Origin of the sequence: Bacteroides luti (assembly GCF_900128905.1) — a bacterium.
GTDB classification, from domain to species: Bacteria; Bacteroidota; Bacteroidia; order Bacteroidales; family Bacteroidaceae; genus Bacteroides; species Bacteroides luti.
Map to the genome: position 1 here is coordinate 1 of NZ_FQTV01000008.1, position 115343 is coordinate 115343.

The following is a 115343-nucleotide window of genomic DNA, read 5'->3' on the forward strand; positions in this document are numbered from 1 at the left end:
GCGTTCATCCTGAGCCAGGATCAAACTCTTCATTGTAAAAGTTTCATTTAAATTCTGATCAGGATTCCGTTTATCTTAATTGACGGTTCGCATTTTATTTTTACCAAGTACATGTATCAATACACGCACTTAATGCTCTTGTACTACTTGTTTCGTTTATTTATAATCTCTTCAAAGAACGATTGCTTTTTGTTTGCTCTAAGCGCTTCTTTCGAAGCGAAAGCGGATGCAAAGATAAGACTTTTAAGTGATACGTTCCAAATTTTAGAGCAACTTTTTTAAAAGTTTTTTTCTTCAAACATCCCGAAGAACCAGCATTTCAATCAACACTCTGTCTCTCTTGCAAAGCGGGTGCAAAAGTAGACCTTTATTCCTACCAATCCAAATATATCTCACTCTTTTTTCTCACTTTTTTTGCAGATAACACTTAAGTCGCTGAACTACAACTGTGTTGTAGAACATATTTTTTAGTGATTTTAGAAGAGGTTCAAGAAAGGCTCTCTTGGATATACATAATATATACGCGCGCGAAAGAAGATATTCTCTATAATCACTATTAGAGGCTCTTTAAGGCGTACAAATACAGTTGAAAGAAAAAAGAATTTCGAATTAGAGAATTTTATTAGTACCATATTTGATATCGTATTTAATCTTAAAAATGACAATTCACCTCAAGAATATAGCTTTGCTTGATAATGCAGCAAATAATTTGAGCAATAATAATTAGCTTGCATTTCTAAATGCAGCGCAGATTGCGGATTATTTTTAATGATCTTCTATTGTTCATTATAACAAGCAAAAACAAAATTGATCTTCCACATCTTCCACTAAAATACGCAGAAAGCCTTTGAACAAGGACTTTCTGTTAGTAGCAGATAAAAATATTCAACCAATCATCTGCTACAAAATCGGGCTTATCTGCTACAAAGCAGCTTTATCTACCACTAGATTAAACGCTCTAGAACATCATAGCCGATATTATCATTAATTATTGGTGAGGAATTTCAACTTATTGAGCATACGATAAAAATGAATATAAATTGTAATGATGGACTCGTTTAGCGCTTCTCCCTGCCAGATTAACTAATTTTGCAAAGAAACATAAGTAAGCCCGCAGCCAAGGGCTTATGGGTTCTCGAATAAAGTCCCATGGGTTTTCGGCTGTAGACTTATGGGTTCTGGGCCGAAGGCTTACTTAGCTAAAATAGGAAAATCGGGAAACAAATTAAATATGATGTAATAAACCAGAAAGTAGAGCGAACTGTTGTCTTTCAAATTACAGCGTAACTTAAATAGCCAGTTAGTGGCAGATAACTGATTTTAGTGGTAGATAAACACGGTTTAGTGGCAGATAAATTGTATATAAAGTTTATCTTACACCAACTTAAAGCATTATTTATCAATAGCTTAAATCAATTTAGTAGCAGATAGGGAGATAAACTGCAAAAAAATATTTGTTTGTATTCAGATCTTGCTAAAAAGAAACTGCGTTAGCAAAAACTAATTTTGCTAACGCAGTTGTTATATTAAACTTTATACTTTTTATAGATAAAAGCTATATAAAGCTTACTTATATTCGTCCCAACTCTTAATCTGCAAGTCATCAAGATTTATACTACAGAAAGCAGTAATAAATTCACTTGCTAATCTAGGATTGGTTATCAGCGGAATATTTAAATCAATGGCTGCACGACGGATCTTATATCCATTAGTAAGCTCGCCAGGAGTCAGGTTCTTTGGTATATTTACCACCATATCAATTTCTTTATTATGAAGTAAATCCAAAGCCTGAGGTGTTCCCTCTTCGCTTGGCCAATATACTAATGTATTTGGAATACCATTTTCTTCAAGGAACTTATGTGTACCTCCTGTTGCAAACAAGTTATATCCTTTTTCAACAAGAAGACTTGCTGAAGATAGCATATCTGTTTTATCCTTCGCTGTACCTGTAGATAAAAGAATATTTTTTTTAGGTATCTTGTAGCCTACAGAAAGCATTGATTTTAATACTGCGCAAGAAGTATCAGACCCAATACAGCCAACTTCACCCGTACTAGCCATATCGACCCCTAACACTGGGTCAGCTTTTTGTAGACGAGAGAATGAGAACTGAGATGCCTTAATACCTACGTAATCAAGATCAAACAAGCTTTTCTCTGGTTTCTCTACTGGTAATCCCAACATGATCTTTGTAGCCAGTTCAATAAAGTTGATCTTTAAAACTTTGCTCACAAATGGGAAACTACGAGAAGCACGAAGATTACATTCGATAACTTTAATATCATTATCCTTAGCTAGATACTGAATATTGAATGGACCAGAAATGTTCAGCTCTTTAGCGATTTGCTTAGAGATTCGTTTAATTCTACGTACTGTTTCTACATAAAGTTTCTGTGGAGGGAACTGAATTGTAGCGTCACCAGAGTGCACACCGGCAAATTCAATATGTTCGCTGATAGCATAAGCAATGATCTCACCATTCTCTGCAACTGCATCCATTTCAACTTCTTTAGCATGCTCGATAAACTGACTTACAACAACCGGATGCTTTTTAGAAACATTTGCTGCCAATTGTAAGAATCGAACCAATTCTTCCTGATTAGAGCAAACATTCATTGCAGCACCACTTAGCACGTATGAAGGTCTAACCAATACCGGGAATCCAACTTCTGCAACAAAGTCGTTAATATCTTCCATGCTGGTTAGTTCTCTCCATGCCGGCTGATCCACGCCAATGCGGTCTAACATTGCAGAGAATTTATTTCTGTCTTCTGCATTATCAATGCTTTTAGCTGAAGTTCCAAGAATATTGATGTTCTGTTCATCCAATCTCATTGCCAGATTATTTGGAATCTGACCGCCGGTAGATACAATTACACCGTGTGGGTTTTCCAGTTCGAGGATATCTAACACACGTTCAAATGTAAGTTCATCAAAATAAAGACGATCACACATATCATAATCTGTAGATACAGTTTCAGGATTATAGTTGATCATTACACTGCGCCAGCCTTCCTTTCGGATTGTATTCAGTGCGTTAACTCCACACCAGTCGAACTCAACAGAACTACCAATACGGTAAGCACCAGAACCTAGAACTACAATTGATCGGTGGTCGCCCAAATAATGAACATCATTTGCAATTCCGCTGTATGTTAGATACAGATAGTTTGTTTGAGCTGGATATTCAGCTGCAAGTGTATCGATCTGTTTTACAACCGGAAGTATGTTAAATGACTTACGATAAGCACGTACCTTCAACATAGCCTTTTCCATATCATTTCCATTCTTCAGAACAGCGCGAGCTATCTGGAAATCAGAAAATCCCTGAACTTTAGCTTTACGTAGTAAATCGGATGAAAGGGCTTCTAATGAATCAATTGAGTCAAGCTCCTTAGCAGTATTTACTATATTCATCAATTTCTGAAGGAACCATTTATCAATCTTTGTCAAATCATGTATCTGATCAATAGTATATCCTGCTCTGAAAGCCTCGCTGATAACAAATACACGTTTATCTGTTGGTTCTTGAAGAGCCTTATCAATATCCTCGATAACCAGTTCTTTGTTTTCCACAAAACCGTGCATTCCCTGACCAATCATACGAAGACCCTTCTGAATAGCTTCTTCGAAGGTACGACCAATAGCCATAACCTCTCCTACCGATTTCATGCTACTACCTAATTCACGATCTACTCCGCGGAATTTACCTAAATCCCAACGTGGAATCTTACAAACTACATAGTCAAGAGCTGGTTCAAAGAATGCAGAAGTAGTTTTTGTTACAGAATTCTTTAAATCGAACAATCCATAACCTAATCCAAGCTTAGCTGCAACGAATGCCAATGGATATCCTGTTGCTTTAGAAGCTAATGCTGAAGAACGACTCAAACGGGCATTTACTTCGATGACACGGTAGTCTTCACTTTCCGGGTCGAAAGCATACTGCACATTACACTCACCAACGATTCCGATGTGACGGATAATACGTATGGCAAGCTCACGTAGTTTATGATATTCGCTGTTAGTCAGAGTTTGCGAAGGAGCAATTACGATACTTTCACCGGTATGAATTCCCAGCGGGTCGAAGTTCTCCATGTTACAAACCGTGATACAGTTATCGAAGCGGTCACGAACAACTTCATATTCTATTTCTTTCCAGCCTTTCAATGATTTTTCAACCAATACCTGAGGCGAGAAAGAGAAAGCCTTTTCAGCTAATTTATTTAGTTCTTCTTCGTTATCGCAGAAACCAGATCCAAGACCACCCAATGCATAAGCTGCACGAATAATTACAGGATAGCCAAGTTCCTTTGCAGCGCGTCTTGCGTCCACAATATTTTCTACAGCTTCACTCTTTATAGTCTTAACATCGATTTCATTAAGTTTATTAACGAAAAGCTCACGGTCTTCAGTATCTATGATAGCCTGCACCGGAGTTCCTAATACTTCTACATTATATTTTTCAAGAAGACCTGCTCTATATAGTTCAACACCGCAATTCAATGCAGTCTGTCCACCAAAAGCAAGCAAAATACCCTGAGGTTTTTCCTTCTGAATTACCTTTTCTACAAAAAAGGGAGTGACCGGCAAAAAATAAATAGTATCGGCAACCCCCTCAGATGTTTGAACAGTAGCAATATTCGGATTAATCAACACCGTTTGAATACCTTCTTCACGCAAAGCTTTCAAAGCCTGCGAACCGGAATAGTCAAATTCTCCGGCTTCTCCAATTTTCAAAGCACCGGAACCAAGTATTAATACTTTCTCTATTTTATCTTTCATTGATTATTCTTTTTAATATTAGAGCATCTCTACAAATTTATCGAACAAGAATTCTGTGTCCGTTGGACCACTCGCTGCTTCAGGATGGAATTGCACTGAGAAGAATGGTTTCGTTTTATGTTTTATACCTTCATTGGTATTATCATTCATATTAATGAAGAATGGTTCCCAATCACTTGTCAATGTAGCATTGTCTACTGCATATCCGTGATTCTGACTGGTAATAAAACATCTGTTTGTACCTACCATACGCACTGGTTGGTTATGACTACGGTGACCATACTTCAATTTATAGATATTAGCTCCTCCTGCTTTAGAAAGCAACTGGTTACCCATACAGATTCCGAAAATTGGTTTATCTCCATTCAATGCTTTACGAATGTTCTGAACAGTAACATCGCACATATTAGGGTCACCCGGTCCGTTTGATATGAATAATCCATCATATTCTATTGTATTAAAGTCATAATCCCATGGAACTCTGATTACAGTAACATCTCTTTTAAGCAAGCAGCGAATGATATTGTGTTTTACTCCACAATCCACTAACAGTACTTTCTTTTTTCCATTTCCATAAGTAATAACCTCTTTGCAGCTAACACGTGCAACCTGATTAATAAGATTTGGATCTACAAAAGGAACATCATTTTCTGGTTTTAATTCCCCGTTTTCTTCAGGGAATACAATTTTACCCTTCATTGAACCTTTTTCGCGAAGCAATTTTGTTAATTCACGAGTATCAATACCGTAAATACCTACAACTTTTTCGCTTTTCAACCAGCTTTCAAGGCTTTCTACTGCATTCCAGTGGCTATATTCCCATGAATAGTCACAAACGATAATACCTTCAGCGTGGATTTTTTCCGATTCCATAAAAGTTGAAAGTCCGTCTTTCTCACTTCTTGGAGGAACACCATAGTTACCTACTAAAGGAAAAGTTAGCGTCATTATCTGACCGGAATAAGATGGATCGGTCAAACTCTCGGGATATCCCATCATGGCAGTATTAAACACTACCTCTCCCGCAATAGCTTTCTCGTAACCGAAGGATTTTCCTTTGAAAATGCTTCCATCATCGAGAATCAATAAAACATTCTTTTCTTTTTGCATTCTTTTGTTATATCTCTTGTTCTTAAATATAATGTTCTTCTACATTTAGCAAAACTACTAATTTATTTTGCCTCTTTACTAAACCGAACAACTTTTAAATTAAAGTTGCATAGGGTATATTGAATAAATTGCATTGCTCTTAATTTGAGCAATGCAATTTAAATAAAGTTTAATCACTGTAAACTTTTTCCATATATGTAATAAAAGCTTCATTAACGAGCTTGTTACCGCCAGGGGTCGGATAATCTCCCGTGAAATACCAATCACCAGGGTTCTTCGGACATGCAGCGTGGAGTCCCTCCAAATGCTGATACACGATTTCAACTTTAGCCTTAGTACCTTCAGGCGTCAGAAGCTCAACCATCTTTGCCGCAATTTCTTCATCGGTAAACGGAGCATAGAGTTCCTTGACATAATTAACAATCTGTTCCTTCGGAAGGTTCTGCTGCTCTTTGGATTTTTTATAGGCTTCTTTAATTATATGCTGCTTATTCCTTTCTTTAAGTAATGCTATAGTTGCACGGAAAGCAATAAATTCATTCATCCGTGCCATGTCAATACCATAATAATCCGGATAACGTACCTGAGGTGAAGATGATACAATCACTATTTTCTTAGGATGAAGTCTGTCCAGAATACCAATAATACTCTGCTTTAACGTTGTTCCCCGAACTATACTATCGTCTATCACTACCAGATTATCCACATGCGGAACAATACTGCCGTAAGTTATATCATAAACGTGGGCAGCAAGGTCATTTCTGGTGTTACCTTCAGCAATAAATGTACGTAACTTAATATCTTTAATAGCTACTTTTTCTGAACGAATACGCATTGATAGGATTTTATCCAATTCCTCGTATTTTAGCTGATGACCTGCCGAAGCAATCTTGCTAATTTTCAAATGATTCAGATAATTATCAAAACCTTCAAGCATTCCATAAAAAGCAACCTCGGCTGTATTAGGAATGAAAGAGAAAACGGTATGTTCAAGATCATTGTCTATGGCTTTAAGAATTGGTTGAACCAAATTACTTCCCAAAGCTTTACGTTCATTATATATATCTTTATCGCTACCGCGTGAAAAATATATTCTTTCGAAAGAACAAGCATTATATTTCTTTGGCTCATTAATCTGAGCCATACGAATATTTCCGGTTTTGTCAACAAGAATAGCTTCACCAGGATTGAGTTCTTTTACTTCCTCATCCGGAACATTCATTGCTGTTTGGATGACTGGTCTTTCTGAAGCTAAAACTACAATTTCATCATCATGATAATAAAAAGCTGGACGAATACCCCATGGATCTCTGAAAGAGAATGATTCGCCACTACCTGTAATACCACAAATCACATATCCCCCATCCCACACATCACTTGAAGTCTTTAAAACATTCACCAAGTCAACCTGATCTTCAATTGCATGAGTTATATCCATCCCTTTCAACCCTTTAGCTTCAGCTTGTTGAAAAAGGCGTTCAACTTCACGGTCCAGGCGATGACCAACCTGTTCCAGCATTATATATGTATCTGAATATCGGCGTGGATGTTGACCTGTTTCAGTTATACGCTGAAAGATTTCATCAACATTCGTCATATTGAAGTTTCCGCACAGAGCTAAATTCTTTGCTCTCCAGTTATTTCGACGAAGGAACGGATGAACATAAGAAATACCACTCTTTCCTGTGGTACTGTAGCGAAGGTGACCCATGTAGAGTTCTCCTGCAAAAGGAAGACAACGTTTGGCATAATCGGCATCATGTAATTTTTCAGGAGTAAGATCCTTAAAATTAGATTGCACTGCACCAAATATTTCAGTTATAGCTCCGGTGCCTAATGCTCTTTCACGGAACATATACTCCTCTCCCGGGTTTGCTTCCAATTTTACACAAGCTAATCCAGCTCCTTCTTGCCCACGGTTGTGCTGTTTCTCCATCAAAAGATAGAGTTTATTCAGCCCATACATCCATGTGCCATACTTCTGCTCATAGTATTCCAAAGGCTTCAGTAAGCGGATCATTGCTACGCCACATTCATGTTTTAATGGTTCCATATAAAAATATACTTCTATTCTACTGTTACAGATTTCGCAAGATTTCGTGGCTGATCAACATCCATACCTTTACATACGGCAATGTGATAAGCCAATAACTGAAGTGGAACTGTTGCAACCAGTGGATCAAGACATTCAATTGTTTCAGGCAATTCAATGCAGTAATCTGCAATATTTTTAACCACTTCATCACCTTCAGTTACTATAGCAATAACTTTTCCTTTACGTGCTTTTATTTCCTGAATATTGCTAATCAGTTTCTCATACATACCATTCTGGGTGGCAACTACTACAACCGGCATTTCTGCATCAATTAATGCAATTGGTCCGTGTTTCATTTCGGCAGCCGGATAACCTTCTGCATGAATATATGAGATTTCTTTTAATTTTAAAGCACCTTCCAAAGCTACTGGATAACTGTATCCGCGACCTAAATATATAAAATTATGCGCATAGGTGAAAATCTTAGAAAGCTGAGCTATTTTATCATTATTTTCTAATATCTTTTTCATTTTTTCCGGAATCTGATTCAATTCATGAACCACATTCAGAAATTCTTCCTGGCTAATTGAGTTTTTCTCTTTAGCCAAAGTCAGAGCCAACATAGTTAGCACTGTAACCTGTCCAGTAAATGCTTTTGTTGATGCTACACCAATTTCAGGTCCAACATGGATATATGATCCGGTGTGTGTTGCTCTCGGAATTGAAGACCCGATAGCATTACAGATACCATATATAAATGCACCTTTACTTTTTGCCAGTTCAACCGCTGCTAATGTATCGGCTGTTTCTCCAGACTGTGAAATTGCAATAACTACATCATCTTCTGAAATCACAGGGTCGCGATAACGAAACTCGGATGCATATTCTACTTCCACAGGAATACGGCAGAAGCTTTCAATCAGATGTTTTCCAATTAAAGCAGCATGCCATGAAGTTCCACAAGCAACAATTATAAATCTGTTTGCCTTAAGTAACTTCTCTTTATAATCAATAACTGCAGAGAGTACAACATTTGTTCCTTCTACATTTATACGTCCACGCATACAATCGTGAATACAATCTGGCTGTTCAAAGATCTCCTTCAACATAAAATGAGGATAACCACCTTTTTCAAGCTGACCTAAATTCAGAGCTACAGTAGAGATTTCAGGGTTCATAACCACATTATTCAAATCTACTACTTTAAGATCTTCATTGCGCTTGATTACTGCAATTTCTTCATCTTCAAGATACACAACCTTATCTGTATATTCTACAATAGGCGTAGCATCAGATGCAAGAAAAAACTCATCTTCTCCAATACCTACAACCAAAGGACTACTTTTACGAGCCGCAATAATCTCATTTGGATTATTTTTCTCTAACACAGCAATAGCATAAGCACCAATTACTTCACCTAATGCCAACTGAACAGCAGTTAGTAAATCAAGATCTTGAGTTACCTTAATATATTCTATAAGCTGAACCAAGACCTCAGTATCAGTACTACTTCTAAAAGTATAACCTTTAGCTTGAAGTTTTTCTTTTAATACTGCGTAATTTTCAATAATACCATTATGGATAAGTGCAAGACTTTCGGTGGAAGAGTAATGAGGGTGAGCATTTGCCTGGCAAGGTTCGCCATGAGTAGCCCAACGAGTGTGAGCAATACCTATATTGCCAGAAATATCTTTTTGAGCAACAAATTCCTCTAATTCAGAAACTTTGCCTTTTGCCTTATATACATTTAATTGTTGATCTTTACTAATCAATGCAACTCCTGCACTATCATAGCCTCTATATTCCAGTCGTTTTAATCCTTTTATTAGAATTGGATAAGCGTCTTTTTTACCTATGTAACCTACTATACCACACATTTTCTATATAAGATTTAAATTTCGTGCAAAGATAGGCATTATTATCTATATATTTAGCATTTTAATTTGAAAAAACATTCTTTCATAACTTTATGCTTATAAGAGCACAAATCTAACACTCATTTTATTAAACTTTCACATTGAAACAAAACAATTAAATAATAAACAAGATTGTAATTTTTAAATGCAATATCATTACAGATTAACGTTTTTACAGAAGAAAAACTAAATTATTAACAAATAATAATAGAAATAAATGTATCAAAATGAAATTTATTCGTAGTTTTGCAAATCATTTTGATAACGCAAATGAATGATATCGTATAATAAAGTCAATTAGAATGAAGAATCGAGAACTTTTTAACAACAAACAAACAGTAATTCCTTATCAGCAGCAACCAGATCATGCAGGTTTATACAGCGCTGCTAACGAGCATGACGCATGTGGAGTTGGTATGCTAGTAAACATCCATGGTGGTAAATCACATGAAATTGTAGAATCTGCTCTGAAAGTATTAGAAAACATGCAGCACCGCGGCGCAGAAGGCGCAGATAATAAGACCGGTGATGGAGCAGGAATTATGCTGCAGATTCCTCATGAGTTCATTTTGCTACAAGGTATTCCTGTACCAGAAAAGGGCAAATATGGAACTGGCCTTTTATTCCTTCCTAAAAACTTAAATGACCAAGTATTACTTTTAGACATTGTCACTAAAGAAATTGAAAAAGAAGGACTTCGTTTAATGCATCTTCGTGATGTTCCTACAAATCCTAGTATACTTGGTAAGGATGCACTTGCTTCTGAGCCAGATGTAAAACAAGTATTTATCACTGGATTTACGGACTCTGCAACTGCAGAACGAAAACTATATATTATAAGGAAGAGAATTGAGAATCTTGTAAATTCATCTTCTATTGATTCAAAAAAAGAATTTTATATTGTATCTTTATCTAGTAAGAGCATTATATATAAGGGAATGTTGTCATCTTCACAACTGAGACATTATTTCCCAGATTTAACTAATAGCTATTTCACCAGTGGATTAGCTTTAGTACACTCTCGCTTTAGTACCAACACTTTCCCAACTTGGTCTTTAGCTCAACCTTTCCGTTTGTTGGCACACAATGGAGAAATTAACACTATTCGTGGTAACCGCGGTTGGATGGAAGCAAGAGAAAGTGTTCTTAGCTCACCTCTTTTAGGTGATTTAAAAGACATTCGCCCTATTGTTCAAAAAGGAATGAGCGATAGTGCTTCACTTGATAATGTTCTTGAGTTCCTAGTGATGTCAGGACTAAGCTTGCCTCACGCAATGGCAATGTTAGTACCTGAAAGCTTCAACGAGAAGAATCCTATTTCTGAAGATTTGAAAGCTTTCTATGAATATCACTCTATTTTAATGGAACCATGGGATGGTCCAGCTGCATTGCTATTCTCTGACGGAAGATACGCAGGAGGTATGCTTGACAGAAATGGTCTTCGTCCTGCACGTTATCTGATCACAAAAAATGACATGATGGTTGTTGCTTCAGAAGTTGGCGTTATGAACTTTGAAGCAAACGAAATAAAAGAAAAAGGTCGTTTACAACCTGGTAAGATTTTATTAATTGATACTGAGAAAGGTGAAGTTTACTACGATGGCGAAATTAAAAAGCAATTAGCAGAAGCTAAACCTTATCGCACTTGGTTGGCAAGCAACCGTATTGATCTGGATAAGATTCAAACCGGAAGAAAAGTATCTCATAAGGTAGAGAAATACGACCGTATGCTTCACACATTTGGATATTCTAAGGAAGATATCGAAAAGCTTATTATTCCAATGGGATCTAATGGAGCTGAACCTTTGGCTTCTATGGGTAACGATACCCCACTGGCTGTTCTTTCTACAAAACCTCAGTTGTTATACAACTACTTCCGTCAACAATTCGCTCAGGTAACCAATCCGCCGATTGACCCATTACGTGAGCAGCTAGTTATGTCGTTGACTGAATACATCGGTGCTGTAGGTATGAACATACTTACTCCAAATGAAGAACATTGCAAGATGGTAAAACTAAATCACCCTATATTAAGCAATGCTCAATTAGATATTTTGTGCAACATCAGATACAAAGGATTCAACACAGTAAAACTTCCTATATTATTTGATGTAAACAAAGGAAAAGCCGGATTGGAAGAATCATTGGCAAACCTTTGTAAGCAAGCTGAAAAGTCAGTTACTGATGGCGTTAACTATATTGTACTTTCTGATAAAGACGTAGATGCAACTCACGCAGCTATCCCTGCATTACTTGCAGTTAGTGCCGTGCATCATCATTTGATATCAGTTCAGAAACGCGTACAGACAGCATTGATCGTTGAAAGTGGCGAAATACGCGAAGTAATGCACGCAGCTTTGTTGTTAGGCTTTGGTGCAAGCGCCATCAATCCTTATATGGCATTCGCTGTTCTGGATAACCTGATTGCAAAACAAGAAATTCAGCTTGATTATGCAACTGCAGAAAAGAATTATATTAAATCTATCTGCAAAGGTCTCTTCAAGGTTATGTCTAAAATGGGTATTAGTACTATCCGTAGTTACCGTGGTGCGAAAATATTCGAAGCTGTAGGTTTGAGCCAAGAACTTAGCAACGCATACTTTGGTGGTATAAACTCAACTATTGGCGGTATTCGTCTTGATGAGATTGCAGCCGATGCTGTACAGATGCATGCTGAAGGATTTGGTGCTGAAGGTTTTGAAGATCTTAAAAATAAAGGAATTTACAGTTTCCGTAAGGGTGGAGAACAACACGCTTGGAATCCTGAAACTATTTCTACTTTGCAACTTGCTACCCGATTGGGAAGTTATAAAAAGTTCAAAGAATTCTCTCACTTGGTAGATGGCAAAGAAGCTCCGATTTTCCTTCGCGACTTCTTAGGCTTTAAAAAGAATCCTATTTCTATTGACCAGGTTGAACCAGCTTCAGAAATTATGAAGCGATTCGTTACAGGAGCTATGTCATTTGGTTCTATCAGCCGTGAAGCACACGAAACAATGGCACTTGCCATGAATAAGATTGGCGGAAAGAGTAACACTGGAGAAGGTGGAGAAGACGCTGCCCGTTTCAAGACTTTGGAAAACGGTATGTCAATGCGTTCTGCTATCAAACAGGTAGCTTCCGGACGTTTCGGTGTAACTGCTGAATATCTTGTAAATGCAGACGAAATACAAATTAAGGTAGCTCAGGGAGCAAAACCAGGAGAAGGTGGTCAGTTGCCAGGATTTAAAGTAGACGAAGTTATTGCTAAGACTCGTCACTCAATCAAGGGAATTTCACTGATCTCTCCCCCACCTCACCACGATATTTATTCTATTGAGGATTTGGCACAGCTAATCTTCGACTTGAAGAATATCAATCCACAGGCTCGCATAAGTGTGAAACTTGTTGCAGAAAGTGGTGTTGGAACAATTGCTGCCGGTGTAGCTAAAGCAAAAGCCGATCACATTGTAATCTCTGGTGCTGAAGGTGGTACAGGAGCTAGTCCTGCAAGCTCAATCCGCTACGCAGGTATTTCTCCGGAAATTGGATTGTCTGAAACTCAACAGACTTTAGTTCTGAATGGACTACGCGGACATGTTGTTCTACAGGTTGACGGTCAGTTAAAAACAGGACGTGACATCGTTCTTATGGCTATGCTTGGTGCTGAAGAATACGGATTTGCAACATCAGCTCTTATTGTTTTAGGCTGTGTTATGATGCGTAAATGCCACTTGAACACTTGCCCGGTAGGTGTTGCAACTCAGGATCCTGAACTTCGTAAGAGATTCCATGGTCGTCATGAATACCTGGTTAACTTCTTCACTTTCCTTGCAGAAGAAGTACGCGAGTATCTTGCTGAAATGGGATTCACAAAATTGGAAGATATTGTTGGACGTACAGACTTAATTGAACGTAAACATATTACCAGCAATGTAAAATATGAATTATTAGATCTTTCTAAGTTGACTTATATGCCTTCACAGGGAACTGATGCTGCAATACATCACACTGGCGAAAGAATTCATTCTATTGGTGAAGTGAAGGATATGACAATCATTGCTCAGGCATCTGAAGCAATAGAACATGAAAAAGAAGTTTCTCTAGAATACACTATCGAAAATACAGATCGTAGTGTTGGTACTATGCTTAGTGGAGTTATTGCTAAGAAACATGGTGGAGCCGGACTTCCTGATGATACTTTAAATATTAAGTTCAAAGGATCTGCAGGACAAAGTTTTGGTGCATTCCTTACTAAGGGAGTAAACTTCAAACTAGAAGGTGAAGCTAACGACTATTTAGGAAAAGGTCTTTCAGGCGGCCGTATAAGCTTGCTTCCTCCTTTACGTTCTACATTTGTTGCAGAAAACAATACTATTGCCGGTAATACACTTCTTTACGGAGCAACAAGCGGCGAAGTATATATAAACGGACGAGTTGGTGAACGTTTTGCAGTACGTAACTCTGGAGCTACAGCTGTAGTTGAAGGCGTTGGAGACCACTGCTGTGAATACATGACTGGTGGACGTATAGTTGTTTTAGGAAGTACAGGACGTAACTTTGCAGCCGGTATGAGTGGTGGAGTTGCTTATGTATGGAATAAAGACGGAAACTTTGATTATTTCTGTAACATGGAAATGGTTGAATTATCATTAATCGAAGAATCAAGTTACCGTAAAGAATTGCACGAACTAATTCGCAATCACTACTTCTACACCGGAAGTAAGCTTGCAAAAACAATGCTCGACTCTTGGGAAAAGTATGTTGATCAGTTTATTCAGATTGTACCTATTGAATACAAAAAAGTACTTCAGGAAGAACAAATGGAGAAACTGCAACAAAAGATTGCAAACGTGCAGAGAGATTATTAATTATATATAGAATCCTAAAGAAACGGATCAAGAATAAATATTAAAAAGGTGTACACCTAATTTCAACAAAGTGTACTCTCTATGAAATTATTGTGTACACCTTTATTAAATTAGCTCTAGAGTAATCGGAGAACTATTCAGATCATTCTTACTTAATCAACAAATAGAAATGGGAAATCCAAAAGCATTCTTAACAATACATAGACAAGAGGCCGGATACAGACCTCTTCACGAACGTGTTTCTGACTTCGGTGAAGTAGAACAGACACTTAACAGCCATGACCGCAAATTACAAGCATCACGTTGCATGGATTGCGGTACACCATTCTGCCACTGGGCATGTCCTATCGGGAACCTTCAGCCAGAATGGCAAGATCTTCTTTACAAAGGAAAATGGAAAGAAGCTTATGAAGTTTTGGAAAACACTTGTGACTTTCCTGAATTCACAGGCCGCATCTGTCCTGCCTTATGCGAAAAAAGTTGCGTATTGAAACTTTCTACAGACGAGCCTGTAACTATCCGCGAAAACGAAGCTGCAATTGTTGAAACTGCTTTCCGCGAAGGTTATATTATACCAAAGCACCCAGTTAGAAATGGAAAGAAAGTAGCAGTGATAGGTTCGGGTCCTGCCGGATTGGTTGTTGCAAACCAGTTAAACCGTAAAGGATACGAAGTTACTGTTTACGAAAAACACGAAGATGTGGGTGGTCTACTTCGTTATGGTATTCCAAACTTCAAGCTAAATAAAAATATTATTGAACGTCGCGTTAATCTGCTTAAACAAGAAGGCGTTATATTTGTTACTTCTACAGAAATCGGCAAAGACATTTCTGCTAAAGATTTGGTTGATTCAAACGATGCAGTATGCGTTTGTATCGGTGCGGAAGTTCCAAGAGACCTTCCAATCGAAGGACGCAACCTGAAAGGTGTACACTTTGCATTAGAATTACTGAGTCAGCAAAACAGAATTTTAGCCGGACATACTTTTGATAAAGATGAATTAATAAATGCCAAAGGTAAAAAGGTATTGATTATTGGTGGTGGTGATACAGGATCTGACTGTATTGGAACATCAAATCGTCATGGAGCAGTAAGCGTTAATCAGATTGAAATTCTGCCTAAACCTCCTGTTCATGATAATCCTGATACTCCATGGCCTATGTATCCTCAGGTTCTGAAAACAACAAGCTCTCACGAAGAAGGTTGTACACGCCGCTGGAACATTAATTCATGCCGTTTCATTGGAGAAAACGGACAGTTGAAAGCTGTTGAGATAGAAGAAGTATCCTGGGAAAAAGGAGAAAACGGACGTATGGCTATGATTCCTTCTGGTAAGAAAGAAATTGTTGAAGCCGATCTTGTATTCTTAGCAATGGGATTTGTACATCCTACTCAGGAAGGCATTATTGAACAATTAGGACTTGCAGTAGATAACCGCAAAAATATCGCAATTGATTCACGTGCCGCTGCATCAACAGCTAAGGTATTTGCTGCCGGAGATGCTGCTACAGGAGCTAGTCTTGTTGTAAGAGCAATGGCAGGCGGACGAAAAGCTGCTTCAGAGATTGATGCTTTTTTAAGTAACAAATAAACAAATAAATTATGTGTGGAATTGTAGGAATATTCAATATACAAACGCAGAGCGAGAAATTACGTGCTAAAGCCTTAAAAATGGCTCAGAAAATCCGCCATCGAGGTCCCGATTGGAGTGGAATTTATTGCGGTGGCTCAGCTATTCTGGCTCATGAACGCCTTTCTATCGTTGACCCCCAATCCGGAGGTCAACCATTATATTCTTCAGATGGCAAGGTTGTACTTGCCGTAAATGGAGAAATATATAATCATCGTGATATTCGCAAAGAGTTTGAAGGAGAATACCAATTCCAGACAGGTTCCGACTGCGAAGTAATTTTAGCTCTCTATCGTAAAAAGGGAATTAATTTCCTCGAAGACCTAAGCGGTATATTCGCTTTTGCATTATATGACTCTGAAAAAGACGAATATCTCATTGCACGTGACCCCATTGGAGTAATTCCATTGTATATTGGTCACGACAAAGATGGCAAACTTTATATTGCCAGTGAGCTTAAAGCTCTCGAAGGCTTCTGCGATAGTTACGAGCCTTTCCTTCCAGGACACTATTATTACAGCAAGGAAGGTGAAATGAAACGTTGGTACACTCGCGACTGGATGGAATATGATGCAGTTAAGAACAACAATGCATATAGCTCGGATGTACATGATTCTCTTGAAGATGCTGTACAACGTCAGTTAATGAGTGATGTGCCTTACGGTGTTCTACTTTCCGGCGGTTTGGACTCGTCAGTAATTTCTGCCGTTGCAAAGAAATATGCAGCTAAACGAGTGGAAACTGATGGCAAATCAGAAGCATGGTGGCCACAACTTCACTCATTTGCCGTTGGTTTGAAAAATGCTCCGGACTTGATTAAAGCAAGGGAGGTTGCAGACCATATCGGAACTATCCACCATGAAATTAACTATACCGTACAAGAAGGGCTGGATGCAATCAGAGATGTAATCTACTTCATTGAAACTTACGATGTAACAACAGTAAGAGCTTCTACTCCAATGTACTTGCTTGCCCGCGTTATTAAATCCATGGGTATAAAAATGGTTCTTTCTGGCGAAGGAGCCGATGAAATATTTGGCGGTTACCTTTATTTTCATAAAGCACCAAATGCAAAAGCATTCCATGAAGAAACAGTGCGGAAAATAAGCAAGTTGCATTTGTACGATTGTCTTCGTGCAAACAAATCTCTGTCAGCATGGGGTGTAGAAGGAAGAGTTCCTTTCCTTGACAAAGAATTCCTGGATGTTGCCATGAGACTTAATCCTGAAGCTAAGATGGCACCAGGAAAAACTATTGAGAAAAAGATTTTGCGTGAAGCTTTCGCCGACATGTTACCAGCAAGTGTAGCATGGAGACAAAAAGAGCAATTTAGTGATGGTGTGGGATATAACTGGATTGATTCACTGAAAGCTTTAACTTCAGAACGTGTAAGTGATGAAGAAATGGCTCATGCATCAGAACGTTTCCCTATAAATCCACCAATGAATAAGGAAGAATATTATTATAGAAGTATTTTTGAAGAACACTTCCCAAGCGAAAGTGCTGCTAAATGTGTTCCTTCAGTTCCATCTGTTGCATGTAGCACAGCTGAAGCATTAGCATGGGATGAATCATTCAAGAACATGAATGACCCAAGTGGACGTGCAGTAAAGGGCGTACACGACGAAAGTTATTAATCATCCTGTAATATTAGAAATAAAAGAAGGCACTTTTAAATAATTAAAAGTGCCTTCTTTTATTTTTTTCAATTGATATTTTTATCTTTACAACCTTAAAATCTAATCAACAACATTATGAAAATTAAAAAACTTATCTTATTGGGAATTCTCCTTTCTACATTTGGTACAGTAAGTGCTAAGACCAAAGTGATAGCTCACCGGGGATTCTGGAACACTGAAGGTTCTGCACAAAATTCAATTGCAGCTTTGACTAAAGCAAACGAGATCAAAGTTTATGGATCGGAATTCGACGTTTGGCTATCTTCTGACGGGGTTCCAGTTATAAATCATAATGCTACAACTGACGACCATCATCTTCTAATTGAAAAAACTCCGATTGCAGAGCTTAAAAAAGAAAAATTGGCAAATGGAGAATATTTGCCGACTCTTGAAGAATACCTTTTGAAAGGAAAACAATGCAAAAACATAAAATTGATTGTTGAATTAAAACCGCATAGCAGTAAAGAAAGAGAAGATTCACTAACCGCTATAGTTCTGGATATGGTCAAAAAGCTGAAGCTAAAAAAGAAAGTTGAATATATTTCTTTCAGTTTGAATACAGTAAAAGAAATAATTCGCTTAGATCCTAAAGCAAAGGTTTCATACTTAACCGCAGATCTTCCACCAAAAGAACTTAAAAAAATTGGATGCATAGGTTTAGATTATAACCTGAATGCAATGATAAAAAACGAAAACTGGTTTTCTGAAGCAAAAAAAATTGGGATAAAAATCAATGTCTGGACTGTGAACAAAGAAGAAGATATGCATTATCTTATAAAAAAAGGTGCTGATTTCATTACAACTAACGAACCTCAGCTAGCTAAAGAGTTAACAAACAACAAATAGCATAATAACATTATTATTAATGTGGTTATATCAAAATTAAACCAAAATTACATAATTAAATAACAAAATGATTTATCTAGATAGTTGTATTTTATATCCTTTTGTTCCATTATTGCCTTATAAAACTGCATATTTAAATAAAAAGGATTCATAACAAAATAACAATTCTAACAATATTATAAAATAGTACTAACAATAATAATAAATTCATTATTTTTTCACCAATATTGGTATTAATTGTTATTTAATCAAAATTAATTAGATATTCGACATTCTTTAATAGCATAATCAAACAATATGTCGTATATTTGCATTTATAAAAGACAAAAGGAAATAATGAAGCAAAATTTTAATGCAAAATGACAAACCTAATTAAATTTACCAAGATGCACGGTGCGGGTAATGACTACATATATGTCAATACATTAAAATACTCTATCGATCATCCTGAAGAATTAGCCATAAAATGGAGTAAATATCATACAGGCATTGGATCTGACGGATTGGTTCTTATCGGAAAATCTCCAATTGCAGATTTCAGCATGCGCATCTTTAATGCAGACGGTTCGGAAGCCATGATGTGTGGAAATGCATCTCGCTGTATTGGTAAATATCTATATGATAATAAAATAACAGAAAAAGAAGACATTACTCTTGACACTCTTTCAGGAATTAAGCATTTACATCTTGCTGTATCCGGAGATAAAGTATCAAAAGTTACTGTAGACATGGGATCTCCTAAATTAGAAGAAGTTTTAGTTAATGGGAATTCTGAGAATTTAGTTTCAGCTGAAATTACTGTAAATAACCAAACTTACAAAGCGACAGCTATTTCAATGGGAAATCCTCATTTAGTAATCTACATTGATGATATTGAAAAAATAGATCTTCCTGTTATTGGACCAATTTTGGAACGTCACCCATTTTTTCCAAATAGAGTAAACGTGGAATTTGCTCAGAAGATAGATAATAAAACTGTAAGAATGAGAGTTTGGGAACGTGGTTCCGGAATTACCATGGCATGTGGAACTGGTGCATGTGCAACAGCCGTTGCCGGTTCTATTATAGGCCAGACGGAACGTGATGTTGAAATCATTATGGACGGAGGGAGCCTGAACATAAAATGGGACGAACAAACCGACAGGGTTTTTATGACAGGTGAAGCTGTCACTGTTTTCGAAGGCGAAATAACTCTTTAATCGCAAAAACTTAAAGCAACAAATAGATATGGCGTTAGTAAATGAAAATTTTTTAAAACTACCGGGTAGTTATCTTTTCTCGGATATTGCTAAGAAAGTAAATACATTTAAAGTAACTCACCCTAAACAAGATGTTATCCGTCTTGGAATCGGAGATGTAACTCAACCATTGCCTCCTGCAGTAATAAAAGCTATGCATAATGCTGTTGAAGAGATGGCTTCTAAAAGCACGTTTCGTGGATACGGTCCTGAACAAGGCTATAATTTTTTAATCGAGACAATCATTAAAAATGATTATGCAAGCAGAGGTATAAGTCTTGAACCAAGTGAAGTTTTCATCAATGATGGAGCTAAAAGTGATACCGGAAACATTGGAGATATTCTTCGCCACGATAATAGCGTTGGTATAACCGACCCTGTTTACCCTGTATACATCGATTCTAATGTTATGGCAGGCCGTGCAGGAGACTTAATTGATGGCAAATGGAGTAATCTTGTTTATATTCCTTGCTTAAGCGAGAATAATTTCATTCCGCAAATTCCTGACAGAAGAATTGATATGCTATATCTATGCTATCCAAATAACCCAACAGGAACAACTCTTACTAAAGAGGAATTAAAAAAATGGGTTAACTACGCATTAGAAAACGACACATTGATTTTGTATGATGCTGCTTACGAAGCATATATTCAGGAACCAGATGTTCCACATTCAATTTACGAAATTAAAGGTGCAAAGAAGGTTGCAATAGAATTCAGAAGCTTTTCTAAAACAGCTGGATTTACTGGTGTTAGATGTGGATATACAGTTGTACCAAAAGAACTGAACGCTATAACATTAGATGGTGAGCAGGTTTCTTTGAACAAATTATGGAACAGACGTCAGTGTACTAAGTTTAACGGAACATCCTATATTACTCAAAGAGCTGCTGAAGCTATATATACTCCAGAAGGAAAAGAACAGATTAAGGAAATAATCAACTATTATATGACCAATGCCAAAATTATGAAAGAAGGCATTGAATCAACAGGATTAAAAGTATTTGGAGGTGTAAATGCTCCTTATCTTTGGGTTAAAACACCAAATGGAATGCCTTCATGGAAATTCTTTGAACAGTTGTTGTATGAAGCAAATATTGTTGGAACTCCAGGAGTTGGATTTGGTCCAAGTGGAGAAGGTTATATTCGCTTAACAGCTTTTGGTGCACGCGAAGATTGCGTAGAAGCAATGAGAAGATTAAAAAATTGGATAAAATAATTTAGAACTCAAATATCATTAAATAAAATTTAGGTAGTATGTCAGATCTAAGATTCAGAGTAGTAGAGACAGCTTTTAAAAAGAAAGCTATAGAAGTTCCAGCTCCAAAGGAGAGACCTTCTGAATATTTTGGTAAGTATGTGTTTAACAAAGCAAAAATGTTTAAGTATCTTCCAACCAAGGTATACCAGTCATTGATGGATGCAATGGATAATGGTACTCCACTAAACCGGGATATTGCTGATGCTGTTGCTGCAGGAATGCAAAAATGGGCATTGGAAATGGGAGCTACACACTATACTCACTGGTTCCATCCATTAACAGAAGGTACTGCTGAAAAGCACGATGCTTTCGTTGAACACGATGGAAAAGGTGGTATGATTGAAGAATTTAGCGGCAAACTACTTATTCAACAAGAACCAGATGCTTCCAGCTTCCCAAGCGGTGGTATCCGTAACACATTCGAAGCTCGTGGTTATTCAGCATGGGATCCTTCATCTCCTGCATTTATTGTTGGCGACACTTTGTGCATCCCTACAATCTTCATCGCATACACAGGCGAATCATTAGACTACAAAGCTCCTCTTTTAAAAGCTTTGCAAGCAGTAAACAAAGCTGCTGTAGATGTAGTTCGTTACTTCAACCCTGAAGTTAAAAAAGTAATTTGTAATTTAGGCTGGGAACAAGAATACTTCCTTGTAGACGAAGGTCTTTATGCAGCTCGTCCAGACTTACTTTTAACTGGTCGTACTTTGATGGGACACGAAAGTTCTAAGAACCAACAGTTGGAAGATCACTACTTCGGTGCAATCCCTACTCGTGTTGCAGCTTTCATGACAGATTTGGAAATTGAAAGTTTAAAACTTGGTATTCCTGTTAAGACTCGTCACAACGAAGTTGCACCAAACCAGTTTGAGCTTGCTCCTATCTTCGAAGAATGTAACTTGGCAAATGACCATAACTTATTAGTAATGGCTTTGATGCGTAAATTGGCTCGTCGCCACGGATTCCGTGTTTTATTACACGAAAAACCATTCAAAGGCATTAACGGATCAGGTAAACACAATAACTGGTCACTAGGTACAGATACTGGTATCTTATTATTAGGACCAGGTAAAACATCTGAAGAAAATCTTCGTTTTGTTACTTTCGTAGCTAACGTATTAATGGCAGTATATCGTCATAACGGATTATTGAAAGCTAGTATTTCTTCAGCAACTAACGCTCACCGTTTAGGAGCAAATGAAGCACCTCCTGCAATTATTTCTTCCTTCTTAGGAAAACAATTGTCTCAGGTTCTGAAACATTTAGCTGAAAGTACTAAAGACGATTTAGTAAGCCTTAGCGGTAAACAAGGTATGAAGTTGGATATTCCACAGATTCCTGAATTGCTGATCGACAATACAGACCGTAACCGTACTTCTCCTTTCGCCTTTACAGGTAACCGTTTCGAGTTCCGTGCTGTAGGTTCTGAAGCAAACTGTGCATCTGCAATGATCGCTCTTAATGCTGCTGTTGCTGAACAATTAGTTATTTTCAAGAAAGAAGTTGATGCTCTTATTGAAAAAGGCGAACCTAAAATTTCTGCTATTCTTGAAGTTGTTCGTAAATATATTATTGAAAGTAAAGCAATCCACTTCGATGGAAATGGTTACAGCGACGAATGGAAAGAAGAAGCATTGAAACGTGGTTTGGACTGCGAAACAAGCGTTCCAGTTATCTTTGACAATTACCTGAATGAAAGTAGCATTAAAATGTTCGAGACAACAGGTGTAATGACTAAAGTTGAATTGGAAGCACGTAATGAAGTTAAATGGGAAACTTACACTAAGAAGATTCAAATTGAAGCTCGTGTGTTAGGTGACTTAGCCATGAACCACATTATTCCAATGGCAACTAAATATCAGTCACAACTGATTGACAATGTATATAAAATGAAAGACTTGTTCCCAGGAGAAAAAGCTAACACACTTTCTACTAAGAACCTAGAAATCATTGAAGATATTGCTAAGAGAACAATCTTCATCAAAGAAAAAGTTGATGAAATGATTGAAACTCGTAAAGTAGCTAATATTATTGAAGAAGAACGTGAAAAAGCTATTGCATACCACGATAAAATCGTTCCTATGCTAGAAGAAATCCGTTACCATATTGACAAATTAGAATTAATAGTCGATGACCAATTATGGACATTGCCTAAATATAGAGAATTGTTATTCATTAGATAATTCTCAATAGAGTTATCTATTTCTTTTGTTGGTTGTTTTAAGTTTGTAAAAGGGGACGCTGTGAAGCACCCCCTTTTTCTTTTTAAAACACAGCTAATATTTACTTTCCTAGAAAATTCTTTCCCATATATTGGTTAAAAGCATCTTTATATTGCTCGCCAATAGGTATGTAAACCTGCCCTTCCATTATAATCCTTCCTTTGGCTATTTCTATAATTTTCTGCAAATTAATGATATATGAACGATGCACTCTCATAAACTTACCTGCAGGTAATCGTTCTTCCATAATTTTCATGCTTAAAAGAGACATAATAGGCTTTTCCTGAACAAGATGAATACGTACATACTCACTCATACTTTCTATATAAATTATAGAGTCTACATCCAACCTTACTATTCTGTATTCTGTTTTAACAAACAGATGTTTATCATCATCCATTTGTTTATGCGACAACATAAGCAATTCGTGCTGCTGTTTTACTTTATTGACCGATTTAAGAAAATCGTTATAACTGAATGGTTTCAATAAATAATCCAGTGCATCTACTTTAAACCCTTCAATAGCATACTCAGAATAAGCTGTAGTAAAAACAATCAGAGGTTTGTTTACCAAAGAACGCACAAAATCAAGCCCGTTTAAATCGGGCATATTAATATCAACAAACATTAAGTCAATATCATCATTTGAGATTGCCTCCATTGCTTCATAAGCACTACTACAAGATTTTATGAGTTCAAGAAACGGTACTTTATTTATGTAATTAGCAATTTGTGTAAGCGCCAGCGGTTCATCATCAACAGCAATACATCTTATCATAATAATGGTATAATTAATAATACACTAAATTCGTCAACAGTAGAATCTATCTTCAATGTATAATTGTCAGGATACAGCAGATTCAAACGTTTTCTCACGTTTTCCAGGCCTATACCTTGTTCATGTTCTTGAGATTTTTGATCGCAGTTACTGTTTGTCACTAAACATTCAATATCTCTCTCGTTAACTTGAAGACTAAAGTTAATATATGAATCCTTCCGATAACTAATACCATGCTTAAATGCATTTTCAAGAAATGAAATAAACAGTAACGGAGGGATCTGAACTGACGGAATTATTTCCGGAAGATAAAGCTTAATGTTCACCTTATCTGTATACCTAAGCTTCATCAGCTCAATATAATTCTGAATAAAAAAAACTTCTTTCTCAAGACTTATAGTTGGTTGACTGGAATCATACAAAACATACCTCATCATTTTGGAGAGCCCTATCACCGTTTCTTTAGCCTTTTCTGTATCAATATCTATTAATGCGTGAATATTATTAAGTGTATTCATAAAAAAATGAGGATTTATCTGATGCTTCAGATAAGCCAGTTCTGTTTCCAGATTATGCTTTTCGAGCTCCTTTAATCTATGTGCATCTCTTATTGACTGGAATAGTAATTTTATAGCAATATTAAATCCAACAATAAGAATTGCAATTATAAAATTATTCATGAAGAAACCCACGAAAGGTATACGCAAAAAGCTTTTCTGACGAGGCCCCAAAAAAGGTTCTTTTTTATCTTTATATCCTGGAATATTCTGGGGAAGGGGATTTATAGCTTTATCACCCATAGTGTCCATTGGCTTGAATTTATCATCACGAGGAAGCGGTGGCCCCGATTTCCATTCGTTTCTAGTCCACGGTTCCGGACCTTTATGAGGATTAAAAAAGCCATTAGGAGAAAAAGATGTTGCCAGACAAATTGTAACAACTACCGAAGCAAGATAAAGCCACCATTTCTTTTTAAAAAACAGTAGTGGCATGAGCAGGTAGTTATTTACAAGAAAAATTAGAAGGAAAGGAATCATCCCTTCCCAAGTATGAAATATATCAAGCCAGCCAAATGAGGAATTTTGCTTATAAATATCATCAATAAATGGTACTATAAGCAAAATCAACCAAATAACTACATAGATAAAATTCTCTAAAATCTGTTGTTTCTTTTCTGTGTTAATCATGTTATAACATGTTATTATAACAAATATACAACTTTAATATTACTCCTGATCACAATCATTGGATTAACTAAAACTTATGTGAGTAACCAATACCTATGATATGACTATTAGTTTCATCCTCGTCTTCATCAAAGTTTACGTATTTATAATACAAATCCAATGAATTCTTATTATTTATTTTATATTTCGTTCCCAAAATAAATCCAATCTTATCTAATCCATTCCCGGTTTTATTATTGAGTGAATTATAAAATTCACAAGACGTATATGGTTCAAAGCTGAAGTTTTTTATATTGTAGCTAAGAGCAACCTTACTACGAATATACTGTTTCGGATTTGCTCTTGTTGACGTTTCAGACACTCCCTGTCGGTACGTGCTTTGAAACCTTTCACGCAAAGAAATGGTAAAACGATTAAATTCATAACTTCCCTGAACGAAGAAATAATAACGATGTCTTATTTCCCAATCTTTAGTGGGATGATTGTAATTAATTAAATTATATGCTCCACCAGCTTTTAGATAGGGACAGAACTTATAAGAGAGTTGTAAAGCTGTAGAAAAGCGATCTATTTCATTAAGATTATCACGAAGACGAAACTCTTCCTCTAATGAAACTTCCAGTTTTGAAACAATTTTCCTGGAAACCTCTACGCTGGTATACATACCCAAATCATCACTTTGTGCAAAAGAAAATGTGCTGCCAAGCAAAGCAGCAGACAAACATGCTATTTTTACTATTTTCATACAACTGCTATATTTATATTATTCGTCGTCTTTAGGAAGCCTCGTCATAGTGTCTATAGTATTAATTTCATCGTGCAATGGCTCATAATAAATCTTTAGATACGCCGTATCACGAAGAAAATCAAGATGCCCTACTTCTACCTTCAAAATATCAATCCCGGTTCGTTTCTTTAAATCTTCCATTAATTCATCATATTTGTCGGGAGTTATAAGGCTTATTTTATCATACAATATGAGTTTGCATGATGTATGTTTCAGCCATCGACTACTTTCCAAAGCCCAGGTTATCAGAACAAACAAAATATTAGTTGCAAGTAATTCTGCATAGCTTATCTGAACAGCAACAGCATTGATAACAGACACAGCAATAATTAAAAAAAGATAAGTCATTTCTCTGATGGGTACCGATTCGGTTCTGTACCTTATTATTCCAAAAATAGCAAAGACACCTAAAGCAAAACCTATTTTAATTTTTACACTATTAAGCAAGAATATAAGTAAAAACACACTTACATTAATCAGCGAAAACGTAAAATAGTAATCTCTTCTTCTACTTTTGGGATAATAGAAAAAATGAATAATAGAAGTTACTATAACAAAATTAATAAGGAAGCGCATTATCAGCTGTCCAAAACCATTAGCATCAAGTAATGGAGTTCCCAGAAGATCAATATTGCTCATCCATTCAGAAAGTGTATCCATAAGATTTATTAGTTAATTTATTTATTTGTATTAATTTGCTTTTGAATCGATTATATTTCAAAGACGGATTGGTAAGAACTGCTCCAAGGCAATATTTACTAATACTAACCTGCCTGATTCTGTCTCTATTCATTATTTCTCTTACAGGAGAATAAGACTCTCCTTCTTGCTTAACTTCAACAATTACAAAATCAGAAATTGCCTCTTCTTTTCTTGTTTCCAGATTCAGGAAGTTGATGTCACAATCTAACGTCAAACGTTCTGTTTTACAGCGATTGACTAATGTTATTCGATAAAAGTTATTTTCGAGTACAGGAAACAGGTTATCCAGTTCATATCTGGAATGAGAATGTAGAAACTCTGCATTCTTTTTAATTCTAAAATGGTCTTTGTTCTTAATGCCGGTCCTGACCTTTCGTGTTTGGCCTTTATTGTTTTTATGCTTCACCTCCAGAAAAGTCAGACTTGAATCTACATATTCTCTTATCCTTATTTTTTCTCTGTCGGTCTTCCCGTTTTGATGAGCAATGAACATATCATCTGCAGGAGTATCCAAATAAGTTGTGTGGTAATTATTAACTCGTTTGCCATTAATATCCTGAACGAAATATTCATCCTTTATCTTTTTAAGAAAAGGTTCAAAACGCTCTGTAGGAATAATAAACTTAGTATCAATCCTATTCATTAATCGAACAGCATCCATTTCTTCCAGAGAGATGGGAGGCATTTCGTTTAATAACTGTATAACTTCTGAACGCATCTATTTAAATGTTTTTTTGATAGAATTAGTCTAATCATAATACTTTTCTCATTACGAATGTATTACAATACGACAAACCATCAAAAAGCAATCAATGAACGGATGCTTTTTATCAGTAAAAATGGAATATATTAAGATTAGTAGGCTCTGAAGATAATAGCCTTACCTGAGGTATGGATTATAAAGCGGTCGGATAAGGAAGCATTAAGAGTTCCTTGCCACCATTGTTTTAAAGGAGGAAGAGTATACTGAAGTCCTTCCTGAGACATATCGGCATCAGAAAGATTAAAAATAGAGACTTGCTGGCCCAGATAACTTTCAAATTCACTGTCTTCTGATATAGGAGTAAATACACCATAATCGGTTACCATTTCTACATCTGCCTGATCCATATAATCGGCCAGCAGACTAATGTTTCCTAATGTATGGTCTTCTCTTTTTCCTGTTGCACCAAGAATAAGCAAGTCCATTTTATTTTGTTGCAGGCAGTAATTAAATGCTTTGGTCAAATCGTTTGTTTCCTGATCTGGAATAGAGTGAAGAATATGCGCAAACTGCTTTTTATTTAACTTTGAAAGAGAATCTCCGTCGCCAACTATAGCAACGGGAATTCTTCCTTTACTGACAAACTCATCGGTAGCTCCATCGCAGCAAACCACATATTCTGTATTAGTCAAAAGAGCTATAGGTAGTGGATGAACCGGGAAATCTCCATTAGCCAGAATAATGGCAGAGGGATTCTTAGCGATTGTCAGTAATGGGTATTTTTTCATCATTCAAAGCATTATATAACATCATCTTTTTCCATTTGAAGTAGCCAAATACAGCTATCACGGAGTACAAACCGTAGAGAATAGTTGTAGGATACAGACCTTTGTAAAGATACAAAGCACAGCAAGCAACATCCACAACAATCCAAACCAACCATTGCTCAATATACTTATATGCCAGCAGCCACATTCCAATAATGCTTAAAGCAGTAACAAATGAGTCTGCATAAGGAACTGTACTATCGGTATAACGAGTCAGGATAAAAGCTATTCCAACAAAAAGTATGGCAAAGATAATAATTATCGGCAAGAAGTATTTAACCGGAGTATAAGAAATAGGTCGCTCCTCTCCTTCTTTTTGGTCGGACTTTTTCATCCACATCACCAGTCCGTACAAACCGGCCAGTAAATAATAGATATTAATACCCATATCTGCATAAAGTCCCGCAGCATAAAATACATATATGTACACAAGCGGCATAACAACTCCGGCAAACCACAAATAGATACTTGCTTTATACTCTAAGTAGAGATAAAGCAAGCCTATAAGTGTGCCTATAATTTCAAGATAATCCATTATAGTATATTTTCTTTAATCAGAATTTCAACGTAATTCCAGCCAAAATGTTTGTTCCTGCCTGAGCAAAATAACCGGCGCCGTTATAACGTGTTTTACTTCCGTCTGCATCAATCACATAAGAGCTATAACCATATCCGTTACTTTCATATTTCTCATTAAACAGATTATTGATTGACAGACCTAAATGAATTGATTTAAATGCAGGCAGACTGAATGTATATCCTAAACGGAGGTTATTTACAAAGTAAGCATCGAGAACACAATCTTCTTGCTGAGAGTTAGACAGGTATTGTTTACCTACATAACTTGATTGAAGTGCTGCATCCCAATTTTTATAAGTAAATGTAAACATACTGTTTGCTATTACACTTGGAGAATAAGCAATAGTTGTTTTTCCTACATAGTTAGATGTTTGAGTATACAATGGCTTCCAGTCTGCATCATAATTATCAAGATATTCAGTATAATCATTAATCTTATTCTGACTTAAAGTTGCGTTTCCATCCCATCTCAACCAGGAAGTAATCTTTGCACCAAGCATATATTCCATACCTACACGGTAACTATCAGGAACATTATCAGCCAGTGGCTCACCAATATCATTTGTCTGGCCGGTAAGAATAAGCTGATCTTTATATTTCATGTAGTAGAAGTTCACACCTACAAGGAAGCGGGAATCATTATATGTATATCCGGCTTCATAATCGAACAATCTTTCCGAAGAAGGAGTCTTGCCAAACTTAGCATCCGTAAAGTTATTACGGGTAGGTTCTTTATGAGCTACAGAGAATGAAGCATAAGCAGAACTGTTTTTATTCATCTGCCAAAATAAACCAGCCTTTGGATTAAAGAAATTATAATTATTGTCTACAGCCAAAGTCTGCATACCGCCGGGAGTCTTAGTCCAGTCCCACTTATCATTCAAACCATCAATAGTGTAATGAATGTATCGATACTGCAAATCCCCGTAAGCACTTAATCCTTTAAGCAATTCATAGCTTGCTTTCAAATAAATATTAGCATCCGTTTTATCAGAGTTATTACGATAATATTCATGATCGGGATCAAGAACATTATTAAAATAATTCTTCACCCAGATTACTCTACCGTAATTATTCCCCTTGTATTCGTTGGCAGCTCCACCTAAAGAAGCCTGTAAACGGCCGGAAGAATAATTAAAGGAGAATACTCCTCCGCCAAAGCCATTATCCATTCTTTTCTGACGAACCAAATCACTCTTTTCTATTAGTTTACCATAATACACAAAAGGTTGAAGTCCATATTCTTCCAAAGATCTTTTGTTCTTATATTCCTGATAATATCCTTCTCCATCAGTATAATGCAATGTGAGGTTCATATTCCACTTTGGTGAGAAAATATGAGTGTAAAGCATCTGATAATTAGTCTGAATATAGTTATCAGTCTGATCCTTATAAAAACCAATCACATTTCCGTCGGCATCCTCAATCTCACCGCAAGGATTATAACGACGACCTTTTCCAGCGAGGTCTTCATTACCATTCCAGGCATGATAAGTTTTTTCCTTTCCGCCGAAAACAATAAATTTAAAGATATCGTTATCACCATAATAACCTGCCTGAGCAAAGAAAGATTTCAAATCTGTAGAAGCACGGTCAATGTATCCGTCTGAAGCAAGATTAGATAATCTTGCATCGAAAGCCCAGCGGCTTTTCAGTAATCCGGTTCCAACTTTAAATGTTTCTTTGTGCGTATTAAATGATCCATACGAACCATTAATTTCGGCATAAGGCAATGCTGAAATAGATTCCGTTTTCATATTAATACTTGCGCCAAAAGCACCCGCACCATTAGTCGAAGTTCCAGCTCCGCGTTGAATCTGAAGATCTTCAATAGACGAAGCAAAATCGGGCATGTCTACCCAATAAAGCGTGTGAGACTCGGCATCATTCAAAGGCACGCCATTGGCAGTAACATTAATACGTGAAGCATCCGTTCCACGAACTCGTATACCTGTATATCCCACTCCTGCTCCGGCATCGGAAGTTGCTACCACCGAAGGAGTCATAGTAAGCAAGAACGGAATATCCTGCCCGAAGTTCTGCTTTTTAATTTGATCCTTACTAACATTTGAGAATGCAACCGGAGTCTTAGCCGTTGCGCGTGTTCCTACTACCTGCACTTCCTGCAGTCTTACCAAACGCAGACTATCCTTTACCTGCGCAAAAGACGATGAGCCAATCAGTGTTAAGCCGACAAGCATCTGTACTTTCTTTTTCATACCTATTTTTAGTTAAATAAAACAGAAAAGGGGTCTTTTCTATCTTTCGTTCCCTCCGCCGGCATTACCCGGATCAGGTTATGGGTATAATCTCAGCCCGTTATATTGAGGCACCCCTTATATGAGAATATGGCACAAAGTTAGTGCTTTTTTGGAATATGTAACAAAATGAAATGTTATTTTTGAAATAAAGGTCTTTGTTTATACTTGTTTGTCCTTAATATAAGTAGTCAGCTCGCATACAGAATACAGAGGAAAATTAGTGAGCCACTCTTCTTCACGGAAATCAGACATAGAAGAACGGATAGCTATCTTTGGCAGATATTTCTGAACAAAAGAACGAAGACTCTTGGCTTGCAAGTTCTCTTCAGCTTTTACTTCTATAGGAATTACCCTATCACGATATTGAATTAAAAAATCAATCTCGGCTGTTGATTTTTCTGCAGACCAATAATATAAAGAAACACGTTTATCGGCTACCAATTGTTGTAATACATATTGTTCTGATAAAGCCCCTTTAAACTCTTCGAACAATTCATTGCCATCAAGCAATGTTTTAACATCCAGATTAACCATTGCAGCAAGAAGACCTGTATCAAGAATAAACAATTTAAATGCTCCAAAATCCTCATACGCTTTTAAGGGTAACGCAGGCTTTGATACTCTGGATATTTTATGAACCAGTCCACAATCCATTAACCAAGCCAATGCCAACTCAAAGTCTTTTGCTCTGGCACCCTGTTTTACTAAACCATAAACAAACTTCTTATTCTCTCTAGCCAATTGAGAAGGAATAGAATTCCATACCATCCTTATTCTTGGAACAACATCTGCAGGAGCATGTTTTGAAAAATCCTGTTCATAGGAATCAAGAATTTGTTGCTGTATCTGTCTAACCTCATTCAAATCACGATTCTGAGAATATCTTACTACTACTTCGGGCATACCTCCCACATAATAATACTGACGTAGAAGCTGAATATATTTTGTTTTAAAAACAGTTATAAGATCCCATTGCTTTTGTTGTTGCAAATCAACCAAAGCATCCTCTCCCATAGCCTGCAGGAATTCTGTAAATGTTAACGGATAAAGATCCAGAAATTCAACTTTACCAACCGGGAAAGAAGTATTTTGATGTAAAGCGATGCCAAGTAATGAACCGGCAGCTACAATATGATATTCCGGTGCATTTTCACAAAAATATTTTAAAGAAGATATAGCTCTTTCCGCTTCTTGAATTTCATCAAAAATAATAAGAGTATTACCGGGTTCAGGTTTTACTCCAGTAGCAACCTGAATAGAAAGTAAAATACGGTTAATATCAAAGTCCTGAAGAAAAAGAGATTTTAATTGCAAATCACTCTCAAAGTTTATGTATGCACATTTTTCATATTCAGTACGAGCAAACTCTTTCATCAGCCAGGTTTTACCAACTTGTCTGGCTCCACGGATTACAAGCGGTTTACGATTCCCTTTTATCTTCCATTCTTTAAGCTGTTCAAGCAACTTTCTTCTCATAATTACTTCCTCCTATATTATGTCATTACAAAAAGTCGAAGGACTTTCTGTGCAAATATACATTTTTTCGAAGGAGTTTTTGCACTTTGAGCACACTTTTTCGAAGGAGTTTTCGAAATATTACTTTTGAGATTGAATTTAGTTCGATCAAAAATAAAATTCTATCTGAGATAAAGACTATTATTTTTGATCAGATTTTTTATAACAACATCCTTTTGTTACCTTTGTAAATAACGAAATATGGAGTAAATGAAAAGATATAAGATCTATCAAGCCCAAATAGATGCTGTACTGCATTATATCAACACGATGGTACAGCATAATTGGTCATCTGAACCATTAAATGAGTTTAACAAGAAGTTAAGTATAGATACCTTATCAGATATTTCCGCAATATCATCTCGCAATTTACATCTTATATTCAGAGCTTACACTCAAGAAAGCATCCATCAGTATATAAACCGTTTACGTCTGGAATTTGCTTTATATCTTTTAGGAAATAAAGCATTAACTCATGTTGAAGTCTCGGAATATATAGGTTTTGCTAATGTTGCAGCTTTTTATAATGCATTTAAAAAGTTGTTTAATCTAACTCCCTTACAACTTCAAAAGAGGAATTTTACACTTGAAAAGGTAAAACCTTTAGCCAAATATCCATTTAAAACATTTTACTCAATTATAAATATAATCGATAAGCCTGTATTGTTTATTCCTTTCATCGGCAGTTATGATACATTCTCAGAAGATAAATTTGAAAAAGAAAGCTGGGATATTTTATATGACTATGCAACTGAACATGATTTATTACCTGACAATATAGAATACTGGGGAATATGTTACGATAGTCCTCAAATAACACCTCACGATTAGTGCCGTTTTTATGCATGCATGACTATTTGTTCTGAGATAAAGCTAAAATTGAATAGTCGTATAAAGAGCATGATCATCTCAGCCGGACAATATGCAGTTTATACGCATAAAGGAAGTTATTCTTTGCTTGATTCATTCTACAATGCCATTCTAAACAACCTTCCTCCACAATATATATTAGGAGAAGGTTTAATTCTTGAACATTACTTGAATAGCCCAGTTGAGACAACAGAGAATGAATTGCTTACTGAAGTCCTGCTTCCAATCGTTCGGCAAGACAAATAAGATCATCTTTACGAGCCAGCCTGTTAAGCCATTCTTGAGGAATACTTTCGTATCCATAAATAATTGCTGCTAATCCTCCTGTTACTGCACCTGTAGTATCTGTATCATTACCTAAATTAACAGCGGCCAACACAGCATTCTTAAAGTTTAAAGAATTAGCTATGCACCATAAACTTGCTTCCAATGTATGTACAACATATCCCGATGAATAAATCTCCGTTCTAGGAATACTCTTATAGTCTTTAAAAGAAGAAAGAAGTATTCTGTTAAAGTGGAGACTTTCTTCTTTTAAAGATGTAACTTGTTCGATAAGTGAACATACATCTTTTTGCATAAGTATAAATGAATCTTCAATTGAATGCGTTAGCAGATTTCTGGCAAACTCCATAAAAATAATGCAAGCCAATATACTTCTGGGATGCCTGTGTGTAATAGATGATACTTCTTCGATCTTTTGAATTCGTTCTTTCAGTGATAAAGAATGAATGTGTATCAACAATGGTAGAATTCTCATAAGCGAACCATTTCCATTATCATATTCTCCATTCAACCCTGCCATTCCAGGAGGAATGCCTTTCTTTATATTACAGATTGCACAAGAAGTAGCTATTCCGATATCGAAAACAGAACCATAAGGTGTCCATAAACCATTATCCATCCATTGAACAAACTTATCGGCTATATCTTGCAGATTATATCCGTTACACAATGAATCTGCTAAGCATAAAGACAAAGAAGTATCATCCGACCAAGTTCCGGCTGGTTGATTGTGAGTACCATAACCTCGCATATCATTAACCGGATTTCTATCTAACTCTTCTCTTGAAAGAAATTCAACAGGCACACCTAAAGCATCGCCTATAGATGTGCCTAATAGTATTGATTTAGAGAGACTTTTCATTAACTAAATTCTTTTCCTATTCCAAGGAAAAGTTCCTGAATAATCTTTCTTTTTTAAATTCTCAAACCCATTTGCTCTAACGAAATAACAATAATTCTTTATAAGACATTCATATTCCTGATTATCCATTTTAAACGATTCTTTCTTTGTATCCAAACTTGGAATTTGTCTTTGAACTGGCAATTCAGGATTTACATCAACCTTTTGATTATACACTAGCTTAGGAAAATCATTCGAATGTGGATTGAAAACATCAATATCGTTGAATAATTCATAAAGACATTTACGAGGCCCACCTATTACACGTGATGTATCATTTGCTGTTCTCTTAGATAAACTACGAATAAGAATTCCTCCAAAAAAGCTATTATCATAATCTATTTTACCTTTTTCATCTGTTTCCACTTTACTTTGAAATGAAATATCTATGCCGCTAGCATGCAAGAACCACTTGCCAGCGTCAATAGTACGATGATAAGTAACAATATCAGGATGCTGTTCATTTAAATAATAATCTGATTCTCCGCAAACACACCTAATATTTTTAGTATATTAGCGCTCAAAAAGCAGGGATTATGAACATATTCAGTTTTACGGCTCATTTCGGTTCGGAGGAAGATTGTCGTTTGCATTTCAAGGAGCAGCGTGATAAGGAAGGGGTTGTCTGCAAGCGATGCGGGGGCACTTCCCATTATTGGTTACAGGGTAAATGGAGTTATGAATGCAAAGGTTGCCGTTTCCGCACCTCGTTGCGCAGCGGTACGATCATGGAGAGCTCCAAGCTGCCGTTTCTGGTGTGGTACAAAACGATGTTCCTGATGAGTTGCACAAAAAAGGGATTCTCCACCAACGAACTCCAGAAGCAATTAGGATTGAAGCGTTACGAACCGGTATGGGCGATGGTACACAAACTCCGCAGGGCGATGGGCAACCGGGATGCAAGGTATACACTGGAAGGGATGATAGAACTGGATGAGGGTTACTTTTCGGTGGCCAGTAAGGAAATCGAGCGAGGCAAGGGTACACGTGGCCGGGGAGCCGAGGGAAAGCAGAACGTTGCGGTGATGGCCGAAAGCACCCCGTTGGAAGATATCGAAACGGGCAAAAAGGAGAAGCATGTGCGTTATTTCAAGGCCAGGGTACTGGATAGCCATCAAAGTGAAGGAATCAACGGCGTGGTCAGGGACTGCATGGAGGATGATGCCATCGTATTTTCGGACAAAAGCACTTCTTACGTTGACATCTCCGATCTGGTGGAATTGCACGTCACCGAGAAATCAGACGCCAAAACCACCAAGGAAACACTCAAATGGGTGCATATCGCAATCAGTAATGCAAAACGGACATTGCTGGGCAACTACCATAAAATCAAAAGGAAATACTTACAGTTGTATCTCAACGAGTTTATTTACAAATTAAACAGACGGTATTTTGGAGACAAACTCTTTGACAGACTAGTAATTGCGAATATAACAGGTGCATAAACGGATAATCAGAATCTTTAAACATCCTAATTAACTACCTGCGGATTTTAGGTATTATTATAGAAGCCCCCATGAATAAATCGCTCATCATTTTCGGCATCGTCAACATAACCTCGGACAGTTTCTCCGATGGAGGCCGGTATCTGGCGCCAGACGCAGCCATTGCGCAGGCGCGTAAGCTGATGGCCGAGGGGGCAGATGTGATCGACCTCGGTCCGGCATCCAGCAATCCCGACGCCGCGCCTGTTTCGTCCGACACAGAAATCGCGCGTATCGCGCCGGTGCTGGACGCGCTCAAGGCAGATGGCATTCCCGTCTCGCTCGACAGTTATCAACCCGCGACGCAAGCCTATGCCTTGTCGCGTGGTGTGGCCTATCTCAATGATATTCGCGGTTTTCCAGACGCTGCGTTCTATCCGCAATTGGCGAAATCATCTGCCAAACTCGTCGTTATGCATTCGGTGCAAGACGGGCAGGCAGATCGGCGCGAGGCACCCGCTGGCGACATCATGGATCACATTGCGGCGTTCTTTGACGCGCGCATCGCGGCGCTGACGGGTGCCGGTATCAAACGCAACCGCCTTGTCCTTGATCCCGGCATGGGGTTTTTTCTGGGGGCTGCTCCCGAAACCTCGCTCTCGGTGCTGGCGCGGTTCGATGAATTGCGGCTGCGCTTCGATTTGCCGGTGCTTCTGTCTGTTTCGCGCAAATCCTTTCTGCGCGCGCTCACAGGCCGTGGTCCGGGGGATGTCGGGGCCGCGACACTCGCTGCAGAGCTTGCCGCCGCCGCAGGTGGAGCTGACTTCATCCGCACACACGAGCCGCGCCCCTTGCGCGACGGGCTGGCGGTATTGGCGGCGCTGAAAGAAACCGCAAGAATTCGTTAACTTTTCGGTGGCCAGTAAGGAAATCGAGCGAGGCAAGGGTACACGTGGCCGGGGAGCCGAGGGAAAGCAGAACGTTGCGGTGATGGCCGAAAGCACCCCGTTGGAAGATATCGAAACGGGCAAAAAGGAGAAGCATGTGCGTTATTTCAAGGCCAGGGTACTGGATAGCCATCAAAGTGAAGGAATCAACGGCGTGGTCAGGGACTGCATGGAGGATGATGCCATCGTATTTTCGGACAAAAGCACTTCTTACGTTGACATCTCCGATCTGGTGGAATTGCACGTCACCGAGAAATCAGACGCCAAAACCACCAAGGAAACACTCAAATGGGTGCATATCGCAATCAGTAATGCAAAACGGACATTGCTGGGCAACTACCATAAAATCAAAAGGAAATACTTACAGTTGTATCTCAACGAGTTTATTTACAAATTAAACAGACGGTATTTTGGAGACAAACTCTTTGACAGACTAGTAATTGCGAATATAACAGGTGCATAAACGGATAATCAGAAAAATCTATATGAACATTATAATTTAAAACCATATGTCATAAGTTATATTGACACAATGTTATTTGCAGATAAACTTGGGATGCCTAAAAAAATAAAAGATTTAGCAGAGAGTTTGGACTTAGAAGTAACAAATCATCACGACCCAGAATTCGATGCAAAACTTTGTGCTTTAATATTTGGCGAATTGACTGACAAGTATCCAAGTTATCAAGAACTAATAAGAAAAATTGATGACCAGCCTAAAACAAATAATAATTATTTCAATCAACCAAGTGAAGATGTTTTAGAAGAAAATGAAGAGCATTTATCAAATTATCAAATAACTCAAAACGAACTTGAAAACATTGATTTAATAGGAAAAGGAATAGTTATTACGGGCAACTTTTCAATAGAAAGAGAAGAAATAAAAACTTTTCTAATGAAAATTGGTGGACAAATAAAATCAGGAATAACAGGTAAAGTAGATTTTGTTTTTGCAGGTGAAGATTGTGGTTGGTCAAAAATCCAAAAAATAAACGACTTAAACCAATCAAAAAAAGCAAACATTAGAATTTTAAACGAAGCTGACTTAAATTATCTTATCAAAAAATACGGCATATAACATCGCATTGGCAAAATGGCGGGTTAAGTGCCAAACTCAACTTTTGTGCATTTTATTCCGCCGAATGTGTTCCACATTCAGCTTTTTTTAATAATTTAGCTTCTGTGGAAACACATCGGCTACGTCACTGCTAAATTGAACTTTTTGTCCAATTTATCCGCCACTTCGCCAATGCGTTTCCCGTTAGTGGCAACAAAAACAAACGATAATTAGACAATAAATGAAAAATATTTTATTTGTAGTTTTTATTTCAATGATATTTTTATTTGTTTGCTGTAACACAACAACGAATAAAAACATAATTGAAACAGAAATTTCTGATTTTGACAAAATTTTAGATAGTTTTCAAGTAAATGGTTCAATTCTAATTTATGATAACGACAAGAATACTTTTTACTCAAATGACTTTGATTGGGCTAAAAACGGAAAATTACCTGCATCAACATTCAAAATTCCAAATTCTATAATTGCTGTTGAATTAGGCATTATTGAAAATGATACAACTATTTTAAAATGGAATGGCGAGCAGAGAAAAATGGATATTTGGGAAAAAGATTTATCATTTAAAGATGCTTTTAGAATTTCCTGTGTTCCTTGCTATCAGGAAATTGCAAGGAAAATCGGAACAATTAAAATGAAAGAATATTTAGAAAAATTTGAGTATAAAAATATGATTTTTGACAGTTTAACGATTGACAATTTTTGGCTTGAAGGAAATTCAAAAATATCTCAAAAACAACAAATCGACTTTTTAAGGAAATTCTATTTTTCAAAATTTCCAATTTCTGATAGGACAATAAAGATTGTCAAAAATATTATGGAAATTGAGCGAACTGAAAATTACATTTTAAGCGGTAAGACTGGATTAAGTTCGATAGAAGAAAAATATAATGGTTGGTTTGTTGGTTATGTTGAAACAAAATCTAATGTTTATTTTTTTGCAACAAATGTAATTCCGACAGACGGATTGAATGTTGATGATTTTATTTCATCGAGAATTAATGTAACAAAAAATGCGTTAAAGCAAATGAATATAATGAAATGATAAATGCCACTAACATATGGTAGCCGATAATTGCCGGCTTTCGTGCCAACTTGATACTTTGGTGCTTTTAACGAACCGAAGTGCTAAATTGATACGAAAGTGCTGTAAATCCGGCAACTACGGCTACCATTTTTCGTTATGCGGCAGCTTAAAAGACGACACCAAACCAGAAAAATCATCTTGACAACCACCCGACTTTGAACTACGAAGGATGAAATTTTTCAGGGACAACTTCCAGCATTTCCAAAAAACAGTTTACCCATTGACTTGGAGACAAACAAACAATTTGAGCATTAAGGTTTAAACCGAATTTTTCCGAAATTGACCTGACCTGACTTTTCCTGAAAATCGACTTTAAAGCTGTTTTTACAGATAAATCAGGTTTCTCTAACAGACAGGAAATAAATGCTAAGTATTTGGCTTTAAACTTAAAATCAAAAAATAACTGTTTTCTTTTAATGTTTAACAGGGCTGATTTGACAGTTGGCGGTGGAAAGAAACTTTCAGGACCTACCTCATAGACAAGTTTCAAATCAAAAAAAGTATGATAGAAAACGGTATATGGATTGTAAAGCTTCCTCGAAAATAACTTTTGTGTAGGTTCTAACTGAAGGACAATGGAACCTCCCAGAAAATTTCCAAGACTCTCAAACATCAGGATTTTGAAAATATCGGAAGTAATGCCATAAGGAATATTTGACACCACTTTGAAAGGAAATTTCGGAACTGCAAAATTCCTAAAATCACAACCGACAACTTGAACATTTCGGGCATCAGAAAATAATTTTCGTAAATGTTCAACCAAAGCTGTGTCGTTTTCAATAGCAACAACATTGTTGGCGATTTTTAATAAATGAACAGTAAGAAACCCCTTGCCTGCCCCAATATCTAAAACCGTATCCTGATTACTTATATTTGCTTGTCTTATTGCATCTTTTATTAGCACTTTATCAATAGTAAAGTGCTGACCCGTAAAACGAACGGGCAATTTCTTTTTTGTCATTAGTAACTTCTTACAGGTGAATACTAATAATAAAACTCTATTTCTAAAAAATCATATATATCAGTTCCTTTTTCAATATGATAGTTCTGAAATAATGCATTAGCAATCTGTTTAAATCTAGCTTCTACATCTACATCACTTTTAATAATAAGCATTTCTTTTAATTCATCTACGTTATTCATGATAATCTTGTTTTAAAATTAGTATAACAAATGTAATAAAATATTAGATAGACTGATTATCTATTTCCCTTTTTATTTTGTTTTTTAAGTTCTTCCAATATTTTCTTTTGGTTTCTTGCAATTTTACTACTACCGCTAACCCAACGCTGCAATTTCATTCCTACCCAAAATAAAATTATAAAGCCTATAATTAATTCCATTGTTTTCCCTCTTTATTTATGTTATCAGTTAATTTTATGCAAGAGCTAACCGATTTAAATCTTTGCACAGCAGAGCAATAATCACGAAAGCCCTGATTAGATTTCACATTCCAGGAGATGCAATTCAATGCACCACCTAGTTTTATTAAACTTCGAGCATCAATTGGAACAATACGTCCCTTATATTCCGGAAAAAGCGTTTCAAATTGTTTTATTGCCTGATTATCCTCTTCGATCCCTAACCAGGGAAGCAATATAATATCTTTGGTACGTAGATAGTTTATGTAAGCCCAGTTATTTTCAGAAGGCTTACTAACATCATAATGAAGCTCAATTATTTCAAATTTAGAGCCTAAAGATTTCAGTATTTTCTTTCTCAACAGGTTATCAAAATCCTGATAGTTTGTCAAGAGTAACTGATTCTCTCTTATATATCTAACCATTCCATCAGCATGCCCAAATGATTCAGCCTTATCCCATGGTATTACAATAAGTTCAGCCTTAAAAAGCTCCTCCAATTTGTTAAGTAAATCTATTCGAGAATAGTTTTTACTGTTTTCTTTAAAGACTTTATCAGTCATAATAACCGAATCATGACATTTAATTACATTACCACCATCAATAATAACATCTGTTAATGTAGGAGTTTGTCGTAGTCTTGAGCAACATTGGGTCGGATCTGTAATATATTCTTTCTTTTCACGTAAATAATCTGGATTATAACAATATTGCACTAAATAATTATCATTAATTTGTATTGGCATATAATCTCTAGCCCAATAATCTTTCGTTGAACAGAGAAATTCATGTTGTATTTCAAAAAACCTTAATACTTTATCAATAGTTTTATAACATTTAAATCTTTTTATCCAAGGAGAAAAGAATACAATGTCAGTATCTTGATCGGTAACTAATTTATTCATACTCTATCATTTACATTTTTAATATTGCAAAGATAAAGGTTCGTATAGGGAAATATACTACTCAAAAATGCAGATTTATTAAATGATCTGAATATAAAAGAAAGACACATATCGTTTAGCCATTGCTGTATTATATTGCAGCATTAAGACATTAATACTTTTCTTCTAAAAAATCGGTTCTTCGTCACTTTAGGTGCAAGATATTATATTAAGCCTTTTATTTCTGGTTTTTTGCAGTCTTTTTATCAGATTCAATAAATGGCTTATCAAAAAGCATGTAGAATCTTGATTGGATAAGCATTTGAAACTGTTTGCTTGCACCTAAAGTGACGAAGAACCAAAAAATCAAAATAAACCCTCACTACCCTCACCATTTTCACTAAAACCATTTATAGATAAGCCTTTTCAGAGGTGAGGGATGCAATATCAACCCTCACCAAATGCTGGTTATCCATCACCAAATACAGTCATCCCTCACCATTTCAGGAAAAAAACTACAAAAATCAAGGGCTATTATCTAAAATTAAAAACCCGGACAAAACAATATAAAACTGTTTTGTCCGGGTTATTCGGTTTATTTCGATTGCAAACCTTTACTGCAACGGAATATAAATCTCCGTCTTCAGTTTGGCTTCTTCCGTGCGTGAAGGATCATTGATATATTTCTCATACAACGGAGCGTTACGAAGTTCGTATCCACTATCGGGAAGCCATTTTGCGAAGATAGTATCATACACAATCCCGAGGTTTGTATAAGGACCTTGATACGAGAAAACAGCATACTTACCTCCGGCAATCTCTTTCACTCCTATTTCACCTTTTGGTTCTGCCGGTTTTGGAAGTACAAGACACACGTCAGTGCGAAGCTTTTCAGAGTTAGTAACCTTAGGATCATCATGATAAATGCTGATGTGCTCAATGCCTGCCGAGAAAAGTTTATTCTCTTTCACATACGCCCAAAGTTTGCCCCATGCCCCACAAAAGTCGAGTTCGGAATATGCTCCGGTTAAACGGATATAAATTGCTTTCTTAGTTTCAATATCTATCACCTTAGGCGATTTCAGATTCAAATCCGGATTTAATTGTACAGGTTTCATAATTACAAAGTTTTTATTGTTACGGTATTCTAATGGAGTTATATCATAAAATTGTTTGAACGATTTCGATAAAGAAGAAGGCATCTCATACCCCACACTATAGGCTATTTGCTCCACGGGAAGATCGGTATACCGAAGCAAACGGACTGCGGTTTCCAATCTTACTCTTATTATGTACGCTCCGAGTGTTTCGCCTAGAAAAGCTTTCATAATGCGATGAAAATGATAAGTTGACAGGTTTGACATCTCAGCCAGCTTTTGCAAATCGAGTTCCTCGTCGAGGTGGTTATTGATATAATCTACTACTACATTCACTCTTTTCAAATATTCTTCCCGTGTTGACGATTTTATTTCCATACTTCTTTGTTTTAATTGATAATGCAAAGATAAAGCGAGTTTGCTGATTATTCTTTTCCAATATTGCTAAATATTTTATCAAATATGTTTGCGGACTTCATTAAATAGCCGTAATATTGTATTTCGTTTGATATACATCAAAGCAGTATTATGATATACATCTAAGCATACGTTTGATGTACATCAAAGATAGTGTTTGATATACATCAAACGAAAAACATCCCTAGTATAAATAAAATAATCACTAATAATAATGGCATTCAGATATAGAGTAAAAACAAAACGTTCCGCACTGAAAGATAAAACAACAAAATACTACGCAGTTCCAATCCGCAATGAAAAGGTACATATTGCCAATTTGGCCGAAGAGCTATCACATCGTTGCTCCCTGTCAAAAGGAGATATTCTGTCAACCTTGTCGGGATTAGTTGATTTAATGGAAGAACATCTGCACAATGGCGACAGTGTTTATCTCGACAACCTGGGCATCTTCACTCTTTCTGCTACCAGTGATGGTTATGATACTCCGGAAGAGTGTACCCCATCAAAGGTAAGGGCACAGAAAATTTGTTTCAGGGCAGATAACAAGCTAAAGAAAAACCTTCAGTTTGTGAGATTTGAAAAAGACAAGTACAGCGCAGAATAATTTTTGCTAAACTCTTAAACATTTTTGCCCCTTTATATGTTATTAATAGGTTTAACTATTAAAGGAGGATTATATGAAAAAATTAGTTCTATTGGCTGCATTCATATTTGCAGCAAGTTTCGGCGCAGCAAACGCTCAAACAGTAAATAAAAAAGTTGAGAAAACAGAGAAAGCTGCTTCTGTTAAGAAAGAAAAAGCAACAAAAGCACAAGCTACTGTTAAGGACATGAAGTCTAAAACAACTACTAAATTTGAGAAAATTGATACTGAAGCTAAGTATAAAGCTGCTCTTGCCAAATATGACAAAGATTTGAAAGAGGGAAAGATTACTAAAGCTCAGTATGATGAAGCTGTAGCAAAATGCAAAAAAGAGTGTAAAGGAACAAAAGAAGTTGTAAAGACTAAAGCAAAAGAAGGAAAGAAAGAAGCTATGGACGCAAAGAAAGAAATGAAGAAAGATATGAAGAAATAATCTTTATTTAAAAATAGTTTCAATCAACGGGCAGAAAAGTTTGTTCTTTTCTGCCCGTTGTTGTTTCATCCATCCTTAAACAACAATTACATTTATGCTTCTATTAAGACAGCAATTAATTCAATTAACAAATATTCAAAATTGAAAGAATATAATTTAACAAATCATAATTTACAAAAAAAACTCTTCTATTTTTTGAGCATTACTATTTACTATTTCAATTTATTTTGTATTTTCACACTCTGAAGTCTGCATTAAACAAACACTTTTAGACAAAGTGAGAAATCAGGCTGATAACTAAATTAAAAACAACGGATATGAAAAAAATTATTTTATTTGCTGCATTCATTGCAGCTGTTAGCTTCACTGCAAACGCACAAACAGTATCAAAAAAAGTAGAAAAAGCTGAGAAGACTGCTACAGTACAAAAAGACAAAGCTAAAGAATGTTGTAAAGAAGCAAAAGCAGAATGTAAAGATGCTAAGGCTGAATGCAAAGACGCAAAGGCATGTTGTAAAGATGCTGCTAAAATGGCAAAAGCTGGAAAAAAAGAATGCAAAGCTGCATGTAAAGAAGCTTGCAAAGACGCAAAAGTAGCTAGCAAAGATGCTAAAGCTTGTTCAAAAGAATGCCAGAAAGATTGCAAAAAAGCATGTAAAGATGCTAAAGGTGAAGTTAAAAAAGCAGCTAAAAAAGAAGTAAAAGGATAATTCTTTAAAATAGTCTTATTATAAAAAAGATAGAAAGGAAAAGCTTTCTATCTTTTTTTATTATGTAAAACATGAGTCTGTTTATACAAATTATTCAATACTGCCTGAGATGTAATTAATAAACGTCTAGTTAAAGCCTGTTTTTAATTAAAGACCATATCAATAACCTCTTTTCTTGGCGAGTAAGGCATAGAAACAGCATGTCCAAGACGAACAAGCAACATAGGATATTCTCCATTTATATCAAGCTTGGTTCTCATTTCATCGGCAAGCGAATTCACCTCACATGGCTGATTTAAATAAGCATTGGTTACTCCCAACAATGTAGATTCTAGCAGGAATCGTTCAAGCGAGCGTCCTAAAGCAATCCAATCTAAAGGCGTACTATTTTCAACAGTAAAAAGAGCCAGCAGAGATGAAGATTCTATTTTCTTCTTATCCGATTTGTTTTGTGCCTCAGGAGTCAAAACAAAATTCATGATTGGTTTTCCTATCCATGAAGGGACCGATGGCGAACCCATAACAGCATACGTCAGTCCGTCTTTATATTTAAGAACCTGCTTTTTATTTAGTCGTATCCAGTTGGTAAGTTCTTTTTTAAAGGCACTGTCTGTCATCTGCATTTCATTACCTCTGTAAACAAACTCTTTCAACAGATTAAATTCTGCATCTTTTTTCTCAAACAAGTGAACATGTACCCCATACTCAAGCTGAACCTCCCTTAAAACTTTCAACGTATCTTTAGTCAACGACCTGTTAGTATAGATTCGTCTGTTGGTCTGTCTTTTATTGATCTGCTCGAAAAGAGAATCCGAATATGTTTTATCAGCTTTCTCTAATTCTACATGAACATAATATTCACCAGTGGTATCTGCAAGAATGCTTACACTATCCAGATACCCAAAATGACGTGCGGCAATACAAAGATTCTCTGTTGCAGTTCCTAAACTAATATACAACTCTCTGTTATTGCCATCCACCACAGGCAATGAGCGGCTAAAATCAGGATAAATATCAAGGCCTTTACTTGTTAACTTAAATCTCCAAGGCTGCGTATTATGTCCAGACGGGGCCTTCAACGCATACTCAACCAGTTCTGTAAATTGTTTCATCACTTTCTATTCTTCAATAATAACGTACAAATATATACTATTTATTTAAAAAATCACACCAAAAACATAAATATTTAGATATTACTTTTTAAACTCTATTTTATTGATATAGTGAGACGAACAAATTGAGAATTGAAATGTTATATAAGAAGCGTCAGTATATTCATTACCAAGAACTAAATTATAACGGAAATATGAGGAGTCTTTGTTTCATTCTTTTCCTGCTAATTTCCGTACTAAGCAACGTGGCTCAAACGCCTCAGAGAAGAACTGATCAACTGACAGGTTATACGGTTAAAGGAACTGTTATTGATTCTATATCCGGTCAGGGGGTACAATATGCCACACTTAGTATAGCCGCAGCACGCTCACCACAAAATCCGCTAAAGGTGGTGGTAAGTGATAATAACGGAAATTTCACGGCTTCTTTTAATGCTTCGCCCGGCAATTATGCAATTGCTATACAGTTTGTTGGCATGAAGCCAGCAGTAAAAAGGTTTTCTCTTACCTCAAATCAAAAACAGGTATCTTTGGGTTCTATATTTATGACTGAAACTTCAGCACTACTAAATGAAGTTGTGGTTGTGGCACAAAAGCCTTTAGTAAAGGTTGAAATAGATAAGCTGACTTACAGTATTGAAAACGACCCGGAAGCTAAGACCAGCAACACGTTGGAAATGTTTCGTAAGATACCAATGATTACGGTGGACAATGAAGATAATATTCAGCTGAAAGGTTCGTCCGACTTTAAAATATACCTGAATGGCAAGCCGTCAAACATGATAAGCAATAATCCGAGCGATGTTCTGAAAAGTATGCCTGCCAATTCCATTAAGAGTGTCGAAGTAATAACTGATCCAGGAGCCAAGTATGATGCTGAAGGTGTTGGGGGCATTATTAATATCATTACTGTAAAAAGCGGAATTGAAGGATATACAGCGACCATTCGGAGTAATGCCAGCACACAGGGACGCATGGGTGGAGGAGCTTATTTATCTCTAAAAATGGGAAAGTTTGGTATTACTGCAAACTACAATTACAATCACATCAACACGCCTTACAATGATTCTTATCTGGAACGTACAAATCAGGTAAATAACATAGAGAAATACATGACTCAGAACGGGCGTTCAAAGAATAAAGGACCGTTTCAGTTTGGTACTATAGAGGCCAGTTACGAGATAGACACACTTAATCTTGTAAGTTTGTCTGTCGAAAGGTTTAACGGAAATATGACTGGTATTTCAGACTACATGGTTGAAATGAAAGGTGCTGAATATAATCCTTATTACAGTTATGACAGATACAGCAAATCAACAAGGACGTTTGGTTCAACAGACATAAATGTAGACTACCAGCGCTCTACTCATCGCAAAGACGAACTTCTTACTGTTTCTTACAAATTCGACAACAACCCTAACGATAGTAAAAGCAACACTTTATTAAAAAACTTATCGGGTGCTGTTCCCCTATTTCTGGCACGTACTCAAAACAACGTAAATAAAGCCTCAACAAATGAGCATACAATGCAGCTTGACTATACACGTCCCACATGGCAGGGGCAAAAGCTTGAAGCCGGTTTAAAGTTTATTCTCCGTAAAAGTAATAGTGAAACAGAACGTTGGCAAAATGATACTTTGGTAATTGATCCGTCTTACGACTTTAAGCACACACAGGAAATTTATTCTGCTTATATCAGTTACGACATCAAGATAAAAAAGTTTGGAATTAAAGCCGGAGTACGAGAAGAAAGCACTACCCAGAAAGTGAAATACGTTCTTTCTCCCGATATGAATTTCCATGTCAGCTATTCCAATTTAGTCCCTTCGGCAACTGTTTCGTATATGAAAAATCCTTCAGAGCAAATCCGCTTTGGATACTCCATGCGTATTCGCCGTCCCGGCATTAGAAACCTGAATCCGTATATAAATGATACAGATCCTGAAAACATAAGCTATGGTAATCCAAAACTTAACCCCGAAAAAAGCCATAACCTGAATTTAAATTACAGTAGATTCACTCCAAAGCTTAATATTAATCTTGGTCTAAGTTATCGTTTCGAGAACAATGGTATAGAAAGCTACACATTTATTGACCCCCAAAAGCCAAATGTAAGTCAAACTACCTACGACAATATTGGTCATAGTCAACAAACCAGTTTTAATTTGTATGGTAACTGGAATGCTTTCAAGAACTTCAATCTTATAATAAACGGAGGCGCATTCTATGTAAACATGAAAAGTGATGCAACATCATCAACAGATAAACTGAGCAATAATGGATTCTTTTACAATTGCTATACTGGTCTTCAATATACGCTTCCCAAAAACTTCCGTTTGAATATTAATGGAGGTTACTTTGCCCCAAGAGTTAGTCTGCAGGGAAAAACAACGGCATTCTATTTTACCAGTTTTTCAGTTAGCAAAGATTTCCTGAACAAAAAATTATCGGTATCTCTCACTTGCTCTGATCCATTCTGGAAAACAAAAGAATATACAAGCAGAACAAACGACAGGAGTTTTACTATGAAGAATGTAAATTATATCAATGCACGCGATTTCAGAATAAGTCTGTCATACAGATTTGGAACTCTCAAAACATCAGCCGCAAAGAAAGCAAAGAAAGGAATTACAAATGATGATTTAAACAATAATAATGAAGAGAATCAAGTGGAAGGAGTAAATACAAACAACAGATAATATTCTGATTTAATTTATATAATCCTCTGGTATAAGTTAAAAGAAAGGGCGCCCAACAACCATTGAGCGCCCTTAGCTTTTTTATTTTTTCTGAAATATTATTCAACACATACTTCGTCTACAAATACATAAGCAGCTTTGCCTTTTCCACCATGCCATTGAGGCATAGAAGTAACGTTATTAACGATTACTTTCACAAATTTAGCTTGTGTTGGAGCAAAACCAAGAGTATAATCATTCACTCCGTCCTTATCTCCTTTTTGAGCTTCCGGAAGAACTAGTTTTGCAGCTTCTTTGAAATTCTGACCATCAGCAGAAAGGTAAACAGTGATATCTTTTGGAGGGAACACCCAGTCGCCTTTAGCAGAGTTGGTTCCTAAACGAACAGATTTAACGTTTGTGTTTTCTCCTAAATCGATAACTAAATTCATTGGTTCGGCCTGGAAACCTACCCAACTATCGTTGTAGCTTTTACCACCACGGATACCATCTACCAAAGTAGCAGCACCATTACATTCAAACTTCTTGCTTGGTGTTGTGCTCAATGTTGCTTTCTTTGCTGTAGATTTAGTGAAAGAGAATGTTTTTTCTACATTACGCAGCTTCATATTCTTTCTGTCTACCATTGCTTTAAGTGTACAAGAATAAGGAACTTCAACCGGAGCTGTGTATTTAGTACTATTTACAGTAGGCTCTGTTCCGTCTATTGTATAATAAATTGGAGCATCACCAATTGTTTTCAAAGTAGCTTCCACGCATCCTTTTTCAGTATTTACAGCATAAGAAGGAGTTGCTTCAAAAATATGCTTAGCATAATTCATTCCCATTGCATCATAAATCTCTGCAATGTGGCCAATGCGTGAAGTAAAACTTGCATAGTCTTTCTTATCAGCATTTGTCCATTGTACTTCGCTTAATGCAGCTAAACGAGGTAGCAGCATATATTCAAGATAAGCTTCCGATTCAATATATTCGGTCCATAAATTAGCCTGAGGACCAAGAATATGTTTTGCTTCTTCTTTGGTTAATTCAGCAGGAACCGGTTCAAATGAGTAAACTCTTTCTACAGGAGAGAATCCTCCGATAGCAAGTGGTTCTCTAGGATCAAGAGATTGATAATGGTCAAAATACAAGTGAGAGCCTGGAGTCATAATTACATCATGTCCCTGGCGAGCAGCTTCTATACCGCCTTCCATTCCTCTCCATGACATTACTGTTGCATTAGGAGCAAGACCACCTTCGAGTATTTCATCCCATCCAATAATCATACGACCTTTGTCGTTCAGGAATTTCTCGATACGAGTCATTGTATAACTTTGTAATTTAGCCTCAGCAGAATGTTTCTCGTCGGCTTTCAAACCAAGTTCCTTAATCTTTGCCTGACAAACCGGACATTTTTCCCAGCGTACTTTTGGACACTCATCACCCCCAATATGAATATACTTAGAAGGGAATAGTTCCATAACTTCGGTCAGTACATTTTCAAGGAAAGTAAATGTTTCTTCTTTTCCTACACATAATACATCATCAAGTACTCCCCATTCTGTAGAAACCTTGTAAGGACCGCCAGTACAACCAAGGCTAGGATAACTAGCCAAAGCTGCTACCATGTGTCCTGGAAGGTCAATTTCAGGAATAATTGTGATAAAACGATCTTGTGCATACTTCACAATCTCTTTTATTTGTTCCTGAGTGTAAAATCCTCCATGAGGTTTACCATCAGAACTTCCCCAGTTTTTACCCACCATTGTGTAAGCACGCTGACTTCCAATGGTTGTAAGTTCCGGATATTTTTTAATTTCAATTCTCCATCCCTGGTCATCTGTAAGATGGAAGTGAAATTTATTCAATTTATGCAAAGCCAGTACATCAATATACTTTTTCACTTCATCAACACTAAAAAAATGACGTGATACATCAAGATGCATACCTCTGTAACTAAAACGAGGAGCATCGCTGATTTTGGCACAAGCAAGCTCCCATTTCTGGTCCTTCATCAATGTTTTACCGAAAACAGCAGCAGGAAGTAATTGTTTTACTGTTTGAATAGCGTGAAAGAAACCTTCGGGTGCAGATGCTTCAATAAGAACCTTGTCTTTTTCTACGTCTAATTTATAGCCTTCTGCCGGAACTTTTTTGTTCAGAACAACAGTGATAGTATTACTAGCAGCTTTCTTAGCAGCTTTAGTACTTACCTTAACATTAATGCCAGAAGTAAGATTCAATTGTTTTGCAAAATCTTCTGCCACCTTAGTAAACTTACTGTCCAGTCCCTTCTGAACAATAAATTCACATTTATCATTCAATACAAAACGTCCTTCACTCTGTACCATTGAATTTGGAAGAGGAATTAGGTCGTAATTGCCCGCTTTCATCGTACTTCCGCACGTTAAACACGAACAAATCAGGATAATCGAAAAGAGTTTTTTCATGTTATTTTTCTTTGTTTAAAAGGATATAATTTATTATATCTGGCAAATATACTAAAAATATATTCTCAACTAAACAAACAAACAAGAAAATAAGCACTCAAACTTCGACTTATTAATAAATAAATTTAATTTAATTAATTATCTGATATTATAGGTATAAAAGTTATCCTCATTTATTATCTTCAAGATGGTATATAGCTTAATATTGAATAAATAATGAATAGTATATCCAAAAGAATATTGTTTACTCTTTTTTTCGTTGCGTATAAACTGTATGAAGCAGTTCGTGCGACTTATGTCCGAGAGGTGCACCAAGGAACTCACGATATAACATCTTTATATCCTGGTTTTCATGTGATTTTCGTAAAGTTTTCCCTTCATCCTCTCTGTAAATAGCATCAAGTCTCTTCATCCTGTATGCATCATTTACAGGTCGTGGTTGTCCGCCTCCGCTGATACATCCTCCAGGACACCCCATTACTTCAATGAAATGATATGTACTCGTGCCGTTCTTTATTTCTTCCATTAATTCAGCTGCACCTATCAACCCGCTTGTAACGGCAACTCTTAAGGTTACTCCTGCCAGGAAATTAAACTCAGGTAATGGTTTTTCTATCTTTAGTTCAGCAGTCTTAATTCTTTTTAGTCCCATAAGAGGCTTTAAGTGAAGCTTTTCTGCAGGAAGTTCACAACCCGTAACTAGCTCATATACTGTACGTAAAGCTGCTTCCATTACACCACCGGTTGTACCAAAGATATCGGCAGCACCGGAAGATAATCCCAACGGACTGTCAAACGTTCCATCTGGTAGATTTCTAAAATCAATTCCGGCGTCTTTAATCATTCGTCCCAACTCACGGGTAGTAATCACTGCATCTACATTTGCCAATCCGTCGTTATACATCTCCGGACGAATTATCTCAAACTTTTTAGCCGTACAAGGCATAACTGATACCATGAAAATAGATTTTGGATCAATACCAACCTTTTCTGCAAAATAAGATTTAGTTAATGCTCCCAGCATCATGTGAGGAGATTTACAACTAGACAGATGAGCCAACTGATCAGGATAATGATGTTCTACGTACTTTATCCAGCCCGGACTGCAACTGGTAATCATTGGGAGAACAGCCTCTTTTTTCTTAGTAGAGAACATATCTTTTAATCTTTCAAGAAATTCAGATCCTTCCTCCATGATAGTAAGGTCGGCACCAAAATTGGTATCAAAAACAAACTTAAAACCTATATTGTGTAAGGCCGAAGCCATTTTACCAGTAACCAATGTACCGGGTTCATAACCAAACAATTCTCCTAGAGCTGCACGCACGGCCGGAGCTGTCTGTACAATAACAGTTTTGGATTTATCATACAGGGCTTCCCATACCTCTTGTGTTGAGTCTTTCTCTTTCAAGGCTCCAACAGGACATACCAAAACACACTGACCACAGTTAGTGCAAATTGATTCTCCCAAAAGCTCATCTTCCGATGGCCCTATAAATGTAGAAAAGCCACGATGATGTGGATTCATGAGACAAACTCCCTGAACTTGGTTACACACAGTTACACATCGGCGACAAAGAACACACTTTGAACTATCGCGAACAATTGACGGACTGGAGCTGTCTACAAATTCTTTTGATTTGGCACCTTCATACCTATACTCATCAACCTGAATTAAATTACCTAGTTCCTGCAGTTCACAATTCTGGTTTCTCCAGCAAGTAAGGCAATTCTTAGGATGATCTGAAAGCATCAGCTCATAGATTACTTTTCTTACATTGCGTACTCTTTCCGAATTGGTATGGATAACCATTCCTTCTTTAGCTTCGGTTACACACGATGCCATCAGATTTTTAGCGCCTTCCACTTCAACAACACAGATACGGCACGATCCAATCTGATGTACATTCTCCATATAACAGAAGTGAGGGATTAAGATATGATTCTGTTTTGCAGCTTCAAAAATGGTAGTTCCCTCTTTTACCTGGACTGCTTTATCATTTATTATCAGGTTTATCATAGTACTTAATTTTAGCTTTTTAATCTTCCGAACTACGATCAGTATTACGATCAGAACATCTTAAACATCTCATTGATTCGGCTATAGCGTTAAGTTTGTGATAACCTAACCGCACCTCATCAAAGTTGCCTTCCCGTTCTTTCGGATCAAGAGATTGCATTTTAAACCGTTCATGTTCAACTGTAATTCCTTCATCCACTCCTCTTGTAGGTATCTCTATAGGTTCGCCAATATTTAATTTCCCGGTTCCACCTAAATATTTATCAATAGATCTTGCTGCATTTTTACCATCGGCAATAGCAGTAATTACCACATCAGAGCCACGGGCAATATCTCCTCCGGCAAAAATTCCAGGTTGAGTGGTCATCTGCGATTCCGGATCAACGATAAATGTTCCCCAATCAGTTACTCCAACCTCACCCTTTGGAATAAAAGGTAAATCGGAATACTGACTCACTGCCGGAATAGCCATATCAATATCCATCATAAACGTAGAGTTAATTACCTCAACCGGTATCCGCCTGCCATCTTTTCCAAACTTACCAGGTATCATTTTCACGCATTCAATACCAGTAACCTTTCCATCACCCACGAAACGAACCGGAGCAACTAATTCGTGCAAGATTACTCCTTCTTCTATTGCATCTTCTATTTCCCTTCTGTCGGCAGGCATCTCTTCCATTTTCCTTCTATAGAGTATATGTACCTCTTTAGCTCCAAGGCGAAGAGCCGATCTTGCTGCATCAATGGCTGTATTACCACCTCCAATAACAGCAACAATTCCCTTCACTTTTACTTTTTTGTTCAGACTAATATCTCTAAGGAAATCGAGTCCGTGATACACTCCTCCCTTTTCCTCTCCTTCTATACCAATTTTTCGGGAAAGCTGTGTACCTATTGAAATATATATCGCATTATATTTTTCTTTCAATTCACTGAATGTTATATCCTTTCCAACCTTTGTGTTGTAGATAATATTAATTCCCGACTGAACAATTGCGTCGATTTCCTTTTTCAATTCTTCTTTTGGTAACCTATATTCAGGAATTCCGTAAGCCAAAATTCCACCTGCAACATCTTTCTCCTCGTATATATCAACAGTATAGCCAAGCCGTGACAAATAATAGCCACAAGTCAATCCGGACGGGCCGGCACCAATAATTCCTACAGAACTTCCATTCTTAGGAAAACTGAGAGTTACCAAAGGCTCTCCTGAATTATATACAAAGTCGGCTGCATAGCGTTTCAAGTCGGCTATCGCAATAGGATCATCAATCTGGGCACGACGACATTTACTCTCACATGGATGAGTACAAACTCTACCACAAATAGATGGAAATGGATTTTCCTGACGAATAAGGTTATAGGCATCTCGCACTCTTCCTGCAGCTATCAAAGCAACATAACCGGGAACATTAACCTTTGCAGGACAAGCATTCTGACAAGGAGCAAGGAAAAGACTTCCACAAACTCCGGCCCTACAATAATCCATCTTTATATGTTCGTCATACTCATACCTGAAATATTTAATTGTGCTAAGTACCGGGTTGGGAGCAGTTTGACCTAATCCACATATAGCAGAATCTTTGATTGATTCTCCTAGTTCAATCAAAAGCTCAACATCCCCTTCTTTTCCCTCTCCACGTGTGATCCTTTCGAGAATTTCCAGCATCCGCTTTGTTCCGATACGGCATGGAACACACTTTCCACAAGATTCATCCTGAACAAAATCCATAAAGAAACGAGCCATATCAACCATACAAGTATCTTCATCGGTACATATCAAACCACCAGAGCCCATAATTGCCCCTAGTTTTGTCAGAGATTCGTAATCAATAGGAGTATTAAGATGCTCAGCAGTAAGACAACCACCCGATGGGCCTCCGGTTTGTGCCATCTTGAATAACTTTCCTCTCTGAATTCCTCCACCTACATCAAAAAGAATCTCACCGAGCGTAGTACCCATTGGAACTTCTATCAATCCTTTGTGCACTATAGCTCCGGCCAGAGCAAACACTTTTGTGCCCTTACTTTTCTCCGTTCCAATAGAAGAAAACCATTTTGAACCATTTAATATAATTTGAGCAACATTACCTAATGTCTCTACATTATTGATAACAGTAGGCTTTCCAAACAAACCACTCTGCACCGGATAAGGAGGTTTCTGTCTGGGTTCTCCTCTCTTTCCTTCCACCGATTCCATCAATGCTGTCTCTTCTCCACAAACAAAAGCTCCAGCTCCAATTCTGATTACAATATCAAAACTAAACTTGCTTCCAAGAATATTATCTCCAAGAATGCCTAGCTCCTGAGATGCTTTTATAGCCATAGTCAGTCTTTCAATCGCAATAGGATACTCAGCTCTTATATAGACTACGCCTTTTGAAGCACCAATGGCATAACCGGCAATCAACATACCTTCTATAACCGAATGAGGATCTCCTTCTAGCAAACTTCTATCCATAAAAGCACCAGGATCTCCTTCGTCTGCATTACAAATAAGATATTTCAAATCGCTACTTACCTTATTTGCCATTTCCCATTTAGTACCTGTTGGAAAACCACCACCGCCACGACCTCTCAATCCTGAATTTTTAATTTCATCAACAACTTCTATTGGATTCATGGTAAGTGCTTTAGCCAATGCAAAATATCCATCATGCGCAATATATTCGTCAACTGAAGCATAGTCAATAGTTCCACACTTCTGAAGTACAATCTTTTTCTGATGCTTAAAGAATGGTATTTCATTTAAATCAGGAATTACTTCGCCGGTTTCAGGGTTCTTATAGCAGAATTTTTCGGCAATTCTCCCTTCTTTAATATGTTCATTCACAATAAATGAAGCACTTGCAGGATTAAGATTGCAATATAAAGTATTGCCTGGATTGATGATTAAAGTAGGCCCCAAAGTACATGCTCCCATGCATCCGGTCAGCTTTATTCTCACTTTCGATTGTAGGTGTTCATGTTCGAGAGCCTGCTCAAAAGCCTCCTTGAATTTCTTGCAATCAGAAGATATACAACCCGCGCCATAACAAATATGAGCGGTAAACTGAAATGCTTTCTCTTTGTTCAGAAAATCATTCTTTATCGATTCAAGATCTTTGATTGTATTGATTTTCATAGATTTATAGATTAGATTTTTCTTTGGCTTATTTCAAAGTTCCCAAGATTCGTTTTATTCTATTGGGATTTACCTGTTTATACACCTTGCCATTGATAGTCATAGCCGGAGCAAGTCCACAAGAACCTATGCAACGCATTACAGTAAGTGAATATCTCTTGTCCGGAGTAGTTTCGCCCACATCTATACCCAATTCATCTTTCAGTTTATTCAGCACCTCTTTACCTCCACGAACATAGCAGGCTGTTCCCAGACAAACAGAAATAGTATATTTCCCTTTCGGCTTTGTCGAAAAGAAAGAATAAAACGTAAGAACACTATTTACTTTCGAAACAGACAAGTCCATCTGACTGGCAATAAAATGCTGCACCTCAGTAGGAAGATAACCGAATATAGCCTGTGCCATATGCAAAATCTGAATCAGATTATCCTCTTTCCGATCATAATCAATTATAACATCCTTAAGAAGATTATATTTTTCTTCTTCAGTCATCATGTGAACATTGCAAATGTCGTCTTCTGTTATCATAGAGATTATACTATTAGTTTTCTATTAATATAATGTTTAGAATCACCATAATCATTGTATGCAACCTCTTCACCAATCATCTTTATCCTTTTAGCTAGACAATTCAGGCAATCATCCGCATCTTCATTGATACATGGCTTGTTTTCGTAAAGAAGATAACTGCGCCTGTATTTCAATGGCGTAAGATTTGGCATTACTACATTTGCACCGGCTTTCAAACCAATTTCCCTTCCCATTGGAATAATAGACTGAAGAGCTGTAGTCGATGCTATATTAATATCCGGCATCAATATCCTTAAAACAGCAATCATACGAATGGATAAATTGAACCGCTCGTTAAGAGGCATCAGCAAATTCTTATAATTGTATAAGGGCGTATCCGCATGTTCAAGATATGGCCCCATTCCTACCATATCAATATCCCTTTCTTTTATAAACAATAAATCGTCTGCAAGGTTCTCAATCGTTTGAAAAGGCAAACCAATCATTACTCCTGTTCCCGTCATATAACCAGTTTCCCGAAGATAATCCAAACATTTCAGACGAGTTTTAAAACTATGCAGCTCATCTGACGGATGTATCTTATTATACAGTTCTTCGCTGGATGTTTCAATTCTCAGCAAATATCTCTGAGCACCTGCATCAAACCAACTTTTGTACGTATCCAAAGACTGCTCTCCAAGAGAAAGAGTAATACGGAAATCCGGATTTGTAACTTTCTTTATTTTAGCTATTAATGCCGTTATTCTATTTACAAACTCTTCGCTACTTAGTTCTCCCGACTGAAGAACAATGCCTTTCAAGTGATTTTCCTGTGCAAATTCAACAATCTCTAAAATTTCCGTATCAGAAAGAAAATATCTGGAAACTTTATGATTTCCGCTTCTTATTCCACAATAATAGCAATTCTTTCTGCAATAGTTGGAAAACTCAATCAACCCTCTCAGGTATACTTTTCTGCCAATAATTCTCTCCTTTATTGAATAAGCCCTTTTTATCAACTCATCGTGTTCTTCTTTATCTGTAATAGATAGTAAGCGGATAATATCTTCTCTTGACAACTCCTGCCTGTTTAATATTTCGCTTACCGTCATCATACATCAACTCATAAAAGGAGCTATTGCCCTTTCAAAGATTCCATTTATCCAGGCAATAGTCAATCCATAGTTTGTAACTGGAACACCTGCTTCAATAGCCTCAGCCAGACGACTAAAGACTTGTTTCCGTGTAATCATACAACTACCACACTGAATAACCAGTGCATAATCTGTTATTGGGTTCTTTATTTCGTCCAGACCAGCGACAACGTCAAAGTCCAATTGCTTTTTCGTATATTCTCTCAGCCAATTAGGGATTTTAAACCTCCCGATGTCATCACAACTAACCTGATGCGTGCACGATTCAAGAATTAAAATGTGATCGCCATCTTTCAAATCTGATATTTTTCCAGCTCCTTTCACATAATCGTCAAAAGGACCTCGCATGTGAGCATAAGCCACGCTGAATCCCGTTAAGGGAATATCAGGAGGAACAATCTTATTTACAGTCTTAAATACCTGACTATCTGTTATAATCAATTTGGGCTTTATACCTGTATTATGCAAGAACAACTCCAGTTCCGTCACGTTTACAACAATATTAATAGCTCCATTATCTAATACATCACGAATGGCCATTACCTGAGGTAAAATCAATCTACCTTCAGGAGCTTCAGAATCATTTGAAGTAATGAGCAAAACAATATCTCCACGATTAATCAATCCCTTCAATAACGAAGGTTTTTGATAAGCCGTTTCGGGAATAATACTTTTAAGCGTTTCAATAACACAGTTAATATTGAAATTTGTTTTTGCGCTAAACTCAACAATAGGCGCATTGGTATATTGCTGTATTTCCTTTATTGTACTGTTCAGCAAGGGTTCCAAATCCACTTTGTTATATACAATCAGGCAATCCACATCAGCTTTATAAAACTTTCGTATCAGTGTTTCTTCAAACTCTCCAAAAGTATTATCTGTTATAAGCAATATAGCACAATCTATTTGTTTTATTACATCCAAAGTCTTGGCAATCCTTTTTTCGCCAAGTACCCCACTGTCATCAATACCCGCCGTATCAATAATAATGGCAGGTCCAACTCCCAGAATCTCCATTGATTTCTTTACAGGATCAGTTGTAGTACCCGGAACCTCAGACACAATAGCCACATCAAGTCCCGTCAGTGCATTGATGAATGAGCTCTTACCCACATTCCTCCGACCAAAAATTCCAATGTGCGGTTTTAAATCACGTGCCATAATCTGTAATAATTATCAGTAAGAATTAGTAATACAAATCTCTCTTTCCCAACTTTAACTGTTTTATCTTCTCAAGGATAGACGCTTTCATATTCTCATCCTCCATATTATCAATCGTAGAATAAATTACATTCCACCCTTTATCTGCAGTATGTTGAGGTGCATAATCAATAAGATATTCAGCCAGCGTAAGAATGGCATTAGGAGTACAATAACGCTTTATGAATCCAGGGACAGAGAATTCCATGAAATGCTCTCCTGTTCTGCCAAGCCTGTAACAGGCAGTGCAGAAAGAAGGAATCATACCCTGATCAAGCAATTCATCAATTATATCATTCAAAGGCCTGTCATCATTTATCTGAAACTGTCCTCTGTTCAGATTCCTTTCCTGAACAATTTTTTCAGCATAGCTACCAATCTCGATATTAGTTCCGCCATCTATTTGCGAAACTCCATACTGTATTATTTCATCTCTCAAGACCGCAGGTTCTCTTGCCGTCAGAATCATTCCTGTATAAGGTACAGCTAATCTCAAGATAGCAATCAGTTTAGTAAAATCCTCATCGCTTACAAAATAGTTCGTTTTCAGATTTTGTCCGGACGCATCTTTCACCCTGGGAAAAGAGATGGTATGAGGACCCACATTATAGCAAGCTTCAAAATGATTCGCGTGCCTCACCAAAGCAAGCACTTCAAAACGCCAATCGTATAAGCCAAACAAAGCACCTATTCCCACATCATCAATACCCGCTTCCTGAGCCCTGTCCAAAGCAGTCAGCCTGTAATTATAATCAGCCTTTTTACCTCGTTGATGATAAATTTTATAAGCCTCCGGATGATAAGTTTCCTGAAAAATCTGATATGTTCCTATTCCGGCTGCTTTTACAACCTTAAAGCCGTCAATATCCAGCGGAGCAGCATTGATATTCACTCTTCTTATTTCTCCATTTCCTTTTTTAAGGGCATAAGCTATCTTTACTGTATGAGCAATATATTCGGGACTATATTCCGAATGTTCACCATAAACAAGAATCAGCCTTTTCTGTCCATTGTCTTCCAATGCCTCTATCTCTTTCACAATCTCCTGGTCAGAAAGAGTTTTCCTCACAGCATCTTTGTTTGATATTCTAAAACCACAATAAAGACAATCATTTGTACATTTATTGCCTATATAAAGCGGAGCAAACAGCACAATTCTATTCCCGTAAATAGTACGTTTAAGTGTTTTTGCACCTTCCTTTATTTCTTCAATAAGTTCTGGAGTATCAGCCTTAACAAGACATGCAACTTCTTCTAGATTCAACCTTTGCTTGGCAAGCGATTTGGCTATAATCTCACGTACTTTTTGTTTTGAAGGAACGGCATTATTGAGATAATCCCATATTTCGAGAGGATCGATAAACGGTTTCATTCGTTCATCTGCAATGGAGTATTTTTCAGGAGTAAATTTCATGATTCCAATCTTTTTAGCTCTGTCCGTGAATATTATAATATATAGAACAATATATAACAAAAATAGATTGAATAATAAGTAAATATATTCAATCTATTTTAATAAATGAAATCGGAATCGATAATATTTTATAGCTCAGCTATTTTTTTTATAAAATCATGGTTTAGAGATTAATGGCCGGATAACATCAGCCCAAATCTGATATCCCTTTTCCGTAGGATGACAGAAGTCGGGAGCTATTTCTTTAGGCAATGTACCATCAGCTTCCAGCATCTTAGGGCCAATATTCAGGAGCGTGATATTATTCTCCTTAGCAAAAGTTTCAAGATTACGGTTTATCTCGTTAATAAGAATTCTGCGTGGATGAGTTGGCTCATGTTCACGAGGAAAGACAGACATCAAGACAATCTTTGCACCCGGCACTTTAGAGCGAAGACGCATACAGATAGCACGGATACCTTCTACAATTTCGGGAGCAGTATTCATGCGGGCATTCTTAGTTTCACTGGTATTATTGGTACCAATATGAAGAATAATCGTACGAGGATGAAGTCTGTCTATCTCTCCATGATCGAGACGCCAAAGTACATTTTGTGTACGATCCCATCCAAAGCCCAGATTTAGTACACGGTAATCCTTGAACAAAGCATTCCAGGTCTCTGCTCCGTTAGGAGTTCGTAGACGCCCGTCAGCATATTTAAGTTGTGGTAATCCACCCCAGAAATGAGTGATTGAGTTACCTATAAGAACCACTTCCGGATTAATGGAATCCTTAATTGCTAATACATCAGCATGACGTGCCCACCAGTCATAACTGTCATTTTCCAACTTAGAAGCCGGAACTATTGCTGTGTTTGAAGATATTTCTGTATCCAAAGACTTATCTCCCATCAGTTCAGACAACAAAGGTTCCATTGCCTGAGCCCATGCTTTTGCTCCTGCAGGAGAAGGATGAAGCCAATCGCTCATCATATCATGATTGATTGACCCATTCATATTGAGAAACACATGATTCACATCACAATAAAAGACATGCTTTCCATCAGCAATCCTGGATACTAAATCGGAAGCGCGTTCAAGAATCATACGATGCGAGGTTGGATTTGGTCCACCATAACATCCCGGAAAGCAACGCATCATAATAATCTTTGAATCAGGCAACTTTTCACGCAAGAGTTTAACTACAGCTTCTATTCCACCGGCAAGTTGGCCTGCAGTGTGACGTGTAGGGTAATGTACTTCATCTATATTATTAGTACCTATTTCCAATACTACCACTTTGGGTGATTGACCTTCCAGTTCTCCATTCTGAATATTCCATATAAGATTTTCGGTGCGGTAACCACTAAAACCTAGGTTAAGAGCCTTCCTTGGAGCAAAGAACTGATTCCATACAGACTGATACTGAGGTTTCTCAAAATTATTTGTGATAGAATTACCAATCATAATCAAATCATACTTATCCTTAGCTACAAGAGCCAGTTTATCAGCATGGCGCTTATGGTTATATCCTTCAACAGGAACAGTAGCAGGATTCTGTGCAGTCTTTTCAGTCTCAGGCTTTGCTTCCAAAAACTTCTTAAGAATACCCGAAAGCTTAAAATTTCCGTCCAAAGCAATGGTATCCTTGCCACAAACATAAACATTATCTTTCTGAGAGTAGCAAGACGCCTTTCCATCATACCCTATCCATGTTTTAGTATATTCCTCACAACTCTTCACCCACGCTTTGTCTCCATTATCGGGAACAATAGTAAGTAATCTGCCGACGGGTTCCAGAGGAGGCAAAACTGCAGCATAAACAGTTCCGGCAAGAGTTTCATTCATATATGAAGGAGATATAAGAATCAATTCATCGGGTTGTTCCTTTTTATTCATCCTTTGCACAGCTTTTGCAGCAAGATGTCCTCCCGAAGCAAATCCCATTGCAAGCAAGTGATCAGTATTCAAACCTTGAAGATTCTTATTGCCCTTAAGTAATCTGAAAGCTTTAAGAGCATCCGTCAAAGCCATATTGCGTGTTTGTATATCACTACCCACACGATATTCAAGAACAGCTACGTCAAAGTTTTGTGCATTAAGAAATCTGGTAGTAGATTCACATTCACTTTTCAACTTTAATGTTTCATAATCCCCTCCTGGAATTAGCAACACCGTACCCTTATGCAATCCGGATTTAGTTCTTACTAAATGAAGTAAAGGAACATCTACTTTATGAATTTCACCATCCTTACCAATAGCATTCCCCTTTGGCAGAGATTGCCCATCAAGTGAAACATAATTTGTGCGAGCTGCTCTCTTTACATTAACAGAACTTTCTGCACCTTTAGAAAAAACCGAAACGGTAATAAATAAAATTATAGCCAGAGATAGCCGATTAAATGATTTCATTTTTAAATCAAATTTTTGAGAATATATTTTTCCGATAGTATTTACAGAGCAAGAATGCTCTTTATTCTGCAAAAATAAGATTTTCTTTTTTATGATTATTACATGTGAAGTCGTTTCTTATACTCTCCGGGAGTTAATCCTGTTAGCTTTTTAAACAGCTTATTGAAATAAGAGATATTATCGAAAGCCAGATTATATGCAATTTCTTTTATTGGTATATCATCAATAATAAGCATTACCTGAGCTTTCTCAATTTTTTTCTGATTAATATATTGAGTCGGTGTACATTTCATTTCATTTTTGAAAAGCCTTATAAAATGATCATCTGTAAGAAAACAAAGTTCGGAAAGCTGACTAATATTGATAGGCTTATCTATATTCTTTCGGATATAGCGTAAAGCTTTTAATACTCTATTATCGGTAACTTCAACCTTTTGTTCTGCATCTTTTAGAAATCGGGAAAAGAGTTGCTGCAAAATTCCTTTCGTTTCAATCAGTAAATAATAAGGTAATTGCGCATTTTCTGAGATATTCTTTACCAAAGTCTGAGAATTATCATAAGATGACGGATCATAAAGTTTCAATTCCCTATTAGGATTAATCTCGGATAAACGCTTTACAAGCAAAGTATCCATTTCGGTAGCTTCAACCTCAACAGACGGATTCATTTGCTCAATAATGCTCAGGTTATCAGTTTGTTCCTCATAAATATGAATGTAATATAGTGAAAAATATCCGTCACACTCATAGCTATGCAAGGTAAAAGAGGGAATAAGATATAAATGCCCCGGTGTAAGATTATAAGTACCATCAGGTAGCACAATTTTTGCATTTCCTCCATCCACCCAATATAATCTTGAAAACGGACTGTTCACATTTGCCCAGTTCCAGTCGGCATTGTGAATGGCATGCCCAATGTTCAACAATGTAAAATTCAGATTATCCTTTTTTTCTCTTACCATGTGCTTTTCATCTTAGTTAGGCGAATATATATCTTTATTTCTTATTAAGCTACTAATAAATAGAAATTATATTATTAATTATCGAAATAATGTCATTAATAGGAAATTTCAAAATTGCTAACTAATAGATAATCAGTATATGCTATAATATTAATATCGAATTTGTATTATAATATATCGAGATAGTATAATATTAATTGTTCCCGAATATCTACTTTTGAAAAAACAAAAAACACACACTTATGAGAAACGCATTATTTATATCTTTATTTATTACCATGTTCGGTTCAACCGGCTTTGCTCAGGAGAATTTTCATCACATACAAAACACAAAAGAGCCAATGCAAACCGGTAAATTTCAACCCACTTGGGAATCTCTGAAACAATACAAAGTGCCAGAATGGTATCGCAATGCCAAGTTTGGTATCTGGGCACATTGGGGACCTCAATGTCAACCGGAAGATGGTGACTGGTATGGTCGTGGAATGTATGAAGAAGGTTCACGTCAATATAAATCACATCTTGAAAAATATGGCCATCCTTCCAAATCAGGTTTCAAAGATGTTATCCATGAATGGAAAGCTGAGAACTGGGATCCGGAAAAGTTGGTAAAACTCTATAAGCGTGCTGGTGCTCAATACTTCTTTGCCATGGGTAACCATCATGACAATTTCGACTTATGGGATAGCAAATACCATAATTGGAACTCAACCCAGATAGGCCCTAAGAAGAACATTCTTGACGGATGGGCCAAAGCTGCCAGACATAACGGTTTACCATTCGGAGTTAGTATCCACGCTTCTCATGCATGGACATGGTACGAAACTGCTCAGGGAGCCGATAAGCAAGGTTCACTTGCCGGAGTACCTTATGATGGAAAACTTACTAAAGAAGATGGCAAAGGACAATGGTGGGATGGTTTAGATCCGCAGGAACTGTATGCACAGAATCATGAATTAAGTAGTAGAAACCAAAATCCAGGTGCCATCCATTCTCAATGGGAATGGGCAGATGGTGCATCTGTTCCCAGCAAAGAATATTGCGAAAAGTTTTACGACAGAACTGTTGATATGATTAATAAGTATCATCCTGATTTGCTCTACTTTGATGACACCGCTCTGCCATTGTGGCCTATTAGTGACGCCGGACTCGGTATTGCTGCTCATTACTATAACAGTAACATGAAGAGAAACAAAGGCAAACTGAATGCCGTTATCTTTGGTAAAATTCTCACTGACGAGCAAAAAGAATGCCTTGTATGGGATGTAGAAAGAGGTGCTCCTGATAAAATGCAGGAAAAGGCATGGCAAACGTGTTCATGTATAGGCGACTGGCATTACAATCGCTCTGTATATGATAACAACCGATACAAATCAGCAAAGACAGTTATACAGATGCTTGCTGATATAGTAAGTAAAAATGGTAACTTGCTGCTAAACATTCCTGTGCGCGGTGATGGAACTATCGACGATAAAGAAGTGGCTGTATTGGAAGGAATAGCTGGATGGATGGATATTAATAAGGAATCTATCTTCGACACTCGCCCCTGGACTATATTTGGCGAAGGCCCCGATGCCGAAAAAAAGAATCCGATGAATGCACAAGGATTCAATGAAGGCAAGAACAAATATACTGCTGAAGATATCCGTTTCACAGAGAAGAACGGAACACTGTATGCCATTGTAATGGAGTGGCCTAAGGATGGAAAAATTGTTATCAAGTCATTGGCTGCCGGTTCTCCTAACTATGAAAAGGAGATTAAGAAAGTACAGCTATTGGGAAGCAGAAAAGCTTCGTTCACCCGTGACAATACCGGACTCATCATTACTCTTCCTGATCTTAAGCCAAACAACATGCCACTGGTTCTAAAGATTAATAACTAACCTTAAGGCACCAATAATATGGAAACAAAAGAAACAGGATACCGTGTTCAGGAATACAACGGGCCAGTAAAGAGATATTGTCAGACACTTGATTTGAAAGATGATCCTGAACTGATTGCCGAATATAGAAAAAGACACAGTGAAGCTGAATCATGGCCCGAGATTCGTAACGGAATCAGAGATGTAGGTATCCTTGAAATGGAAATATATATACTAGGCACACGCTTGTTTATGATTGTGGAAACACCACTCGATTTCGATTGGGACTCGGCCATGAAAAAGCTGGCTTCCTTACCTCTTCAGGCTGAATGGGAAGAATACATGTCTATCTTTCAGGTTTCAGAGCCAGGAGCTTCATCAGCGGAGAAATGGAAGCTTATGGACAGGATGTTTCATCTGTATAACACTTAGCAATAAAGTGTTGAATTCTCAATATTTATAAATTAATTGATTATTAATCCTGCAATAAAAGTAGCACAACAACAAATCTTTTATTGCAGGATTTTTATTTTGTAAAAACCATCAAAAAGCATTTTACCTTCCGAAAGTCTCTGCCATGTAAATATAGATATAACAGGTATAAAAACAATTAATTCAATATAGTTTCAACAAACTCCCTCTGAAATATATTGTTTTATATAATGGGATATTTTGTTCGATTCTCTCAGTCCCAATTAATATATAACTTTAACCTTTTATGTCATGAAGCCAAAAGAAATTATTCGAAACTTATTTCTAATCTGGGCATTAATCACATCAACTTCTTTTTGCTATGCAAGCACTAATGGTTCAGTCTCTGGCAAAGAATTTGATAAAATTAAAACTGAAGTAAAGGATGTGGTTAATACTCTGATTACAGGATGCGAGCAAGCAAACTTTGACATAGCTGCCGCTGTGTTTGACAATTCACCGGATTTCAGATATATCCTTAATGGAAATATCTTTGGATATGATGATATGCTGAAGGGTGTAAACTCTATGTTTAAGACCATGATTGATCAGAAATATACTTTTCTTGATGAAAAGTACACTATTTTGGACAAATGGACTGTGTTATATACTGCAAAAGCTCAATGTACAATGAATTTTAAAGATGGACATTCAACGGTATCTGATCCTGAAGCAATGTTTATGCTTTTTAAAAAGGCAGGAGATAAATGGAAAATTATCTATGCTGTAGAATCAACGGTAGATAAGATTATTGAAAAGAAAAATGCGGAGAATCTTAATCAGATTGAGTTATTTAAACAACGAATTACAGGAGTCTGGAAGTGTGAAACAGGCAAAGATACTATCTTTACATGGGATTGCAAGGATAATGGAAATGCCTTTGAAGCCGATTCTTGGTATGAGTCGAATGGAAAACGATTCTGGAAATCCAAATCGGTAATTGTCTATGATAAGAATAGTGACAAATATATTTGGACAAGAGTCTTTAATAAAGGATATACCGATGCTTATGCCTGGTGGTTCACCTCCCCTAATGTACTAGAATCTGTACCAATAAGCAATATAACTAATCCTTCAAGTGCATATTTTAGAATGAGATTTGAATATCTCTCACCAAATTCACTGAAACAGATTGTTACGGTAAACAATAAAGTCGTAGATATCTTTAATACTCAGCGTATTGATATTGAAGAACAAAATGATCCTTCTTTTGCAGAAATGAATCAACGTGAGTTTTTGAAGCTATTCAGTGGTAGTTGGAAAGGCGAACTTGGCAAAGATACTTTTGAAATCTGGAATAACAAGATAACAGATAACAGTCTGGAAATTAACTATAAAGATATTACAAAAGGAAAAATTGTTTCAGAGGGAAGAACATTCTTTATTTATGATAGGGATACCCACAAGTTTATAGGGTCTAAAATAACTAAAATGAAAGATCCTTATAGTGTTATTATGTGGTTTACTTCAAAAAATACTGTAGAAATTATTAAGTTCAAGGATGTAAACAATACACCGGATAATTGTTCTGTTCGTGTTCTGCTTGATTTGACAAATCCGAATAAGATTATAAGAACATTTATCGGTGAAGGTTTATCTCCATTAGTAACAAATTATAATCGTATAAATGTGAAATAACGGGCACTATCCATTATATTTAAAAAAGATAATCAGCTCTCTGACAAGATTTTTAATATAAAAAGAATGTCTTCGAAGAATATTATTAAAAATATCTTCGAAGACATATAAAAAAATCCTACCAGTAAATTATCAAATTACATCTTGATTGATTTCAATATCACTGAATTATTAACACCGTTATGGAAGTTGAGCAATTCTACATCAACCATTGATTTATTATTATGTTGTCGTTCAATGACAACGAAATCCATATTTTTCTTGTTCTGATTAACTGCAGGCTGACCAGCCTTTACTTTTTCATCTGTCCATGTACCTGAATTAGCATAAATACAAGCCTCATTTTTTGTGTTGGTACATGATGTTACCATTGGTATATGTGTATGGCCAAAGATAACGATTCGTACATTCGAATTACTATTTTTAAAATACTGAGTATTTGCTTGCTCATCAAGAAATGATGTCTTTAAACTACCAGGTATGGCATCTTCTGCATTTGTCATCTTAGGAACATTGTTGTATGCCAAACGTTTCTCCCATGCTTGCTGACTACAACTTCCACTAAAGAGGTTCATATCAATCTTACCATCTTGTGTATTGTAAGGCAGAACATCGTTTATAGAATATGACTCTTTAAGATTTCCAATATTTGTTACGATAATTTTTTCATCATAATTATCTTTTACCGGAATAAGACTTGTAAGAACTGTTTTCCAACAATAATAATAGATATAGTTATTTACCTGTTCGCTATCCGAAGCAGAGCTGCGATTCACAGTTCTAGGTTGAACAATCTCTGAATCTGCAGGATAGTTTGTTACCGAATTCACAGCAATACGAGTGAAGAAATATCCCGGAGGAAGAATAGATCCTACAGGCTCATTTTGTTTGCTATATGGATCTGGAGCACAAAAGAAATCGTAACGGTGACTATGTTCAATAGCTACCTGAGGAAAATCTTCCGGATGATACGTACCTAATCCTTGCTTTCCTGTATCACGAGCCTGATTGATACCTGGAAATATTTCATTTACATTTTCTGCAGTGATAAGCAAATCATGATTACCTGGTACGTAAGTAACCTTTATTTTTTTATCCTGAATAATATTATTCAGTTCGTCTACAACAATTTTGTTGGATTGAGCTATTTTTCTCACAAAGTCTTTTTGAGTACCACCATTGTAAGTATCTGTTCGTGAAGGAACATACCATTCGTCGAGCATATCACCGGCAATAACTAATTCCTTTATAGTTTTTGAACCACGTACCTGTGTAAGAAACTTCTTCAATAAAGGCAAATGCTTTACACATTCAGAATAAGTAGTGTCATTGCCAAGATGAACATCACTAATAACAACAACTTTGTCTCGTGTCAAGACCACTCCACTTTCAGTAGTTTCATCAAATGGGTTTACAGTAGATGCTATCTCATTATTGTCACATGACGTTAATATCAGCATCGACATTAACAACGCCGCAAATAGATACGACAGAATTAATTGTTTCTTTTTCATTTTTTCAACTTAATGTTTTATTTGTACTATTAACAAAGACAAATGCAAGGAAATTACAGTTCTTTATTAAATAATATCATTAGAGATTCGATGTTGCAAAGATAAAGTTCAACAGATTTAACAATGTTTCAAATTCACAATATCTGATGTTTCATATCTACAATTACACATGAAAATCTTCTGTTTTAGAATAAAAACAGTTATAAAAGCTGAAAATGACACCTAATTGTGACTACTAGTGCTAGATTACCGCTAGATCAAAATAATTTAATCTAGCGCCTCTATTAAACTAGTATGCAAACATTTAAGGCTACCCCGCTAGATTGCTAGATCAATTTTGAATTTTTATTTTTTATGAGAGCTTTTTTTAGTGAGGAAATGCGGATATAAACTAAACCTCAATAACGAAAATCCATTGGCCAATAATTCTCAGCCATTGCTCAATAAATTAAATTCATTGGTCAATAAATATCAAGCTAATCTTTTGTGAATTTAATTTTTGCATTTACACTCCATTTTTAAAGCTAAAACACCGGTTTTGTTTTTATGAAATAAAAATAAAACTATTTAATATATTTCTTCGCTGCTGTTACATCTGTTGTTAGTTTCACCAATTATTTTGCAACTTAATATATATCAGTATTTTAAACGTACGTGACATCTGCTGTTACATCTGCTGTGAAATGTGTAGGCCTATTTTGTAAAAAACAGCCCGAAAACCAGAATAACATCAGACTATAAAATATACATTTTCAAACATTTGTGATTTTTTCTGCAAAAGATGATTTTTTTGTCGATTCCTACATTTTCTTTTTGGAGCGCATTACTTATACCCATATCTTTGCATCATAAATAAAACCTGGACATACAAAAAATTACAAACAACAAAATCTTAAAGCAATATGATACTAACACTTCTTTATCTTTTTCTGATTATGGTTTTTACAATTATATTGGGACAAGCAAAATATGAAACTCATATTTCAGAACTGTATACAAACAAGTTCTTTTACGAGAAGATACTCGAGAATCAAGTGTTCAGCTTTAACAAACAAATTAAAAATTCAGCCCTAGATGTGAGGCTTCTCAGGAAATGCATCGCATTTCAACCTTTCTGTACACTGATTTGTTATAATGTCAGGAATATGCATTAAACCTTAAGATATCAACCACTTAAAAAACAACAGTATGGGAGCAAGGGAAATAAAAAAAGTATTGATAGCCATTGATTACGACAAAAGTGCCGAGGTAGTGGCCCAAGCTGGCTATAACATGGCTAAGGCAATGAATGCCGAGATTACTTTATTACACGTACTATACGAACATCCTAATTACTATGTAGGAAGTCCTGCTGTTTTCGAATTCAGAATTCAATATATTGAAAACTTTAAAGTTACCTTGCAGAAATTTCTGGATGAAACAAAAAAGCGTCTTGGCGACGAATCAATTAATACGATAATTAAAGAAGGTCAGATAGCTCAAACCGTACTGGAAACTGCAAAAGAAATTAATGCCGATATTATTGTTTTAGGAACTCACGGCAGAAACTGGCTGGATAGTATTATTATGGGAAATGATGCGAAAGCTATTTTAAAAAGAACTATGGTTCCTCTTTTTGTTGTTCCAATTAAAATGAAGGAAGAAGAACTTTAGAATAAAAAAAATCCAGTGTTGCATTAAGCTGCACTGGATTTTTTCTAACCGGGCTTCTATTTCACACGCATGAATGTACGCATGGAAACTGTTTTATTGTTTATCATGTGACTTTGTATAAACATATCACGCGATTTAAAGTCTTCTTTCCATTGAGAGTTAGTCTTTTCAAGCTTTCCATCATTACGAACAACATACTCTATAGTTTCATTTACATTTTTAGATATAAACCAGCTTACATAAAAAGATGTAGAAGAGGAAGCTCTATTCAATAGCATACCTAATATTTTATCACTCTCTTTGTCATATCCCCATACTTGTTTACATTGCCAAATAACTTTTCCTTTTGTAGAAGCCTTAAAGTTAACTTGCATACCTTTACCGTAAGCGGTCATTACAAAAACATATGTTGTATCTTTGTAATCGGACTTCCAGGTTCCAAAATACTGCTTTAACAGCTCAACCTGATTAAGCTGAGCTTCTGTGGTTTGCGCACGCATTTCGCTGGTACCTAGTAGCATGGATAAAATAATCATTGTGCTTAAAAATAAATTCTTCATATAACTTCGTTTTTGGTTTTACATCTGTTTCATAACTACACCTAGTAATAAACAATTGAACATGAATAAGGTTTATAATATATTATTAATAAACCTATCCTTCTTCCCTGTTGTTTTATATAATAGGCAATTATAAATCTTAATGTCATGAAAAAGAAAGCTGTTATTCTTCTATTATTAATGCTTATTTCCCCGGTTTTTATCCAGGGACAGACAACTGGCAAACAACTTACCGGTGAACAAAAAACGTGGCTATCAAAAGCAAATAGACACGAAAAGAATGGATGGATATATCTTCATATCGAAGGAACTCCCAGAGAACGAGGTTTCCAGCATGGATATCTAATGGCTAAAGATATAAAGGAATCTATCAGGGTACTAAGTGAAGTATGGTATTATCAAAGTGCTATCAATTGGCAATGGCTGGTTGAGGAAGCCGGGAAAATGTTCACACCTAAAGTAGATCCTGAAAATTTAGAAGAAATAGATGGGATTGTGGAAGGAATGAAAGCTGCAGGAGTTACAACTACCCGGGATGAAATTGTAACTTTCAATGGTAATGCTGAAATTATAGGATATTGGTGGCCCACAGTTAAAGATTCTATAGCTCCCAATTCCACCACCCCTATAAAAGAATCATGTAGTTCGTTTATTGCCACGGGCAGTATGACTGTTGACGGAGATATTGTTCTTGGACACAACACGATGTGTCCGTATTACATTCCTCAGCACAATATAATTTTAGATATTCTTCCTCAGAAAGGTAATAGAATATTAATGCAATCAATGGCAGGATATATTCATAGTGGAACAGATTTTTTTGTTACTAGTGCAGGCCTAGTTGGTTCTGAAACAACTATTGCAGCTTTCTTCCCTTTCGACAAAAATGGTATTACTGAATTCTCACGAATGAGACACGCCACACAATATGCATCTTCCATTGATGAGTGGTGTGAAATGATGAAAAAAGGAAATAATGGAGGCTATGCAAATGCCTGGCTTATAGGAGATACCAAAACCAATGAAATTGCAAGGCTGGAACTTGGTTTAAAGTATATTGGATTTGAAAAGAAGAAAGATGGATATTTTGTAGGTTCCAATGTTCCGGAAGATTTAAGAATTTTGCGATTTGAAACTAAATTTGGTCGCGAAACAAACATTAAGAACAATTGTATTTCTCGCCGTGTTAGATGGAAACAGTTAATGAAGGAATATAAGGGGCAAATAGATTTGGAACATGCTAAAATGTTCGAATCAGATCACTTTGACACTTACTTAAACAAAGTAAATTCTGGTGAAAGAGCTTTGTGTCCACACTTTGACCTTGAATCTGAAGGTCAGACACCTTTTATAGGTGAACCTTTTTTCCCAGGTGGCGCTGTCGATGGAAAAGTAGTTAATTCAAAAATGGCCAAAGAAATGTCGTTTATTGCTCGATGGGGCAATGCATGTGGAACACCGTTCAATGCAAAAGCCTTTTTAGAGAAACATCCACAATACGAATGGATGACCGGGGTGTTGAAAGATCGTCCAACTCAACCCTGGACTATTTTTAAAGCCGGAGAGAGCAAATAATAAGAAAAGATTGTCAGAAAGTTAAGACTAACCGGGCTGTTGCACCGCTTACTGATAATTTGAGTTCCTTTTTTGCTTTTGAATTGTAATCAATAGATATAACTGTACAAACTATTGCTGGAATAAGAAATAAAACGCTTGCAACAACAAAGTCTTTACGAGGACCTTTGCTGCTATTATCAAGATCTATAAGTTCAACGTCTTTAAGACTATAAAGATAAGAGCCAAGACTTGCTATAGTAAAAGTTATAGCTCCTATTCCAAAGTACTTAGCACGTTTCTTGTACTTTTTAGCTAAAAAGGAATGATTATCATTTATGCTATAAGTAGAAACCGTTGCACTATCTTTCTTATTGACAATAGTACTATCTTTCAGAGTAGTCAGTTCGTTATCATAAGCAGCTGTTTGCTGAGATAAAACATTCAATGGAATAACAAACAAGAATATCAATAATAGTGTTTTCATACCTTTATATGTTTATTTCTTAATCTTAGAATTAAACAATTGACTGTATAAATAGTTTTTTTATAAAGCCTAAATATAAGTCTAGCAGATGTTAATCGTTGAGTAAACTTACTTTTTTATAAAAAAAGGGTTAACCCCATAAGAGATTAACCCTCAACTATAAAATAAGATTTTGGAAATACTAGTTACAATTCCTGAAACCGGCTGTCGCGTTGCTGCTCTATAAACTTTTTCAGGATATCCGTCTGATCAACCTTGTTGGCAGGCTTCTTGCAATAATCAATGAAAGATGTCAGCGTACGTCTCATAAGTTCATCATCGTCTGCTTTACCTTCATTTTCAATAGCATACTTGGAATAATATGCCAGATAAACACCAAGCAGATGTGAATTGTTGCCTACAATCTGTGCCAGAGAATAGTCTATATTAAATGTATAATCCGGAGTACCAGACATCCATTTATTGATAAATTTCTCCGCAGCATTTCTTTTAGAATCGTTATTGTTTAAAGGTGTACTTGTTAAATACTTATCGCACTCCAACACCACTTTCTCTGCCTTTTTATAATCAGCATTCTCGTTGAGTGGTATCTCATCCAGTTTAGAGAATTTCTGTGCAAAGCTTTGGCTTGCTATTATCGTAAGCAGAAGCGATAAGAAGAATATTCTTAATTTCATAACTTTATTATATTAGCGAATTGTTCTTTGATAATAATTTCGTGCGCAAATATAATCTATATTTTATATTCAAAGAATATTTCCCAACAAGAATTAAAGAAAATTTATTGCTCAATAAAAAAGCTCCCGACAGATTTTATTGGAATCCTGACGGGAGCTTGACTGAGATACAGCTTATATTAATCCAAATTCTGCGGCTTTTACTTTCATAAATTTCAAACTACCTGTTGCTAGTTCTGCAGCACTGTATCTGGATGGTCGCCACAAGGATACGGCGCTAGCCATGCCTTCCACCTGAGAAGTAAAGTTTTCCAGTACCAGGTTTCCTTTAAAATCAATAGATGCCAATCCACGGAATAAATCATCCCAGTGTACATTTCCTTCACCTAGCATGCCACGGTTGCTTTCGGTCATGTGAATATGTTTCAATCTGCTACCTGCAGCAATTACAGGATCGCAAAAGTTGTCTTCTTCTATATTCATGTGAAATGTATCGAGATGCAAAGCCAGATTTGGGGCTTTGGTACGCTCAATCATGCGCAAGGTTTCGGCTGCACTGGTACACACATAACTTTCGTAACGGTTAATAGGTTCAATGCCGATAGTGATGCCTAGCTTCTGAGCATATTCGGCTACCTCGGCCCATACGTCACAAATTATATCTTCTTCTTTTGGAGTACGAGGATTTCCGCTAAATACCCCTATCCCACTATGAAGAACGCCTCCCAGGAAAGAGATATCAAGATCGGCTGTTTTATTTAATGCAGCTTTCATTAATGAAGCCGCTTCTTTTGGATAAAACGGTATGTGACAATCGGCTGGCAGATTAAGTGTGCATGCAGCTTCGAGATTATGATCCTTTAATTGCTTCTTCACTGTTTGTGTATCAATATCCATTGAAGGAGGCAATAGAATCTCAAGAAGATCGAAGCCTGCTTCTGCGGTTTTCTGTATAGCGTATAATCCGCCTTCTGCTGTCCATTTTGGGGGAATCCATGACAGGATTGATGCCCCGAATTTTACTTTCATAATTATTTTGTTTTTAAGTTTAGAATATCCACCATTCTGCTTTTACGCCTATATATGTTCCCCAACGTTTCTGGTTAACCTGCAGAAACGGAGAGTAGTTATGGTCACGGGCATAGTCATTGTAACGAGCCAGCGAACAGACAAAACGAATGTGTGGCCTGCACCATGCGCTGCGTTGCCCCACTGGAGCAATAGTTGGTGCAAAGGAGAATTTCCACATTGCAGCATTGGGGTTATCACCATCTTTACGTACGGCATAATGCACTTCTCCAATGAGGTGCAGCCAGTCTGTTGCATAATACAAAGTTCTGAATCCTGCAACAATATCTCTCTTCCGGTTATAAATCTGCGTTCCGTTGAAATAGGTATCCTTATCTGTACTGGATGAACCTCCTTTACTCTGGGTGAACACTCCGTATCCGTTTATACTGAACTTCTTTGAGGGAGTAAGTAAGAAATGTTCTACCATGGTTAAGGAGTATGCTCCGGTGTATCTTCCTTCATCATTGGGAGCTCCATAAGTAGCCCATGTAAAGGTATTCCCGTTATCGCCACCATTGGCTATTCCAGTTCCGTATCGCACGGAAATATCGTTGAAAGATTCGGGCACCACTGTCTTTATGGGAGTTGTAAATTTGGCACCCAACACCCAACCTTTATCAGATGGATACTTGATGGAAGCATTATCTGAAGTAGCTGCCACATAATGGTACTCTCCCAACAGCTTTAGCTTATTTCCATTCTTCATCTCGAAGGTATGCTCTCCAATCCACACCATACGTTGTCTGATTGCTGGATTGGTAGCTCCGGCAACAGTCACTTTATAATTATAGGGATAAACACCAGCAGAGTCTGTGGATGCAGGCATAAGCATGGTTAGCTCTGTTGTTTTATAGCTTGCCCCAAATCCCTGAGCAGAATGATCGTCAAAGTAGAAATAGTCGCAAATATGTATGTCGTCGTAGCGGCGGAAGCGCGCTCCTGCCCAGGCAGACCAGCGACTGCCCATAATATTGCGAGCCTCAACAAAAGCCTCGGGAAGAATAAAGGTTAGTCCGTCTGCCGAGCGAGTACTTACGTTACCAATAAACTGTCCATTGGCAGAATACATACCCAACCGGGCCTGAAAAGTTACGTTTGTACTGTCCTTCCCTATAAGCTTTGGAGTGAAGTGAAGCGCAGGCAAAAGATCGAAATAGTCGGTCTGTTCCATACGTCCGGCCAACGAACCTTGTCCCGACAGATTTAATGGTTTCCACATATTGCCTTCGCCCGTTGGTGATGCTCCAACTCCGATTCGTCCTGTGGTTCCCATTGAAAAGCTTGTATTGGTAATTACCACCTGAGCTCTAGCGCACAGAGGCATAGCTATTATTATAAATAGTTGAAGCAATTTTTTCATAATGGATAATGTTTAATCGTTTAAACATTTGGGTAAAAATAAAATGGAAAAGCACAGAATAGTCTTATAGTTAATAAGAAGTTCATTCGCATCAGTCGGTACAACAGACAATAATCTGGCGTAAGACGATCTGCTACAATATCTGTTTCGGAGATTTGCAATATACATAACCGGGGATATTAAATGGTATACAATCAGCTGGTTATTAAGCTTTATCCTTGTATCCTTTGATGCCGTAATAGGCTACAAATACGAAGCAAAGAAGTGGAATAAGCAATGAATTTGCAATTCCTGCCACATCAGACAAACGGCCCATTGCAAGGGTAAGTACGGCTCCACCAATAATTGCCATTACAAGTATGGATGCTCCCAACTTTGTGTGTTCGCCAAGATCCTTTATACCCAATGAGAAGATAGTAGGATACATAATTGACATGAAGAAACTGGTGCCCACTAATGCCCAAAGACCTATTGTTCCAGGAAACAAGATTCCAACCGCAGTAAGAACTACATTAATAAGAGAATAAATCCAAAGTAATTTATTGTCTTTGATCTTCTTGAGCAATCCTGTTCCTATAAATCGGCCAAGGGTAAAGACTACAAGTGAGATAGTCAGGAAGTTAGCAGCTCCTTTCTCTGGTGTTCCGGGAATTGTATCCTGAATATAACGAATTAAAAAGCTCCATATACATACCTGAGCTCCTACATAGAAGAACTGTGCAATAACTGATTGCTTGAATGATTTCTTGCTAAGCAAAAGTTTCAGCGTTTTTCTTGTAGAGGATGTATTGACTGTCTCTTCATCCTTGATGGTAGGGAATTTAGTGAATGCGATAATTATGGCAAACAACAGAATAACGGCACCGATAATAAGATATGGAGTCTGCACGGAATGTGCCTCTGTTAGATAGTAAGCTTGTAAAGCTTCGGGAGACATTTTAGCAAGCTCTTCTTTGGTATATTCAACTCCGGTAAGGATAAAATGCTGCCCAACCAACACACCTGTAACACATCCGATAGGATTAAATGATTGTGCCAGGTTCAGACGGAAAGTGGCAGTTTCGGGTTTTCCCAATGCCAGTACATAAGGACCTGCTGCTGTTTCAAGAAATGCCAATCCGGAAGCTATAACAAACAAAGCAAACAAAAAGAATGGATATGAGCTATTTTCTGCTGCCGGGAAAAATAGGAATGCTCCGGCTGCATACAATATCAAACCAATGATAATACCTGTAATGTAATTGTATTTGCGCATCACAATGGATGCCGGAATAGCAAGAAGGAAATATCCCATGTAAAAGGCCGATTGTACAAAACCTGATTGCAAATCGGTCAGCTCAAATGATTTCTTGAACTGCTTAATCAGAATATCGTTCAGGTTACCGGCCATGCCCCACATAAAGAACATACTGATAATAAGAACAAGAGGTAACACGTAACTGATCTTTTTTTCCATTTGCATATCAGCTGCAATGGTAAATGTTTTCGCTGGTTTTAAATTAGGTAGTTGCATAATATAAAGGAATTAAGGTGTGTTATAGAATAGATTGGCGCTGTAGCTGGAAGTCCATCAACTGAGCCATATTGTATGAAGGACAAGCTCCTTCGTGAGAAGCAACAAAAGCACCTAGTGCTGTGGCATAAATCATACCCATCTCTGGTGTTTCGTTCTGGACTTTCTTAGCTAGAAAAGCAGCAAGGAAAGAGTCTCCGCTTCCAACAGTATCTTTTACTGTAACCTTGAATGCCGGATAAGAATATGATTCAGATAATGTGTAATAAGTAGCACCTTCGCTTCCTTTGGTTACTATCACTTCATCAATCTTAAATTCCTTCTGGATGAATCGGACTGATTCTTCCTCTGTGCCAGTCTGATCCCAAAACCAAGTGATAATAAGTTCTAGCTCGGCTTTGTTCAGTTTCAAAAGGTTGCACTTTTCTAATAAATATTCTATTGTTTCAACAGAATAGAATGGTGCACGCAGGTTTATATCAAACACTTTATATGAAGCCTTTTCCAAAAGTCGGTACAAAGTATCACGTGAGGTTTCATTACGGTTTACCAAACTACCAAATACGAAAGCATCGGCATCGGCAACCAATTCGTCATAAGCAGGGTCGGTTGCAATGTAATCCCATGCAGCAGATTCATGGATAACGTAAGTCATCTCATCATTTGCTCCTGCAATAGCTTCCACTTTACCGGTTTCGTGAGCTTCATCGATCTGGCAGCTTGATGTTGGTATATTCCAGTCATTAAGCAGATTTAATAGCTTCTTTCCGGCTTCGTCATTACCTACACGACTAATCATGTGGCTTTCAACACCAAATTTCTGTAGATGATAAGCTACATTCATAGGCGCTCCACCGGGTTTAGTCTTAGTTGGGAAAATATCCCAAAGGACTTCTCCATAACACACTACTTTTTGTTTTTCAAGGTCTTTTGTTTTCATGATAAATTTAATTTGTGATTTTAATATATGCTTTTTTGTTTTTAATCTCTTTTTGTTTAAACGTTTAAACAAAGAAGGAAAAAAAATTATCGGGGGATAACGGAAGATTTACGAATGATGAGTTCTGTATCAAAAATGGCCGACTCTATTGAGCCATTGCTTTCTATAGCATCGAGCAGTATTTTCACTGATTTTTGCCCCAACGCCGTCATGGGTTGCTTCACATAAGTAACAGGAGCATAAAAAAGATCGAATGCATCAGTCTCATCAAAGCCTACAACAGCAAGCTGATCGGGTATTTTAAGTCCCAGGCTATTAATATATTTAAGCCCGTCAATCGTAAGTAAGTTGGTTGTAGCAAAGATAGCATCAACAGGATTATCACCAGCCAGAAACTTATCAATGGCTTTAATAACATCTTCCTGAGCATGATCGATACGCACTTCGCCTACCATGGCTTCTTCTTTTAAAAGATCCACTGCTCCTCTTACACGTTCATTCAGGTGATGCAAAGAGGTTTTATAAGATATAATACCTACCCTTCTGTGGCCGTTAGCCAATAAATGACGGATTGCTTTGCCAGCAGCATTATAATTGTCAATAGCAACATAGTTGGCGGGAATAGTAGGGAAATATCTGTCAATGAGCACAAACGGGATTCCGGTCTGCTTCAGATATAGAATCTGATCTTCACTATGTTCGGGCATAGCAACGATTAATCCATCTACCTGACGATTGACAAACAATGTAATTAAATCGTGGGTTTTCTTCTCACTTTCATCAGAACTGCCAAAGATTACTGAATATCCGTTTTTCTTAGCCTCATCTTCAATGATACGGGCTATCTGAGATGAAAAAGGATTGGCAATATCGGCAACAATCAAACCTATGGTTTGTGTTTTCTGTGATTTCAGACTTCTGGCTATCTGATTAGGCTGATAGTTGAGCTCTTTAGCCGTTTTTCTGATTTTAGCTGCAACATCTTTGTTTATCCTGTTTTCGTTCTTATTGTTAAGTACATACGAAACCAAGGCAGTGGAAACTCCAACTTGCTCAGCAATGGTTTTGATTGATACTCTACTTTTCATTGGGATAAACTTATGGTTTCTAGCTTTTAGTTAATTCAACGTGCCAAATATAGAAGTTTAAACGATTAAACCAAAATAAATCGACTAATAATTATAATCATTTAACACATATATTTATTTCGAGGTTCATTTATCCCGTAAAAAGGTTAAAACTCTAAGGATTATATGATTAAGATTACAAGATCCAACCAGATAAAACCGGCGAAACAAACAAACCACCATATTTGTTTCATATATAATGAAGTATATATATACTTTAGCATCTCGTACTTTTACGAGTTGTTTTTATCCAAATTCTATCTTATCATATTAAAAAGCAGACTTGAGGTTTTGAGTAAAGTCTCAAGTCTGTTTAACAGAAATGACCAGACATTTTAGAGCTAATTTTTATACCGAACTATTGTACCTAATTCTCGCTATTATATTACAACTATAAAGTAAAGGAGTAAAAGCTATGTCTGTTGAAAATGATGAAAAGTTGTTGGAGAAAGAGCGACGCATGATGGTTGAAGACCAGATTGAGTCGAGAGGAGTAAAAGGTAAAGCGCTCCTGACTGCTCTGAAAAAGATACCCAGACATCTTTTTGTTCCTGCTGATTTCCGAGAATATGCATATTCTGATCAGGCTCTACCCTCCTATTGTGGCCAGACTATTTCTCAGCCTTACATTGTTGCAATAATGACGGAAATGTTATCTCTTGATAAAAGCAGTAAAGTTCTTGAGATTGGTACCGGTACAGGATACCAAACAACAATACTTGCCGAGCTTGCCAACGAAGTTTATACAATGGAAATTATCCCCGAGCTTCATGATATAGCAAAGAACAATCCAGTTGTTCAAAATTATAATAATATCAAGTTTATCCTTGGCGATGGTTATAAAGGATACGAAGCTGCAGCACCTTATGATGCCATAATAGTAACAGCAGCACCACCTTATGTTCCCGAAGCATTGACAAATCAACTTGCACCCGGAGGAAGAATGGTTATTCCTGTTGGTGCATACGAACAAACACTTTATCTTGTTACCAAAGATTTAGATGACAAGATAAGTATGAAACCTCTGTTATGGGTTCAGTTTGTACCAATGATTAAGAAGAAAGATCTATAATCGAAATACTATTTAAATCCTCTTACTTAATATGGCAACAGAATATCGAGAATTAGAACAGCTAATTATCCTTTTTTAATTGAATACTGATCAAAAGTCATAGAACTTGAATAAGTCATTTTGTTGTAGAGCTGATAAAATGAATCAAAGAGAAAACATTTTTTCTTCAATAGCTTATCCGAAAATACATTTTCTTCTTTTATCAGTTTTAATAATGCATTATTAATCACTACATTATTCTCTTTATTCATGCAGTAATTCAATAGCATTGATAACGCATTATTACTAATATCCTTATCCTCTGCCAACTTATTTTTATTTTCTAAAACAAGTTTTGCTGTACATGCAATATATAAGGTAAACAAGGAAAGGTTTGATTTAATAACTTTCCCTACCGTTTTCCCAATGTCGAACTTAGTATCTGTACTGCTAGTCATCCATAAAAATAAGATGTGTTCAGCATACTCCCTAAACAAGCTTTTTCTATCCAATGGAACGGATAATATAAAATTAGCACATTCCAAGACTCTTTCTTCGCCAGCTGCATCGTCAATCTTTTCATTGATAAGAAAAGTGCTCAGCTGAGAAAAATCCTGCGAACAACTTCTTGCTATGAAGTCTACAGGAAGTGTTTGTGATTTTCTTGGTTTCATAAACTGCTAAGATTTGTTTCTAGATTGTGTTTATCCCTCTATTCTATACTCTCTTTTATTAGAGTGCCGTTTTATTACTTGATTCAATTATGAACATTACAAAAATAAATCATAATATAGAAATATTCAAAAAAGTGATTGGACAAATAACATACAGTATAACATTATGATTTTCAATAATTTAAATTACAAAATAGGCATATTTTAGACTTGACAAATTGGACAAATTACAACGAGTCTGGTCTATAATCTGAGAAAACAATAAAAAAACGTGTTTTACTTATTGCATAACAAATACATGTATTTAAGTTTGCTGATTAAATTCTATCCTACTTATAGATTATTCAAAATCAAGCTAAATAGGTTAAAAGAATAACTCAAAAAGAAGAAAATATATCAAATTCAAAAAAAATATCGCAAAATGTTTGCAGATTAAAACAAAGTATATAAATTTGCACCCATCAAAACAAAATGAGAATGAAAACAATTTTAGTAAATGCATGTTGGTGGCGCTTCTTACAACCTCGAAAGTCGTAAGGAAGCAGTACTCATGTATATATACTAAATAAATTCAAAGGATATTATCAGAGGCCTGTCGCACTGCGACGGGCCTCTTTTTTTTATGCAAAATTAGAAACTAAAAAATAAAAAGTGATGAAAACGTATTTAGTCAACGAAGAAGGTTATTATGGTGAATTTGGTGGAGCTTATGTTCCTGAAATTCTTTACAAGTGTGTAGAAGAATTAAAAAACAACTACCTGGATATTTTACAAAGCGAAGACTTCAAAAAAGAATTCAATGCTTTACTCAAGGATTATGTAGGACGCCCTTCCCCACTCTATTTGGCTAATCGCCTCTCGGCAAAGTATGGTTGCAAAATTTATCTGAAAAGAGAAGACCTGAATCACACTGGAGCACACAAGATTAATAATGCTATCGGTCAGATTCTGCTTGCAAAGCGTTTGGGCAAGAAGCGAATTATTGCTGAAACCGGAGCCGGTCAACACGGTGTGGCAACAGCTACCGTATGTGCACTGATGAACATGGAATGCATTGTTTACATGGGCAAGACAGATGTTGAACGTCAGCAACCAAATGTTCAGAGAATGAAGATGCTGGGTGCTACCGTTTGTCCGGTAACTTCAGGAAATATGACTTTAAAAGATGCTACCAATGAAGCTATACGCGACTGGTGTTGTCATCCTTCGGATACCTATTACGTTATTGGTTCTACCGTAGGACCTCATCCTTATCCTGATATGGTTGCCCGTCTGCAATCCGTTATCAGTGAAGAGATCAAGAAACAATTACTGGAACAGGAAGGACGTGATTATCCCGATTACCTGATTGCCTGTGTTGGTGGCGGAAGCAATGCTGCAGGTACTATTTATCATTATGTCGACGACAACCGCGTAAAGATTGTACTTGCCGAAGCAGGTGGTAAAGGTGTAGATTCCGGAATGTCGGCTGCTACTATCCAATTGGGAAAGATGGGAATTATTCACGGAGCACAAACGTTGGTTATGCAAACTGAAGACGGACAGATTGAAGAACCATATTCTATCTCTGCAGGATTGGATTATCCGGGAATCGGACCATTTCACGCTAACCTTGCTACCGAGAATCGCGCTACAATTCTTGCTATTAATGATGACGAAGCAGTGAAAGCAGCATTCGAGCTTACTCAAATTGAAGGAATTATTCCGGCGCTGGAATCTGCTCATGCACTGGGTGCTCTTAGCAAAGTAAAGTTTAAACCGGAAGATGTGGTGGTATTAACCGTTTCTGGCCGTGGAGATAAGGATATGGATACTTATATTGGATTTTTGAACGACTAAATATTAAGATAAAATGAAAACATATAATTTTAAAACTATAAGCAAAACAGTACTGAGCGACTTGCATACTCCGGTAAGTGTTTACCTGAAAGTACGGGACATTTATCCTGAATCGGCTTTACTCGAGAGTTCTGATTTCCATGGAAATGTAAACAGTCACTCTTACATTGCCCTGAAACCGTTGGCAAGTATCGGAGTAAACAGCAATGTATGTACTACTCGCTTCCCTGATAATACAGAACTAAAAGAAAACATTTCGGATGAGTTTACTGTATCTGATGCAATGAATAGTTTCATTGGTAAACTAAATGTAACGGGCGAAGATAAAAACTACTGTGGTCTGTTTGGTTATACATCTTTCGATGCAGTACGTTACTTCGAACACATTCCGGTTCCGGAGTCTCATGATGCAAAAAACGATGCACCCGACTTACTATATATACTATATAAATATGTGCTGATCTTTAATCACTTTAAAAACGAACTAACCTTGGTAGAGCTTTTGCAGGATGGCGAAAGCAGCAATATTGAAGAATTGGAAACAATTCTGGAAAACCGTAACTTTGCTTCCTATAACTTCTCAACCAAAGGCCCGGAAAGAAGTCCTATTACAGACGAGGAGTACAAATCGTACGTACGCCAGGGAGTAGCTCACTGCCTTCGTGGAGACGTTTTCCAGATTGTACTTTCCCGCAGATTTGTTCAGCCATTTACTGGTGATGACTTTAAAGTTTACCGCGCTCTTCGTTCCATCAACCCTTCTCCTTATTTGTTCTACTTCGATTTCGGCGGTTTCCGCATCTTTGGTTCCTCTCCCGAAACACACTGCAAGGTAACAGATAATATTGCAAGCATTGATCCAATAGCAGGAACAACCCGTCGCACCGGAGATGTAGCAAAAGACAAAGAATTAGTAGAAGCTCTTTTGGCCGATCCGAAGGAAAATGCAGAACACGTAATGCTGGTAGATCTTGCCCGTAACGATTTGAGTCGCAATGCTCACAACGTAAAGGTAGATTTCTATAAGGAAGTACAATATTACAGTCACGTTATTCACCTGGTATCTCGCGTAAGTGGCGAACTCAACAAAGGTGCCGATGCAGTTAAGACATTTATTGATACTTTCCCCGCCGGAACTCTTTCGGGTGCTCCAAAGGTAAGAGCTATGCAGCTTATCTCTGAGATTGAAAAGCAAAGCCGTGGAGCTTACGGTGGTTGCATCGGATTCATCGGTCTGAACGGCGATTTAAATCAGGCCATCACTATCCGCTCTTTCGTAAGTCGGAATAACGAATTGTGGTATCAGGCCGGAGCCGGAATTGTTGCCAAGAGCAATGACGAGTACGAACTTCAGGAAGTAAACAACAAACTAGGTGCACTGAAAAAAGCAATAGATCTGGCTAGTTCATTAAAAAACTAAACACACAAAAGACAATGAAAAAGATACTTATATTAGATAATTACGACTCTTTTACCTACAACCTTCTTCACCTGGTAAAAGAACTGGGATTTACTGACATAGAAGTTCATCGTAACGATAAAATAACGCTCGACGAGGTGGACAGATTCGATACAATTATCCTTTCACCGGGACCGGGTATTCCCGAAGAAGCAGGTATTCTGCTGCCACTCATTAAGCGTTATGCACCTACTAAGAAGATTCTGGGTGTTTGTCTGGGACATCAGGCTATCGGTGAAGCTTTCGGAGCCAAACTTGAGAACTTGAAAGAGGTATTCCACGGAGTAGAAACTCCTATCAATGTATTAAAGGAAGATTCACTCTTCAGCGGATTATCAAAGGAGATTACCGTGGGACGTTATCACTCATGGATTATCAGCAAGGAAAATTTTCCGGAGGAACTGGAAATAACAGCCGAAGATAAACAAGGAGAAATCATGGCAATCCGTCATAAGAAGTACAACGTGAAAGGAATTCAGTTTCATCCGGAATCGGTACTTACTCCCAAAGGACACCAAATTATCAGTAACTTTTTAAATAAGGAATAACAGAAAAACATTGCCCGGTATATCTTTAAAAATCATTGGGCAATAGTTCTCCGATTATTCACCTATAATTTTTATTTATTGGCGAATGGATTTTATTTATTGGCGATAAAATCCAGAAGCTTTGAAACAAAGATTTAAATAAATAACGAAATGAAAAATATACTATATAAGCTCTTTGAGCATCAATACCTTAGCCGTGAAGAAGCTAAAGAGGTTCTTCAGAATATATCTCTGGGAAAATACAACGATTCGCAAGTAGCATCGCTCATCACTGTCTTTATGATGCGTAACATCTCTGTTGATGAAATGCTGGGCTTTAAAGAAGCAATACTTGATATGCGCGTTGAAGTTGACCTTTCAGAATACAAACCTGTTGATATTGTAGGCACAGGAGGTGATGGTAAAAACACATTCAACATCTCAACAACCGCTTGTTTTATATTGGCCGGAGCCGGTTTCAATGTAGTGAAACACGGAAACTATGGTGCAACTTCGGTAAGTGGAGCCAGTAATGTAATGGAGCAGCACGGAGTAAAGTTCACCGCTGATGTAAACAAGCTGCGCGAAAGTATGGATAAGTGCAATATAGCTTATTTGCATGCACCGTTATTCAGTCCGGCAATGAAAGCTGTTGCTCCCATCCGTAAGAATCTGGGGGTACGTACCTTCTTTAATATGCTTGGTCCGCTGGTTAATCCTGTTATGCCTACTTATCAGTTGCTGGGAGTGTACAACTTACCTTTGATGAGACTTTACAGTTATGCTTATCAGGAAAGCGGAAGTAAGTTTGCAGTAGTACACAGTTTAGACGGATACGACGAGATCTCTTTAACCAGCGATTTCAAAGTAGTAGACTCTACAAGCGAAAAGATTTATACTCCGGAATCGTTCGGATTTAAACGTTGCACTGAAGCCGATCTCTACGGAGGCGATACTCCAGAGGAAGCTGCACAAATATTCGACAATGTGCTGAATAACAAAGCTACTGATGCACAAAAGAATTGTGTGATTGTTAATGCAGCTTTTGCCATTCAGGTTATTTGTCCGGAGAAAAGCATCGAAGAATGCATTGCCACTGCACGCGAATCACTCGAGAGTGGAAAAGCGATGGCTAAGCTTAAACAATTTGTTGAACTAAACAGTTAATATCAATGAAAGATATATTGATGGATATCATTGAAGCCAAGCGGGCAACCATCTGTGAACAAAAGAAAGCAATTTCTCTTGCCGCACTTCAGGATGGAGCTGCCGAGAGCAGGAATATGTTCTCCATGCGTCAGGCTTTGGCTAATTCTTCTAGTGGCATTATTGCTGAGTTCAAACGCAAATCGCCTTCAAAAGGTTGGATAAATAAAGATGCCTCTCCGGAAGAAGTTACTGCTGCCTATGCAGCAAACGGAGCTTCAGCACTCTCAATCCTGACAGATACTCCGTTCTTCGGAGGAAGCCTGAAGGATTTGCGCGATGCTCGTCCGGGAGTAAATATTCCTATTCTGAGAAAGGATTTCATCATTGATGAATATCAGCTTTATCAGGCTAAGATTGTTGGAGCAGATGCAATTCTTCTTATTGCCGCCGCACTGGAAAAAGAGGAATGCGCTTTTCTGGCAGGAAAGGCACACGAGCTGGGACTGGAAGTATTGCTTGAGATTCATAGTGAAAAGGAATTGGAGTATGTAAACAGCACCATCGATATGGTTGGAGTCAATAACCGGAACCTGGGAACATTCGTTACCGACATAGAGAATTCTTTCCGCCTTGCCAGTGCACTACCAAAGGATACTTTGCTTGTGTCCGAAAGCGGAATTTCATCTCCCGATACGGTAAAGAGATTACGTGAAGCCGGATTCCGCGGATTCCTTATCGGTGAAAACTTTATGAAGACAGACAATCCGGGAAAAGCGCTCGGAGAATTTATCAAACAGCTTAACTAATAGAAAGAGATGCTAATCAAAGTATGTGGCATGAGAGATGCCGGGAATATAACTAAGGTAGAAAGTCTGGGTGTAGATATGATCGGACTCATTTTCTATCCGGGCTCTTCCCGATATGTGGCCTGCCCTCCATCCTATCTTCCGGAAAAGGCAAAAAGAGTGGGAGTTTTCGTGAATGAAACAGAAGAGGTAGTATTAGCTTTGGCCGACAAATTTTCTTTGAATTTTATACAACTTCACGGAACAGAATCACCTGATTATTGTATATCTTTGCGGAACAAAGGATTGAATCTGATAAAAGTCTTTTCCGTTGCCACACCTGACGATCTGAAAGCAACTGAGAAATACGAAGGACTTTGCAGTTACTTTCTCTTCGACACGAAATGTGAGGGACACGGCGGTTCCGGTAAACAATTCGACTGGTCGGTACTCTCCCATTATCACGGACAGACACCTTTTCTATTAAGCGGAGGCATCTCAGCCCAAAGTGTAGAAGACGTGAAGACTTTTAAGCATGAACGTTTTGCCGGAATAGACCTTAACAGTCGTTTCGAAATATCTCCCGCATTGAAAGATGTAGAGATGCTTAGCAGGTTTATCAAAGAATTAAGAAAATAAAACGAGCATAAAAAACTAAAAACTATGAATAGAATTAATCAGTTACTGTACAGCAGTACAAAAGGTATCCTTTCTGTTTATTTCACTGCCGGTTATCCTAACCTCGACGACACAGCCACCATTATCCGTGAACTGGAAAAAAAGGGAGTTCAGATGATTGAAATCGGAATTCCTTTCAGCGACCCTATGGCCGACGGTCCCGTTATTCAGAACGCATCAACTCAGGCTTTAAGTAATGGAATGACGCTAAAGCTCCTTTTCGAGCAGATAAGAGACATTCGTCACCATGTAAAAATTCCACTTATCCTGATGGGTTACCTAAACCCAATCATGCAATATGGTTTCGAAAGCTTCTGCCGTAAATGTGTGGAGTGTGGCGTTGATGGAATGATTATCCCCGATCTTCCTTTCAAGGACTATCAGGAAAAATATAGAATCATAGCCGAGCGCTACAACCTGAAAATAATTATGTTGATTACTCCCGAAACCAGCGAAGAACGCATTCGAATGATTGATGAGCATACAGACGGATTTATCTACATGGTATCTTCAGCAGCCACAACCGGTGCCCAGAACGAATTTGATGCAGAAAAGAAAAACTATTTTAAGAGAATAGAAGCCATGAAGCTGAACAATCCTCGTCTTATTGGATTTGGTATTTCAAACAAAGCAACCTTCAAGGCTGCCTGCGAGCATGCTTCGGGAGCTATTATCGGAAGTAAATTTGTAACCCTGCTGGGCGAAGAAGAAACTATTTCTGCAGCAGTCGACAAACTTATTGCCCAACTGAAAGATTAACAACTAATATTGTTACTCTGAAAAAAGATAGAAATTAACGCAGATTACCCTGTTTTTAGAACAAACTAAACAAGTTGGATTCAAAGAACAGTGTAATCTGCGTTTTTTAATGAATTATGTTGAAAGAATCACTATCTTTGCGCCGTAATTAACAACACAACTTTATGATCACAAAATATCCTTCAGTATTGTTAATCTACACCGGTGGAACCATTGGTATGATTCAGAACTCGGAAACCGGTGCGTTAGAGAATTTCAACTTCAACCACCTGATGAAGCATGTTCCCGAACTTAAAAGATTCAACTACCGTATATCTTCCTATCAGTTCGATCCACCAATTGATTCATCCGACATGGAGCCGCAAGCCTGGGCTAAGCTGGTAAAGATCATCAATTATAACTATGATAATTTCGACGGTTTTGTTATTCTTCATGGTACAGACACCATGGCTTATACAGCCTCTGCTCTCAGTTTTATGCTCGAGAATCTAAGTAAACCGGTCATTCTTACAGGATCACAGCTCCCTATCGGAGTGCTTCGCACCGACGGAAAAGAAAATCTGATAACCGCCATAGAAATTGCAGCTGCAAAGATAGACGGAAAAGCAATAGTACCCGAAGTGTGTATCTTCTTCGAAAACCACCTGATGCGAGGAAACCGCACCACAAAAATAAATGCAGAAAACTTCAACGCTTTCCGTTCATTCAATTATCCGCCTTTGGCACGCGTAGGTATTCATATCAAATATGAACCATCACGAATACTTAGGCCCGATGACAGTAGACCATTAAAACCACATTTCCTGTTTGATTCAAACGTGGTTATTCTCACTTTATTTCCGGGAATACAGGAAAGCATTGTATCGTCTATTCTACATGCTCCGGGATTAAAAGCTGTTGTCCTGAAAACCTTCGGATCAGGTAATGCACCTCAGAAAGAATGGCTTATCCGGGAACTGTCTGAAGCTACAAGTCGTGGCATTATTATTGTAAACATCACTCAATGTTCTTCCGGAGCAGTGGAAATGGAACGTTATGGAACAGGACTTCAGCTACTACAAACAGGCGTAATCAGTGGATACGACAGTACGGTAGAAAGCGCAGTAACTAAATTAATGTTCCTGGTTGGACACGGATATAGCAGCAAAGAAATCCGCTATTTCATGACCACTTCTATTGCCGGAGAAATAACCAGAGATTAATAATAGACTATTCGTCCAAATCCCTGTATTTCACTTCATCTCTCAGCCAGTAGGAAAGACAGCTTCCCAACCATAGCCCGAAAAGGAAGAAAAATACTGTAAAGCAAACACTGCTCACCTTTATATCTATCAGATACAAAGCGAGTATCAGTGCAACATACCCCCAGAAAAGCCAGGTTATAATTGCACGCCAATTGTGGTATAGAGTATATAATATCTTGTTTATCATAAAGCGTTTCAGAAAATCAATATTGTTCAGTTCAATTGTCAATGATGCAAATTTAAATAAATAAATTGAAATCCGGCAATCCTCAGCAATATTATGCCACCCCCCCTCTTCTGCCATCATCTTGTAAAAAATATAATTCCGGTATTTTTGCTCTTTTATGAAAAATAAAGCTCTTTTGCTATCCATATATTACAAATATAGCATATATTTGCACAGTTTTTGCAAAGTATAGTTTGCAAAACAATATCAAATCAGCAAACTAAGACAATAAACTAAGGAAAAAGATTAAGGTATAACAAAAGCCTATGGAGTCAAAAGATTTAAAATTCGAGGAAGTCAACGAAGGTTTCAGCATTAAGGAAGCGGTTGACGAAGCAAAAAGATGCTTAAACTGCAAAAATCCTCTTTGCGTACAAGGATGCCCCATTGAGCACAACATCCCCGGGTGGATTCACCAGTTGTCTATGGGAAACATGGGCGGCGCAATGAGCATTATCAATGAAAAAAGTAACTTACCTGCTGTCTGCGGACGTGTTTGTCCTCACGAAAGACAGTGTGAAGGACATTGCATATTAAATAAAAAACAGAACCCTATACGAGTTGGCAAACTGGAGCGGTTTATTGCCGACTTTGACAGCGACATGAAACTTATCCGCGAAAAGTTGCCTCAGAAAAACCGCGGTAAAGTAGCCATCATTGGTTCCGGTCCTGCCGGACTAACCGTAGCAGGCGATTTAGCTCGTGATGGTTTTAATGTAGTAATCTACGAAAGCGAACCCGAACTTGGCGGTGTGTTAATGTATGGTATTCCGGAATATCGCTTACCCAAAGAAGTTGTAAGAAGAGAAATCCGCAAAATAGAAGGACTTGGAGTTACCTATATACCAAACTTTATAGTTGGCCAAAACACTACAGTCGATGAAATGTTCGATCAAAAGAATTTTGATGCAATATTCATAGGTACAGGAACTGCAAAACCAAAGACAATGAATATCCTCGGCTGTAATCTGAAAGGAGTAATTCAGTCTTCATACTTCCTTAGAATTGTCAGTTTATGCAACAGCGACAGTATCGACAAGAGCGAAGTACCAGTAAAGGAAGGAGATGTTGTAGGTGTAGTCGGTTGCGGAAACGTGGCTATGGATGCAGCCAGAACAGCACTTCGTATGGGAGCTAAAGAAGTCTACGTTATTTATTACAGAGACTTGAAAAACATGACGGCACTGAAAGCAGAATATAACGAAGCACTGGAAGAAGGAGTACAATTCTTATGGAATACAGATACTCAGGAATTCCTTGGTGAGCGAGGTCGTTTAAAAGCTATCAAAGCTATGACCAGTGAAGGAGAAAAAATAATCCCAATGGATAAAATTCTGTTGGCCATCGGTTCACAACCGGCAAACCGTATTGTATCAACCACATCAGGAATCAATGTCGACGAAAGAGGATATGTAATTACTAAAGAACGCCCTTATGGTATGACCACCCGTAAAGGTGTCTTTGCCGGCGGAGATGTAGTCAACACACCTCAGACTGTAGTACTTGCCATGCGAGATGCAAAAAAAGTAGCAGCAGGTATTGCTCAGTTTGTTGATGCTAAAAAATTACTCGAAGAATAATATCTTTCTTTAATCATGAATAAAAAATAAAGAGGTAGTTTCACACATTGAACTACCTCTTTATACTTTTAAGTCACAAAACAATCAAACGATTATTCTGAATTTATCTGATATACTAATTAATTTACTCCCTTTGGTCTCTTTACTCTTTTAGCAGCCATAATCAAACGGATAGACTTATCATAAGTAAGATAACCCCATACCCAGTTAACCAAAACCATCACTTTATTTCTTATCCCCAGAATAGAACGCAAGTGAATAACCAGCCAGATAATCCAGGCAAACCAACCATGCATTTTCAGTTGATTAAAATCGGCCACAGCTTTATTTCTACCCACAGTAGCCAATGAACCAAGATTACGGTAATGGAAAGGTTTTAACTTCTTACCCTTTTCCATATTCTTCAAGTTAGAAGCAAGTAAGTCGCCTTGCTGTATAGCTACCTGAGCCAATTGTGGATGTCCGTTAGGATAATCTTTCTCAGCTGTCATTATACAAACATCACCAATGGCAAATACATTATCCAGACCAATAACCTTATTATGCTCATCCACCTTAATTCGTCTTCCTCTTCCAAGGAATTCCGAACCAATATTATCAAAAGAAGTACCTGTTACACCACTCACCCAGATAAAATTACGAGTAGGTATATCCATTCCGTTATCAAGAATTACTTTTCCTTCTCTATAATCCTGCACCAAAGTATTCAGCATCACATTCACTCCCATTCCTCTTAAGAATTTTTCTGCATTAGCCGAAGCCTGAGGAGACATAGCACTAAGCAATTTAGGAGTAGCTTCAATCAGGTAAATATTCACCTTATGAACCTCCATCTCTGGATAATCTTTAGGAATCACAAATCGTTTCATTTCCGAAAGAGCACCAGAAACTTCAACACCAGTAGCACCACCACCCACAATTACAATATTCTGCAAAGCCTGTCTTTCTTTAAGATCAGCAGTAGTGAGAGATCTCTCCAGATTGGCAAGCAAGATATTACGCATGCTCATAGCCTCTTCCACAGTTTTCATTGGCAATGCCACATCCTCAATATTCTGATTTCCAAAGTAATTAGTTTCTGTTCCCGAAGCAATTACCAGATAGTCATATTTTAGCTTACCAATAGATGTCTCTATCAGATTCTCTTTGGCATTAACTCCTGTTACATCTGCCCAACGGAAATAAAAATCTTTTCTTTTCTGGAAAATTTTACGGAAAGGGAAAGCAATGGAACTTGGTTCCAATCCGGCCGAAGCCACCTCGTAGATCATAGGAAGGAACTGGTGATAATTGTTTCTATCGACCAATACAACCTGAAATCCACTATTACATAACTTATTTGCAAGTTTCAGACCACCAAATCCACCACCTACAATTACAACACGTTTTTTACCTACACTCGGTACATTAAAATCCATAACTGTTACCTATTATTATGTTAATCCTATTAAAAACAAATTATCCCCCAATATAGTTTTTAACCGATCTTTGTAACGTATCGGGTGCAAAATTAGTTGAAAAATATATGAAAAGCAAATAAAATAAAAAAATGTTAATGCTATTTCTTCATTTATTTCAAAAAATAGCAGAATAGAGCTACAATCTGTAACCTGATATTCATCTAAAAAATTCAAAAGCGATATTTTTGGCTAAAAAAACTTTCATAGCAATATTTATTAATGAACCAACAGTCACAAACCAGCCATTTACAAGTATTTAAAAAAGAACTATCATTATTCAAAACAACTAATTTATGTTAATTAATGATTTAAAATTAAGACAAATTAGTAAAAATAGATTTAATATATATACATTTGCATGAATTTAGAATAAATATAATTATATCATTTTTACTAGAGAGTAATAAAAGAGTGTTCAATAGATTATTGGAATAAGTATAATATGAAAACGACGACAAAAAAAATGATGGCATTAGCAGCCATCACATCAGCCTTTTTACTAACGGGCTGTCAAAAAGATCTCTATGATCCGAATTATGATGGAAATGCAATTATCTCAGGAATCCCTGACAGTTTCAACTGGTCTACAATTTCTTCTGTTAATCTTACGGTTAACGTGAATGATCAATACAATGGAGAATATTATTATACAGTTGAAGTATATGATAACAATCCTTTGTTTAATACAAATGCAAAATTATTAACTAAAGGAGTCGCAAAAAAGGGTGAAGCCTATGCTTCAGCATTCTCTATACCTCAGAATCTTACTACATTATATATTCAACAAACGAGTCCAACAGGGAATAGAGAAGTTAAAATGCTCACAATCACATCCGGCTCTTTAACATGTGATTTTAGCACTGCAGTATCTGTAAAAAGTTCATCTGCAACTACCCGTTCAATAGCAACTAAAGCAGAAACTTTCATATATACTACTTATACAGAACCAGCTAAAGCCACTGTAATTGGTAGCACCAATCACATTATTGCAACAGGAGGAACTTACATAGTTGACAAAGACTACACTGGTGATATTACTTTCCCTGGAGAAGGAAATGCGACATTATATATAAAAGGAACGTGGACTAACACAGCTAGTTCTTTTACATTACAAGGAGGAATGAACATAATAGTACTAAACGGAGGAGAAATAGCTACAAATACAGATCTATCAATAACAGGAAGTAGTAATCCTTCAATTGTTGTTATGCCTGGTGGTAAATTTAATGATCCAAACAATAAAAATATCGCTATAAATTTCGATACCAATGGAACAATTATCAATCAGGGAACATTTAATATTCAAAAATTAACTTTGCCAAGTTCAGCATCATTACACAATAATGGTACGATGTCAATGGACGAATTAATAATAAATAGTGCTAATACTGTAGTAAATGATAATATTCTTACTGCTGGAAAAATGGACTTGACTAATGGAACAATAACCAATAATAGTGAAATGATTATTAATGGAGATGTAACTACTAACGGAACCAATATTAACAACAGCGGAAGCTTTACTGCTACAAACATGTCCTTAGGTGGAGGTATTATTACAAATAATTGTAAAATTGTTATAAGCAACAAACTTTCCACATCAATGCAAAAACCCACTTTAAATATGGGTTCAGGTTCTTGGCTACAAGCTAAAGAACTTAATGTTGGATCGCTAGAAGCAAATATGAATAGTGCTTCTATCTTCTACATTTCAGATATAGCAACATTTTCAAATAACACTTCCTTTAATGGAACAGGCGATGCATACGCCCTACTTAAAATGAAGTCAGTAGTAATATCTGGGAATTGGGATCTATTATCATATAATGGAAAGCTTAAAGTCGAAGCAGATAATCATGATTCTCATTACACTTTAAATAGTGGAGCTACTATTTCTAAATTAAATGAAGCAGAAATAACAATACCTTCTACACCTTGTACAGATGGAAACACACCTGGTGGCAAAACTCCTTCCAATCCAACTTTCCCTATTGTAATAAATACCAATAGTTATTATACTTATACAATGGAAGATCAGTGGCCCTATTATGGAGACTATGACATGAATGATATCGTTGTTACAATTACACCCCAATATAAAACAGACAATAAAGGCTACGTAGAAGAAATGACTATTATAGCAAAATTAAAAGCTATTGGTGCTACAAAGTCTTTAGGTGCAGCATTCCAACTAGATAAAGTTGCAGCTAATAATGTTACCAATGTCATTTATTCACCAACCTCTACAGATAAATCCGTATTTGAAGTTACAGGAACAAATGTAGAAAAAGATCAGGCATTAGCTGTAATACCTTTATTTGATAATGCGCACAGTTTCCTTGGATCTTCAGGAATTACAAATACTTCTACAGGAAGTCAAAGTATTCCAGTTAAAACCGTTGAGGTTACTATTACTTTTAACAAGAAAACTGTCATAAAAGATAATTTAGATGTTAAGTATTTAAATTTCTTTATTGTTACAGATAAACAAAAAACAAATAGAACAGAAATACACCTTGCTGGATACAATCCTACAGACAAAGTGAATGCAAGCTTATTTGGAACAGGAAACGATTCATCTAGTAGCACAACTAAATACATTAGCAAATCGAACCTGGTTTGGGGTATGGTAATACCTGATGATTTCAGTTATCCAGTAGAAAACACAAGTATCTTAACTGCATACCCAGACTTTAAACCATGGGCCGTTTCTGGTGGAACAACTAATACAGACTGGTATAATTCTTCCAAAGCAGACAGTCAATATATCTACAAATAAAGAAATTATTTACCAAATAATAAAAGAAGAAAGAGCGAGATTAATTTCTCGCTCTTTCTTCTTTTATAAATAATGATAATCAAATTTATACTATTTAATAATTGTATAATCAAACAAAAATTATATTTTTGTAACAACAGTAGTTTTATAATATAGCTACAATATGATAATTCCAGCTTATGAGAATAAACACAAATAAAATAGCAACATTTCTACTCTTATTTATTCCAATAATCATTTTATTTGGATGTAAAGAAGATTACTACGATCCTTATTACAAGGCTCCCTCTCCTTTTACCGGGGTTCCTGACGATTTCGATTGGTCAACTATCAGTTCTATAAAGCTAACCGTAAACGTTAATGATGAATATAATGGCCAATATTACTATGTGGTTGAAGTTTTCAATGATAACCCTGTTTTCAATCCTGATGCAACTTTATTAGCAAAAGGTGTTGCAAAACAAGCTGAAGCATATACCTCTGAAATTAATTTTCCACAAGCGCTACAAACAATTTATATTCGCCAGACTGCTCCTAACGGACTGCAAGTAGTACAAGAAAGAACAATCGATGCTACAGATTTATCCGTAAACTTTGCAGGCAAATCATCTGGTTCAGCGAATACCAAGGTCTTCAGTCCACGCGCTGCTGCTCCCACTTATAGTGGTGATCGAACTAACGCCAATGTTATCGATCTGAAATCAACTTCCCAAACATTAACATCCGGAAAATCGTACGTTATCACAGGTGGCACTTATTCAGGTAATATAGTTTTCTGGGGCGGCCAGACAACGACTCTTTTTGTTGAAGGTGAATGGAACGTTCCGGTAAATCAGGAAGCTTTTCAAGACGGAATGGAAATTGTTGTTTTAAACGGAGGTAAAATAACATTCAGTAATAGTAGTCAAACTATTTATGGATACAACAATGTAAACTTATTCATTATGGATGGAGGAGCCTTTAATCCTGAAAAGAAAAGTATTAATATAAATTTCACGAATACAGGAGGTAACATATATAACGCCGGATCTTTTTATCTCAATGTAATGCAACTAAACGGTGGTAGGTTTTATAATAACAGTTCTACTGTCAATATTGCACAGTTTACACAAACCGGAACCATTGAAAATCACGGAGTACTAACAATGGGATCAATTGACGCTTCCAATGGATTAGTTATTGATAATTATTGCAATATGTCCGTAACCGGAGGTATTACGACTTCAGGCGGTACCTTTATCTTGCACAACAGCACTATTCTGTCATGTGTAAACTTTGATCCTAAAGGCACAGAGATAAATATGGAGGCTTATTCACTCTTTGATGTAACAGGCACGGCTACCTTTAACTCCTGGTCAAGCCAAATCAATGGTCCCGGAAGTTATAATTATGGAACTTATTATTCATCAGACTATGCATTAACCCGCATAAAAAGAATTGTCTGCAACGGAAATAAGAACGTGTCATTTGCCGGGAATATTGAGCTTGAATGTTCATCTTATAAAACAAATGGTAATGGTATCTACCTTTATTCACCGGCACATGTCGTTAGTTACGGAAAACCTTCAGTCTTAATTCCCGCAAGTGAATGCACCGGTTCGGGAAGTTACCCACAAGGAACTACTCCTACCGATCCAACTTTTCCGATAGAAGTACCAACAAACAGTATATATACTTATGCCATAGAAGACCTTTGGCCTGCATACGGAGATTATGATATGAACGACCTTGTCTTAGAAAGCCAAACATCTTACACTTTAAACAGATTATCATCAACCACAAGCGTATCAAGTCTAACTATCACTGCAAAGGTTATGGCTGTAGGCGCATTTAAAAAGCTGGGGGCAGCCTTTCAGCTAGACCAGATTCCGGCAAGCAATGTAACCAGTATTTCTGTAGAATCAGATTCACCAAACAACAGATTAAACGGGACTGTATTTACGGTTGGTTCCACCGGAGTTGAAACTGGTCAAAACAAAGCTGTTATACCTCTTTTTGATGAAGCTCATCATTTTTTAAACAACAGCGCTACTGAAAGATATTTTACACTTAACACAGAAAAAGGAGATTACATAACACCCAAACAAGTAAGAATAACAATCAACTTCAAAAGCGGCACTGTTAGTTCATCTGATATAGCTGTTAAATATCTGAATTTCTTTGTTGTAACAGATGGTAAAACCGAAAATAGAAAGGAAGTTCATCTGGTAGGATACAACCCTACAGACAAGGCTATTACAAGTTATTTCGGTGGAGGGCCCAACAATATTCCTTCCAATAATGACCTGTCATTAAATGGAGTTTATTACAGGGGAACTGATAATTTAATATGGGGGCTAATGATTCCGGGAACATTTAGTTATCCTTCAGAATATAGTAGTATACTGAAAGCATATCCAAAATTTAAGTCATGGGCTACATCGGGTGGCACTACCAGTCAAGACTGGTATAGCAGTTCTAATGCTGATCAAACATATATTTACACAAAATAATTAAGAAAAAATGAGTGATAAAATCTTTATTTTAAATAACTTTGTATTTTAAACAGGACAGCTCTTTCAAAAATAAAAACACGATGAAGAAAAAGATATTATTAATTGATGACAAAGAGTCTATTGCAAAAGTTGTTTCCATCTATTTGTCCGGGGAATTCGATCTTATTTACTTTGAACATCCGGTCAAAGCCATTGCATGGTTACAAGAAGGAAACATCCCCGATCTTATTATTTCAGACATCAGAATGCCCGAAATGCGTGGAGACGAATTTTTACATTACATCAAGGCAAATGCTTTATTCAGCTCAATTCCGGTAATTATGCTTTCAAGCGAAGAGAGCACTTCAGAAAGAATCAGATTATTGGAAGAGGGTGCGGACGATTATATTTTGAAACCATTTAACCCAATGGAATTAAAAATCCGTATCAAAAAAATAATTAAAGAATAGATGCAGCAACTCGTTTTTATAGGAACACAAACGCAAACTATCGCACATTTCAGCCAACTATCCGAAGGCAAAATAGTGATCACGGCAAATTGTATCGAAGCATCCAAATGGCTGTCTCAATATAATAATGAAAAGCCTGTGGTCATTCTTTTTGAAAAAGGACGTTTCAAAAAAGATCTAGCAGATATTTCTTACATTCACAACAAGTTTTATCATACCTATATTGTTCTTATCACAGATTCTTTAACTAAAGAAGAAAGTTACAGGTATTTAAAAAGCGGTATTTGCAATACCCTGTCTCCTAATGAAACCAAAGAGAATTTTGAGCATACACTAAACTTCATTTTTACCAGGCAACATCAGTTCCGGAATGCCCTTCGGAATCAGAGTTCAATCAAACATTTCCACATGCCTGTAATGAAACGACTTTTCGACATTGCATTTTCAAGTCTGGCAATACTATGCCTATCACCGCTTCTTATCCTAACAACTATTGCTATTCGCTTAGAAAGTAAAGGTCCTGTAGTTTATAAATCAAAACGAGTTGGAAGCAACTACCGGATATTCGATTTTCTGAAATTCCGTTCCATGTACACCAACGCAGATAAACGTCTGAAAGAGTTTAATAACTTGAATCAATATAATGGTGAACAGGAAGTTGCTTATGAAGAAGAAGTAATCCAAGCAAATGAATCAAATGATATGGATGAAATCATTCTGGTATCTGATGATTATGTAATTCCGGAACAGGAATATATTGCACAGAAAAGTGTTGAAAAGAAAAATTCATTCTTAAAATTCGAAAACGACCCCCGAATAACCAGAGTAGGGCGTTTTATCCGCAAATACAGCATTGACGAACTTCCGCAATTAATCAATATATTAAAAGGAGACATGTCCATTGTAGGTAATCGGCCTCTCCCACTCTATGAAGCAGAGCTATTAACCAGCGACGAATATATAGACCGTTTTATGGCTCCGGCAGGACTCACAGGATTATGGCAGGTAGAGAAACGAGGCGACTCTGGAAAAATGTCAGCAGAAGAGAGAAAGCAATTAGATATTCAATATGCTAAAAACTATTCTTTTGCTATGGATATGAAAATTATTTTAAAAACAGCGACAGCGTTTGTTCAAAAGGAAAACGTATAACTTTGATTAAAAAGTATATAATATGATAAGAAAAATAGTTTCACTTCTTGTTTTTAGCATATTTTTTCTTGTGCCAATTCAGGCTCAGGAAAGTATAGCAAATATGGTTCCGGAAGATTACGTAAATTTTAAGTTACCTCCTTTGGATTCGTTGTTTGAAAATGCAAAAAAAAATCCACTGATTCAGATCCATGACACAAAAAAAGAAGAAGAACTAGGGTTACTTAGTAAAGAAAAGAAAAGTTGGCTAAAGTATTTTTCTGTGGGAACATCATATCATTATGGGATTCAGGCATATACATCAGGATATTCAGATTCTGCTACCCCGCTTTATTATCAATACAATAATAATGCATCAAGTTATTATAATGTAGGTGGGTCTATATCTATTCCATTGGATGACTTGTTTGATCGTAAAAGAAGAATAAAGAATCAAAAGCTGCTTATTAAAGAAAGTGAATACATGAAAGAACAGAAATTTGATGAACTGAAACAACAAATTATTGATCTTTACACTACTGTTTTATCAAACCTCTCTATACTGAAACTAAAATCCGAATATATGGCATTTGCCAAAGCACAGTATCAGGTAGCCGAAAATGAATTTATAAATGGGAAAGTAGATGCAAGTTCATTAAGTGGAAGAAAAAGAATACAAATAGAGGCAGCAAGTGAATATGAATCTATAAGAGCAATACTTAACAACTCACTTTTAAAACTTGAAATGCTTTCCAGAACTTCAATTATCAATAAGAAATAAATTTAAATCTATGGAATATTTACTTTATCTATCCAGATTTATATATCGCCTAAGATGGTGGTTAATAACAGTACCTGTAATTCTAACGTTATTAACAATATATTCCACCAAACATTTAGGAAGAACATATGATGCTACTACAACAGTCTATACTGGAATAATTTCAGGATATACAGTTGAGACGACTACCGGAGCTGGTATAAATCTTACACAACAAAGCACTACTTTAGATAATATTTTAACACTTATCACATCACAAAGTACATTAAAAAAAGTCTCACTACGACTTTATGCTCAAAACATGATCTATGGAGACCCCAATCATGACAATACTCATATTCAATCAAGTACTTACAAAGCATTATTTAGTATTACTCCTAAAGAAGTACTTAAACTAATAGATAAAAAAGACGAAAAAAAAACGATTGCGAATCTAGAGGCTTATTCGAAACCCGATCCTAAGAATTTCATTTATGGCCTATTTTACTGGAATCACCCGGATTATTGTTATTCAGCACTATCTAACAAAATAAAAGTAAACAGAATTGCAGGTAGTGATATGATTGAAATTGGTTATTCAAATGGAGATCCGGGAATAGCTTACAACACTCTGAAAATTTTAAATGACGAATTTATTGATCAGTATCAACAATTAAGATTTGGCGAGACAAACAATGTAATCAAATTTTTTGAAGAAGAATTAGCACGATTAAAAAAGAAATTGGAAACATCTGAAGATTCTCTGACAGCTTATAGTCTAAGTAAACGAATCATCAATTACGGAGAACAGACTAAACAAGTTGCAGGACAAAACACCGCTTACGAAGAAAAATGCGAAGGTTTTTTACTAGAATATAACACTGCTAAAACATTAATAAATGAATTAGAAAAAAGGATGGACAGTCACACTAAATCTCTACGTAATAATAGTGAGTTTATTAGCAGAATGCAAAGAATTACAGATTTAACATCAAAAATAACTGATATCGAAACTTTTAATAATGAAAGTTCTTTAGAAGATCAAAATCTAAGTTCATATAAAAAACAACTAAAAAAAGCAGAAAACGATTTTAGTAAGTTTGCAGAAAAATATAGTGATCAAAAATATACAAAAGAAAAGATAGCACCAGAAGAAATTTTACAACAGTGGTTTGAACAAATGCTAAATTTGGAAAAAGCAGATGCAAAGTTAAAATTAATGGAATCCAGAAAAGGACTCATTGATGATAAATATATTTTCTTTTCCCCCATTGGCAATACGCTAAAACGTATGGATCGTGATATTGGCTTTACGGAGAGCAACTACATGTCCATGCTTAACAGTTTAAATGCTGCACGCTTACGACAAAAAAACCTACAAATGACCTCAGCAACATTACGAGTTATAAATCCACCAGTATACCCTTTGGCAGCAGAAGCAACTAATAGAAAATCGATCGTAATGGCTATTTTTTTTGGTAGTATTATTGCAATTTTAGGATTCTCATTAATCATAGAAATACTTGATAGAACACTCAGGGATAAGATTCGATCGGAAAGACTTACGTCAAGCAAAGTTATCGGAGCTTTTCCGAGTAATAGTATAATCAGACTAAGAAATTTTAGTAAAGTCAGAAATAAAATAGCAACCCAGTTTATCTGTAATACACTTTTAGGATATCTACCCAATGATGGAAAAAGAATAATTAATCTAATAAGTACAGAAAGTAGAGATGGTAAGTCTTTTATAGGAAATCAAATGGAAGAATATTGGACGTCTATAGGGTTAAATGTAAAACATGTATCTTGGAATAAAGATTTCTCAAAAGATTCCAGAGATTTTTTACTTGCAGAATCTGTGAATGATTTATGTAAATCAATAGATGATACAGATATTCTTATAGTAGAATATCCACCATTAAAAGAATGTTTAACTCCGGAAAGATTAATTAATGAAGCTGCACTTAATCTAGTTATAGCAAAAGCCAATAAAACATGGAAACTAACTGATCAGATCTTACTAAATGAACTAAAAAGATTAGCAAAGCCTACTTCTCCTATTTTAGTTTACTTAAATAATGCAGAGAAAGATGTTGTTGAAAATTTCACAGGTCTTCTTCCTCCATACAATAGATTCAGAAAATTTATATATAAATTGTCGCAATTAGGATTAACAGCCTCAGAATAAAAATAAAATGCGAGAACTGCTCGAAAATATAGCAAAATTTATCATGTCAAAAATCTTTGTATACATGGGCTTATTGGCATTTATTGTTCTATTTTACAAAACAACAATACAAAGGGGGTGTGATTTTGGCTATATAGTAGTTGCTTCTCCATTCATTGCAATCGCCCTATATTTCTTATTAAAAAATCCGATATGGAGTTTTATGATTCTTTTCATAAATAACTATGCAATAATGGGGATAACTAGATACTATTCACTACCTGTACCTATAAGTGTGTTAATGGATTCTATCATGTTATTTACATTTTTAGGCATAATTTTGAAAAATAATTTTATAAAAATCAATTGGGAAAGAGCTCTTAATCCTTTAACATACTTAATTTTTATTTGGTTAATTTTTTGTTTAATGGAATTATTAAACCCCAAATTACCATCTTTCGCTGACTGGTACACAAAGGTCCGTAGCATAGTTTTTTACCCAATTATTATAATAATATTAACATCCATATCATTAAATAAATATAAACATATTAACATTATTTTATTTCTGTGGTCCATTTTAACAATATTTGCAGCCTTCAAAGGATACTGGCAAAAGAACCATGGATTTGACTCTACTGAATTATATTGGTTATACGTGGGAGGAGGGGCAAAGACTCATCTAATAAATACAGGTATCAGATATTTTTCTTTTTTTTCTGATGCCGGAAATTATGGTTCAAATATGGGTTTTTCGCTTGTGGTATTTTCTATAGCCGCTTTTTATATAAAAAGCAAATGGCTTAAAATTTATTTCTTGATTGTTGCCCTAGCTGGAGGATATGGCATGATCATTTCAGGAACTCGTGGGGCATTAGCTGTACCATTTGCAGGATATACTTTTTTTGTATTAATATCAAAAAATATAAAGCTAGCATTATCCTCTATTTTATTACTTACTACTGCTTTTTGTTTTCTCAATTTTACCACAATTGGAAATAACAATAGTTTAATCAGAAGAATGCGTTCTGCTTTTGACACAAACGATTCATCCTTAAATATAAGATTAGAAAACCAGAAGATACTTAAAAAATACTTAATTGATCTTCCGTTTGGAGCTGGAATAGGATTTGGTAATGTTCATGACCCCAAAAGCCCCGACTATAGATTTTCAGTTACTCCAAGAGATTCATGGTTTGTTAATATTTGGGTTCAAACAGGAATAATAGGATTATCCTTATACATTATGCTTCTATTTATGGGAATAATATTGGGTGGATATATTATTCTTTTTAAAATAAAAAACAAAGAATTAGGAGGAATATTGGCTGCTTTACTTGCAGGAGTAGTTGGTATGACAGCTTCCGCTTATGGGAACGAAATATTAGGACAATATCCGACTTGTTATCTCTATTTTATATGCTTTGCAATAGTTTTCATGGGTAAATATTACGATAAAGAATTAGAAGATCATGAAAAACTTGCCTGAATTATCCATTATAACCATCAACTACAATGGAATGAAAGATACGGGTGAACTAATTAAATCACTCCAAGAACATGTATCTTTTCCTTATGAAATAATTGTAGTCGATAATGCATCAAAAATCAATGAAGCAGTACTTTTGCAAGAGAAATATCCATATATTATAAGTATAAGAAGTGAGAGGAATTTAGGCTTTTCAGGCGGAAATAACTTAGGAATAAGCAAAGCAAAAGGAAAGTATATTTTTTTATTGAATAACGATACGTTTATTGAAGAGAATACTTTTCATTATTTAATTAAAAGACTGGAAAGTGCCCCACAAATTGGAGCAGTTTCACCAAAGATTAAATTTGCTATTCCTTCACGCAACATTCAGTTTGCCGGTTACATTCCATTGAGCCCAATTACTTTGCGAAATGATCTTATCGGATTTAAAGAAGTAGACAATGGACAGTTTGACACTCCTATTCGTACTCCTTATTGTCATGGTGCAGCTATGATGGTAAAAAAAGAAGTGCTAGAAAAAGTAGGATATATGCCCGAAATTTATTTTCTTTACTATGAAGAGCTGGATTGGAGCACCCAAATAGAAAAAGCGGGATATGAATTGTGGTATGAACCTCATTGCACTGTTTATCACAAGGAAAGTCAAAGTACTGGTCAGCAAAGTTATCTGCGTACTTTTTATCTCACCCGCAACCGGCTATTGTACGCTTGGCGTAACAGATACGGAATCACTCGATGGGTATCCATTTTGTACCAGCTGGTGGTTGCTGCTCCAAAGAATACGCTGTCTTTTCTTCTGAAAGGCAGAACAGATTTAGCAAAAGCTATATTCAAAGGGATATTCGCATTTTTTAAGTTAGAACACAAAGTTGTTTAACGGATGGATGGACTAATAATTTTAGACATTATAGACTCTATACTCTTTTTTCTCATGGCACTCTCCGTGGGATATCTTCTTATATTTGCGGCAGCAAGTATATCGAAGAGGAACTACTCCTATCCTATAGCTAAAAAGAAATACCGTTTTGTTGTTCTATTTCCGGCTTATAAAGAAGATAAAGTTATAGAACAGGCTGTACGTTCTTTCTTGCAACAAAAATATCCAAGAGAGAACTATGATATTGTTGTGATCTCCGACAAGATGGAAGATATGACTAATCAACAACTTGAGCTATTACCTATCGATTTACTGATTGTTGACTTCGAAAATAGTTCGAAAGCAAAAGCACTGAACTTTGCAATGGATATGTTAGTAGATCGTGAGTATGACATGATTGTAATTCTAGATGCTGATAACACTGTTCAGCCTGATTTCCTACAGCAATTAGGCAATGCGTATGAATGTGGCGCAAACGTTATTCAGGCACATCGTATGGCAAAGAATCTGAATACAAGTACTGCCATACTGGATGCAGTGAGTGAAGAGATTAATAATTCAATATTTAGAATAGGTCATGTAAAATTGGGACTTTCATCCGCTTTAATTGGTTCTGGAATGGCTTTTGAATATAAGTGGTTTAAAGAGAATATTAAAAAAGTTTCATCTGCTGGTGAAGATAAAGAGTTGGAAATGCTATTATTAAAACAAAGAATCTATATTGATTATATGGACGATTTACCTGTTTATGATGAGAAAACACAAAAAGAAAATGCATTCAACAATCAGCGTCGCAGATGGTTATCTGCCCAGTTTGCTTCTTTATGGCAAGGTTTACCGGACCTGCCTGATGCTATCTTTACTAAAAACATCGATTATTGTGATAAGATAGCTCAATGGATCATGCTTCCCCGAGTATTGTTAATTGGATTTATCGGATTATTATCTATTATAACCACTTTAATAAATTGGGAATGGTCCATAAAATGGTGGATATTGCTACTTTTACTTTTTCTAGCTTTATGCATGGCTATTCCAGATTATCTTGTGAATAAACAGCTAAAAAAAGCTATTTGGACGGTTCCTTTACTTGCTATCAATATGTTTTTCAATTTATTCAGAATGAAAGGAGTCAATAAAAAGTTTATTCACACAGAACACGGTGAACATTAATACAATAAAAAATGGATTTTCAACAATTAAAAACCAGATTAAAGCAACACAAAAAGTTAAAATGTTTATTGCTTAATTTTATTATGCACCCAGTAAAAACACGTCCCCAGTGGTGGATACGACTGTTTCAGTTTGTCTATTTGAAAAAAGGGAAAGGGTCTGTGATATATCGTAGTGTACGAAAAGACCTTGTTCCGTTTAATAGATTTATATTGGGTAACCATTCTGTTGTTGAAGATTTTTCTTGTTTAAATAATGCTGTTGGAGATTTGATTATTGGCAACAATTCACGAATTGGATTAGGAAATACAATTATTGGTCCAGTTCAAATTGGTAATAATGTAAATATAGCCCAAAACGTAACAATATCCGGGCTTAATCACAACTTTCAGGATGTTAATAAAACAATCGCTTCACAAGGCGTATCGACCTCTCAGGTAATTATTGAAGATAATGTTTGGGTAGGTGCAAACTCCGTTATTCTGTCCGGTGTACAAATAGGAAAACATAGTATTGTTGCTGCAGGTAGCATTGTAACACTTTCTATTCCTACTTTATGCGTTGTTGCAGGAAACCCTGCAAAAATTATAAAACAATATAATTTTGACAAAAAAGAATGGATTAGAATAAAAAAAAGTAAGTACTCATAAGAGTTTTGTTGCAAATAATGAAACTAGTTTATGAATTCCAAATGCTAATAAAACAGAGACTAAGGATAAAAAAAGAAAAATTAGAATTAAAGGAAAAGAGTTAGATATCAAATGTTTTAACGTAGTTGCATATTTAAAAATAACATGTTCATGAATTAAATACAATTCTAAACTTATGCCACCTAAAAAGCTCAGCACTCTATTTAAGAGGTTATTTGACTCAATTAAGAATGTAAGTAAATATAAGAAACCAGGAATTATTAGAACAAACAGAGTCCAGTTTAATGTACTACTATTAAACTGATTATATGTTAGTAAAACCTTTAAAAAAAACCAAAGAATAAAACCCATTATTGCAACAAACACAGATATATAAATACTTTTTCTCTTATCAAGGAAAGATAATTTATAATAGTTATAGTATGCAAATAGCACCCCAAGTAAAAATACAGGAACCCTACATAAAAAATACATCATATTTATATTATAACCATTATTCAAAGCATACAATAAAGATAATATAATAAAAATAACAATAAATGCAACTGTTACTTTTAGCGGAGATAGAAAAAAGAATTTATAATATAACGGAAAAAAAAGATAAAGGATTATTATAGAAGGAACAAACCAATCGAAATAATTCAGAAAAGAAGGGAACCAAAAACCAATGGTCGATATTTGAATTAAAATATCTGCTATATTAGTATTTCCTCTAATTATATTAGCTAAAAAAACAATTACAAAGTACGAAGGAATTATTCTTATAAATCTTTTCTTATAAAAAGATAGAGTACAATTATCCTTTGTAAAAGAATAAAACAGACCTAGAGCTGACAAAAAAAGAAAACCATCGACTCCTCCAAATCCCCACCCTGCAAATATTTGAGTAAAATGAGAATTATAATGTAATCTGGTATGAAATATCATAATCATAATTATCATTACCCCCATAAGCGCAGCTCTGTTATCTAATATTTTTTTTATCATATATCTACGTAATTTATAAAATTAAGACAAATATAAGAAACTAAAATAATTTGAAGCAAATTTTTTATCGATAATAAATACATAATAACCAATTCCATATTTTCAAATGGGAATTAATTAATAAACAAAACCTCCCACCAACAAGCAAAACAGCTTATCAGCGGGAGATCAATTTAACACCTACATCCCCAATCTAATCAAAAATTTTTAGATAAAAGCTCCTTAACATCAAATCCGGGACAAAATTTCACCCACTCAGAAGAATCAACAACCCCGTTGCCATTGCGGTCGGGACTAAGATCCCGGTGACCTGTTACCCTGCAGCCGGGGAAGTCTTTCAGCAGGGTGAGAACCAGAACCCGAAGGGAGTGCTTTTGCTCGGGAGTTCGGGTGTCTGCGGGAGTACCGTTCTTATCAAGTCCACCTTCGTAGCAGATGCCAATGCTATGGGCATTATAGCCCAGGACGTGCGCGCCTTGTTCTTGAAGCGGACGCATGGATTTGATGGCTCCGTCTTTACGAACGTAGAAATGATAACCGGCAGAGCGAAAACCTCTTGCCCTGTGGGCAGTGTCCACGTCCCGCTCCGTAAAGGTTTTATCCTCACAGGTAGCGGAACAGTGAATCACAATCAGATTAATTTTTCTCATCTTTTCTTATGCCCGCTTTCTATTGCCGTTCCTTGCAACTTGGCACCGCGCACTGAGTTTTCAGTGATTCGCTAAGCTGAGCATTCAGGGTGATAATCTCCTGGTACATCTGGCGCACTTTCTCCGAGAGTTCAAAATAGTCGGTTTCGAACCGGTTGATCTGCTCCATCAGATAGTCGAACTGGCCCTTTACCAGTTCGGTGAATTCCTGCATCTCCTTAGCGTCTTTCTTCCTGAGGAAGGGAAGCACCAGGGTGAATACTTTCAATAACTCGTTGATTACTTTCATTTGCTGTTGTGCTTAACTTATTAGTGACTATCCGGCTACTGTCCCAACTTCGTTACCGCCATTGGTTACTTTTACAGGGAGTTTAGCCACCTGACTATATTCAAGGGTTTTCAGCATATTGGTAAGCAGTTTCCCGGGACGGAAAGTAATTCTGGCTCCCTTGATAAAACCTACGTTGAATTCTTTCTGGGTATCTGCTCCCCGACTGCGAAGACCAACCTGGAAGCTTCCAAACTCTCCAAAGCGAACTACTTCTCCTTTGCGGAGACTTTGCTGAATGGTTATTAATGCTCCCGATATTGAGGCGGAGATATCTGCTTTGGTTGCCGTACAACGGTTGGAAATATCTTCGCACATTGAGTCAAAATCCATCTCACCGCTACCTTGTGCCTGGGCATAGAACTTTTTAGGATCTGAACTTCTTCTTGGATTTCCTCTCTCTACTACTGAATACTTTACGCTCATGTTTTTTGTTTTTAATGGTTTAATAACTTTATCAGGGGGGCCCTTCCCTTTCGACTTTACAAAGATACAACACCCCAAAGTGGACGAGTGCGGAATGTTGCACAGCTAGTATTAGGGTGTATAAAGTGGTATAAACCTGTCTGTTTCTGCATTACTTTGCATTCTAACAAAAACGTTATTTTATTTTGTCATAATTTGCTTTTATGAAGTATTTTTAGTACCTTTAAAAGGTTAATAAAGAAAGAATAAACATTAATTATGGAAGAAAAATTTAAACCTAAGAGCTATTCAAAAACAGAATTATCGAGAAAATACAATCCACATCTGTGCGACCGTTCGGCTCAACGTACATTGATGAAGTGGATTGAGCACAACAAAGAATTAAGCGAGCAGCTAATCTGCACTGGATTCAGCAAAATGGACCGTTTATTTACACCCCGACAAGTACAACTGATTGTCTCCTTCCTGGGAGAACCGTAAAAACAACTTTCAAAAAAATATCCAGTCATTTTTGTGAAAGAGACTTGAGACTTTACCCAAAGTTTCAAGTCTCTTTTTTTAATATGACTTAAGAAAAAAAGAAAATAGTGATAGGAGTGATAGCAAATATCGCTATTTTAAACACTCTATAGAGGGGGCAGTGGCATCCTATAGAGTGCCCCTACCCCCTTATAATAAAGTTCAAAATATGTATTTTCCCTATCACTCCTATCACTAAATTAATTAAAACGGAAGCTCCGGTTCTGCTATTAAAGACTCATTTTCAGCAATTTGAGGCTGACTTTCTATTGTTTTACTATTTCGCTCAACTTCATTCAAATCGAGCTCATAAATGGTATAAACGTCCCCTTTATTATGTCTTTTCGACTCAAATCCATGCTTATTCAGCACTTTTCCAAGAAGATTTACCCCCGAAGGAGTAATTTTCAAGCCTGTTTTCTCCGAAATTCGCTTTGAAATTTCACTTGCCAACAGTGAACGACAGCTTTCTCCGGGTAATGGTTTACGAAAATAGACAAATAAAAATTCCTCTTCGGGAGAACGAGACCGAAACTTATCGTTGTGAATGTCCAGTTCTTCAATCTCCTCAATGTTGAACCAAAAGCGAAAGCCGGAGTCAATTAAGTGCTTAATCTGTGCATACAGTTGCAAATAATCAATAGTAAACGCATCATTAAGAGTATTCACCAAAAAAGTGATAAAACGACGCGACCCTGTGGGGTCATTCAATACTTTCCGGTTATTGCTGGAAGCTAACAAAGACGCATGGCGAGTGTAGGTCTCCTCGTTACGCCCGTAAGCTTTGCGCTCGTCTATACTGATTTGCGTGATGATTTTCTTCAGCTTTGCCATGTCTCGTGGTTTGAGAGCCTCGAGCTCATCAATATTGACCAGGGCACGGTGAGAGAGTTTCAACAACAAATCTTTTTCTTGCTCCATAATAGATGCAGTGGCATAGTAAACCTGCAACTCGGGTGGAAGAAGTTTCACCGTCCAGCGGGTTTTACCCCTACCCTGATTTCCACAGAACACCGGCACCACGTGATTCACCGTGTTTTTATCCAACAAGGAAGCCGCCATGGCCACCAACCATTTACGGAAGCAAAAAAGCCAGTATGCATCATCATCCGTTTTAACCGTTGTAGACAGCTGAGCAATGTAATCATGTCCATCCCATTTGGGAAGTTTCTGAAAATAAGCTATAAAAGGATTAAAAGAGGGATACAGATCGGACATTAAGAGACTACGAACATCGTTCATTTTACATTTAATGCCCGATTTGTTTACCGCCCTCCACACAGAGTTTTCGGTTCTGTCCGTGAGATTCTCGAAGTCATTTCTCGAATCTTTTTTACGAATCTCCATCCTCGTACTCACCACGTTATAGCGAAGCTCGTAATTTTCAGTCAGAAAATTTTCCACGTCATCAAAAATACCCTGCGTGTTCCGGGTATTCTTTGCTACAGCATGCTCGGAAGCATGAGTATAAGCACTGCGGATAGTAGAAAGCAACTCTTCTGTTTCCATATCAACATACTTTGCCAGACAGAAACGCTCCGTATCTTCCTTGGGCAACCCTCTCCTATTGCAATTATTAGCCAACAGATTTATATACACATTGCGGTTTCCTTCTTTGTAAGTCTGTTTTTTCGTGGTATAACGCACACACTTGCTAAAAATGGCTTCTGCACTCACTTCTTCAGCACACTCACTTTTCACATCTTTGTTTAGGAGAATCTCTTTATCACCCTTAACTTCGGCTATAAAAACAGCTGCCTTTTCGTTAAGAAAAAGAAGCGGATCATAGCTCACGTAACAAAGTCTGCCCACATCTTTACCCGACACATCAATAGTAGCCAAAGTTAAAGCCTTATAATAGCGCATCACCCTATTATACGCCTCACGGTGAAATTTCTTTATTTCTTCTATATCGACAGGCAATAAGCCATCTTCACGAGCAACAGGAACCAGCACCTTCAACCCTAGTCCTCCCGGACTTACAAAGCAAGCATACGTATGTTTGTCCGCTTCAATCACAGCTCGCAGGCGAACCACCTCTTCGGGCGAAAGATCGTCGAGATCAAGAACCACCATTCCACAGTATTTTGTAAGATTTGCATCTCTTCGACCACCGATATACAGTGCGCAAATAGTGACAGCGGTAAGCAACTTCTTCAGCTTCTGGGCCTCTTCTTCATTTCCTTCCCTGATTAACGAACGAATCTTTTCAACTTCATCCCTAAAACGACCATTCTTCACATCGCGCAAAAACTCCCGCAAATCCTTATTCCCCAGTGGTTTGTTAAAACCAGAAAAAACTGTAATGTTCTTCATTTATTATTCATTAAAATTAGAGATACAAAGTTCTACATTTACTAGAAAATTATTTATAACTATTTGTCTGTATTTTTGAAGTAAATTATCCACCTGTAACTAATTCATTACCAGTTATGTAAAACTTTATATCTTCAATTAATTCCTAAAATATAAATTATTCGTTCAAAAGCAGAAGCTAGTAATCCTCGTTTAGGTGCTCTTTTTTCATATACTGGCACACTGTACTTTCCGAAAGATATTGATCTTTTCCTCCTTTTGAAGAGCGGAAGCGAATAAATTGGCTAAGAATATGTGCTGTAAGTACGCGATTAACGCCACCATTTGTCAGTAACCAACCATCTTCAATCCATTGTTCTAGTGCATGAAAAAAAAAGATGTGGAGAAACTGTCCACTCAAGCGGAATCGATTTCTTGTTCCGCCCTAACTTTTTTGATAACTCTTTTTGCTTTGTCAGCTTTTTATGCAGTTCTTTTGTATGAAAATCAATTTCGTTCTGTACTTCCTGCATTTCTTTCTCTAAATCTTCTTTCATGACTGTTGTTTTAAGTTGTTTATTCATATTCTTTCTGTTTCTTAAAAAAATGCGCAAAAATAGTTCCTTTTTATTAAAGGATTATGCTATATTTGTTTTATAGTTTAAGAAAGTTACCAACAGGCCGACTTATGACAAAACCCAAAGTAAGTGTTATTATGCCCGTTTTCAACACGGAACAATATGTAAATGAAGCTCTTATGAGCATTATTAACCAAACATTAAAAGAAATTGAAATTATAGTAATTAATGACGGGTCTACTGATGGAAGTTTAGAAGTTATAAGTAGAATTGCAGAAAATGATAATAGAGTACAGATATACAGTCAAGAAAATCAAGGTCAGTCCGTTGCCCGAAACTTAGGTATTAGCATAGCTAAAGGTGAATACATTTACTTTATGGACAGTGATGACTTGCTCGACTTAGATGCATTGGAATGTTGCTATAACAAATGTGAAGCAGAAAGTCTGGATTTTGTTTTTTTTGATGCAGATATTATTTGTGAGAACAAAGAAATATCTTTTTCAATTGACTATCACCGTACTGAGATTGAAGAAAAAGTGTATTATGGGGCTGAGTTATTAAATGAATTAATAAACAAATACCTTTATAGAGTTGCACCATGGATGAACTTTATCCGACTCAGCTACCTTCACAAAATCAGGCTCAATTTCTATCCTGGAATAATTCACGAAGATGAGCTTTTCTCTGCCATTCTGTATATTGAAGCAGAAAGAGTTGGACGAATTAACAAAAACTACTTTAAGCGGAGAGTCAGAGGGAATTCTACAATGACAAAACAATTTTCATGGAAGAATATTGAAGGTTATTTTACCGTAATTGAACAACTTAGAGAGTATATTGAAAGAAAAACAGAATATGAAAAAGCAATAATATGCAGATATATAAAAATAATGCTAAATGTGATTATAAGAAACGCATATGTACTTTCTGCAAAAGAACGATATCTAATTTTTTTGCATTGCATAAAGTTTAGATATATAAGACATCTGCGAATAAAAACGATTTTTATATTATTATTCAAATCACACAATACTACTATATAAAATGTCTGATTCACGACTACATAAGAGCCTTCTAAATGCAAAAATTGGATTATTTTTTTATTTTCTAACTTTAATCTTCTCTTTCTTTTCCCGAAAAATATTTTTGGATTGTTTAGGAGCCGACTTTATTGGGCTCACAGGTACACTACAGAATATTCTCGGAATTCTAAATCTTGCAGAACTAGGAATCGGAACATGTATTAGCTTTTTTTTATTTAAGCCAATACAAGAAAGAAATAAGGATAAAATAATGGAAATAATGTCTATTTTTGGTTACTTATACCGAAAAATAGGCATAATTATTGGCATAGGTGGAGTTATCGCTAGTATTTCTTTCCCATTTATTTTTAGAAATACCATATTCAACATGGGTATTATCTATTTTACATTTGCATCTTATCTAGGCTCTTCTTTAATAGGATACTTTATTAATTACAGAGAAATATTACTTAGCGCCGATCAAAAAAACTATGTAGTATCAGCTTACTTTCAAACAGCTGGCATAATTAAAACCATTGTACAAATAGCATTGGCATATACTTATAAAAATTTATATCTATGGGTCGCTATCGAATTTCTATTTGGAATAATAGCATGTGTTATCTTA

General features: G+C 36.6%; 93 protein-coding genes and 1 pseudogene (1 of these 94 running past the window's edge). 46 read left to right on the plus strand and 48 right to left on the minus strand.

Annotated features, from left to right (window positions below):
* Window positions 1-1566 precede the first annotated feature (1566 nt).
* The 4 genes from carB to glmS form a co-directional block, all read right to left on the minus strand.
* The gene (gene carB / locus BUC21_RS08480; RefSeq protein ID WP_073401229.1) at window positions 1567-4785 is read right to left on the minus strand and encodes a carbamoyl-phosphate synthase (glutamine-hydrolyzing) large subunit; all 3219 of its coding nucleotides are present in this window, start codon (window positions 4783-4785) and stop codon (window positions 1567-1569) included.
* A gap of 18 nt (window positions 4786-4803) precedes the next feature.
* Window positions 4804-5895 (minus strand): glutamine-hydrolyzing carbamoyl-phosphate synthase small subunit, encoded by a 1092-nt coding sequence (gene carA, locus BUC21_RS08485; RefSeq protein WP_073401232.1) that lies wholly within the window; start codon window positions 5893-5895, stop codon window positions 4804-4806.
* A 169-nt stretch (window positions 5896-6064) separates the two neighbouring features.
* Window positions 6065-7948: an amidophosphoribosyltransferase gene (locus tag BUC21_RS08490; RefSeq protein WP_073401233.1), complete on the minus strand. Its 1884-nt coding sequence runs from the start codon at window positions 7946-7948 to the stop codon at window positions 6065-6067.
* A gap of 14 nt (window positions 7949-7962) precedes the next feature.
* A complete protein-coding gene (gene glmS / locus BUC21_RS08495) occupies window positions 7963-9807 on the minus strand; it encodes a glutamine--fructose-6-phosphate transaminase (isomerizing) (protein WP_073401235.1) in 1845 nt (614 codons plus the stop codon).
* Window positions 9808-10148: 341 nt separating this feature from the next.
* Here glmS and gltB point away from each other — a divergent pair, with 341 nt between their 5' ends.
* From gltB to BUC21_RS08530, 7 genes are all read left to right on the plus strand, one after another.
* Window positions 10149-14696 carry a glutamate synthase large subunit gene (gene gltB, locus BUC21_RS08500; protein WP_073401237.1) on the plus strand — a complete coding sequence of 1516 codons (4548 nt, stop codon included), beginning with the start codon at window positions 10149-10151 and terminating at the stop codon, window positions 14694-14696.
* Window positions 14697-14865: 169 nt separating this feature from the next.
* Window positions 14866-16287, plus strand: coding sequence for a glutamate synthase subunit beta (locus BUC21_RS08505; protein WP_073401239.1), 1422 nt, complete (start codon window positions 14866-14868; stop codon window positions 16285-16287).
* Between the two features lie 11 nt (window positions 16288-16298).
* Window positions 16299-17963, plus strand: coding sequence for an asparagine synthase B (gene asnB / locus BUC21_RS08510; RefSeq protein WP_073401241.1), 1665 nt, complete (start codon window positions 16299-16301; stop codon window positions 17961-17963).
* A 117-nt stretch (window positions 17964-18080) separates the two neighbouring features.
* Window positions 18081-18851 (plus strand): glycerophosphodiester phosphodiesterase family protein, encoded by a 771-nt coding sequence (locus BUC21_RS08515; protein ID WP_073401243.1) that lies wholly within the window; start codon window positions 18081-18083, stop codon window positions 18849-18851.
* Between the two features lie 359 nt (window positions 18852-19210).
* A complete protein-coding gene (dapF, locus tag BUC21_RS08520) occupies window positions 19211-20050 on the plus strand; it encodes a diaminopimelate epimerase (protein ID WP_073401245.1) in 840 nt (279 codons plus the stop codon).
* A 28-nt stretch (window positions 20051-20078) separates the two neighbouring features.
* Complete coding sequence (locus BUC21_RS08525) at window positions 20079-21308, plus strand: LL-diaminopimelate aminotransferase (protein WP_073401247.1); 1230 nt, start codon at window positions 20079-20081, stop codon at window positions 21306-21308.
* Window positions 21309-21346: 38 nt separating this feature from the next.
* Window positions 21347-23536 (plus strand): glutamine synthetase III family protein, encoded by a 2190-nt coding sequence (locus BUC21_RS08530; protein ID WP_073401250.1) that lies wholly within the window; start codon window positions 21347-21349, stop codon window positions 23534-23536.
* A gap of 100 nt (window positions 23537-23636) precedes the next feature.
* Here BUC21_RS08530 and BUC21_RS08535 read toward each other — a convergent pair whose 3' ends face one another.
* The 9 genes from BUC21_RS08535 to BUC21_RS08575 form a co-directional block, all read right to left on the minus strand.
* Window positions 23637-24353, minus strand: a complete 717-nt coding sequence (locus BUC21_RS08535) for a LytR/AlgR family response regulator transcription factor (RefSeq protein WP_073401253.1) — start codon at window positions 24351-24353, stop codon at window positions 23637-23639.
* The gene (locus BUC21_RS08540) at window positions 24350-25540 is read right to left on the minus strand and encodes a sensor histidine kinase (RefSeq protein WP_073401255.1); all 1191 of its coding nucleotides are present in this window, start codon (window positions 25538-25540) and stop codon (window positions 24350-24352) included. Before BUC21_RS08540 ends, BUC21_RS08535 begins: the two co-directional genes overlap by 4 nt.
* Window positions 25541-25607: 67 nt before the next feature.
* A complete protein-coding gene (locus BUC21_RS08545) occupies window positions 25608-26285 on the minus strand; it encodes a DUF2490 domain-containing protein (protein WP_073401257.1) in 678 nt (225 codons plus the stop codon).
* A gap of 18 nt (window positions 26286-26303) precedes the next feature.
* Window positions 26304-26987: a DUF4956 domain-containing protein gene (locus tag BUC21_RS08550; RefSeq protein WP_073401259.1), complete on the minus strand. Its 684-nt coding sequence runs from the start codon at window positions 26985-26987 to the stop codon at window positions 26304-26306.
* Window positions 26971-27747: a polyphosphate polymerase domain-containing protein gene (locus BUC21_RS08555; RefSeq protein WP_073401261.1), complete on the minus strand. Its 777-nt coding sequence runs from the start codon at window positions 27745-27747 to the stop codon at window positions 26971-26973. Before BUC21_RS08555 ends, BUC21_RS08550 begins: the two co-directional genes overlap by 17 nt.
* A gap of 137 nt (window positions 27748-27884) precedes the next feature.
* The gene (locus BUC21_RS08560) at window positions 27885-28520 is read right to left on the minus strand and encodes a thiamine diphosphokinase (protein ID WP_073401263.1); all 636 of its coding nucleotides are present in this window, start codon (window positions 28518-28520) and stop codon (window positions 27885-27887) included.
* Window positions 28489-29094: a nicotinamide riboside transporter PnuC gene (gene pnuC, locus BUC21_RS08565; protein WP_073401265.1), complete on the minus strand. Its 606-nt coding sequence runs from the start codon at window positions 29092-29094 to the stop codon at window positions 28489-28491. The genes BUC21_RS08560 and pnuC overlap by 32 nt, the downstream gene beginning before the upstream one ends.
* Before the next feature lie 19 nt (window positions 29095-29113).
* On the minus strand, window positions 29114-31357 hold the full coding sequence (locus tag BUC21_RS08570; RefSeq protein WP_073401267.1) for a TonB-dependent receptor: 2244 nt from the start codon (window positions 31355-31357) through the stop codon (window positions 29114-29116).
* Between the two features lie 201 nt (window positions 31358-31558).
* A complete protein-coding gene (locus BUC21_RS08575) occupies window positions 31559-32875 on the minus strand; it encodes an ATP-binding protein (protein WP_073401269.1) in 1317 nt (438 codons plus the stop codon).
* Between the two features lie 249 nt (window positions 32876-33124).
* Between BUC21_RS08575 and BUC21_RS08580 the strand changes: the two genes are divergently transcribed.
* Window positions 33125-33745: a helix-turn-helix domain-containing protein gene (locus BUC21_RS08580; protein WP_083547653.1), complete on the plus strand. Its 621-nt coding sequence runs from the start codon at window positions 33125-33127 to the stop codon at window positions 33743-33745.
* A gap of 48 nt (window positions 33746-33793) precedes the next feature.
* Window positions 33794-34030, plus strand: coding sequence for a GyrI-like domain-containing protein (locus BUC21_RS16235; RefSeq protein ID WP_245797082.1), 237 nt, complete (start codon window positions 33794-33796; stop codon window positions 34028-34030).
* On the opposite strand, the gene BUC21_RS08585 is transcribed toward BUC21_RS16235, so the two are convergent.
* On the minus strand, window positions 33990-34931 hold the full coding sequence (locus BUC21_RS08585) for an ADP-ribosylglycohydrolase family protein (protein ID WP_073401271.1): 942 nt from the start codon (window positions 34929-34931) through the stop codon (window positions 33990-33992). The genes BUC21_RS16235 and BUC21_RS08585 overlap by 41 nt on opposite strands.
* A 3-nt stretch (window positions 34932-34934) precedes the next feature.
* Window positions 34935-35336, minus strand: a complete 402-nt coding sequence (locus BUC21_RS08590) for a hypothetical protein (protein ID WP_073401273.1) — start codon at window positions 35334-35336, stop codon at window positions 34935-34937.
* Window positions 35337-35506: 170 nt separating this feature from the next.
* Here BUC21_RS08590 and BUC21_RS08595 point away from each other — a divergent pair, with 170 nt between their 5' ends.
* From BUC21_RS08595 to BUC21_RS08615, 5 genes and pseudogenes are all read left to right on the plus strand, one after another.
* Window positions 35507-36415: an IS1595-like element ISBbi1 family transposase gene (locus BUC21_RS08595; protein WP_005807145.1), complete on the plus strand. Its 909-nt coding sequence runs from the start codon at window positions 35507-35509 to the stop codon at window positions 36413-36415.
* Between the two features lie 71 nt (window positions 36416-36486).
* Complete coding sequence (sul2, locus tag BUC21_RS08600) at window positions 36487-37302, plus strand: sulfonamide-resistant dihydropteroate synthase Sul2 (protein ID WP_001043260.1); 816 nt, start codon at window positions 36487-36489, stop codon at window positions 37300-37302.
* Window position 37303: 1 nt separating this feature from the next.
* A pseudogene (locus tag BUC21_RS08605) lies at window positions 37304-37804 on the plus strand (IS1595-like element ISBbi1 family transposase); the annotation flags it as partial.
* Window positions 37805-37873: 69 nt separating this feature from the next.
* Window positions 37874-38419, plus strand: coding sequence for a BRCT domain-containing protein (locus BUC21_RS08610; RefSeq protein WP_005807148.1), 546 nt, complete (start codon window positions 37874-37876; stop codon window positions 38417-38419).
* Between the two features lie 220 nt (window positions 38420-38639).
* Window positions 38640-39464 (plus strand): class D beta-lactamase OXA-347, encoded by an 825-nt coding sequence (locus BUC21_RS08615; protein WP_004295324.1) that lies wholly within the window; start codon window positions 38640-38642, stop codon window positions 39462-39464.
* A 202-nt stretch (window positions 39465-39666) separates the two neighbouring features.
* Here BUC21_RS08615 and erm(F) read toward each other — a convergent pair whose 3' ends face one another.
* The 5 genes from erm(F) to BUC21_RS08630 all read right to left on the minus strand — a co-directional run bounded on the left by erm(F) (window position 39667) and on the right by BUC21_RS08630 (window position 43226).
* On the minus strand, window positions 39667-40467 hold the full coding sequence (gene erm(F), locus BUC21_RS08620; RefSeq protein ID WP_004295323.1) for a 23S rRNA (adenine(2058)-N(6))-methyltransferase Erm(F): 801 nt from the start codon (window positions 40465-40467) through the stop codon (window positions 39667-39669).
* 23 nt (window positions 40468-40490) lie between these two features.
* Window positions 40491-40649: a hypothetical protein gene (locus BUC21_RS16465; protein ID WP_175550506.1), complete on the minus strand. Its 159-nt coding sequence runs from the start codon at window positions 40647-40649 to the stop codon at window positions 40491-40493.
* A gap of 56 nt (window positions 40650-40705) precedes the next feature.
* Window positions 40706-40849, minus strand: a complete 144-nt coding sequence (locus tag BUC21_RS16470; RefSeq protein ID WP_175550505.1) for a hypothetical protein — start codon at window positions 40847-40849, stop codon at window positions 40706-40708.
* Window positions 40840-41772 carry an agmatine deiminase family protein gene (locus BUC21_RS08625; protein ID WP_073401275.1) on the minus strand — a complete coding sequence of 311 codons (933 nt, stop codon included), beginning with the start codon at window positions 41770-41772 and terminating at the stop codon, window positions 40840-40842. Before BUC21_RS08625 ends, BUC21_RS16470 begins: the two co-directional genes overlap by 10 nt.
* Window positions 41773-42365: 593 nt before the next feature.
* The gene (locus BUC21_RS08630) at window positions 42366-43226 is read right to left on the minus strand and encodes an AraC family transcriptional regulator (protein ID WP_073401277.1); all 861 of its coding nucleotides are present in this window, start codon (window positions 43224-43226) and stop codon (window positions 42366-42368) included.
* A gap of 253 nt (window positions 43227-43479) precedes the next feature.
* On the opposite strand from BUC21_RS08630, the gene BUC21_RS08635 reads away from it, so the two are divergent.
* The 3 genes from BUC21_RS08635 (at window position 43480) to BUC21_RS08645 (ending at window position 45054) form a co-directional block, all read left to right on the plus strand.
* Window positions 43480-43872: an HU family DNA-binding protein gene (locus BUC21_RS08635; protein WP_073401279.1), complete on the plus strand. Its 393-nt coding sequence runs from the start codon at window positions 43480-43482 to the stop codon at window positions 43870-43872.
* A gap of 73 nt (window positions 43873-43945) precedes the next feature.
* Window positions 43946-44344, plus strand: a complete 399-nt coding sequence (locus tag BUC21_RS08640; protein WP_073401281.1) for a hypothetical protein — start codon at window positions 43946-43948, stop codon at window positions 44342-44344.
* Window positions 44345-44661: 317 nt separating this feature from the next.
* Window positions 44662-45054 (plus strand): hypothetical protein, encoded by a 393-nt coding sequence (locus BUC21_RS08645; RefSeq protein WP_073401283.1) that lies wholly within the window; start codon window positions 44662-44664, stop codon window positions 45052-45054.
* A 143-nt stretch (window positions 45055-45197) separates the two neighbouring features.
* Here BUC21_RS08645 and BUC21_RS08650 read toward each other — a convergent pair whose 3' ends face one another.
* Window positions 45198-46166 carry an Acg family FMN-binding oxidoreductase gene (locus BUC21_RS08650; RefSeq protein WP_073401285.1) on the minus strand — a complete coding sequence of 323 codons (969 nt, stop codon included), beginning with the start codon at window positions 46164-46166 and terminating at the stop codon, window positions 45198-45200.
* Between the two features lie 137 nt (window positions 46167-46303).
* Here BUC21_RS08650 and BUC21_RS08655 point away from each other — a divergent pair, with 137 nt between their 5' ends.
* On the plus strand, window positions 46304-48865 hold the full coding sequence (locus BUC21_RS08655) for a TonB-dependent receptor (RefSeq protein WP_245797083.1): 2562 nt from the start codon (window positions 46304-46306) through the stop codon (window positions 48863-48865).
* Window positions 48866-48963: 98 nt separating this feature from the next.
* Here BUC21_RS08655 and BUC21_RS08660 read toward each other — a convergent pair whose 3' ends face one another.
* The 9 genes from BUC21_RS08660 to BUC21_RS08705 form a co-directional block, all read right to left on the minus strand.
* On the minus strand, window positions 48964-51297 hold the full coding sequence (locus tag BUC21_RS08660; RefSeq protein ID WP_073401287.1) for a glycoside hydrolase family 20 protein: 2334 nt from the start codon (window positions 51295-51297) through the stop codon (window positions 48964-48966).
* A gap of 244 nt (window positions 51298-51541) precedes the next feature.
* Window positions 51542-53317 (minus strand): NADH-dependent [FeFe] hydrogenase, group A6, encoded by a 1776-nt coding sequence (locus tag BUC21_RS08665; RefSeq protein WP_073401289.1) that lies wholly within the window; start codon window positions 53315-53317, stop codon window positions 51542-51544.
* A gap of 19 nt (window positions 53318-53336) precedes the next feature.
* Entirely contained in the window at window positions 53337-56444 is a 3108-nt protein-coding gene (locus BUC21_RS16730; RefSeq protein WP_073401291.1) for an NADH-ubiquinone oxidoreductase-F iron-sulfur binding region domain-containing protein, read from the minus strand.
* Between the two features lie 28 nt (window positions 56445-56472).
* Window positions 56473-56973, minus strand: coding sequence for an NADH-quinone oxidoreductase subunit NuoE family protein (locus BUC21_RS08675; protein WP_083547655.1), 501 nt, complete (start codon window positions 56971-56973; stop codon window positions 56473-56475).
* Between the two features lie 5 nt (window positions 56974-56978).
* Window positions 56979-58070 (minus strand): [FeFe] hydrogenase H-cluster radical SAM maturase HydE, encoded by a 1092-nt coding sequence (hydE, locus tag BUC21_RS08680; protein WP_245797084.1) that lies wholly within the window; start codon window positions 58068-58070, stop codon window positions 56979-56981.
* Window positions 58071-58073: 3 nt separating this feature from the next.
* Window positions 58074-59270: a [FeFe] hydrogenase H-cluster maturation GTPase HydF gene (gene hydF / locus BUC21_RS08685; RefSeq protein ID WP_073401296.1), complete on the minus strand. Its 1197-nt coding sequence runs from the start codon at window positions 59268-59270 to the stop codon at window positions 58074-58076.
* A gap of 25 nt (window positions 59271-59295) precedes the next feature.
* On the minus strand, window positions 59296-60723 hold the full coding sequence (gene hydG / locus BUC21_RS08690; protein WP_139261352.1) for a [FeFe] hydrogenase H-cluster radical SAM maturase HydG: 1428 nt from the start codon (window positions 60721-60723) through the stop codon (window positions 59296-59298).
* A 156-nt stretch (window positions 60724-60879) separates the two neighbouring features.
* Window positions 60880-63114, minus strand: coding sequence for a GDSL-type esterase/lipase family protein (locus BUC21_RS16240; protein ID WP_083547656.1), 2235 nt, complete (start codon window positions 63112-63114; stop codon window positions 60880-60882).
* A 98-nt stretch (window positions 63115-63212) separates the two neighbouring features.
* The gene (locus BUC21_RS08705) at window positions 63213-64076 is read right to left on the minus strand and encodes a helix-turn-helix domain-containing protein (RefSeq protein WP_073401298.1); all 864 of its coding nucleotides are present in this window, start codon (window positions 64074-64076) and stop codon (window positions 63213-63215) included.
* Between the two features lie 242 nt (window positions 64077-64318).
* Between BUC21_RS08705 and BUC21_RS08710 the strand changes: the two genes are divergently transcribed.
* The 3 genes from BUC21_RS08710 (at window position 64319) to BUC21_RS08720 (ending at window position 68047) form a co-directional block, all read left to right on the plus strand.
* A complete protein-coding gene (locus BUC21_RS08710) occupies window positions 64319-65959 on the plus strand; it encodes an alpha-L-fucosidase (protein ID WP_073401300.1) in 1641 nt (546 codons plus the stop codon).
* 18 nt (window positions 65960-65977) lie between these two features.
* Window positions 65978-66370: an L-rhamnose mutarotase gene (locus BUC21_RS08715; RefSeq protein WP_073401302.1), complete on the plus strand. Its 393-nt coding sequence runs from the start codon at window positions 65978-65980 to the stop codon at window positions 66368-66370.
* A gap of 291 nt (window positions 66371-66661) precedes the next feature.
* Window positions 66662-68047, plus strand: coding sequence for a nuclear transport factor 2 family protein (locus tag BUC21_RS08720; RefSeq protein ID WP_073401304.1), 1386 nt, complete (start codon window positions 66662-66664; stop codon window positions 68045-68047).
* Between the two features lie 137 nt (window positions 68048-68184).
* On the opposite strand, the gene BUC21_RS08725 is transcribed toward BUC21_RS08720, so the two are convergent.
* Window positions 68185-69561, minus strand: a complete 1377-nt coding sequence (locus BUC21_RS08725; RefSeq protein WP_073401306.1) for a metallophosphoesterase — start codon at window positions 69559-69561, stop codon at window positions 68185-68187.
* 1188 nt (window positions 69562-70749) lie between these two features.
* Between BUC21_RS08725 and BUC21_RS08735 the strand changes: the two genes are divergently transcribed.
* A complete protein-coding gene (locus BUC21_RS08735) occupies window positions 70750-71214 on the plus strand; it encodes a universal stress protein (RefSeq protein WP_083547657.1) in 465 nt (154 codons plus the stop codon).
* Between the two features lie 56 nt (window positions 71215-71270).
* Here BUC21_RS08735 and BUC21_RS08740 read toward each other — a convergent pair whose 3' ends face one another.
* Complete coding sequence (locus tag BUC21_RS08740) at window positions 71271-71774, minus strand: hypothetical protein (RefSeq protein WP_139261354.1); 504 nt, start codon at window positions 71772-71774, stop codon at window positions 71271-71273.
* 147 nt (window positions 71775-71921) lie between these two features.
* Between BUC21_RS08740 and BUC21_RS08745 the strand changes: the two genes are divergently transcribed.
* Window positions 71922-73349: a C45 family autoproteolytic acyltransferase/hydrolase gene (locus BUC21_RS08745; protein WP_083547658.1), complete on the plus strand. Its 1428-nt coding sequence runs from the start codon at window positions 71922-71924 to the stop codon at window positions 73347-73349.
* Between the two features lie 13 nt (window positions 73350-73362).
* Here the strand turns inward: BUC21_RS08745 and BUC21_RS08750 are convergent, their stop codons facing one another.
* The 7 genes from BUC21_RS08750 to BUC21_RS08780 all read right to left on the minus strand — a co-directional run bounded on the left by BUC21_RS08750 (window position 73363) and on the right by BUC21_RS08780 (window position 80464).
* Window positions 73363-73815, minus strand: coding sequence for a hypothetical protein (locus tag BUC21_RS08750; RefSeq protein ID WP_073401312.1), 453 nt, complete (start codon window positions 73813-73815; stop codon window positions 73363-73365).
* A gap of 185 nt (window positions 73816-74000) precedes the next feature.
* Entirely contained in the window at window positions 74001-74492 is a 492-nt protein-coding gene (locus BUC21_RS08755) for a hypothetical protein (RefSeq protein ID WP_073401314.1), read from the minus strand.
* Window positions 74493-74666: 174 nt separating this feature from the next.
* Window positions 74667-75521 (minus strand): sugar phosphate isomerase/epimerase family protein, encoded by an 855-nt coding sequence (locus BUC21_RS08760; RefSeq protein ID WP_073401316.1) that lies wholly within the window; start codon window positions 75519-75521, stop codon window positions 74667-74669.
* A 19-nt stretch (window positions 75522-75540) separates the two neighbouring features.
* A complete protein-coding gene (locus BUC21_RS08765; RefSeq protein ID WP_073401318.1) occupies window positions 75541-76923 on the minus strand; it encodes a carbohydrate porin in 1383 nt (460 codons plus the stop codon).
* 205 nt (window positions 76924-77128) lie between these two features.
* Window positions 77129-78436 (minus strand): L-fucose:H+ symporter permease, encoded by a 1308-nt coding sequence (gene fucP, locus BUC21_RS08770; RefSeq protein WP_139261356.1) that lies wholly within the window; start codon window positions 78434-78436, stop codon window positions 77129-77131.
* Window positions 78437-78458: 22 nt separating this feature from the next.
* On the minus strand, window positions 78459-79376 hold the full coding sequence (locus BUC21_RS08775; RefSeq protein WP_073401320.1) for a carbohydrate kinase family protein: 918 nt from the start codon (window positions 79374-79376) through the stop codon (window positions 78459-78461).
* Between the two features lie 86 nt (window positions 79377-79462).
* On the minus strand, window positions 79463-80464 hold the full coding sequence (locus BUC21_RS08780) for a LacI family DNA-binding transcriptional regulator (protein ID WP_073401323.1): 1002 nt from the start codon (window positions 80462-80464) through the stop codon (window positions 79463-79465).
* A 454-nt stretch (window positions 80465-80918) separates the two neighbouring features.
* Here BUC21_RS08780 and BUC21_RS08785 point away from each other — a divergent pair, with 454 nt between their 5' ends.
* Window positions 80919-81575 carry a protein-L-isoaspartate(D-aspartate) O-methyltransferase gene (locus BUC21_RS08785; protein ID WP_083547659.1) on the plus strand — a complete coding sequence of 219 codons (657 nt, stop codon included), beginning with the start codon at window positions 80919-80921 and terminating at the stop codon, window positions 81573-81575.
* A gap of 65 nt (window positions 81576-81640) precedes the next feature.
* Here BUC21_RS08785 and BUC21_RS08790 read toward each other — a convergent pair whose 3' ends face one another.
* Entirely contained in the window at window positions 81641-82228 is a 588-nt protein-coding gene (locus tag BUC21_RS08790) for a hypothetical protein (protein WP_073401325.1), read from the minus strand.
* 654 nt (window positions 82229-82882) lie between these two features.
* On the opposite strand from BUC21_RS08790, the gene trpB reads away from it, so the two are divergent.
* The 8 genes from trpB to BUC21_RS08830 all read left to right on the plus strand — a co-directional run bounded on the left by trpB (window position 82883) and on the right by BUC21_RS08830 (window position 90626).
* A complete protein-coding gene (gene trpB, locus BUC21_RS08795) occupies window positions 82883-84067 on the plus strand; it encodes a tryptophan synthase subunit beta (RefSeq protein ID WP_073401328.1) in 1185 nt (394 codons plus the stop codon).
* A gap of 13 nt (window positions 84068-84080) precedes the next feature.
* A complete protein-coding gene (locus BUC21_RS08800; RefSeq protein WP_073401330.1) occupies window positions 84081-85487 on the plus strand; it encodes an anthranilate synthase component I family protein in 1407 nt (468 codons plus the stop codon).
* 14 nt (window positions 85488-85501) lie between these two features.
* Entirely contained in the window at window positions 85502-86074 is a 573-nt protein-coding gene (locus BUC21_RS08805) for an anthranilate synthase component II (RefSeq protein ID WP_073401332.1), read from the plus strand.
* A 150-nt stretch (window positions 86075-86224) separates the two neighbouring features.
* Window positions 86225-87220 carry an anthranilate phosphoribosyltransferase gene (gene trpD / locus BUC21_RS08810; RefSeq protein WP_073401334.1) on the plus strand — a complete coding sequence of 332 codons (996 nt, stop codon included), beginning with the start codon at window positions 86225-86227 and terminating at the stop codon, window positions 87218-87220.
* A 5-nt stretch (window positions 87221-87225) separates the two neighbouring features.
* A complete protein-coding gene (gene trpC / locus BUC21_RS08815; RefSeq protein ID WP_073401336.1) occupies window positions 87226-88008 on the plus strand; it encodes an indole-3-glycerol phosphate synthase TrpC in 783 nt (260 codons plus the stop codon).
* Window positions 88009-88017: 9 nt separating this feature from the next.
* Entirely contained in the window at window positions 88018-88626 is a 609-nt protein-coding gene (locus BUC21_RS08820) for a phosphoribosylanthranilate isomerase (protein WP_073401338.1), read from the plus strand.
* Window positions 88627-88650: 24 nt separating this feature from the next.
* Window positions 88651-89424: a tryptophan synthase subunit alpha gene (gene trpA / locus BUC21_RS08825; protein WP_073401340.1), complete on the plus strand. Its 774-nt coding sequence runs from the start codon at window positions 88651-88653 to the stop codon at window positions 89422-89424.
* A 164-nt stretch (window positions 89425-89588) separates the two neighbouring features.
* Entirely contained in the window at window positions 89589-90626 is a 1038-nt protein-coding gene (locus BUC21_RS08830) for an asparaginase (RefSeq protein WP_073401343.1), read from the plus strand.
* Between the two features lie 7 nt (window positions 90627-90633).
* Here the strand turns inward: BUC21_RS08830 and BUC21_RS08835 are convergent, their stop codons facing one another.
* Entirely contained in the window at window positions 90634-90975 is a 342-nt protein-coding gene (locus tag BUC21_RS08835) for a hypothetical protein (RefSeq protein ID WP_139261358.1), read from the minus strand.
* A 185-nt stretch (window positions 90976-91160) separates the two neighbouring features.
* Between BUC21_RS08835 and BUC21_RS08840 the strand changes: the two genes are divergently transcribed.
* Entirely contained in the window at window positions 91161-92474 is a 1314-nt protein-coding gene (locus BUC21_RS08840) for an NAD(P)-dependent oxidoreductase (RefSeq protein WP_073401347.1), read from the plus strand.
* A gap of 119 nt (window positions 92475-92593) precedes the next feature.
* Here BUC21_RS08840 and BUC21_RS08845 read toward each other — a convergent pair whose 3' ends face one another.
* Window positions 92594-93892, minus strand: coding sequence for an NAD(P)/FAD-dependent oxidoreductase (locus tag BUC21_RS08845; RefSeq protein ID WP_073401350.1), 1299 nt, complete (start codon window positions 93890-93892; stop codon window positions 92594-92596).
* A 484-nt stretch (window positions 93893-94376) separates the two neighbouring features.
* Here BUC21_RS08845 and BUC21_RS08850 point away from each other — a divergent pair, with 484 nt between their 5' ends.
* From BUC21_RS08850 to BUC21_RS08895, 10 genes are all read left to right on the plus strand, one after another.
* The gene (locus BUC21_RS08850; protein ID WP_083547660.1) at window positions 94377-96713 is read left to right on the plus strand and encodes an LruC domain-containing protein; all 2337 of its coding nucleotides are present in this window, start codon (window positions 94377-94379) and stop codon (window positions 96711-96713) included.
* Between the two features lie 179 nt (window positions 96714-96892).
* Window positions 96893-99205, plus strand: coding sequence for an LruC domain-containing protein (locus BUC21_RS08855; RefSeq protein WP_073401355.1), 2313 nt, complete (start codon window positions 96893-96895; stop codon window positions 99203-99205).
* Window positions 99206-99288: 83 nt separating this feature from the next.
* Window positions 99289-99657, plus strand: a complete 369-nt coding sequence (locus BUC21_RS08860) for a response regulator (protein ID WP_073401357.1) — start codon at window positions 99289-99291, stop codon at window positions 99655-99657.
* Entirely contained in the window at window positions 99658-100809 is a 1152-nt protein-coding gene (locus BUC21_RS08865) for a sugar transferase (protein WP_073401360.1), read from the plus strand.
* Window positions 100810-100831: 22 nt separating this feature from the next.
* Window positions 100832-101569, plus strand: coding sequence for a TolC family protein (locus tag BUC21_RS08870; RefSeq protein WP_073401362.1), 738 nt, complete (start codon window positions 100832-100834; stop codon window positions 101567-101569).
* Between the two features lie 10 nt (window positions 101570-101579).
* Window positions 101580-103736, plus strand: a complete 2157-nt coding sequence (locus tag BUC21_RS08875; RefSeq protein ID WP_073401364.1) for a GumC family protein — start codon at window positions 101580-101582, stop codon at window positions 103734-103736.
* A 7-nt stretch (window positions 103737-103743) separates the two neighbouring features.
* A complete protein-coding gene (locus BUC21_RS08880; RefSeq protein ID WP_073401367.1) occupies window positions 103744-105204 on the plus strand; it encodes an O-antigen ligase family protein in 1461 nt (486 codons plus the stop codon).
* Window positions 105185-106084, plus strand: coding sequence for a glycosyltransferase family 2 protein (locus tag BUC21_RS08885; RefSeq protein WP_175550511.1), 900 nt, complete (start codon window positions 105185-105187; stop codon window positions 106082-106084). Before BUC21_RS08880 ends, BUC21_RS08885 begins: the two co-directional genes overlap by 20 nt.
* A gap of 3 nt (window positions 106085-106087) precedes the next feature.
* Window positions 106088-107257: a glycosyltransferase family 2 protein gene (locus BUC21_RS08890; RefSeq protein ID WP_073401372.1), complete on the plus strand. Its 1170-nt coding sequence runs from the start codon at window positions 106088-106090 to the stop codon at window positions 107255-107257.
* Between the two features lie 11 nt (window positions 107258-107268).
* On the plus strand, window positions 107269-107907 hold the full coding sequence (locus BUC21_RS08895; protein ID WP_073401374.1) for an acyltransferase: 639 nt from the start codon (window positions 107269-107271) through the stop codon (window positions 107905-107907).
* On the opposite strand, the gene BUC21_RS08900 is transcribed toward BUC21_RS08895, so the two are convergent.
* The 4 genes from BUC21_RS08900 to BUC21_RS08915 all read right to left on the minus strand — a co-directional run bounded on the left by BUC21_RS08900 (window position 107902) and on the right by BUC21_RS08915 (window position 110298).
* Window positions 107902-108894, minus strand: a complete 993-nt coding sequence (locus BUC21_RS08900) for an acyltransferase family protein (RefSeq protein WP_073401377.1) — start codon at window positions 108892-108894, stop codon at window positions 107902-107904. The genes BUC21_RS08895 and BUC21_RS08900 overlap by 6 nt on opposite strands.
* Window positions 108895-109091: 197 nt before the next feature.
* Window positions 109092-109544, minus strand: a complete 453-nt coding sequence (locus BUC21_RS08905; protein WP_073401379.1) for an N-acetylmuramoyl-L-alanine amidase — start codon at window positions 109542-109544, stop codon at window positions 109092-109094.
* A gap of 19 nt (window positions 109545-109563) precedes the next feature.
* Window positions 109564-109833, minus strand: a complete 270-nt coding sequence (locus tag BUC21_RS08910; protein WP_073401381.1) for a hypothetical protein — start codon at window positions 109831-109833, stop codon at window positions 109564-109566.
* Between the two features lie 27 nt (window positions 109834-109860).
* Window positions 109861-110298, minus strand: coding sequence for an HU family DNA-binding protein (locus BUC21_RS08915; RefSeq protein WP_073401383.1), 438 nt, complete (start codon window positions 110296-110298; stop codon window positions 109861-109863).
* A 258-nt stretch (window positions 110299-110556) separates the two neighbouring features.
* Here BUC21_RS08915 and BUC21_RS08920 point away from each other — a divergent pair, with 258 nt between their 5' ends.
* The gene (locus BUC21_RS08920; protein WP_073401385.1) at window positions 110557-110778 is read left to right on the plus strand and encodes a DUF4248 domain-containing protein; all 222 of its coding nucleotides are present in this window, start codon (window positions 110557-110559) and stop codon (window positions 110776-110778) included.
* 243 nt (window positions 110779-111021) lie between these two features.
* Here the strand turns inward: BUC21_RS08920 and BUC21_RS08925 are convergent, their stop codons facing one another.
* A complete protein-coding gene (locus BUC21_RS08925; protein WP_073401387.1) occupies window positions 111022-113133 on the minus strand; it encodes a BT4734/BF3469 family protein in 2112 nt (703 codons plus the stop codon).
* A 344-nt stretch (window positions 113134-113477) separates the two neighbouring features.
* Window positions 113478-113669 carry a hypothetical protein gene (locus tag BUC21_RS08930; RefSeq protein ID WP_175550507.1) on the minus strand — a complete coding sequence of 64 codons (192 nt, stop codon included), beginning with the start codon at window positions 113667-113669 and terminating at the stop codon, window positions 113478-113480.
* A gap of 131 nt (window positions 113670-113800) precedes the next feature.
* Between BUC21_RS08930 and BUC21_RS08935 the strand changes: the two genes are divergently transcribed.
* Window positions 113801-114736 (plus strand): glycosyltransferase, encoded by a 936-nt coding sequence (locus BUC21_RS08935; protein ID WP_175550508.1) that lies wholly within the window; start codon window positions 113801-113803, stop codon window positions 114734-114736.
* A 1-nt stretch (window position 114737) separates the two neighbouring features.
* A protein-coding gene (locus tag BUC21_RS08940; RefSeq protein WP_073401393.1) for a polysaccharide biosynthesis protein crosses the window boundary here: on the plus strand, window positions 114738-115343 show its beginning. 936 nt of this gene lie beyond the right edge of the window; the window shows 606 of its 1542 coding nt (coding positions 1-606); it begins with the start codon at window positions 114738-114740; the stop codon falls past the right edge of the window.

What these genes read in the sequence shown, in the direction of transcription:
- carB (WP_073401229.1), bottom strand. Translation starts at nt 4,785, where the DNA reads ATGAAAGATAAAATAGAGAAAGTATTAATACTTGGTTCCGGTGCTTTG.
- carA (WP_073401232.1), bottom strand. Translation starts at nt 5,895, where the DNA reads ATGCAAAAAGAAAAGAATGTTTTATTGATTCTCGATGATGGAAGCATT.
- BUC21_RS08490 (WP_073401233.1), bottom strand. Translation starts at nt 7,948, where the DNA reads ATGGAACCATTAAAACATGAATGTGGCGTAGCAATGATCCGCTTACTG.
- glmS (WP_073401235.1), bottom strand. Translation starts at nt 9,807, where the DNA reads ATGTGTGGTATAGTAGGTTACATAGGTAAAAAAGACGCTTATCCAATT.
- gltB (WP_073401237.1), top strand. Translation starts at nt 10,149, where the DNA reads ATGAAGAATCGAGAACTTTTTAACAACAAACAAACAGTAATTCCTTAT.
- BUC21_RS08505 (WP_073401239.1), top strand. Translation starts at nt 14,866, where the DNA reads ATGGGAAATCCAAAAGCATTCTTAACAATACATAGACAAGAGGCCGGA.
- asnB (WP_073401241.1), top strand. Translation starts at nt 16,299, where the DNA reads ATGTGTGGAATTGTAGGAATATTCAATATACAAACGCAGAGCGAGAAA.
- BUC21_RS08515 (WP_073401243.1), top strand. Translation starts at nt 18,081, where the DNA reads ATGAAAATTAAAAAACTTATCTTATTGGGAATTCTCCTTTCTACATTT.
- dapF (WP_073401245.1), top strand. Translation starts at nt 19,211, where the DNA reads ATGACAAACCTAATTAAATTTACCAAGATGCACGGTGCGGGTAATGAC.
- BUC21_RS08525 (WP_073401247.1), top strand. Translation starts at nt 20,079, where the DNA reads ATGGCGTTAGTAAATGAAAATTTTTTAAAACTACCGGGTAGTTATCTT.
- BUC21_RS08530 (WP_073401250.1), top strand. Translation starts at nt 21,347, where the DNA reads ATGTCAGATCTAAGATTCAGAGTAGTAGAGACAGCTTTTAAAAAGAAA.
- BUC21_RS08535 (WP_073401253.1), bottom strand. Translation starts at nt 24,353, where the DNA reads ATGATAAGATGTATTGCTGTTGATGATGAACCGCTGGCGCTTACACAA.
- BUC21_RS08540 (WP_073401255.1), bottom strand. Translation starts at nt 25,540, where the DNA reads ATGATTAACACAGAAAAGAAACAACAGATTTTAGAGAATTTTATCTAT.
- BUC21_RS08545 (WP_073401257.1), bottom strand. Translation starts at nt 26,285, where the DNA reads ATGAAAATAGTAAAAATAGCATGTTTGTCTGCTGCTTTGCTTGGCAGC.
- BUC21_RS08550 (WP_073401259.1), bottom strand. Translation starts at nt 26,987, where the DNA reads ATGGATACACTTTCTGAATGGATGAGCAATATTGATCTTCTGGGAACT.
- BUC21_RS08555 (WP_073401261.1), bottom strand. Translation starts at nt 27,747, where the DNA reads ATGCGTTCAGAAGTTATACAGTTATTAAACGAAATGCCTCCCATCTCT.
- BUC21_RS08560 (WP_073401263.1), bottom strand. Translation starts at nt 28,520, where the DNA reads ATGAAAAAATACCCATTACTGACAATCGCTAAGAATCCCTCTGCCATT.
- pnuC (WP_073401265.1), bottom strand. Translation starts at nt 29,094, where the DNA reads ATGGATTATCTTGAAATTATAGGCACACTTATAGGCTTGCTTTATCTC.
- BUC21_RS08570 (WP_073401267.1), bottom strand. Translation starts at nt 31,357, where the DNA reads ATGAAAAAGAAAGTACAGATGCTTGTCGGCTTAACACTGATTGGCTCA.
- BUC21_RS08575 (WP_073401269.1), bottom strand. Translation starts at nt 32,875, where the DNA reads ATGAGAAGAAAGTTGCTTGAACAGCTTAAAGAATGGAAGATAAAAGGG.
- BUC21_RS08580 (WP_083547653.1), top strand. Translation starts at nt 33,125, where the DNA reads ATGAAAAGATATAAGATCTATCAAGCCCAAATAGATGCTGTACTGCAT.
- BUC21_RS08585 (WP_073401271.1), bottom strand. Translation starts at nt 34,931, where the DNA reads ATGAAAAGTCTCTCTAAATCAATACTATTAGGCACATCTATAGGCGAT.
- BUC21_RS08595 (WP_005807145.1), top strand. Translation starts at nt 35,507, where the DNA reads ATGAACATATTCAGTTTTACGGCTCATTTCGGTTCGGAGGAAGATTGT.
- sul2 (WP_001043260.1), top strand. Translation starts at nt 36,487, where the DNA reads ATGAATAAATCGCTCATCATTTTCGGCATCGTCAACATAACCTCGGAC.
- BUC21_RS08610 (WP_005807148.1), top strand. Translation starts at nt 37,874, where the DNA reads ATGTTATTTGCAGATAAACTTGGGATGCCTAAAAAAATAAAAGATTTA.
- BUC21_RS08615 (WP_004295324.1), top strand. Translation starts at nt 38,640, where the DNA reads ATGAAAAATATTTTATTTGTAGTTTTTATTTCAATGATATTTTTATTT.
- BUC21_RS16465 (WP_175550506.1), bottom strand. Translation starts at nt 40,649, where the DNA reads ATGAATAACGTAGATGAATTAAAAGAAATGCTTATTATTAAAAGTGAT.
- BUC21_RS16470 (WP_175550505.1), bottom strand. Translation starts at nt 40,849, where the DNA reads ATGGAATTAATTATAGGCTTTATAATTTTATTTTGGGTAGGAATGAAA.
- BUC21_RS08625 (WP_073401275.1), bottom strand. Translation starts at nt 41,772, where the DNA reads ATGAATAAATTAGTTACCGATCAAGATACTGACATTGTATTCTTTTCT.
- BUC21_RS08630 (WP_073401277.1), bottom strand. Translation starts at nt 43,226, where the DNA reads ATGGAAATAAAATCGTCAACACGGGAAGAATATTTGAAAAGAGTGAAT.
- BUC21_RS08635 (WP_073401279.1), top strand. Translation starts at nt 43,480, where the DNA reads ATGGCATTCAGATATAGAGTAAAAACAAAACGTTCCGCACTGAAAGAT.
- BUC21_RS08640 (WP_073401281.1), top strand. Translation starts at nt 43,946, where the DNA reads ATGAAAAAATTAGTTCTATTGGCTGCATTCATATTTGCAGCAAGTTTC.
- BUC21_RS08645 (WP_073401283.1), top strand. Translation starts at nt 44,662, where the DNA reads ATGAAAAAAATTATTTTATTTGCTGCATTCATTGCAGCTGTTAGCTTC.
- BUC21_RS08650 (WP_073401285.1), bottom strand. Translation starts at nt 46,166, where the DNA reads ATGAAACAATTTACAGAACTGGTTGAGTATGCGTTGAAGGCCCCGTCT.
- BUC21_RS08655 (WP_245797083.1), top strand. Translation starts at nt 46,304, where the DNA reads ATGTTATATAAGAAGCGTCAGTATATTCATTACCAAGAACTAAATTAT.
- BUC21_RS08660 (WP_073401287.1), bottom strand. Translation starts at nt 51,297, where the DNA reads ATGAAAAAACTCTTTTCGATTATCCTGATTTGTTCGTGTTTAACGTGC.
- BUC21_RS08665 (WP_073401289.1), bottom strand. Translation starts at nt 53,317, where the DNA reads ATGATAAACCTGATAATAAATGATAAAGCAGTCCAGGTAAAAGAGGGA.
- BUC21_RS16730 (WP_073401291.1), bottom strand. Translation starts at nt 56,444, where the DNA reads ATGAAAATCAATACAATCAAAGATCTTGAATCGATAAAGAATGATTTT.
- BUC21_RS08675 (WP_083547655.1), bottom strand. Translation starts at nt 56,973, where the DNA reads ATGATAACAGAAGACGACATTTGCAATGTTCACATGATGACTGAAGAA.
- hydE (WP_245797084.1), bottom strand. Translation starts at nt 58,070, where the DNA reads ATGATGACGGTAAGCGAAATATTAAACAGGCAGGAGTTGTCAAGAGAA.
- hydF (WP_073401296.1), bottom strand. Translation starts at nt 59,270, where the DNA reads ATGGCACGTGATTTAAAACCGCACATTGGAATTTTTGGTCGGAGGAAT.
- hydG (WP_139261352.1), bottom strand. Translation starts at nt 60,723, where the DNA reads ATGAAATTTACTCCTGAAAAATACTCCATTGCAGATGAACGAATGAAA.
- BUC21_RS16240 (WP_083547656.1), bottom strand. Translation starts at nt 63,114, where the DNA reads ATGAAATCATTTAATCGGCTATCTCTGGCTATAATTTTATTTATTACC.
- BUC21_RS08705 (WP_073401298.1), bottom strand. Translation starts at nt 64,076, where the DNA reads ATGGTAAGAGAAAAAAAGGATAATCTGAATTTTACATTGTTGAACATT.
- BUC21_RS08710 (WP_073401300.1), top strand. Translation starts at nt 64,319, where the DNA reads ATGAGAAACGCATTATTTATATCTTTATTTATTACCATGTTCGGTTCA.
- BUC21_RS08715 (WP_073401302.1), top strand. Translation starts at nt 65,978, where the DNA reads ATGGAAACAAAAGAAACAGGATACCGTGTTCAGGAATACAACGGGCCA.
- BUC21_RS08720 (WP_073401304.1), top strand. Translation starts at nt 66,662, where the DNA reads ATGAAGCCAAAAGAAATTATTCGAAACTTATTTCTAATCTGGGCATTA.
- BUC21_RS08725 (WP_073401306.1), bottom strand. Translation starts at nt 69,561, where the DNA reads ATGAAAAAGAAACAATTAATTCTGTCGTATCTATTTGCGGCGTTGTTA.
- BUC21_RS08735 (WP_083547657.1), top strand. Translation starts at nt 70,750, where the DNA reads ATGGGAGCAAGGGAAATAAAAAAAGTATTGATAGCCATTGATTACGAC.
- BUC21_RS08740 (WP_139261354.1), bottom strand. Translation starts at nt 71,774, where the DNA reads ATGAAGAATTTATTTTTAAGCACAATGATTATTTTATCCATGCTACTA.
- BUC21_RS08745 (WP_083547658.1), top strand. Translation starts at nt 71,922, where the DNA reads ATGAAAAAGAAAGCTGTTATTCTTCTATTATTAATGCTTATTTCCCCG.
- BUC21_RS08750 (WP_073401312.1), bottom strand. Translation starts at nt 73,815, where the DNA reads ATGAAAACACTATTATTGATATTCTTGTTTGTTATTCCATTGAATGTT.
- BUC21_RS08755 (WP_073401314.1), bottom strand. Translation starts at nt 74,492, where the DNA reads ATGAAATTAAGAATATTCTTCTTATCGCTTCTGCTTACGATAATAGCA.
- BUC21_RS08760 (WP_073401316.1), bottom strand. Translation starts at nt 75,521, where the DNA reads ATGAAAGTAAAATTCGGGGCATCAATCCTGTCATGGATTCCCCCAAAA.
- BUC21_RS08765 (WP_073401318.1), bottom strand. Translation starts at nt 76,923, where the DNA reads ATGAAAAAATTGCTTCAACTATTTATAATAATAGCTATGCCTCTGTGC.
- fucP (WP_139261356.1), bottom strand. Translation starts at nt 78,436, where the DNA reads ATGCAACTACCTAATTTAAAACCAGCGAAAACATTTACCATTGCAGCT.
- BUC21_RS08775 (WP_073401320.1), bottom strand. Translation starts at nt 79,376, where the DNA reads ATGAAAACAAAAGACCTTGAAAAACAAAAAGTAGTGTGTTATGGAGAA.
- BUC21_RS08780 (WP_073401323.1), bottom strand. Translation starts at nt 80,464, where the DNA reads ATGAAAAGTAGAGTATCAATCAAAACCATTGCTGAGCAAGTTGGAGTT.
- BUC21_RS08785 (WP_083547659.1), top strand. Translation starts at nt 80,919, where the DNA reads ATGTCTGTTGAAAATGATGAAAAGTTGTTGGAGAAAGAGCGACGCATG.
- BUC21_RS08790 (WP_073401325.1), bottom strand. Translation starts at nt 82,228, where the DNA reads ATGAAACCAAGAAAATCACAAACACTTCCTGTAGACTTCATAGCAAGA.
- trpB (WP_073401328.1), top strand. Translation starts at nt 82,883, where the DNA reads ATGAAAACGTATTTAGTCAACGAAGAAGGTTATTATGGTGAATTTGGT.
- BUC21_RS08800 (WP_073401330.1), top strand. Translation starts at nt 84,081, where the DNA reads ATGAAAACATATAATTTTAAAACTATAAGCAAAACAGTACTGAGCGAC.
- BUC21_RS08805 (WP_073401332.1), top strand. Translation starts at nt 85,502, where the DNA reads ATGAAAAAGATACTTATATTAGATAATTACGACTCTTTTACCTACAAC.
- trpD (WP_073401334.1), top strand. Translation starts at nt 86,225, where the DNA reads ATGAAAAATATACTATATAAGCTCTTTGAGCATCAATACCTTAGCCGT.
- trpC (WP_073401336.1), top strand. Translation starts at nt 87,226, where the DNA reads ATGAAAGATATATTGATGGATATCATTGAAGCCAAGCGGGCAACCATC.
- BUC21_RS08820 (WP_073401338.1), top strand. Translation starts at nt 88,018, where the DNA reads ATGCTAATCAAAGTATGTGGCATGAGAGATGCCGGGAATATAACTAAG.
- trpA (WP_073401340.1), top strand. Translation starts at nt 88,651, where the DNA reads ATGAATAGAATTAATCAGTTACTGTACAGCAGTACAAAAGGTATCCTT.
- BUC21_RS08830 (WP_073401343.1), top strand. Translation starts at nt 89,589, where the DNA reads ATGATCACAAAATATCCTTCAGTATTGTTAATCTACACCGGTGGAACC.
- BUC21_RS08835 (WP_139261358.1), bottom strand. Translation starts at nt 90,975, where the DNA reads ATGATGGCAGAAGAGGGGGGGTGGCATAATATTGCTGAGGATTGCCGG.
- BUC21_RS08840 (WP_073401347.1), top strand. Translation starts at nt 91,161, where the DNA reads ATGGAGTCAAAAGATTTAAAATTCGAGGAAGTCAACGAAGGTTTCAGC.
- BUC21_RS08845 (WP_073401350.1), bottom strand. Translation starts at nt 93,892, where the DNA reads ATGGATTTTAATGTACCGAGTGTAGGTAAAAAACGTGTTGTAATTGTA.
- BUC21_RS08850 (WP_083547660.1), top strand. Translation starts at nt 94,377, where the DNA reads ATGAAAACGACGACAAAAAAAATGATGGCATTAGCAGCCATCACATCA.
- BUC21_RS08855 (WP_073401355.1), top strand. Translation starts at nt 96,893, where the DNA reads ATGAGAATAAACACAAATAAAATAGCAACATTTCTACTCTTATTTATT.
- BUC21_RS08860 (WP_073401357.1), top strand. Translation starts at nt 99,289, where the DNA reads ATGAAGAAAAAGATATTATTAATTGATGACAAAGAGTCTATTGCAAAA.
- BUC21_RS08865 (WP_073401360.1), top strand. Translation starts at nt 99,658, where the DNA reads ATGCAGCAACTCGTTTTTATAGGAACACAAACGCAAACTATCGCACAT.
- BUC21_RS08870 (WP_073401362.1), top strand. Translation starts at nt 100,832, where the DNA reads ATGATAAGAAAAATAGTTTCACTTCTTGTTTTTAGCATATTTTTTCTT.
- BUC21_RS08875 (WP_073401364.1), top strand. Translation starts at nt 101,580, where the DNA reads ATGGAATATTTACTTTATCTATCCAGATTTATATATCGCCTAAGATGG.
- BUC21_RS08880 (WP_073401367.1), top strand. Translation starts at nt 103,744, where the DNA reads ATGCGAGAACTGCTCGAAAATATAGCAAAATTTATCATGTCAAAAATC.
- BUC21_RS08890 (WP_073401372.1), top strand. Translation starts at nt 106,088, where the DNA reads ATGGATGGACTAATAATTTTAGACATTATAGACTCTATACTCTTTTTT.
- BUC21_RS08895 (WP_073401374.1), top strand. Translation starts at nt 107,269, where the DNA reads ATGGATTTTCAACAATTAAAAACCAGATTAAAGCAACACAAAAAGTTA.
- BUC21_RS08900 (WP_073401377.1), bottom strand. Translation starts at nt 108,894, where the DNA reads ATGATAAAAAAAATATTAGATAACAGAGCTGCGCTTATGGGGGTAATG.
- BUC21_RS08905 (WP_073401379.1), bottom strand. Translation starts at nt 109,544, where the DNA reads ATGAGAAAAATTAATCTGATTGTGATTCACTGTTCCGCTACCTGTGAG.
- BUC21_RS08910 (WP_073401381.1), bottom strand. Translation starts at nt 109,833, where the DNA reads ATGAAAGTAATCAACGAGTTATTGAAAGTATTCACCCTGGTGCTTCCC.
- BUC21_RS08915 (WP_073401383.1), bottom strand. Translation starts at nt 110,298, where the DNA reads ATGAGCGTAAAGTATTCAGTAGTAGAGAGAGGAAATCCAAGAAGAAGT.
- BUC21_RS08920 (WP_073401385.1), top strand. Translation starts at nt 110,557, where the DNA reads ATGGAAGAAAAATTTAAACCTAAGAGCTATTCAAAAACAGAATTATCG.
- BUC21_RS08925 (WP_073401387.1), bottom strand. Translation starts at nt 113,133, where the DNA reads ATGAAGAACATTACAGTTTTTTCTGGTTTTAACAAACCACTGGGGAAT.
- BUC21_RS08930 (WP_175550507.1), bottom strand. Translation starts at nt 113,669, where the DNA reads ATGAAAGAAGATTTAGAGAAAGAAATGCAGGAAGTACAGAACGAAATT.
- BUC21_RS08935 (WP_175550508.1), top strand. Translation starts at nt 113,801, where the DNA reads ATGACAAAACCCAAAGTAAGTGTTATTATGCCCGTTTTCAACACGGAA.